The organism is Streptomyces mayteni (assembly GCF_054783955.1).
Genome location: NZ_BAAGPR010000011.1, coordinates 1 through 115,343, shown reverse-complemented (window position 1 = coordinate 115,343; position 115,343 = coordinate 1). Strand labels below are relative to the sequence as shown.

85 protein-coding genes, 2 tRNA genes and 2 pseudogenes (1 of these 89 running past the window's edge) are annotated in these 115,343 nt (G+C 71.4%); 58 read left to right on the top strand and 31 right to left on the bottom strand.

Features of this window, described 5'->3' with window-relative positions:
* Together malQ and ACYVPE_RS08070 are read left to right on the top strand one after the other, a co-directional pair.
* Positions 1-1,616 carry the 3' portion of a 4-alpha-glucanotransferase gene (gene malQ, locus ACYVPE_RS08075; protein ID WP_461032739.1) on the top strand. Its footprint begins 439 nt before the window's first position, so the window shows 1,616 of its 2,055 coding nt (coding positions 440-2,055); its start codon lies off the left edge, out of view; it ends in the stop codon at positions 1,614-1,616.
* A 39-nt stretch (positions 1,617-1,655) separates the two neighbouring features.
* On the top strand, positions 1,656-1,889 hold the full coding sequence (locus tag ACYVPE_RS08070) for a hypothetical protein (protein ID WP_461032744.1): 234 nt from the start codon (positions 1,656-1,658) through the stop codon (positions 1,887-1,889).
* A gap of 285 nt (positions 1,890-2,174) precedes the next feature.
* Here ACYVPE_RS08070 and ACYVPE_RS08065 read toward each other — a convergent pair whose 3' ends face one another.
* Positions 2,175-3,047 carry a DUF4231 domain-containing protein gene (locus tag ACYVPE_RS08065; protein WP_461032738.1) on the bottom strand — a complete coding sequence of 291 codons (873 nt, stop codon included), beginning with the start codon at positions 3,045-3,047 and terminating at the stop codon, positions 2,175-2,177.
* Between the two features lie 128 nt (positions 3,048-3,175).
* Here ACYVPE_RS08065 and ACYVPE_RS08060 point away from each other — a divergent pair, with 128 nt between their 5' ends.
* A complete protein-coding gene (locus tag ACYVPE_RS08060) occupies positions 3,176-5,998 on the top strand; it encodes a toll/interleukin-1 receptor domain-containing protein (protein WP_461032737.1) in 2,823 nt (940 codons plus the stop codon).
* 112 nt (positions 5,999-6,110) lie between these two features.
* Here ACYVPE_RS08060 and ACYVPE_RS08055 read toward each other — a convergent pair whose 3' ends face one another.
* The 5 genes from ACYVPE_RS08055 to ACYVPE_RS08035 form a co-directional block, all read right to left on the bottom strand.
* Entirely contained in the window at positions 6,111-6,296 is a 186-nt protein-coding gene (locus tag ACYVPE_RS08055; protein WP_461032736.1) for a hypothetical protein, read from the bottom strand.
* Entirely contained in the window at positions 6,296-6,700 is a 405-nt protein-coding gene (locus ACYVPE_RS08050) for a type II toxin-antitoxin system VapC family toxin (RefSeq protein WP_461032735.1), read from the bottom strand. Before ACYVPE_RS08050 ends, ACYVPE_RS08055 begins: the two co-directional genes overlap by 1 nt.
* The gene (locus ACYVPE_RS08045) at positions 6,697-6,927 is read right to left on the bottom strand and encodes a FitA-like ribbon-helix-helix domain-containing protein (protein WP_461032734.1); all 231 of its coding nucleotides are present in this window, start codon (positions 6,925-6,927) and stop codon (positions 6,697-6,699) included. Before ACYVPE_RS08045 ends, ACYVPE_RS08050 begins: the two co-directional genes overlap by 4 nt.
* Before the next feature lie 143 nt (positions 6,928-7,070).
* Positions 7,071-8,126, bottom strand: coding sequence for an ankyrin repeat domain-containing protein (locus ACYVPE_RS08040; RefSeq protein ID WP_461032733.1), 1,056 nt, complete (start codon positions 8,124-8,126; stop codon positions 7,071-7,073).
* A gap of 259 nt (positions 8,127-8,385) precedes the next feature.
* Positions 8,386-8,826 carry a hypothetical protein gene (locus tag ACYVPE_RS08035; RefSeq protein ID WP_461032732.1) on the bottom strand — a complete coding sequence of 147 codons (441 nt, stop codon included), beginning with the start codon at positions 8,824-8,826 and terminating at the stop codon, positions 8,386-8,388.
* Positions 8,827-8,996: 170 nt separating this feature from the next.
* Between ACYVPE_RS08035 and ACYVPE_RS08030 the strand changes: the two genes are divergently transcribed.
* Both ACYVPE_RS08030 and ACYVPE_RS08025 read left to right on the top strand, forming a co-directional pair.
* On the top strand, positions 8,997-9,869 hold the full coding sequence (locus ACYVPE_RS08030) for a helix-turn-helix domain-containing protein (protein ID WP_461032731.1): 873 nt from the start codon (positions 8,997-8,999) through the stop codon (positions 9,867-9,869).
* On the top strand, positions 9,866-10,060 hold the full coding sequence (locus tag ACYVPE_RS08025; protein WP_461032730.1) for a DUF397 domain-containing protein: 195 nt from the start codon (positions 9,866-9,868) through the stop codon (positions 10,058-10,060). Before ACYVPE_RS08030 ends, ACYVPE_RS08025 begins: the two co-directional genes overlap by 4 nt.
* Before the next feature lie 70 nt (positions 10,061-10,130).
* Here the strand turns inward: ACYVPE_RS08025 and pepN (ACYVPE_RS08020) are convergent, their stop codons facing one another.
* From pepN (ACYVPE_RS08020) to ACYVPE_RS08005, 4 genes are all read right to left on the bottom strand, one after another.
* A complete protein-coding gene (gene pepN / locus ACYVPE_RS08020; protein WP_461032729.1) occupies positions 10,131-12,692 on the bottom strand; it encodes an aminopeptidase N in 2,562 nt (853 codons plus the stop codon).
* 121 nt (positions 12,693-12,813) lie between these two features.
* On the bottom strand, positions 12,814-16,122 hold the full coding sequence (locus tag ACYVPE_RS08015; protein ID WP_461032728.1) for a S8 family serine peptidase: 3,309 nt from the start codon (positions 16,120-16,122) through the stop codon (positions 12,814-12,816).
* Between the two features lie 161 nt (positions 16,123-16,283).
* Positions 16,284-17,240: a hypothetical protein gene (locus tag ACYVPE_RS08010; RefSeq protein ID WP_461032727.1), complete on the bottom strand. Its 957-nt coding sequence runs from the start codon at positions 17,238-17,240 to the stop codon at positions 16,284-16,286.
* An 87-nt stretch (positions 17,241-17,327) separates the two neighbouring features.
* Positions 17,328-18,833, bottom strand: coding sequence for a DHA2 family efflux MFS transporter permease subunit (locus tag ACYVPE_RS08005; protein ID WP_461032726.1), 1,506 nt, complete (start codon positions 18,831-18,833; stop codon positions 17,328-17,330).
* Positions 18,834-18,925: 92 nt separating this feature from the next.
* Between ACYVPE_RS08005 and ACYVPE_RS08000 the strand changes: the two genes are divergently transcribed.
* A complete protein-coding gene (locus tag ACYVPE_RS08000) occupies positions 18,926-19,558 on the top strand; it encodes a TetR/AcrR family transcriptional regulator (protein WP_461032725.1) in 633 nt (210 codons plus the stop codon).
* Positions 19,559-19,578: 20 nt separating this feature from the next.
* On the opposite strand, the gene ACYVPE_RS07995 is transcribed toward ACYVPE_RS08000, so the two are convergent.
* Positions 19,579-19,875, bottom strand: a complete 297-nt coding sequence (locus ACYVPE_RS07995) for a hypothetical protein (protein WP_461032724.1) — start codon at positions 19,873-19,875, stop codon at positions 19,579-19,581.
* Positions 19,876-19,984: 109 nt separating this feature from the next.
* Here ACYVPE_RS07995 and ACYVPE_RS07990 point away from each other — a divergent pair, with 109 nt between their 5' ends.
* Entirely contained in the window at positions 19,985-21,445 is a 1,461-nt protein-coding gene (locus ACYVPE_RS07990; RefSeq protein ID WP_461032723.1) for an AAA family ATPase, read from the top strand.
* Between the two features lie 45 nt (positions 21,446-21,490).
* On the opposite strand, the gene ACYVPE_RS07985 is transcribed toward ACYVPE_RS07990, so the two are convergent.
* The 3 genes from ACYVPE_RS07985 to ACYVPE_RS07975 all read right to left on the bottom strand — a co-directional run bounded on the left by ACYVPE_RS07985 (position 21,491) and on the right by ACYVPE_RS07975 (position 23,999).
* Positions 21,491-22,633, bottom strand: a complete 1,143-nt coding sequence (locus tag ACYVPE_RS07985; protein ID WP_461032722.1) for a hypothetical protein — start codon at positions 22,631-22,633, stop codon at positions 21,491-21,493.
* 48 nt (positions 22,634-22,681) lie between these two features.
* Positions 22,682-23,653, bottom strand: coding sequence for an aldo/keto reductase (locus ACYVPE_RS07980; RefSeq protein WP_461032721.1), 972 nt, complete (start codon positions 23,651-23,653; stop codon positions 22,682-22,684).
* Positions 23,654-23,837: 184 nt separating this feature from the next.
* Entirely contained in the window at positions 23,838-23,999 is a 162-nt protein-coding gene (locus ACYVPE_RS07975) for a hypothetical protein (protein WP_461032720.1), read from the bottom strand.
* Positions 24,000-24,068: 69 nt separating this feature from the next.
* Here ACYVPE_RS07975 and ACYVPE_RS07970 point away from each other — a divergent pair.
* Positions 24,069-24,203 (top strand): annotated as a pseudogene (locus tag ACYVPE_RS07970) (Fic family protein); the annotation flags it as partial.
* Positions 24,204-24,545: 342 nt separating this feature from the next.
* Here ACYVPE_RS07970 and ACYVPE_RS07965 read toward each other — a convergent pair.
* The 3 genes from ACYVPE_RS07965 to ACYVPE_RS07955 all read right to left on the bottom strand — a co-directional run bounded on the left by ACYVPE_RS07965 (position 24,546) and on the right by ACYVPE_RS07955 (position 26,366).
* On the bottom strand, positions 24,546-25,100 hold the full coding sequence (locus ACYVPE_RS07965; RefSeq protein WP_461032719.1) for a hypothetical protein: 555 nt from the start codon (positions 25,098-25,100) through the stop codon (positions 24,546-24,548).
* Between the two features lie 181 nt (positions 25,101-25,281).
* Positions 25,282-25,503 (bottom strand): DUF397 domain-containing protein, encoded by a 222-nt coding sequence (locus ACYVPE_RS07960; RefSeq protein WP_461032718.1) that lies wholly within the window; start codon positions 25,501-25,503, stop codon positions 25,282-25,284.
* On the bottom strand, positions 25,503-26,366 hold the full coding sequence (locus ACYVPE_RS07955; RefSeq protein ID WP_461032717.1) for a helix-turn-helix domain-containing protein: 864 nt from the start codon (positions 26,364-26,366) through the stop codon (positions 25,503-25,505). Before ACYVPE_RS07955 ends, ACYVPE_RS07960 begins: the two co-directional genes overlap by 1 nt.
* A 181-nt stretch (positions 26,367-26,547) precedes the next feature.
* On the opposite strand from ACYVPE_RS07955, the gene ACYVPE_RS07950 reads away from it, so the two are divergent.
* From ACYVPE_RS07950 to ACYVPE_RS07930, 5 genes are read left to right on the top strand one after another with little or no spacing between them, the layout of a single operon-like run.
* Positions 26,548-26,985 (top strand): ATP-binding protein, encoded by a 438-nt coding sequence (locus ACYVPE_RS07950; protein ID WP_461032716.1) that lies wholly within the window; start codon positions 26,548-26,550, stop codon positions 26,983-26,985.
* Positions 26,982-27,221, top strand: a complete 240-nt coding sequence (locus ACYVPE_RS07945; RefSeq protein ID WP_461032715.1) for a DUF7848 domain-containing protein — start codon at positions 26,982-26,984, stop codon at positions 27,219-27,221. The genes ACYVPE_RS07950 and ACYVPE_RS07945 overlap by 4 nt, the downstream gene beginning before the upstream one ends.
* 32 nt (positions 27,222-27,253) lie before the next feature.
* Complete coding sequence (locus ACYVPE_RS07940) at positions 27,254-28,222, top strand: radical SAM protein (RefSeq protein WP_461032714.1); 969 nt, start codon at positions 27,254-27,256, stop codon at positions 28,220-28,222.
* Positions 28,223-28,241: 19 nt separating this feature from the next.
* Positions 28,242-29,075, top strand: coding sequence for an aminoglycoside phosphotransferase (locus tag ACYVPE_RS07935; protein WP_461032713.1), 834 nt, complete (start codon positions 28,242-28,244; stop codon positions 29,073-29,075).
* 8 nt (positions 29,076-29,083) lie between these two features.
* Entirely contained in the window at positions 29,084-29,818 is a 735-nt protein-coding gene (locus ACYVPE_RS07930) for an AAA family ATPase (RefSeq protein WP_461032712.1), read from the top strand.
* Positions 29,819-29,847: 29 nt separating this feature from the next.
* Here the strand turns inward: ACYVPE_RS07930 and ACYVPE_RS07925 are convergent, their stop codons facing one another.
* The 4 genes from ACYVPE_RS07925 to ACYVPE_RS07910 all read right to left on the bottom strand — a co-directional run bounded on the left by ACYVPE_RS07925 (position 29,848) and on the right by ACYVPE_RS07910 (position 32,671).
* On the bottom strand, positions 29,848-30,672 hold the full coding sequence (locus ACYVPE_RS07925; RefSeq protein ID WP_461032711.1) for an Fpg/Nei family DNA glycosylase: 825 nt from the start codon (positions 30,670-30,672) through the stop codon (positions 29,848-29,850).
* The gene (locus ACYVPE_RS07920) at positions 30,672-31,148 is read right to left on the bottom strand and encodes a ribose-5-phosphate isomerase (protein ID WP_461032710.1); all 477 of its coding nucleotides are present in this window, start codon (positions 31,146-31,148) and stop codon (positions 30,672-30,674) included. The genes ACYVPE_RS07925 and ACYVPE_RS07920 overlap by 1 nt, the downstream gene beginning before the upstream one ends.
* Before the next feature lie 22 nt (positions 31,149-31,170).
* Complete coding sequence (locus ACYVPE_RS07915; RefSeq protein WP_461032709.1) at positions 31,171-31,749, bottom strand: biotin transporter BioY; 579 nt, start codon at positions 31,747-31,749, stop codon at positions 31,171-31,173.
* Between the two features lie 292 nt (positions 31,750-32,041).
* A complete protein-coding gene (locus ACYVPE_RS07910; protein ID WP_461032708.1) occupies positions 32,042-32,671 on the bottom strand; it encodes a mycothiol-dependent nitroreductase Rv2466c family protein in 630 nt (209 codons plus the stop codon).
* Between the two features lie 200 nt (positions 32,672-32,871).
* Here ACYVPE_RS07910 and pepN (ACYVPE_RS07905) point away from each other — a divergent pair, with 200 nt between their 5' ends.
* The 5 genes from pepN (ACYVPE_RS07905) (at position 32,872) to ACYVPE_RS07885 (ending at position 40,921) form a co-directional block, all read left to right on the top strand.
* Positions 32,872-35,460, top strand: coding sequence for an aminopeptidase N (gene pepN / locus ACYVPE_RS07905; protein ID WP_461032707.1), 2,589 nt, complete (start codon positions 32,872-32,874; stop codon positions 35,458-35,460).
* Between the two features lie 976 nt (positions 35,461-36,436).
* Positions 36,437-37,756: a sensor histidine kinase gene (locus tag ACYVPE_RS07900; protein ID WP_461032706.1), complete on the top strand. Its 1,320-nt coding sequence runs from the start codon at positions 36,437-36,439 to the stop codon at positions 37,754-37,756.
* Positions 37,753-38,457, top strand: a complete 705-nt coding sequence (locus tag ACYVPE_RS07895; RefSeq protein WP_461032705.1) for a response regulator — start codon at positions 37,753-37,755, stop codon at positions 38,455-38,457. Before ACYVPE_RS07900 ends, ACYVPE_RS07895 begins: the two co-directional genes overlap by 4 nt.
* Before the next feature lie 156 nt (positions 38,458-38,613).
* A complete protein-coding gene (locus tag ACYVPE_RS07890; RefSeq protein WP_461032704.1) occupies positions 38,614-39,705 on the top strand; it encodes an alpha/beta hydrolase in 1,092 nt (363 codons plus the stop codon).
* Positions 39,689-40,921 carry an acyltransferase family protein gene (locus tag ACYVPE_RS07885; protein WP_461032703.1) on the top strand — a complete coding sequence of 411 codons (1,233 nt, stop codon included), beginning with the start codon at positions 39,689-39,691 and terminating at the stop codon, positions 40,919-40,921. The genes ACYVPE_RS07890 and ACYVPE_RS07885 overlap by 17 nt, the downstream gene beginning before the upstream one ends.
* A 75-nt stretch (positions 40,922-40,996) precedes the next feature.
* Here ACYVPE_RS07885 and ACYVPE_RS07880 read toward each other — a convergent pair whose 3' ends face one another.
* Positions 40,997-42,226 (bottom strand): GNAT family N-acetyltransferase, encoded by a 1,230-nt coding sequence (locus ACYVPE_RS07880; protein ID WP_461032702.1) that lies wholly within the window; start codon positions 42,224-42,226, stop codon positions 40,997-40,999.
* A 127-nt stretch (positions 42,227-42,353) separates the two neighbouring features.
* On the opposite strand from ACYVPE_RS07880, the gene ACYVPE_RS07875 reads away from it, so the two are divergent.
* Both ACYVPE_RS07875 and ACYVPE_RS07870 read left to right on the top strand, forming a co-directional pair.
* Positions 42,354-43,508: a SpoIIE family protein phosphatase gene (locus ACYVPE_RS07875; protein WP_461032701.1), complete on the top strand. Its 1,155-nt coding sequence runs from the start codon at positions 42,354-42,356 to the stop codon at positions 43,506-43,508.
* A 198-nt stretch (positions 43,509-43,706) separates the two neighbouring features.
* A complete protein-coding gene (locus ACYVPE_RS07870; protein ID WP_461032700.1) occupies positions 43,707-44,588 on the top strand; it encodes a M23 family metallopeptidase in 882 nt (293 codons plus the stop codon).
* 160 nt (positions 44,589-44,748) lie between these two features.
* Here ACYVPE_RS07870 and ACYVPE_RS07865 read toward each other — a convergent pair whose 3' ends face one another.
* Positions 44,749-45,879 (bottom strand): acyltransferase family protein, encoded by a 1,131-nt coding sequence (locus ACYVPE_RS07865; protein ID WP_461032699.1) that lies wholly within the window; start codon positions 45,877-45,879, stop codon positions 44,749-44,751.
* 506 nt (positions 45,880-46,385) lie between these two features.
* On the opposite strand from ACYVPE_RS07865, the gene ACYVPE_RS07860 reads away from it, so the two are divergent.
* Complete coding sequence (locus ACYVPE_RS07860) at positions 46,386-46,601, top strand: hypothetical protein (protein ID WP_461032698.1); 216 nt, start codon at positions 46,386-46,388, stop codon at positions 46,599-46,601.
* Positions 46,602-46,663: 62 nt separating this feature from the next.
* On the opposite strand, the gene ACYVPE_RS07855 is transcribed toward ACYVPE_RS07860, so the two are convergent.
* Positions 46,664-46,734, bottom strand: a tRNA-Gly gene (locus tag ACYVPE_RS07855).
* A 152-nt stretch (positions 46,735-46,886) separates the two neighbouring features.
* Between ACYVPE_RS07855 and ACYVPE_RS07850 the strand changes: the two genes are divergently transcribed.
* From ACYVPE_RS07850 to clpX, 5 genes are all read left to right on the top strand, one after another.
* Positions 46,887-46,963 (top strand) — tRNA-Pro (locus tag ACYVPE_RS07850).
* A 114-nt stretch (positions 46,964-47,077) separates the two neighbouring features.
* Complete coding sequence (gene tig, locus ACYVPE_RS07845; protein WP_461032697.1) at positions 47,078-48,499, top strand: trigger factor; 1,422 nt, start codon at positions 47,078-47,080, stop codon at positions 48,497-48,499.
* A 353-nt stretch (positions 48,500-48,852) separates the two neighbouring features.
* Entirely contained in the window at positions 48,853-49,458 is a 606-nt protein-coding gene (locus ACYVPE_RS07840) for an ATP-dependent Clp protease proteolytic subunit (protein ID WP_461032743.1), read from the top strand.
* A gap of 65 nt (positions 49,459-49,523) precedes the next feature.
* Positions 49,524-50,174, top strand: coding sequence for an ATP-dependent Clp protease proteolytic subunit (locus ACYVPE_RS07835; RefSeq protein ID WP_461032696.1), 651 nt, complete (start codon positions 49,524-49,526; stop codon positions 50,172-50,174).
* A gap of 279 nt (positions 50,175-50,453) precedes the next feature.
* Entirely contained in the window at positions 50,454-51,749 is a 1,296-nt protein-coding gene (clpX, locus tag ACYVPE_RS07830; RefSeq protein WP_132815632.1) for an ATP-dependent Clp protease ATP-binding subunit ClpX, read from the top strand.
* 97 nt (positions 51,750-51,846) lie between these two features.
* Here clpX and ACYVPE_RS07825 read toward each other — a convergent pair whose 3' ends face one another.
* Positions 51,847-53,007, bottom strand: a complete 1,161-nt coding sequence (locus ACYVPE_RS07825; protein ID WP_461032695.1) for a hypothetical protein — start codon at positions 53,005-53,007, stop codon at positions 51,847-51,849.
* A gap of 411 nt (positions 53,008-53,418) precedes the next feature.
* On the opposite strand from ACYVPE_RS07825, the gene ACYVPE_RS07820 reads away from it, so the two are divergent.
* From ACYVPE_RS07820 to ACYVPE_RS07745, 16 genes are all read left to right on the top strand, one after another.
* A complete protein-coding gene (locus ACYVPE_RS07820; protein WP_461032694.1) occupies positions 53,419-56,046 on the top strand; it encodes a valine--tRNA ligase in 2,628 nt (875 codons plus the stop codon).
* 37 nt (positions 56,047-56,083) lie between these two features.
* Positions 56,084-57,598 carry a bifunctional tetrahydrofolate synthase/dihydrofolate synthase gene (gene folC, locus ACYVPE_RS07815; RefSeq protein WP_461032693.1) on the top strand — a complete coding sequence of 505 codons (1,515 nt, stop codon included), beginning with the start codon at positions 56,084-56,086 and terminating at the stop codon, positions 57,596-57,598.
* Positions 57,598-57,942, top strand: a complete 345-nt coding sequence (locus ACYVPE_RS07810) for a DUF4233 domain-containing protein (protein ID WP_461032692.1) — start codon at positions 57,598-57,600, stop codon at positions 57,940-57,942. The genes folC and ACYVPE_RS07810 overlap by 1 nt, the downstream gene beginning before the upstream one ends.
* Before the next feature lie 1,145 nt (positions 57,943-59,087).
* A complete protein-coding gene (ndk, locus tag ACYVPE_RS07805) occupies positions 59,088-59,492 on the top strand; it encodes a nucleoside-diphosphate kinase (protein ID WP_461032691.1) in 405 nt (134 codons plus the stop codon).
* A 321-nt stretch (positions 59,493-59,813) separates the two neighbouring features.
* Complete coding sequence (locus ACYVPE_RS07800; protein WP_461032742.1) at positions 59,814-60,833, top strand: rod shape-determining protein; 1,020 nt, start codon at positions 59,814-59,816, stop codon at positions 60,831-60,833.
* A 150-nt stretch (positions 60,834-60,983) separates the two neighbouring features.
* Entirely contained in the window at positions 60,984-62,078 is a 1,095-nt protein-coding gene (gene mreC / locus ACYVPE_RS07795; RefSeq protein ID WP_461032690.1) for a rod shape-determining protein MreC, read from the top strand.
* Between the two features lie 5 nt (positions 62,079-62,083).
* Complete coding sequence (gene mreD, locus ACYVPE_RS07790) at positions 62,084-62,791, top strand: rod shape-determining protein MreD (protein ID WP_461032689.1); 708 nt, start codon at positions 62,084-62,086, stop codon at positions 62,789-62,791.
* Positions 62,788-65,118 (top strand): penicillin-binding protein 2, encoded by a 2,331-nt coding sequence (mrdA, locus tag ACYVPE_RS07785; RefSeq protein WP_461032688.1) that lies wholly within the window; start codon positions 62,788-62,790, stop codon positions 65,116-65,118. Before mreD ends, mrdA begins: the two co-directional genes overlap by 4 nt.
* Positions 65,118-66,308, top strand: coding sequence for a rod shape-determining protein RodA (rodA, locus tag ACYVPE_RS07780; protein WP_461032687.1), 1,191 nt, complete (start codon positions 65,118-65,120; stop codon positions 66,306-66,308). The genes mrdA and rodA overlap by 1 nt, the downstream gene beginning before the upstream one ends.
* A 94-nt stretch (positions 66,309-66,402) precedes the next feature.
* Positions 66,403-67,899 carry a CYTH and CHAD domain-containing protein gene (locus ACYVPE_RS07775; RefSeq protein WP_461032741.1) on the top strand — a complete coding sequence of 499 codons (1,497 nt, stop codon included), beginning with the start codon at positions 66,403-66,405 and terminating at the stop codon, positions 67,897-67,899.
* 74 nt (positions 67,900-67,973) lie between these two features.
* Positions 67,974-69,920 carry a TIGR03960 family B12-binding radical SAM protein gene (locus tag ACYVPE_RS07770; RefSeq protein ID WP_461032686.1) on the top strand — a complete coding sequence of 649 codons (1,947 nt, stop codon included), beginning with the start codon at positions 67,974-67,976 and terminating at the stop codon, positions 69,918-69,920.
* A gap of 1,042 nt (positions 69,921-70,962) precedes the next feature.
* Positions 70,963-81,405 carry a LamG-like jellyroll fold domain-containing protein gene (locus ACYVPE_RS07765; RefSeq protein ID WP_461032685.1) on the top strand — a complete coding sequence of 3,481 codons (10,443 nt, stop codon included), beginning with the start codon at positions 70,963-70,965 and terminating at the stop codon, positions 81,403-81,405.
* Entirely contained in the window at positions 81,402-82,022 is a 621-nt protein-coding gene (locus ACYVPE_RS07760) for an SMI1/KNR4 family protein (protein WP_461032684.1), read from the top strand. Before ACYVPE_RS07765 ends, ACYVPE_RS07760 begins: the two co-directional genes overlap by 4 nt.
* Before the next feature lie 707 nt (positions 82,023-82,729).
* On the top strand, positions 82,730-83,260 hold the full coding sequence (locus ACYVPE_RS07755) for an SMI1/KNR4 family protein (protein WP_461032683.1): 531 nt from the start codon (positions 82,730-82,732) through the stop codon (positions 83,258-83,260).
* Positions 83,261-83,665: 405 nt separating this feature from the next.
* The gene (locus ACYVPE_RS07750; RefSeq protein ID WP_461032682.1) at positions 83,666-84,232 is read left to right on the top strand and encodes an SMI1/KNR4 family protein; all 567 of its coding nucleotides are present in this window, start codon (positions 83,666-83,668) and stop codon (positions 84,230-84,232) included.
* A 1,458-nt stretch (positions 84,233-85,690) separates the two neighbouring features.
* Positions 85,691-85,918, top strand: coding sequence for a hypothetical protein (locus tag ACYVPE_RS07745; RefSeq protein WP_461032681.1), 228 nt, complete (start codon positions 85,691-85,693; stop codon positions 85,916-85,918).
* Positions 85,919-85,925: 7 nt separating this feature from the next.
* On the opposite strand, the gene ACYVPE_RS07740 is transcribed toward ACYVPE_RS07745, so the two are convergent.
* The 6 genes from ACYVPE_RS07740 to ACYVPE_RS07715 all read right to left on the bottom strand — a co-directional run bounded on the left by ACYVPE_RS07740 (position 85,926) and on the right by ACYVPE_RS07715 (position 93,606).
* Positions 85,926-87,434, bottom strand: coding sequence for an MFS transporter (locus ACYVPE_RS07740; RefSeq protein WP_461032680.1), 1,509 nt, complete (start codon positions 87,432-87,434; stop codon positions 85,926-85,928).
* A gap of 64 nt (positions 87,435-87,498) precedes the next feature.
* Positions 87,499-88,572 carry a Zn-dependent alcohol dehydrogenase gene (locus ACYVPE_RS07735; protein WP_461032679.1) on the bottom strand — a complete coding sequence of 358 codons (1,074 nt, stop codon included), beginning with the start codon at positions 88,570-88,572 and terminating at the stop codon, positions 87,499-87,501.
* The gene (locus tag ACYVPE_RS07730) at positions 88,569-90,050 is read right to left on the bottom strand and encodes an aldehyde dehydrogenase (protein ID WP_461032678.1); all 1,482 of its coding nucleotides are present in this window, start codon (positions 90,048-90,050) and stop codon (positions 88,569-88,571) included. Before ACYVPE_RS07730 ends, ACYVPE_RS07735 begins: the two co-directional genes overlap by 4 nt.
* Positions 90,047-91,246 carry an NAD(P)/FAD-dependent oxidoreductase gene (locus ACYVPE_RS07725; protein WP_461032677.1) on the bottom strand — a complete coding sequence of 400 codons (1,200 nt, stop codon included), beginning with the start codon at positions 91,244-91,246 and terminating at the stop codon, positions 90,047-90,049. Before ACYVPE_RS07725 ends, ACYVPE_RS07730 begins: the two co-directional genes overlap by 4 nt.
* A 14-nt stretch (positions 91,247-91,260) precedes the next feature.
* Positions 91,261-92,526 carry a cytochrome P450 gene (locus tag ACYVPE_RS07720; RefSeq protein ID WP_461032676.1) on the bottom strand — a complete coding sequence of 422 codons (1,266 nt, stop codon included), beginning with the start codon at positions 92,524-92,526 and terminating at the stop codon, positions 91,261-91,263.
* A 426-nt stretch (positions 92,527-92,952) separates the two neighbouring features.
* Positions 92,953-93,606, bottom strand: a complete 654-nt coding sequence (locus ACYVPE_RS07715) for a TetR family transcriptional regulator (protein WP_461032675.1) — start codon at positions 93,604-93,606, stop codon at positions 92,953-92,955.
* 287 nt (positions 93,607-93,893) lie between these two features.
* Here ACYVPE_RS07715 and ACYVPE_RS07710 point away from each other — a divergent pair, with 287 nt between their 5' ends.
* From ACYVPE_RS07710 to ACYVPE_RS07635, 16 genes and pseudogenes are all read left to right on the top strand, one after another.
* Complete coding sequence (locus ACYVPE_RS07710) at positions 93,894-95,372, top strand: MFS transporter (RefSeq protein WP_461032674.1); 1,479 nt, start codon at positions 93,894-93,896, stop codon at positions 95,370-95,372.
* 120 nt (positions 95,373-95,492) lie between these two features.
* Complete coding sequence (locus ACYVPE_RS07705) at positions 95,493-96,284, top strand: SDR family NAD(P)-dependent oxidoreductase (protein ID WP_461032673.1); 792 nt, start codon at positions 95,493-95,495, stop codon at positions 96,282-96,284.
* Positions 96,285-96,505: 221 nt separating this feature from the next.
* The gene (locus ACYVPE_RS07700) at positions 96,506-97,741 is read left to right on the top strand and encodes a cytochrome P450 (RefSeq protein WP_461032672.1); all 1,236 of its coding nucleotides are present in this window, start codon (positions 96,506-96,508) and stop codon (positions 97,739-97,741) included.
* Positions 97,742-98,062: 321 nt separating this feature from the next.
* Complete coding sequence (locus tag ACYVPE_RS07695; RefSeq protein ID WP_461032671.1) at positions 98,063-98,260, top strand: ferredoxin; 198 nt, start codon at positions 98,063-98,065, stop codon at positions 98,258-98,260.
* 423 nt (positions 98,261-98,683) lie between these two features.
* Positions 98,684-100,342, top strand: a complete 1,659-nt coding sequence (locus tag ACYVPE_RS07690) for an RICIN domain-containing protein (protein ID WP_461032670.1) — start codon at positions 98,684-98,686, stop codon at positions 100,340-100,342.
* Positions 100,343-100,840: 498 nt separating this feature from the next.
* Entirely contained in the window at positions 100,841-101,047 is a 207-nt protein-coding gene (locus ACYVPE_RS07685; RefSeq protein ID WP_461032669.1) for a hypothetical protein, read from the top strand.
* Positions 101,044-102,051: a D-erythronate dehydrogenase gene (gene denD, locus ACYVPE_RS07680; protein ID WP_461032668.1), complete on the top strand. Its 1,008-nt coding sequence runs from the start codon at positions 101,044-101,046 to the stop codon at positions 102,049-102,051. Before ACYVPE_RS07685 ends, denD begins: the two co-directional genes overlap by 4 nt.
* A 4-nt stretch (positions 102,052-102,055) precedes the next feature.
* Positions 102,056-102,660 (top strand): annotated as a pseudogene (locus tag ACYVPE_RS07675) (class II fructose-bisphosphate aldolase).
* 167 nt (positions 102,661-102,827) lie between these two features.
* Complete coding sequence (locus tag ACYVPE_RS07670) at positions 102,828-103,754, top strand: helix-turn-helix domain-containing protein (protein ID WP_461032667.1); 927 nt, start codon at positions 102,828-102,830, stop codon at positions 103,752-103,754.
* Positions 103,755-104,211: 457 nt separating this feature from the next.
* Positions 104,212-104,577, top strand: a complete 366-nt coding sequence (locus tag ACYVPE_RS07665; RefSeq protein ID WP_461032666.1) for a hypothetical protein — start codon at positions 104,212-104,214, stop codon at positions 104,575-104,577.
* Complete coding sequence (locus ACYVPE_RS07660) at positions 104,577-105,809, top strand: hypothetical protein (RefSeq protein WP_461032665.1); 1,233 nt, start codon at positions 104,577-104,579, stop codon at positions 105,807-105,809. Before ACYVPE_RS07665 ends, ACYVPE_RS07660 begins: the two co-directional genes overlap by 1 nt.
* 39 nt (positions 105,810-105,848) lie before the next feature.
* Positions 105,849-106,187, top strand: coding sequence for a hypothetical protein (locus tag ACYVPE_RS07655; RefSeq protein ID WP_461032664.1), 339 nt, complete (start codon positions 105,849-105,851; stop codon positions 106,185-106,187).
* Between the two features lie 16 nt (positions 106,188-106,203).
* Positions 106,204-108,612 (top strand): hypothetical protein, encoded by a 2,409-nt coding sequence (locus tag ACYVPE_RS07650; protein ID WP_461032663.1) that lies wholly within the window; start codon positions 106,204-106,206, stop codon positions 108,610-108,612.
* Complete coding sequence (gene eccCa, locus ACYVPE_RS07645) at positions 108,609-112,607, top strand: type VII secretion protein EccCa (protein ID WP_461032662.1); 3,999 nt, start codon at positions 108,609-108,611, stop codon at positions 112,605-112,607. The genes ACYVPE_RS07650 and eccCa overlap by 4 nt, the downstream gene beginning before the upstream one ends.
* Entirely contained in the window at positions 112,604-114,022 is a 1,419-nt protein-coding gene (eccD, locus tag ACYVPE_RS07640; protein ID WP_461032661.1) for a type VII secretion integral membrane protein EccD, read from the top strand. The genes eccCa and eccD overlap by 4 nt, the downstream gene beginning before the upstream one ends.
* A 5-nt stretch (positions 114,023-114,027) precedes the next feature.
* Positions 114,028-115,343 (top strand): S8 family serine peptidase (locus ACYVPE_RS07635; protein WP_461032660.1); only part of this gene is annotated, 1,316 nt, incomplete at its 3' end.

Genomic DNA, 115,343 nt, shown 5'->3' with positions numbered 1-115,343 from the left:
ACTCGCTGCTCTCCGAGCGCTCCTGGGGCATGGGCGACCTGGTGGACCTCGCTGACCTCGCCAGCTGGGCGGGACACGAGTACGGCGCCGACTTCGTCCAGCTGAACCCGCTGCACGCCGCCGTCCCCGGCGGTCCCGGCCACCCCACGGACCCCTCGCCCTACCGGCCGGCCAGCCGCCGCTACCCCGACCCCGTCCACCTGCGGATCGAGGACGTCCCCGAGTACGCCTACCTGGACGCCGAGGCGCGGCGCGACACCGACCGGCTGCTGGCCCACGCCGCCGAGCTGCGCGCCGGCGTCCTCGGCGGCGCGGCCCTGATCGACCGGGACGCCGTCTGGGCCCTCAAGCGCCAGGCCCTGGAGATCCTTGGCGGCGTCCCCCGCGGCCCCGGCCGGCACGCCGCCTACCACGCCTACCTCGCGTCGCAGGGCCAGGCCCTGGAGGACCACGCCACCTGGTGCGCGCTCGCCGAGGTGCACGGTCCCGACTGGCGCGCCTGGCCGGCCGGGCTGCGCGATCCGCGCTCCCCGGCCACCGCCGCGGCCCGCGACGACCACCTCGACCGGGTCGACTTCCACCGCTGGCTGGCCTGGCTCACCGACACCCAGCTGGCCCGCGCCCAACGCGCCGCCCGCGCCGCCGGCATGTCCGTCGGCCTGGTCCACGACCTGGCGCTCGGCGTGCACCCGCACGGCTCCGACGCCTGGGCCCAGCAGCGGCTGCTGGCCGGCGGCATGTCGGCCGGCGCCCCGCCGGACGCGTTCAACACCCGCGGCCAGGACTGGGGCCTGCCGCCCTGGCGCCCCGACCGGCTCGCCCAGCACGGCTACGCGCCCTACCGCGAACTGCTCGCCGGCGTGCTGCGGCACGCGGGCGGCGTGCGGATCGACCACGTGATGAGCCAGTTCCGGCTCTGGTGGATCCCGGAGGGCGCGGGACCGGCCGACGGCACCTACGTCTCCTACGACGCGAACGCCATGCTGGGTGTCGTCGCCCTGGAGGCGCACCGGGCCGGCGCCCTGGTGATCGGCGAGGACCTGGGCACCGTGCCGCCCGGCGTCCGCGAGGAGCTGGCCGGGCGCGGCATGGCCGGCACCTCCGTGCTGTGGTTCGAACGCGACTGGTCGCGGCCCGACGCCCCGCCGCTGCCGCCCGACGCCTGGCGCGTCGACTGCCTGGCGACCGTCACCACCCACGACCTGCCGTCCACGGCCGCCCGCCTGACCGCCGACCACATCCGGCTCAGGGAGACGCTCGACATCACCGACGACCCGGAGGGCGAGCTGCGGGCCGCGCTCGCCGAGAGCGCCGAGTGGCTGGCCTACTTCGAACGCCTCGGCCTGCTGCCGCCGGACGCCGGCGAACCGGAGCGGATCGCCGCCGCCTACCGCTTCCTGGCCCGCACCCCGGCCCGGATGGTCGGCGTCTGGCTCCCGGACACCACCGGCGACCGCCGCCCGCAGAACGTGCCCGGCACCTGGCGCGAGTACCCCAACTGGCGCCTGCCGATCGCCGACGCCGAAGGGCGCCCGACGACCCTGGAGGCGCTCGCCACCTCCCCGCGGGTGGCGGCCCTGCTCGCCGCGGTCCGCGACGAGATGACGGGGGCGTGAAAGGGGCCGGCGACCTCGCCCGATACTGTGGCCCCTGTGGTGAACCTGAACAAGACGCGCAACGCGAGGCGCGCGGCGACCGTCGCGGTCGGCACGGTGCTGCTGACCCTGGTGTCGTCCCCCGCCTTCGCCCTGATCCCCGACGACGGCGACGACCCGGGCCCCGGCCTCAGCGTCTTCGAGACGCTGACGCTCTTCGTCTTCGCGCCCCTCGTCATCTTCGCCCTGATCACGGGAGCGGTCGTCCTCCTCAGCGGCGGCCGCAGGAAGTAGCCGGCCCACCGGTCCGAGGTCTGGAGGTACCTCGACCTCGACCGGCCCGGGAACCGCCGCTCATACCGAAGGGGATGGCGACGAAGCCCACGAGCAGCGGGAGAGGGATCACTGTTCGCAGGCGGAGCCTCACGAACAGCGGTCGTCCACGCCGTGGCGCGAGGCAGCTGAACGCCAGCATGCCCAGGACCCCATCAAGGACGAAGCGCAGGGTTGACGCCGGAGCCACGTCGAGGAAGGCCGCCGCCCCACATCAAGGCCGTAGCGCCCGGTCTTCGGCGTCTGTCAGCCGGCTCCCCTGGCGGCCCTCCACATCGTGTGCTCGCGGCTGATCGCCTCTTCCGCGTCCGCCACGTCCTGGGCCCAGGAACGGGCATCGGCACGGGCCAGCCGCTGGTGGATGATGCTCAGTTCGGTGGCGGCGAACGTGTAGGCGCGTCCCAGCGTCTCGTACTGGCGGACCGCGAACCACGCCGAGCCGGCCCCGAGCACGGCTGCGATGATCCCGGCGAGGTCGAACGTCACGAGGCCGGCGAGGCGGAGGATCGCGGCCCCGAGTCCCAGTCCCTCGACGGCGATGAGCACGAGGCGCCAACGCCGCGCATGGGTGGTGTTCGCCGCCGCCTTCGCGGTGTACCACTGCTGTTGGTCCTCGATCCGGTACCGCAGATAGGTTCGCTTGCGCTCCGGGAACCCAAGGGATCGCAGAGCGGTCATGGTGTCCGTGGCGGCGATCGATCCCGCGGGGGCGAGGCTCGTGGCGGGAGCCTCCCTCAGCAGCGCTTCCAGGCGCTCGTGAAAGCGCCGCAGAGCGTCCTCCTGCGGCAGATCCGCGGGGAACGGTGCTCCTCCCACGGCATAGCGCCAGGCGAGGGTCTTCGTCGATTCGGCCAGCGCGCGGCCGTCGTACCAGGCCTGCTCCGGGCGTTCCGCGAGCAGCCAGGCGTCCACGCAGAGCGTGGCGACGAAGGCCACCACCAGGCCGACCAAGGCCACTTGGTGGTTGAGGGCGCCGCACAGCGCCGCCGCCACCGCCAATGCCAGACGCGACTTGGTGCCTCGGATGTAGCGCCGCTGTCCGATGAGCGACGCGGTGTCCGAGGACCGAAACATCACCGGAAGATCGTCGTCCCGCAGCTCCCCCGCCGCACCGCTCACGTACCCACGCCTTTCCCTCGCATCGGACCTTACGCTCAACTAGGCTCGGTTACCCCGCTGTTGACCTGAACAGTCGACAAGTCTGGCAGCGGATCCAGCGATTGATGCTGACGGTGGGGGATACCAACATGCGTTATGCCGCGTTCATCTCGTACAGCCACGCAGCCGACAGCCAGCGGGCTCAGCGCCTGCGGCAGGCGCTGCACCGGTTCGCCAGGCCTTGGACACGAAGGAGCGCCCTCCGTGTCTTCCTCGACAACGCTGCCCTCTCGGCCGATCCTGGCCTGTGGAGCACGGTGGAGGGCGCCCTCGGCGACTCGGAGTTCCTCATCCTGCTGGCGTCGCCAGAGGCGGCACGCTCCGAGTGGGTAGGACGGGAGATCTCCTGGTGGCGGGCCGGTCCCCGATCGCGGAACCTGCTGCTCGTCGTCACGGGTGGAGAACTTCACTGGGATCACGGCACCGGGGACTTCGACTGGCAGCGGACCACCTGCCTTCACCCGGCCATGCGCGGCCACTTCTCCGAGGAGCCTCGTTGGGTCGATCTGCGCTGGATGGGCGAGGAACACTCGGGCGAGTTACGTGACCCGCGCTTCCTGGAATGCGTGGCCGATCTCGCGGCACCGCTCCACGCTCGTCCCAAGGATGAGTTGATCGGTGAGGACGTGTCCCAGCACCGAAGGCTCCGTCGCTTCCGCCGGATCATGTGGACGGGGTTGACTCTGCTCACCGCCGCCGCCCTCACCGCGGCCTCGATCGCCGTCGTCCAGTGGAACTCGGCGCAGGACAGGGCCCGCCTCGCGACCGCCCGCCAACTGGCCGCCACTGCGTTGAACCTCAGCGCTGACGATCTGGAGGTCGCCTCGCTGCTGGCCATCCAGGCACACCAGGTGCGAGAGACTCCGGAGACCCTGTCGGCGCTCTACCAGTTGGCGACGGGGAGCCCACAACTGGTGCGCTTCGTGCGTGCCGACGCGAACGTGACCGCTCTGGCCCACACCACTACGCCGCTCTTTGTCGCGGCCGGCACCGAGGAGGGCTCGGTCACTCTCTGGACGGCCAACGGCGATCGCACGGAGGGACGGTTCTCCCTGTCGGGGCAGGTCACCTCGCTGCGGTTCAGTGACGACGGCCAACTGCTCGCCGCCGGCACGGACTCCGGCCAGGTCGCCGTCTATGACGTGGGCACGGGCACCACGCGCGACCTGTCGGCGAGTGCCGACTCGGTGTCCGCGCTGGCGTTCCGGCCCGGCGGCCACGACCTGGCGGTCATGGACGGCGGGATGCTCAGGTTGTACGAGGCGGGAGCGGACACACCGTCCGCGCAGGTCGACACCGGTCTTGGCGGAGCACTGAGCCTGGCCTTCCGGCACGAGGGAAGTGAACTGGCCCTGATCAGCGGCGCCGGCTGGCGGCGCTATGACGAGGGGCTCAACACGCTCGGGTCATCCGATGGCGCCTCCTTCTTTCCCAGCGGCAGCGTGGTACCGGTGGTGTCGCCGAGCGGGGAGTGCTCCGGGTACGCCGCATACGGGGGCGTGGCCCTGGTGTCGACCACGCGGCTCTTCCAGGGAGCGTTCGCCGACTACGGCGACGACGAGGACGGTTGCGGCCCCCGACCGTCCCTTCCCGGCAAGGAGGCGACCAGCGCGGCCGTCTCCGACGACGGCCGGGTCGCCGTCGGCACCAGTCAGGGTCTCCTCCTCGCCACGACACGTGGCGGTGAGCAGGACGGTGGGGAAGGGAGCGGGCAGACGGTCCTCGACACCTTGCCCGGGGTCGAGACGCCCTCCGTGCTCGCCTTCCCGCCGATCGAGGGCGACCGCCTGGCCTCCGCCGACGGAAGCACCGTCGCCCTGTGGTTCTTGGAGAGCGCGGGCCCCACCGTGGACCGATACGGCCTCTCGGTGCCCGACAACGCCATGATCGCCAGCTCGCCACCGCTGGCCGTCGCCCCGGACGGAGAGATCGCGTGGAGCCATGAGGGCGACCTCGATGAGAACACGCTGCACCTGAGTCTCGAGGGGAACGACCTCCAGGGCGGCACGCCGGGCGTGCTTTACGGAGGGCTCGCCCTCTCACCGGACAGGGAAAGGCTCTACGCGGCCACCGGCACCGAGGTGGAGGTATGGGCGAAAGGCTCCGACGCCCTGTTCCTGGACCGGACCCTCACCATCCCCGGCGCCTCCGACCCTCACGACGTGACCCGCCTCGCCACTCGCCCCGACGGCACACTCGTCGTCCTGGCAGCCGACGCCTCCGTGCAGCTCATCGACCCAGGAACCGGGGAGACAACGGTGGCCGTCGCGCCCGCCCCAGCCGACCCCGACCAGGGGTGGTCCGGCCCGCCCCCGATCACCGCCGCGCTCAGCGAGAACGGCGGTCTCGCCGCCATAGCCTCACCGGACGGACGTGTCGACGTCCACGAGCTCCCGTCCGGCCGCCGACTCCAGCAACTGGACCTCGGTGGTTCCTCTCTCGACTCCCTGGCGTTGTCGGAGACAGGACGATCCCTGTTCGCCGTCACCGACGGGCGTGAGCTGCGGCGTTGGGATGTCGACTCGGGGGCGCTGCGCTGGCGGTCGGACGGCGCGGGCCCCGCCGGCCTCGCCGCCGACCCCGGCGGCCGCTGGGCGGCCACGATGGCGGGCGACGGCACCGTATGGCTGTGGGACGTCAGGACCGGCGACCGGCTGGGAAGCACGCTCCTCCCGTCGGTCCGCTCCTGGGCTAGAAGCGCGGGACCCGGTTCGCAGAGCAGCCTCGCCTTCTCTCTCGACGGTGAACTCCTGTGGTCCGCTTCGGAAGGTGGGGAGCTGCTCACCTGGGACACCTCGGTCGACGCCTGGATCGAGAGCATCTGCGAGCGGGTCGGCCGCCGCCTGACGGATGCCGAACGCGACCGCTACCTGACCTCGGTCGCCCGCGGTCACACGGCCTGCGACCAGTAGTGCCGGTCGGCAGGAGGCCGGTTCCGCCGGTGACGCCCGGCTCGGGCGTTCTCTGTAACGTTAGGCGCGGTATCCACCGGTCGAAGTGGGTCCAACGTCACAGTAGACGAGGTCACTCCCCACCGCCCCGAGCCTCGACCGGGCCGGTCAGGTCCGGTAGGCCACCCTCAGCGACCCAGGCCAGGAACGAGGCCCGCTTCCGCCGTTTGATCACATCCTCCAGCGCGGCGCTCGTATCCGTGGTGTCGGCCCCGTCGCCGCTGCCGGTGAGACCGCTTTCTTCGCTGGGCCCGGTCATCAGAGGAAGTCGACCGTGGTGCGAGCGACGCCGGACCGTTTGATGCGCTGGTCGCTCGTCACGAGATCGACGCCGAGGGCCTCGGCGAGCGCGACGTACGCGGCGTCATAGGCCGACAGATTCGCGGACAGCTCCCGCACCCGGGGCCAGAACGGCATGGCCTCGTACCGGCGGATGGTCAGCGCCTGGTATATGGCCAACGCATCGTCGAGGTCAGTCGCCGCCAGCTTCGGTACGTCGCCTCGCCGTCCTCTGGCCACGCCGAAGAGGGCTGAGGCGACTTCGAAGTCGAGCAGCGTTGGTGCCGCCAGCTCATCAGCGGCGATTCTGGCGCGCACCATGTCTCCGCGCCTGCCGGCGTCTGTCAGCCCGTGGACCAGGGCCGAACAGTCGATGACGATCAACGGCGCTCACGCTCCGCGTCAAGGAACCCGGGAATGTCCGCGTCGGTCAGGTCGAGGGTGGCGGAGCGCTTCATGCGCTGGGCCAGTTCTGCGTTGGTCGGGGTCGTCGCCTCGCGGACGATGACGTCCAACAGGTACGCCTGCAACGACTTGCCGGCCTCCGCCGCGCGGATCTTGAGCGTTCTGAGCACGTCGTCCGGGACTCTCCGGACCGTGACATCGGTCATGCTGACATTCTAGCGGCGTTGCTGACGAAATGCTGACGTTTCTCCTGCGGCTCCGTGGCGCGCCTCGCCGAGCCGGGGAGGGCCAGGCCAGCCGAACGGCGAGAGGTGCTGACGTTCGAACCGTGCCCGGAGACTCCCCAGTCTCATGACACTCTTCTTCCCCTCGGCCACTGCTTGATCGCGTCTTCCAGCAGGATGACCGCTTCGGTGTGGCCGAGTTCCTGGGCGATGGTCAGGGGCGTGCGCGATGTGGCGACGCGGTGCCCAGACCGATGGGGCCTTTCGGTGAGGGTGTTCATGCGCGCATCCGGGTCGCCGCCGGCTTCGAGGAGCAGCCGCAGGGCGTCGAGCGTGTTCCTGCCCAGGGACGTGACCGCGTTGTGGACCGGCGTGCGGCCGTGCTCGTCGGCCGCGTTGGGGTCGGCTCCCGCGGCGAGGAGGGCCTCGACGACGTCGGGCGCGATATCGGGCCCCGGTATGACGCGGAGGTGGGGGGCGAGCGCCAGGTGAAGGGGCGTCGCGCCGGCGCCCAGGTCTCCGAAGGCGTCCGAGTGCCGTTTCGGGTGGCGGTAGGTCCAGGGAATCCTGTACGTCTCGTGGAGTGCCGCGCCCGGGTCGGCGCCGGCTTCCGACAGCGCCCGCACGACATCCGCTGAGCGGCCGATGACGGCCAGGTGCATGGGAGTGAGCCCCGAGTCGTTCAGCGGGCCCAGCGTGGGTTCGCCGGGCAGCGCCGCCCGGACGGCGGCGAGGTCTCCGAGCGCGCAGGCCCGTGGGAAGAGGTCTTCCGGGAGCGGTGGTGGCACGGCCTTCAGGTCGGCGAGCATCCGTGACAGGGGGATCGGTTCGGGGAACTCCTCGTCGTCGCACCAGTCGTGATCGATGACGTGGATCGGCGGGTCGGCCGTTCCGGCCTGATCGAGATCCACCAGCCAGTAGAACTGGGTGCTGGTGAAGGCCACAAAGAGCCAGGCTCGCCCCGTTGGCCCGTCCTCGACCTCGAGCATCATCGGGAAATCGATCGTTCCGATGCCGTCCTCGTCGAGGAGGACGTGGGCCTCGGGCCACTCGATCGACATCAGGGCCTGGATCTGGTCCGGGAGCCGCCGTTCGCCCACGGGCGTTTCGACCGTCCACCCGTCGCGTGACGCGAAGTCGACAGGAACGTCGCCTCGCAGGCGCTTCAGTTGGCGCAGCACCTCGGGATGCGGCCCGCCGGGCGATCGGCCCGTGGACGTGGCGGGGGCGGAACGCTGGTGAGTTGTGTCATTCACGGGCATCTTCGTTCTCTCCGGGGCGTGTTCGCGCCCGCGTCCAGCTGTCCACGACAACCGGCTGAGATCACCGGGCCGTGTGGCCCTTCCCGGGCTGCTGCGATCGTGACAGACGGCTATGACAATGGCGCGGGTCGCTCATGGTCTCGCGTGGCTGTTTCCTTGGATTTTCCAAGTTTCCGTTTCATTGCCTGCCCGACTCGCCGGTGGGAGGCCCCTCGATGGCCTCCGTCGCCGTCGTCCACTCCCGGCCGCCGCCAGGCGGGGACAGCCAGGCCACGGGAGGGGCGTCGTCGGATTCGGGGCAGATGGCGCGCAGGGTGCCGGTTCTGCCGGTGGCGGTGTCCACGACGCGCTGCCCGATCAGTGGGTGGGAGACGTGGCCGAGGCCGAGGCCCTGTGCGTCGTCCGCCGGGGGCTCGGCCGGGTCCGAGAGGTCCGCGACGCGCGCCCACCACAGCGGCTCGCGCCGCCCAACGGCACGGAGCAGGGCGCGGGTTGGCCGCTGTATCGACGTGGCACAGACGTTGCCATGGCCGTCCCGGAGCAGTTGAACGACTCCGGTCCGCCAGGTCCGGGCGTCCCACACGTGGGCGCCGACCGCCAGTTCCGTGGGCTTGGGCATGCAATCAAGCCTGGGAGCCGTGAATTCGAACACGCAAGTAGGGGTGAAAAAATCGGTGAAGATGGCACATGCGGCGAGCCCGGCTCTACGCTCGGTTGGGAGGGCTGAAGTTGCCATCGCCGAAGCCCGGATGACGGCTCGCTAAGCTTGGTCGGCAGAGAGGCAGACTCATGGCGGCACCCACCGGACCCACTGTCCGTCGCATGCAACTCGGCTGGGAGCTGAAGCAATTGCGCGACAAAGCCGGATTCACCCTCGTGGAGGCGGTCGACGGGTTGACGTTCTCGCCGTCCAAGCTCTACCGGGTGGAGAACGGCCTGACGGCCCTCCCCAAGGTCGCTGACCTGCGGGAACTGCTCGACAAGTACGGCGTTACGGATGATGACGATGTGCAGTACCTCGTCGATATCCACCGAGACTCGCTCAAGCGCGGCTGGTGGGCGCAGTACCGAAACATCATGCCCTCCGGCATGGCGACGTTCGTCGGCCTGGAGAGCGGGGCCCGGGCCATTCGCGCCTGGCAGCCGGATGTGGTCTACGGCCTGCTTCAGACCGAGCGCTACGCCCGGGAAATGCTGCGGGCGGCGAAGCTCGTCGAGGAGACGACGACCGAGTTCATCGAGCGCTCGGTGCAACTCCGAGTGGAGCGCAAGGAACTGCTCATCCGGCAGGCCGATCCCGTAGAGCTATGGGCCATCCTGGACGAACCCGCGCTACGCCGGATCGTCGGCGGCCCGGACGTGATGCGTGAACAGTACGAGGAGATCAACCGACTCGCGGCGTTGGACAACATCACGGTCCAGATTCTGCCGACCATCACGGTGACCTACCGTTCCAGTTTCAACTTCGCGCTGTTGGAGTTTGGGGGCTCGCTCCCCACTGTCGTGCAGGCTGACGCGGCTGAGGGGTCGAGTGTCAGCGACAAGGACACCACCGTCTGGAAGTTTTCCCGTGCGTTTGACGCTCTGAGGGCAGGTGCTCTCGCCCCCGGCGAGACACCCCGTTTTCTACACCAACTAGCAGGAGAGATCTCGCGCTCATGACTCACCACAAGGCACCGGAGTCGGCCTGGTTCAAGTCGTCCTACAGCTCAGAGAACGGCACCAACTGTGTTGAGGTTGCTGATCTGAGCTGTGCGGGGCGGGTCGGCATCCGCGACTCCAAGAACCCTGAAGGGCCAGCCCTGTTGGTGCCCGCCGGCGCCTTCGCTGCGTTCGTCGGCATGGCGCGGTAGCGGGGGTCGGGGCAGAGCCCCGGAAAAGGGTGGGTGGGCGGGGGAAGAACCCCCGCCCACGGCCCGCCGGCTAGGCGGCGGCGTCCGCCGCCTGCGCCTTCAGCGCCCGCTCCACGCCCGCTCGGGACTCCGTCACGAGCCGGCGGAGGGCCGGCGTCGGTTCGGCCGAGGCGAGCCACTGATCCGTCGCGGAGAGCGTGTGCTCGGAGACCAGGATCGCCGGGTAGAGGCCGACCGCGATCTGTTGGGCCATCTCGTGGCTGCGGGACTCCCAGATCCCCTTCAGCGCCGCGAAGTACTTCTCGGCGTAGGGCGCCAGCAGCCACGGCTGGTCGGTCTGGACGAAGCCGCCGATCACGGCCTCCTGGACCGCGTTCGGCAGCTTGTCGTTCTCGACGACCGACGCCCACGCCTCGGCCTTGGCCTCCGCCGTCGGGCGGGCGGCCCGCGCCGTCGCGGCGTGGCGTTCGCCGGCCGAGGTGCGGTCACGGTCCAGCTCGGCGGTGATCTCCGGCTCGTCGGCGCGCCCGGTGGCGGCGAGCCGCTGGAGCAGCGACCACCGCAGCTCGGTGTCGACCGTCAGCCCCTCGATCGTCTCGGTGCCGGCCAACAGGCCGGCCAGCACGTCGAGTTGCTCGTCGGTCCGGGCGGTGGCCGCGAAGGCGCGGGCCCAGGCGAGCTGGTGGTCGCCGCCCGGTTCGGCGGACCGCAGCCGCTCCAGCGCGGCGTCGGACCACAGGGCGAGCCCGGTCGGGCGCCAGTCGGGCGCCGCGTACAGGTCGAGGGCCAGCTTGACCTGGCGGTGCAGGGATTGGACGACGCCGATGTCCGACTCGCGGCCGATGCCGGAGAGCACCAGGGCCAGGTAGTCGCGGGTGGCCATCTCGCCGTCGCGGGTCATGTCCCAGGCGGAGGCCCAGCACAGCGCGCGCGGCAGCGAGAGCGCGAAGTCGGCCAGGTGCTCGCTGACCACGGCCATCGACGCGGCGTCGAGCCGCACCTTCGCGTAGGACAGGTCGTCGTCGTTGAGGAGGACGACGGCCGGGCGCCGCCGGCCCTCCAGGGCCGGCACCTTGGTCAGCTCGCCGTCCACGTCGAGTTCGAGCCGGTCGTCGCGCACCAGGGCGCCGTCCCGCAGCTCGTAGAGGCCGATGGCGATGCGGTGCGGCCGCAGCGTCGGTTCGCCCTGGGCGCCGGCCGGCAGCGCCGGGGCCTCCTGGCGGACGGCGAACGAGGTGATCACGCCGTCGGCGTCGACCTCGATCTCGGGCCGCAGGATGTTGATGCCGGCGGTCTGGAGCCACGCCTTCGACCAGGCGGTGAGGTCGCGGCCGCTGGTCTCCTCCAGGGCGGTGAGCAGGTCGGTCAGCCGGGTGTTGGACCACTCGTGGCGCTTGAAGTACGCCTGCACGCCCCGGAAGAACTCGTCCATCCCGACGTAGGCCACCAGCTGCTTGAGGACGCTGGCGCCCTTGGCGTAGGTGATGCCGTCGAAGTTGACCAGGACGTCGTCGAGGTCGCGGATCTCGGCCATGATCGGGTGGGTGGAGGGCAGCTGGTCCTGCCGGTAGGCCCAGGTCTTCATCTGGTTGGCGAAGCTGGTCCAGGCGTGCGGCCAGCGGCTGCCCGGCGCGTGGGCCTGGCAGGCGATGGAGGTGTAGGTGGCGAACGACTCGTTCAGCCACAGGTCGTTCCACCACTCCATGGTGACCAGGTCGCCGAACCACATGTGGGCCAGCTCGTGGAGGATGGTCTCGGCCCGCATCTCGTAGGCCGCGTCCGTCACCTTGGAGCGGAAGACGTACTGGTCGCGGATGGTGACCGCGCCCGCGTTCTCCATCGCGCCGGCGTTGAACTCGGGGACGAACAGCTGGTCGTACTTGGCGAACGGGTAGGGGTAGTCGAACTTCTCCTGGAACCAGTCGAAGCCCTGCCGGGTGACGTCGAAGATGGCCTCCGCGTCGAGGTGTCCGGCCAGCGAGGGGCGGCAGTAGATGGCCAGCGGCACGGAGCGTCCTTCGCCGTCCCAGCTGCTGTGCACCGAGTGGTAGGGGCCGGCGATCAGCGCGGTGATGTAGCTGGAGATGCGGGGCGTCGCCGCGAACCGCCAGACGTTGTCGCGGGGTTCCGGGGTGGGGGAGTTGGAGATCACCGTCCAGCCCTGGGGCGCCGTCACGGTGAAGGTGAAGGCGGCCTTGAGGTCGGGCTGTTCGAAGCAGGCAAAGACGCGCCGCGCGTCCGGCACCTCGAACTGGGTGTACAGGTAGGCCTGTTGGTCCACGGGGTCGACGGAGCGGTGCAGGCCCTCGCCGGTGTTGGTGTAGGCGCAGTCGGCGACCACCCGCAGCTCGTTGTGGCCCTCCACCACGGCTGGCAGGGCGATCCGCGAGTCGGCGAAGGCCGTGGCGGGGTCGAGGGCGTCGCCGTTGAGCACGATCTCCCGCACCTCGGGGGCGATCAGGTCGACGAACGTCGCGCCCGCCTCCCGGGCCGTGAACCGCACGACGGTCTCGGAGCGGAAGGTGCCGCCCTCCTGCGCTCCCGAGATGTCCAGCGTGATGTCGTAAGCGTCCACGCTGAGCAGCCCTGCCCGCTCCCGCGCTTCCTGCCGGGTCAGATTCGTGCCTGGCACCAGGTCTCTCCTTCGGTTCTGCGGTGGTCGCCATCCTTCCACGATCGTGCGACCGGGGCGGGTGCGCGGACGAGAGGTCCGCGCACCCGCCCCGGCCAGGTGTGCCGTGGCCGAACGGGGCCTACGGGGTCAGCACGCGGTCGATGGCCACGTGGCCGGTCCCGGTGACGGTGCCGGCCGCGTTGCGCAGCTGCACCTCGCCGAAGACCTGGCGGCCCTCGCCGGCGTTCGCCGCCGCCGCGGCGACGGTGACCTCGGCCGCGACGTCGGCCGAGGCGCCGGAGCCGAGTTCGATCACCCGGTCGCCGTCGACGGTCACCGTGCCGAGCCCGGAGCTGAGGTAGGCGTCCCGGTAGGCGAAGGTGGTCGATCCGGTCGGGATGGCGTAGCCGTGCACCTGGACGGTGTAGGTGCCGGGGGCCGGGTCTGTGATCCTGACCGCCTCCTCGGCCGAGGCGCTGGTGGACTCGCCCACCAGCGTGCCGTCGTGGTACACGAACAGGTCGAGGTCGGCCCCGGGGTCGGCGGCCGAGCCGATGACGGCCTCGAACGAGGAGATGCCTTCGCCGATCTCGACGGTGGTGTTCAGACGCTCGTCGGGGGCGATGGTCGGCGTGTCGATGGCCGCCGAGCCCAGTTCACCGGCCGCCAGCGAGCCCTCGATCGGGGCGAAGTCGTTGGTGACCTCCCAGGTGACGGACACCGGGGTGCCGACCGTGGCCTCCTCGACCGTCACCGGCTCCGGCTCGAAGGTGGTGCCGAGCGCGGCTGCGGTGAGCGTGTACGGGTTGCTGAGCAGCGGCGAGGTGCGCCGCGACTCGACCTCCAACTCCCAGACGCCCGGGCTCGGGTCCTCGTAGAGGCGCAGGTCGGGCCGGCAGGTGTTGGCCGGGTTGTCGTAGTTGGCATAGCAGTTGACGGTGCTGGTGGGGTCCGCGGGCAAGCCCTCGGGGGTGATGGCGATCCACCGGGTCTGGCTGCCGGTGGCCAGGCCCGACATGGCGACCTCGAGCGTGCGCGCGCCCTCGGGCACGGTGACGAAGTAGGAGGTCGACGCGTTGCGGGTGGCGGTGCCCGACTCGGTCAACGCGTAGTCGGGCGCGGCCAGTTCCTGGGGCACGATGACGGTCGCCAGGATGTGCTGGTCGATGCCCTGCGTCGAGCGGTCGTCGACGGTGAGGATCGCGCTGTGCGCACCGGCCGAGCGCGGCGTGGCCCGCAGCGTGACGGTCACCGGCTGGTCGAGCGGCAGCGAGACGCTGGAGGGGCCGCGCAGCCGGAAGGTGTTCTCGTGGTTGTTGGCCAGCGCGAGGTTGTGCCGCACCGCCCGGTTGGGCCCGGTGGTGCGGGTGATGGTGACCTCGTAGTCCTCGGACTCGCCGACGGCCGGGGCGCTCTCCCGGTCGTAGACGCCGGTGCCCTCGCCCGGGGTGGCCAGGTGCTCGTCGAGCGTGTGGTCGACGGGGGCGCGCACGGTGTACTCGTGGGCGGTGGCGCCCCGGGTGATCAGCCGCCAGGCCGCCTCGGTGTCGATCAGGCCGGCGCCCTGCTCGTGGGCCTGCACGCCCCGGATCGGGTCGGCCGAGCTGGTCAGCGCGGTGCGCAGGTCGGCGGCTGACAGGTCGATGTTCCGCTGGGCGGCGGCGGAGAGCAGCAGCGCGGCGGCGCCGGTGGCCTGCGGAGAGGACATCGAGGTGCCCTGGAGCATGCCGTAGCCGGGCGGCAGGGCGTAGCCGGCCTCCGCGGTCGGGGCGCCGGCCTGCCAGGTCGGGATGGTGTTGACCGAGGCGCCGGGGGCGACCAGGGTGGGCTTGAAGCCGCCGTCGTCGCGCGGTCCCGCCGAGGAGAACGGCAGCATCGCGTACGAGGTGCGCACGCCGGAGCCGTAGTTGGCGGCCCAGGTCTCCCGGGAGACGGAGGCGCCGACGCTCACCACCAGGTCGGCGACGGACGGGTCGCCTACGGTGTTGGTGCCGGGGCCGCTGTTGCCGGCCGAGATGAACAGCTGGACGTCGTGGGTGCTGATCAGCTCGTTGTAGAGCCGCGCCCGCGCGTTGTTGCCGTCGTTGAGCGCCGGCAGGCCGCCGATGGAGACGTTGACGACGTCGACGTCGCGGTTGACGACGAGGTCGATCATGCCCTCGAACAGCGCGGTGTAGGTGCAGCCGCCGCTGAAGGTGCAGGCGCGCGAGGAGACGATCCGGGCGCCGGGCGCCGCGCCGTTCATCTCGCCGCCGAACAGGCTGTTGGCGGCGGTGATGCCGGCCACGTGGGTGCCGTGCCGACTGGAGACGATGCCGATGTTGACGAAGTCGGCGGTCTGGCCGACCCAGTCGCCGCCGTAGGGGTCCATCGGCACGTCCTCGCGGATCTCCACGACGAACGGCATGGCCTCGGCGACCGCCGTGTCGGGGTCGTCGGTGCCGAAGTAGCCGACCTGCCCGCTGTCGCCGTACGGGCGCATCGGCTCCTCGTCGCCGAAGTCGCCGTCGGCGTCGAGGTCCACCCGGACGGTGCCGGCCTCCGGGTCGTAGAGCACGGCCCAGCTGTCGGTGGTGTCGCCGTCGCGGTTGACGTCGCCGCCGATCTCGCCGATGGCGACGGACTCGCGGAAGGTGTTGATCAGGTAGTCGCCCTCGGGGGCGGTGTACTGCCGCCCCGAGTAGGTGAAGGAGGAGCCGGAGACCTCGGTGACCATGGCGCGCCAGGAGGCGTCGTTGTCCACGATCGGGTCGGTGGCGGTCACCCAGTCGCTGATCTTGGGCTCACCCGTGGTGGTCTCCTGGAGCGCCGGGTGGCCGAGGTCGACGCCGCTGTCCAGGATGCCGATGGTGACGCCTCGGCCGTCCCAGCGGGGGTGGTCCTCGACGAAGTCGACCGCGCCGGTCTCGTGGGACGGCTGGTACGGGTTGGTGGCCGGGGTGTCGGCGTCGGGCGCCGGGTAGGGGCGCGGGGCGCCCGAGCCGCCGCCGGAGCCGGAGCCGGAGCCGGAGCCGGAGCCGGCTTCGGGCAGCGGGTCGGGGAGCGGGATCTCGTCGTTGAGGTCGACGGCGAGGACGGAGTCCAGGCCGACGGCCTCCTCGATGGCCTGGTCGGCGCGGCCGGTGCGCACGGTGACGCGCACATAGCCGATCTCGTCCTCGGTGAAGCCGACGGAGGCGCCGGGCACGTCGCCGAGGGTCTGGGCGACCTCCTCGGTGGCGCCTGGCTCGGCGGCGATCATCATGGTGACGAACGGTTCGTCACCGGCCTTGGCCTCGGCGAGCAGGGTGGCGTCCTGGGTGGAGAACTTCTCCCCCAGGGGCTTGTCGGTGACGGGCGGGGAGGTGTCGTCGTCGGCCAGGGCCGGGGTGACGCCGGCGAGGCCGAGGGCGGCCACCAGGCCGGCGGCCAGCGTCACGCGGGAGAGCGATCTGTGACGTGATCTCATTGACATGGACATCCTTGGTCGGAAACCACCTGATCAGGATGACGGGTCATCCTACGGAAGTACCGGACCCCTGGCGTCACTTGTGGCCGATGTTGTCCCATTCCTGTTGGTAACTTTTATGTTACTCGCATTTACTGCGGTGATCGGGGTTGCCGCGCGACTCAGCGGGGCAGCACCACCAGATAGCTCGCCGGCGGCCCGGAGGCCGCCGCCCGCAGCGCCTCCCGCACCAGCGCCGCCTCGCCGAGCGGGCACTCCCGCAGCCGCCGCGGCGTGACCCGCACCAGGCGCACGCCGAGCCCCACCAGCGTCTGCCGCCGCTCCCCGCCGCCCCCCATGCGGTCGTCGATCTCCACCGCCACCCCGTGCTCGGGCCAGTACGCGTCCACCGCGCTCACGAACGGGCCGTCCGGCAGCCAGAGCCCCACGTTCCAGCAGGGGTCGGGCAGCCGGCCCAACCGCACCGCGTCGAGCAGCCGTTCCTCCGAGACGGACCGTCCCTCGGCCAGCAGCGTCCGCACCGCACCCGCCACCTGCGGCCGGCCGAGCAGCCGCCCCCTGGCCAACTCCCGCAGCACGGCCGGTGCCTCGCAGTGCCCGCCGCGCACCGCCTCCGTCAACAGCCGCCGCACGACGGCCGCGTCCGCGATCCGCCCCACCGCGTCGGCCAGCGCCCGCTCCGCCGGCGCCACCGGGAAGCCGGCCAATTCGACGGCCCTCGGCAGCACCTCGGTGCGCACCAGGCGCGCCGGGCCGGCCGACCGCAGCCGCCGCGTCCTGGGCACCAGCACGTCCATCCGGTCCAACTCGCCGAGCGACGGCGCGCCGTTGAACCCGTGCAGGGCGAGTCCCGCGAGCCCGGTCACCACGGCCTCGCCCGCCCGGCCGCCGGTGTAGCTCAGCACGGCCCGCAGCGTCTCCTCGCCGCTCGGCGGCCCCGCGTGCAGCAGGAAGACCCCGGGCAGCGGCATCTGCCAGGGACCCCCTGGCCGGCACCGCTCGTGCGCGGCGGCGACCGGCACCCCGTGCCGGCGCAACTCCCGCGCCGTCATCACCGGCCGAGGCCCCTCGGCAAGCTGCCGCAACGGCCGGGGCGCAACTGGCGTGTTCTCGCTCATGCGCCAACGATTCCCCGTGAACCGGTCAACTCCGCGTCTTGTTACGAGGCTGTGGGCAAACAGCCGCCAACCGGTCGAAAATGGACGTCAGTTCGACCCCTCATCGGCCCCCCGGCCCGGCAGCAGCACGGCCGCCGCGATCCCGCCGGCGACCACCACGACCCCGCCGACCAGCAACGCGCCGAGCATGCCGGAGCCGAAGGCGTCGCGCGCGGCCTCGGCCAGCCTGGCGCCCTCCAGCCCGCCCGACTCCTCGGCCGTCGCGAGGGCGGCCGCCAGCGAGTCCCGTGGCGCCTCGGCGTCGGTGGCGTCCTCGATCCCGGCCCGATAGGCCGTGTTGAAGACGCTGCCGAGCACCGCGATGCCCAGCACGCCGCCCAGTTCGCGGGTGAGGTCGTTCAGCGCCGAGGCGACGCCCTGCTCGCCGGGCGGCAGCGCCGCGACGATGGCCTCCGTGGCCGGAGTGGCGGCGAACGCGATGCCGGCGCCGAGCAGCGCGGTGCTCCCCAGCACCGGCCAGTAGGCGGAGCCCCCGGCGAAGACGGCCATCAGGCCGAGCCCCACCCCGATCGTCGCCATCCCGCCGCAGACCACGGCGCGGATGCCGAGCCGTTCGGCGACGGGCGGGGCCACCGGCGAGACCACGATGGCGGCCAGCGCCATCGGCACCAGCGCCAGGCCGGCCCGGAGCGGGGAGTACTCCAGGATCTGCTGGAGGTGCTGCAACAGCAGGAAGAAGAAGCCGAACATGGCCAGGGTCTCGGTGGTGATCACCAGGGAGCCGGCCGACACGCCGCGCAGCCGGAACACCCGGGGGTCGAGCAGCGGCCGCTCACGCCCCAACTCCCAGCGGACGAAGGCGACCAGGCTCGCCACGCCGGCGACGAGACCGCCCACCACGGTGACGTCGCCCCAGCCGCGCTCCGGGCCCTCGACCACGCCGTACACCAGGGCACCGACGCCGGCGACCGACAGCAGCGAGCCCACGACGTCGAGCGGCGCCGGGTCCGGGTTCCGGGTCGCGGGGGTGACGACCGCCGAGGCCAGCAGGGCGGCGACCGCCAGGCCGGCGTTGACCGCGAACACCGAACGCCAGGAGTAGCCCTCGAGCAGCCCGCCGGCCACCAGCACCCCGAGCAGGGCCGAGCCGAAGCTGATCCCCGACCACACGCCGACCGCCCGGCCGCGCTCCTCGGGCGGGAACGCGTGGGTGATCACGGCCAGCGTCATCGGCATCACCAGCGCCGCGCCGACGCCGGCCACCACGCGCAGCGCGATGATCGCCGACACGTCGTCCACCGCGACGACCGCGGCCGAGGCGACGCCGAACAGCGCCAGGCCGACCAGCAGCACCTCCCGCCGGCCGTAGCGGTCGCCCAGGGCGCCGCCGGTCAGCAGCAGGCCGGCGAACGCCACGCCGTAGGCGTTCATGATCCACTGCAACTCGGCCTCGGTCGCGCCCAGTTCGCGCGCCATGTCGGGCACGGCCACCAGCAGGGAGGCCAACATGCCGACGACCACCGCGAGCGCCAGGCACATCACCCCCAGCACGACGGCCCTTCGCCGGGCGCTCGGTATCACCGCGGACTGCATGGCGAGACTCCTCAAACGATCGATTCAAGCGGTCGTTTGAATGGAAGCATGGACGCCTTGCCTCGATCAAGCGCTTGTTTTACGGTGGCGGCGTGCCAGACGCCCCCTCCTCCGCCACCAGGACCCGGCTCCTCGACGCCGCCGAGGAGCTGTTCGGCGCCCAGGGCTACGCGGCCACCAGCCTCCGCGCCGTCACCGACGCCGCCGGGGCCAACGTGGCAGCCGTCAACTACCACTTCGGCTCGAAGGAGGGGCTGCTGCGCGCCGTCGTCGGCCGCGCCATGGGGGCGGTCAACGCCGAACGCGAGCGCCGGCTCGACGCGTTGGCGGCCGCCGGCGGCCAGCCGGGCGCCGCCGAACTGGTGCGGATCTTCGTCGAGACCGGCGCCCGCCTGGTGCACGGCCACGGCGGCCGCGGCCCGCTGGTGGCACGGCTCATCGGCCGCGTCGTCTGCGAGCCCGACCCGGGGATCCGCCGGCTCTTCGCGGCCGAGGTCGACCCCGTCGAGGGCCGCTACCTCCAGGCCCTGACCGTGGCCCTCCCCGAACTCCCGCCGGAGGACGTCGCGTTCCGCTACCGCGCCATGGTCGGGCTCCTCGCCCTCCACCAGTCGGGCACCCTCCCCGGCCTCTCACCGGAAGGGCCGGCCGCCTCCGCCGAGGGGGACGACGAACGCCTGGTCGCCACGCTCACGGCCGCCTTCGGCGCCGGCCCGCCGAGCTGAGCGTTGGGCCCCCGGCGGGCCTACGACTCCTCGGGCTCGCCGCCGCGCCGGCGGTGCTTGGCGACCAGGGCGCCGCCCGCGACCACGAGGCCGATGACGACCAGCCGCGACGTGCCGTATATCCCGGTCGGGCCGCTGTCCGAGTCGATGTCGGCGAGCAGGAGGACGCCCGCCGCCGCCAGGCCGCCGACGATCAGCAGCGCGCCGCCCACCAGCCCGAGCCCACCCCACCACGGGGTGTCGACGGCATCCGCGTCGTCCTCCACCCGCGCCTCGCGGCTCGACTCCGGCTCTTCGCTCCCACGTTCGTTTTCCACGGCCCCAGGCTATCGGCGCCCCGCGCGGTCACGCCGTGCCCGCCAGGCCCGGCCGATAAGCTAGGAGTACACTCCTAAGGACTGTACTCCTAGCGAAGGGCCCGCCAGGATGCGCAAGCCGTCACATGTCTTCGACCGCGAGGCCGAGTGGGCCGGCCTCGCCGCCTTCGCCCGGCGGGCGACCCCGCACGCCATGCTCGGCGTGGTCAGCGGCCGGCGGCGCATGGGGAAGACCTTCCTCCTCCGAGCACTCGTCGAGGAGTTCGGCGGCTTCTACTTCGGCGCCACCGAGGCGACCTCCGCCGAGTCCCTGCGTCAGTTCGGCGCCGCGCTCGCCGCGTACGGCGGCTCACCGGCCCCGTTCACCTTCGCCACCTGGGACGACGCGATCTCCTACCTCTACGCGCTCGCCGCCCCCGACCGGCGCGGGGACGGGCCGCTGCTCGTGGTGATCGACGAGTTCCCCTACCTGGTGAAGGCGGCGCCCGAGCTGCCCTCGCTCATCCAGCGCGAGACGGACCGCGGTCAAGCCGGCGAGAGCCTGATGCGGCTGCTGCTCTGCGGCTCCGCCATGTCCGTCATGGGCGGGCTGCTCGCCAGCTCGGCGCCGCTGCGCGGCCGGGCGCAGCTGGAGCTCGTCGTGCGCCCCTTCGGGTACCGCACCGCCGCCGAGTTCTGGGGCGTCGCCGACGACCCGGCGCTCGCGGTCCGGCTGCATTCCGTGCTCGGCGGCACCCCGGCCTACCGGCGACAGTTCCTCGCCGACGACGTGCCGAGCGGCCTCGGCGACTTCGACGACTGGCTCTGCCGCACCGTGCTGTCCCCCTTCAGTCCGCTCTTCCGCGAGGCCCGCTACCTGCTCGCCGAGGAGACCGACATAAGGGATGTCTCGCTCTATCACTCGGTGCTCGCCGCCGTCGCCCAGGGCAACGCGACGCGCGGCGGCATCGCCGGTTACATCGGCCGCAAGGCGGTGGACATCTCCCACCCGCTCAACGTGCTCGAGGACACCCATCTCATGGCGCGGGAGGCCGACATCTTCCGCGCGGGCAAGTCCTGCTACCGCATCACCGAGCCGCTGATCACCTTCTACGAGGCCGTGATGCGGCCCGCCTGGACCAGGCTGGAGAGCGGCCAGGCCGTCCAGGTCTGGAAGCAGGCGGCCGAGCGGTTCGCGGCCCAGGTAGCGGGCCCCCACTTCGAGGCGATCTGCCGCGAGCACGTGCTCGACACGGCGCCGTCCGGCGAGGTCGGCCGCGGCATCGTGTCCGACCCGGCGGCGCGGCAGCGCATCGAGATCGACGTCGCGGTCGTCGAGCCAGGCACGGGAGCCGGCCGCGCCTCGGTCACCCTGCTCGGCGAGGCCAAGTGGGGCACCGTGCTCGGCCTGCCGCACCTCGACCGCCTCCGCCGCGCCCGCGAACTCCTCGCCGCCCGGGGGCTCGACACCGGCGCCTGCGCCCTCGCCTGCTTCGGCGCCGCCGGCTTCACCGACGCGCTGCGCGCCGAGGCGGCGCGTGCCGGCGGCGAGGAGATCAGGCTGATTGGCCTGGCCGAGCTCTACGGTTGACCCCTACGGTCGGCCGACGGCGGTGGGCCGGCCGCGCCCGCGTTCTCAGTCGGCTTTCTTCCCGTCCAGAACCCACACGTAGTACCACTTGTTCTCGCGCAGGTCCCGCATGCTGTGTTCGGAGAAGGAGTTGATGATTCCCCACAGGCCGCCGCCTGCTCCGACGGCCGCGACCGCGGCCGCCAGTGCCGGGCCGTAAACGGCCACCAGGATGGTCCCCACCGAGCCCAGCACGGCACCGCTGGCGGCCACGGCGCGCTTCCGGCGCGTGTTCGCCATCTCGGCTCCCACGGCGCGGATCCCGTCGTTGATGTGCAGAGCGAGCTTCACGATTTCCCGTTCGGACTGTACGGCGTTGAGCGCGCCGTCGAGTTCGATGAAACGCAGGCGAAGGAAGTCGCGAAACGCGGTGTAGGAGCCGAATTCCTGAACCGTGATATTGCTGAAATCGCGCAGGCTCACGCCTTGGATGAAGGGTAGTTCCGCGCGCAGCAGTGGACGGATGAGCTGGCTCTTGATCGGCTCCGCGCCGGACGCGTCCACCGCGCGGCCATCCCTGATGAGGTAGTCGATGGCTTCGTGGCGTCGAGGATTGGCGCCCGGATCGTACTGGCGAACCCCGGCGACGGTGCGGTAGCCACCCGTGGAGTAGCTGGGGAGATACCACGCGAGCCCGGCGGTGAGCAGCGGCTCGGAATCGCGAATCCAGCCCCCCAGTGCGTCGAGGTCGGGGCACCTCATCCCATAGGTCGTCGTCTGGTTGTTGTAATCCACGGCGCGGTACCTGTTGGCCAGTGCTGCCCCGGCGGCCCTTCCCGGGATGTGGAGATCGATGTCCCGAAACTCATCGGCGATGCCGCGTGGACGAGGGGGCCCACTGGCAATGGTCTGCTGGCGGGTGCCGAGTTCATGGAAAGCCCCGGACCACTTGTGCGACAGCAGCAGCGTGTCGGTCACCAGTACGACGCGCTTGGTCAGATCGGTGAAGGCCTGAATATCGTTGCCCGTGGAAAGGGCGATGTGGAAGCGTGACCGTGACAGTGCCTTCTCGTCTTTGAGGGTGTCACGCCAAGTGGACCACCAGTATGTTCCGTAGCGCAGCGCGAGCTTCGCTGTATCTGCCCGATCGTGAGCGCTGAGCGATCCGAAATAGCGTCGCATATGTTTGGCGATGGTCCGGTTCTGCACGGGAGTCCTCCGGCGAAACATGGCCGTATCGTAGGCCCCGTTGGCCCGTCAGGCCGCGCGCGCGTCAAGCAGGCCCGCGTCCTTCAGATCGGCCCACATCCGCTCCGGGACCTCCGCCTCGAACGCCGCGACGTTCCCCCGCACCTCCTCGGGCGACCGCATGCCGACCACGACGCCCGCCACCGCCGGGTGCCGCAGCGGGAACGCGAGCGCCGCCTCGGGGAGTGACACGCCGTGCGCCGCGCAGACGTCGGCGATCGCGTGCGCCCGGCGCAGTACCGGCTCGGGCGCCGGCGCGTAGTCGAAGTGCGCGTCCGCCGTCGGCCGCGCGGTGGCCGTGAGGCCGGAGTTGAAGACCGAGGCGGCGAGCACGGAGACCCCGCGTTCGACGCACGCCGGCAGCAGCTCGTCCAGCCCGACCTGCGTCATCAGCGTGTACTGGCCGGAGAGCATCAACACGTCGACGTCCGCCTCCCGCACCAGCCTGCTCAGCAGGCCGGTGTGCCACATGCCGGCCCCGATCGCGCCCACCACGCCCTCGGCGCGCAGCTCGGCGAGAGCGGGGTAGCCGTCGCGCAGCGCGTCCTCGAAGTGCTCCTCCGCGTCGTGCAGGAACAGCGTGTCGACGCGGTCGACGCCCATCCTGGTGAGGGACTCCTCGACACTGCGCCGGATGCCGTCGCGGGAGAAGTCCCACACCCGGCGGTGCGTCGGCGCCACCTGGAACTCCTCGACCTGCCCGGCCGGGTCCTGCGGGACCAGCAACCTGCCGACCTTCGTCGAGAGCGTGAACGAGGCGCGCGGCCGCTGCCGCAGGAAGGCGCCGATCCGGCGTTCCGAGTGCCCGATGCCGTAGTGCGGGGAGGTGTCGAAGTAGCGGATGCCGGAATCCCAGGCCGCCGCCAGTGTCGCCGCCGCGGTCCCGTCCTCCACCGCCGCGAACAGGCCGCCGAGCGGCCCGCCACCGCAGCCCAACTCCGTGACCTCCACCGCGCTGCGCCCGAGCCGGTTCGACTTCATCGAGCCCCGTCCTTCCCACACGTCGTCGGATTCCCGTGCGCGCCAGTGTCGCGGCGGCCGCGTTTGACGTGATGACCGCGCCCCTCCAGGGATTCTCAGGTGCCCCACCCAACGCCGGCCCTGCGCCCCCCGACGACGATCGCGTCCTCGCGCGGATCGGCCACCTGCGAGACGCCCTGCGCGATCAGATCAGCGCCAGCCCGCTGAAGCGGACTGCCCGGCTCTGTACATTCCTCACCGCGGACGCGGTCGCGGCGTCCAACTCCATCGAGGGCTTCACGGTCGCCACGGTCGATGTCGAGGACCTGATGGGGGCGAGCGAGACGTCGGGGTCTCGGAGGGCCACCGGCACAGCCCCCGGAAGCCGGCCGGGCAGTGGCGCAAGGGGCCCGTCTGCGTCACGGACGCCCGCGACCCCAGCATCGCCGCCTACACCGCTCCGGCGGCCGACCGCGTCCCCGGCCCCCTCATCGCCGAACTCGTCGATCGGCTCAATGCCAAGGTCGACACACACCTGCTCGTCCGAGCGGCGATGGCGTACCTGCACCTGGCCTCGATCCACCCCTGGGCCGACGGGAACGGCCGGATGTCCCGCTCGCTGCAGACGCTGGTCATCGCTCGGGGGAGCGTCCTCGCCCCCGAGGCGTGGCTTGGGCGCCCCGGCAACACCGTGCGAGGCCGCCTCGACCGCTCAGGACGCGTGTGGGCGGCCCTCGCCGACTGCGCCACGGGACAGGGCACGAACCGGTCGGCCGCACCCGAGCCCGCTACTACGTCGCCGGCCCCCGCTTCCCCGCGTCGACGCTGGACATCGCCCTACCCCGATGGTGCTGACCGACCCGTACGCGGTCTGACCGGCGGCCCGGGCCGGCCCGCTGAGAAGGGCCGAGGCTCAGAGGATGATTCGCGAGTGGCCGCAGAGGAAGATCTTGTCCTCGGTTCGCCAGAGCCGGTAGCCGTACCAGGTGACCGGCGGCTTTCCGTAGAAGGAGCTGACCATCGCGCAGTAGTCGTCCGGCCTTGTCTCAACGCGAAAATAGTTGAAGCGCTTCCGCCGCCAGAGATAGCTCCGGTCCGTGCGCTGGAACCATTTCCGGTCGCGCTCCAGGTTGACCCGCATGATCTCGGCGGCCTCGTCCAGCCGCCCGCTCCACAGTCTTGGGCTGCCCCAGACCCGCCGCAGGCTCGGGTACTCGGCGCGTACCCGCGCCTCGTCGATGAGTGGGGCCGCCGGGACGGCCCCCTCGGTGAGATGGTGAACAGCTTCCGGCACGGTATCGGGCCGCATCATGGGGAACGGTATCCCGGTGAAATGGGGCTGCGCCATGCGCAGGCCGCGCTCCGCCGCCGCCACCAGTTCCTCCTTCATGTAGCCACGGCAGTACATCTCTCTGAGGATGTCCTCATCGGTCATCCCCGTCGCGAGGGCGGCCTGCTCCAGGGTCACCGGCTCTTCCGCGCAGCCGCCGACTCCGCGCTCCTGGCAGGACCCGTCCGACAGGTCCCGCAGGTGCCATCCGTTCGCTTCGAGGTTGCCGCATCTCGGACAGTGGGTGAGTCTGACGTCTTCCACTCGTCGCCTTTCACGATCGGTCGGCGAACGCGAGCTCCCTGGCGGGACCCGGCGGTCAGGGCAGCAGGTCCCGCTGCCCGTCCTGGATGCCGCCGACGAAGGCGCGGTAGTCGTCCTCGGAGAGCAGGAGTATCTGGGCGCCGGGCTTGCCGACGTCCTTGGAGTCGCGGAGGGCGACCACGCCGTCGACGAAGGCCACCTCAAGGCAGTTGTCGCCGCCGTTGCTCCGGTGGCTCTTCGTCCAGGTGGCGTTGGAGAGGTCGACCTGCTTGATCATCAGCTGTGTTCCCTGATCACGTCACGGATGAATCGGAGCGACGCGGTTGCGTCGAGCGCCTCGGTGCGGAGATGGTTGAAGCCCGTCTCATAGCGACCGAGGTCCCTATCCTCCTCCAGGTACAAGGCGGTTGTCATCGGCTCGACGATGACGACTGGCGGCCCGGCCCGGAAGTGCATCAGGGAGTAGCCGCCGTCCAGCGCCGAGTGGGCTCCCCGCTCGAAGGTCAGCACCTGGATCGTGACGTGTCGATGTTCCTCGGTGACCTCCAACAGGTGCTGGAGCTGTGCCTTCATTACTGCCGGCCCGCCGATCCGCCGGCGCAGTGCCGCCTCGTCCAAGACGCACCACAGGTGCAGCGGGTTCTCCCGGGTGAGCGCCTGCTGTCGCTTCATCCGCAGCCGGACGAAGGTGTCCGCCTCCCGGTCGGTCTGCCACTTCCGGCTTCCTCGCACCAACGCTCGCGCGTATGCCTCGGTCTGGAGGAGCCCGGGCACCATGGCCGCGAACGTCTCGTACTTTGACGCCAGTTCCTCAAGCTGGAGGTAGTTCGCGAACGGGTCCCGGATGGCGTTGCGGTACTCCTCGAAGAGGTTGCTCGGCTTGCTCGATGAGGCGTGCTTGGCGAGGTACAGCAGGTACTCCCGCCGGTCGGTGTCCTTGACGCCGTAGATCTCGAAGTAGCCGAAGATCGAGGTCGGCGGCACCCGCTGCCTGCCGTGCTCGATCCGGCTGAGCGCCGATTCTCCCGCCAGGGCCAGTTTCTCGGCGGCCTCCTTGAGCGTCATACCGGTGTTGCCCCGTAGCGCCTTGAGCGCCAGGCCGAGGCGTCGCCGGTGGATGTTGGGTTGTGCGTCCGTCATGAAGTCTCCTCCTTCGCCCGCACCTTACTGGCGGCCTCAGGTCACGCATATGCCAACTAATCCTTCGCGCAGACATTTTGATTCCCAATCATTGCGCGCAAGTTTGCGCACGTGTCATCGTCCCCAAGGTAATACCGTGCGCGTCCGCACGGCTACGCAAGATCACGGCGCGGGAGGTGCCATGACAGTCCCGGCTCGCATCGCCAAGGAACAGCACGCGTATGGCTGGGCGTTACTGGCTCGCCCGCAGGAGATCGAGGCGTGGCGGCAGCGGGTCACCAACGTGCTGCGCGGCTGGGACGCGCCGCCCGGCGCGGTGGAGTTGGCTCGGCTCGGGGTCTCGGAACTGCTCTCCAACGTCGTCAAGCACGTGGAGTGTCCGCGCTGTTACCTCAAGGTGATCCGCATCGGTGGCGAGGCGGTGGTCCAGGTCTTCGACTACTCGTCCGAGCTGCCCCGGATCATCGCCCCCGACTGGGACGCCGAGTCCGGGCGTGGCCTCTGGATGCTCCGCACGATGGCCCGCCGCTTCGGCTACGAGGCCACCTGCGCCCGCCGGGGCAAGACCGTCTGGTTCGCCTGCGGCCTCAACGACGACGACGCTGGCGTGGCCTGGTGAGCGGCCGCGCCTTCCGCTTCCGTGAGTGGAGCGTCCTCCCGGATGAGGAACCGGACGCCGAGCCGCCGCGCTTCGCGATGGAGTGCGCCGTCCGCGACCAGTACGGCCCGGAGGAGGACACCGCTGACGCCGCCCTGGACTGGACCTTCCGCCACCTCCGCCACAGCCCCGACCACCTCACCTACCGCCAACGCGTCACCCTCCCCTACCGGGCCGTGCCCGGTAGGTGGCTCTGACTGATGAGGAAAACAAGAACAAGGAGGAGACGATGACCCACGTGGCTTCGCGCGAACTCGACTTCGTCTGGTTAGAGATCACCGGCCGCTGCCAGCTCGAATGTGTGACCTGCTATGCCGAGTCCGGCCCAACGGGTTCCCACGGGAGCATGACGGCCGACGACTGGCGCCGGGTGATCGAAGAGGCGGCCGACCTCGGCGTCTCCATGGTCCAGTTGATCGGCGGCGAGCCGACCACGCACCCCGAGTTCGAGCGTCTGTTGGTCCACGCGGTGGAATCGGGGCTCCAGGTCGAGGTCTTCACCAACCTCGTGCACGTCAAGCCGCGCTGGTGGGACGTCTACGGTCACCCATCCGTCTCGCTGGCCACCAGCTACTACTCCGACCAGGCATCGCAGCACGAGGCGATCACCACTCGGAGAGGCAGCTATGCCAGGACCAAGGCCAACATCGCTGAGGCGGCGCGGCGCGGCATCCCGCTCCGGGTCGGGATCATCGACGTCAACGACGACCAACGTGTCGCGCAGGCCCGCCGAGAGCTTGAAGGGCTCGGCGTCACGGAGATCGGAACGGATCGGCTACGCCAGGTTGGGCGAGGGATCCGTGACGCCTCGCCGTCGGTAGCCCAGCTCTGCGGCAACTGCGCCCAGGGAGTCGCGGCCGTATCGCCGGAAGGGTGGGTTTGGCCATGCGTGTTCTCTCGGTGGCTGCCGGTCGGCAACGTGCGCTCCGAATCGCTCGGTGAGGTCTGGTCGGGGGCCGCCATGACCGCGACGGCGACCGATCTCGCGGCACGCTTCGCGGAGCTGCGGCCCTGTGTGCCCGAGATGTGCAACCCTCAGTGCGGGCCGAGTTGTAGCCCGGCTTGTGCCCCTCGGCAGAATTGTCGACCGACGAATACTTGCGCACCGAACTACACGTGTGGTCCCTGCGTACCCAAGGACCAGGCGTGTGGTCCGGACCGGAACTGCCGGCCGAACACATGCAGACCCACCAGGTGATCCGAGGCAACGAACGAACATGAGTGAAACGGCGCAGCGCCGCTATCTGTGGCGCGTCCTCCGCGAGGCGGCAGAACGACTCGATGTGCCTCTCGACGAGGCGGCTGAGCGGGGTGCCGTGTTCGGCTGGCGAGATCGCACGATCGGCGTTCCGGTAGTCAGGGGAGGCCGCAAGCTCTGGCTACGCGCTACGGGGGAGCACGAGGACTGGACGGAGAGCGACGACTGGACCGGCAACCGGGATGCGGCGGATCTCCATGGGATCCCCAAGCCGGCGTTCGTGGACAGAGCAACGTGGCGAGAAGAAGCCGTGGTCAACTGCGGTGAGCTCATGACGTTCGTGCCCGACCGGCCGTGTTCGCCCACGCCCGAGCTGCGAGAGGAGTTCGTGGCCCCTGACGCCTGGTGGCAGGAGCTCCGAAAGGCCACGGACACTCTTGGCGAGTACTCGACCACGCGAGGCTCGGAGACCCGTGGCTGGTATGACCCGTCTCTGCGCGTCTTCTTCGGTGAGCGCCCCCTACGGCTTGAGCCAGCCTGGCGCACCGAACACATGGATATCCAGTGGTCCAACCTCACCGCCCCGCAGCTATGGGTTCTGGACTGGGAGAGCTGGGGGCGCGCGCCGGCCGGGTACGGCGCCGCCAGCCTCTACTGCCACAGCCTGCTTGTACCGCGAACGGCGCGCCGGGTGCATGAGGTGTTCGCGGATGTACTGGACCCGCCCGAGGGGCGGTATGCGCAGCTCTGCGTGATCGCTCACCTCCTCAGGCGCGCCCTGGGCGGCGAGTACGGTGACCTGGTGCTGCCGCTACGCGAACTCGCTGATCGTCTTCTGGCTCAGGACGGCTGACAACGAGCATGTTCATCACCCGAATTCACCTCGACTCCGAGCCGCGAACCGGCGACGGCTGGCCCTTCACACTTCCCCCAGTGCGGCAACTGGGCTTGGCGGGCATTGAGTTCGACCGGCCCGTCACCTTTCTGGTCGGCGAGAACGGGTCCGGCAAGTCGACTGTCGTCGAGGCCGTCGCTGAGGTGGCGAAGATCAACTCGGAGGGCGGCAAGGCCGGGACGAAGTACGCCAGCGCCGCAGTTGTCACTCCGCTTGGTCGGGCGCTGCGCGCCGACTTCACCAGTGCCGGAATTCGATTGGTCTCCGGGCCGCGTCGCAAGCGGCAGGGGTTCTTTCTGCGGGCTGAGACTCTGTTCAACCTCGCGCAGAACGTGTCCGGGAGCCTCGGCTTCTGGGAGCAGGACCTCAACGAACAGAGCCACGGCGAGGGCTTCCTCACCGTCCTGGACACGATGTTCGACCAGCCGGGGCTGTACCTGATGGACGAGCCCGAGGCCGCGCTGTCGTTCAGCTCGTGCCTCCACCTCGTCGCACTGATGGACCAACTCGGCCGATCTGGCGGCCAGATCATCTGCGCCACGCACTCGCCGCTGCTCACGGCTATGCCAGGGGCGCGGATTCTCGAGTTCGGCGATCACGGGATTCGTGTGACGGAGTGGGCGGACCTGCAACTCGTTGACCACTGGCGCCGGTACCTGGCCGACCCCCGGCAGTACCTGCGGCGCGTCTTGGCGGAGTAGCGGCACTGCGCCTGTTCGGGCGCCTCGGGCTACGGCGCCGTCGGGCGGTGTTGGCAGGCCGGGCACCAGAAGAGGTTGCGCGCCGCGAGCGTCGCGGTGCGCACCTCGGCGGCGCACACCAGGCAGGGTTGGCCGGCGCGGCGGTAGACGTAGACCTCGCCGCCGTGGTCGTCGACCCGCGGCGGGCGGCCCATCGCCTCGGGCGTGTGCTCGGGCCTGACGGTGTCGATGCGGCCACGGCGGACGCCCTCCCGCATCAGCGCCACCAGGTCGGACCAGATCGCTGACCACTCGGCCGGGGAGAGGGAACGGCCGGTGCGGTAGGGGTCGATGCCGTGGCGGAACAGCACCTCGGCCCGGTACACGTTGCCCACGCCCGCCACGATCCGCTGGTCCATCAGCAGCGCCGCGATGGTGACGCGGCTCGCGGCGATCCGGCGAAAGGCCAGGGCCGGGTCGGCGTCGGCGCGCAGCGGGTCGGGGCCGAGGCGGGCCGTGATCGCGTCCTTCTCGGGCGAGGTGAGCAGCGCGCAGGCCGTGGGGCCGCGGAGTAACGCGTAGCCGGCCTGGCCGGCGAGCCGGAGCCTGATCTGGCCGACCGGGGCCGGCGCGGGGCCCGCGCCGAAGGCGACCTTGCCGTACAGGCCCAGGTGGATGTGGACCCAGCCGACGGGACCGAAGTTCAGGAACAGGTGCTTGCCGTGGGCCTCGGCGGCGGTGAGCGGCTGACCGTCGATCAGCGCCGCGCCGTCCGCGAACTTGCCCTGCGGGCTGTCCGCCCGCACCGGCCGGCCGCCGCCCAGCAGTTCGCGGTAGTCGGCGGCCAACCGGTGGATGGTGTGCCCTTCGGGCATCAGCCGTGGTGGGGGAGCGGCGGCAGCGTGCCGTCCGTCTCGTAGCCGGAGAGCATGTCGATCCGCCGGGTGTGGCGGGCGGCGCCCGAGTAGGGGGTGGTCAGGAAGACGGCGACGAACGAGGTGGCCTCGTCGGCCGAGTGCATCCGGGCGCCGACGCTGATCACGTTGGCGTTGTTGTGCTCCCGGCCGAGCCGCGCCGTCTCCTCGCTCCAGGCGAGGGCGCAGCGCACGCCCTTCACCTTGTTGGCGGCGATGGCCTCGCCGTTGCCCGAGCCGCCGATGACGACGCCGAGCGACTCCGGGTCGGCCGCCGTCCGCTCCGCGGCGCGGAGGCAGAACGGCGGGTAGTCGTCCTCGGCGTCGTAGACGAACGGGCCGCAGTCGACGGGTTCGTGCCCGTGCTCCTTCAGCCAGTCGGTCAGATGGTTCTTGAGCTCGAGGCCGGCGTGGTCGGAGCCGAGATAGACGCGCATGGTCGAGAGTCTTTCACGGGCCTCAGTCGCGGCGGCCGGCGATCCGCCAGGCGGCCGGCAGCGCGCCCATCGCGAGCGCCGCCTTCAGCGCGTCGCCGAGCAGGAAGGGCGTCAGGCCGGCGGCGATCGCCTCGCTCGTCGACATCCCGGTGTGCAGGGCCAGATAGGGGACGCCGACCGCGTAGATGATGACGGTGCCGACGGCCATGGTGCCGACGGTGCGCAGCACGGTGCGGTCCCCGCCGCGGCGGGCCAGCGCGCCGACGACGACGGCCGCCAGCGTCATGCCGATGACATAGCCGAACGACGGCATCCCGAAGCCGGACTGGCCCTCGGCGAACCACGGCATGCCCGCCATGCCGGCCGTCATGTAGAGGAGCATCGAGGTCAGGCCCCGCACGCTGCCGAGCGAGGCGCCGACCAGCAGGGCGGCGAACGTCTGGCCGGTGACCGGCACCGGCGAGCCGGGCACCGGAACGGACAACTGGGCCGCGACGCCGGTGAGCACCGCGCCGCCGACGATCAGGGCGACGTCCCGGGCCCTGGCTCGGGACGCCGTCGACGCGGTGGGCAGCAGATCGGCCAGCACGGCTGTGCTCATCAGAGGACTCCAGGGGTGAGGCGGGGGAGGGAGACACCCTGACGCTAACCGAAGACATGGACGATCTTCGCGTGGGTTTGCCGACATATCCACCACAGCGCCGTTGGTGGAAGACGACAGTGTGCGCGACCGCGCGGTGGGATCCCGATCGTCGTTTCGAAGATCGACTGGCAGGATGGGACGGCGCGCCGCCCGGCCGTTACCCGGGCGTGCCGCGGCCCGGCCCGCCGCCCGATCGTCTTCTCACCGCACAGGCGGCGGGCCGGTCTCCTTGGCCGTGCGGCGTGGGCCGTCAGTCGAACTGCGGCTCCGCGTCCCTGGTGCGCTTGATCTCGTAGAAGCCGGGCGTCGAGGCCACCAGCAGCGTGCCGTCCCACAGCCGCGCCGCCGCCTCGCCCTTCGGCGCCGGCGTGACCACCGGGCCGAAGAACGCGATCTGCTCCCCGTCGGAGCCCGGCACCGCGATCACCGGCGTGCCGACGTCCTGCCCGACCAGGTCGATGCCCTCCTTGTGCGAGGCGCGCAGCCGCTCGTCGTACGCCTCGGAGTCCGCCGCGTCGGCCAGCGAGGCCGGCAGCCCGGCCGCCACCAGCGCCTCCTCTATCGTGGCCCGGTTCCGCTCCTGGCCCCGGTTGTGGAAGCGGGTGCCGATCTCCGTGTAGAGCCGGCCCAACACCTCGGGACCGTGCTCCTGCTCGGCGGCGACGCACACCCGCACCGGGCCCCAGCCGGCGCTCAGCAGCTCGCGGTACCGGTCGGGCAGCTCGTCGATCTTCGGCTCGTTCAGCACCGACAGGCTCATCACGTGCCAACGCACCTCGACGGGGCGGACCTTCTCCACCTCGAGCATCCAGCGCGACGTCATCCACGCCCAGGGGCAGAGCGGGTCGAACCAGAAGTCGGCCGGGGTCTTCTCGGACATCGGATCTCCTCACGCGGCACGGCGCGGATCGGGCGGGCGGGGCGAAGCAGCCGGTCGGTGCGCCGGCCACACCAGCCGCAACACCGACCCGGCGCCCCGCATTCCTCCCGTGCGGGGGCCCCGCGTCCCATGACATGCTGGCCGCGCTCAGGGCGAGAAGCGAGAAGGCAGCGGAAGCGGAAGCAGAGGGAGCAGCACACGTGCCAGGAGAGAACCTGACCCGGGACGAGGCCCGCGAGCGCGCCCGACTGCTGACCGTCCACGGCTACGAGGTGTCGCTCGACCTGCGGTCGGCCGTCGAGCCGGCGCCGGCCACCGGCCCCCGCACCTTCAGGTCCACCACCACCGTCCGCTTCTCCTGCGCGGCGGAGGACGCCGACTCCTTCGTCGACCTGCTCGCGCCGCACGTCCACTCGGTGACGCTCAACGGCGCCGAACTCCCGGTGGACCGCGTCTTCGACGGCAGCCGGGTGCTGCTCGCGGGGCTGCGCGCCGAGAACGTCCTCACCGTGGACGCCGCCTGCGCCTACAGCCGCACCGGCGAGGGGCTGCACCACTTCACGGACCCCGAGGACGGGGAGATCTACCTCTACACCCAGTACGAGCCGGCCGACGCCCGCCGCGTCTTCGCCAACTTCGAACAGCCCGACCTCAAGGCCCCGTTCGACCTCCGGATCACCGCCCCCGCGCACTGGACGGTGCTGGGCAACGGCGCCGAGACCGGGCGCGAGCCGCTGCCCGAGTCGTCCGCCGCGACCTGGCGCTTCGCGACGACGAAGCCGATCTCCACCTACATCACCGCCGTCGTCGCCGGCCCCTACCACCACGTCACCGACCACTACCGGCGCGAACTGCCGGGCGGCGAGACCCTGGAGATCCCGCTGGGCGCGCTCTGCCGCAAGGGCCTGGCCCGGCACTTCGACCCGGACGAGATCTTCGCCACCACCAAGCAGGGCTTCGACTTCTTCCACGACAACTTCGGCTTCCCCTACCCCTTCGGCAAGTACGACCAGGCGTTCGTCCCCGAGTACAACATCGGCGCGATGGAGAACCCCGGCCTCGTCACCTTCCGCGAGGAGTACGTCTTCCGCGGCCGCACCACGCGCGCCGCGTACCAGGGGCGGGCCAACACCCTGCTGCACGAGATGTCCCACATGTGGTTCGGCGACCTCGTCACCATGGAGTGGTGGGACGACCTGTGGCTCAAGGAGTCGTTCGCCGACTTCATGGCCGCGTTCTCACTGGTCGAGGCCACCCGCTTCGAGGAGGGCTGGATCGCCTTCGCCAACCGCCGCAAGGCGTGGGCCTACCGGGCCGACCAGCTGCCCTCCACCCACCCGGTGACCGCCGACATCCGCGACCTCCAGGACGCCAAGCTCAACTTCGACGGCATCACCTACGCCAAGGGCGCCAGCGTCCTCAAGCAGCTGGTGGCGTACGTCGGCCGGGACGCCTTCCTGGAGGGCGCGCGCCGCTACTTCCAGCGCCACGCCTACGGGAACACCACGCTCGCCGACCTGCTCGCCGTGCTCGGCGAGACCTCGGGCCGCGACATGACCGGCTGGGCCGCCGCCTGGCTCCAGACCGCCGGCGTCAACTCGCTGACGCCGGAGGCCGACCACGGCGCGGACGGCGTGATCACCTCCTTCACCATCCGCCAGGAGGCCGCCGAGAGCCACCCCACGCTCCGCCCGCACCGGGTGGCCGTCGGCCTTTACCGCCACGAGGAGCCGGGCGGCCCGCTGCTGCGCTACGCCCGCGCCGAGATCGACGTCGACGGGCCGGCCACCGAGGTGCCCGAACTGGTGGGCGCGGCCAGGCCCGAGCTGATCCTGGTCAACGACGAGGACCTGACGTACTGCAAGGCCCGCTTCGACGCGCGCTCGCTCGACACGCTCCGCGCCCACCTCGGCGACGTCGCCGACCCGCTGGCGCGGGCGCTGTGCTGGTCCGCGCTGTGGAACCTGACCAGGGACGCGCTGCTGCCGGCCCGCGACTTCCTCGCCCTGGTGCGGGACTTCGGCGGCGCCGAGACCGAGGTCGGCGTGCTCCAGATGGTGCACGCCTGGGCGCACTCGGCCCTGGTGCACTACACCCCGCGCGCCGTGCGCGACGAGGCCGGGCGCCGGCTGGCCGAAGCGGCCCTCCACCAGCTGCGGCTCGCCGCCCCTGGCGGCGACCACCAGCTGGCCTGGGCCCGCTTCTTCGCCGGCTGCGCCACGTCGGACGACGACTTCCGGCTGCTGACCGGCCTGCTGGCCGGCACCGCCGAGATCGAGGGCCTCGACGTCGACCAGGAACTGCGCTGGACCTTCCTCGAACCGCTGGTCGCCCACGGCCACGCGGGCGAGGCCGAACTCGCCGACGAACTCGCCCGCGACGACACCGCGTCCGGCAAGCGCCACCACGTGCGCTGCCTCGCCGCCCGCCCCTCGGCCGACGTCAAGGCCCGCGCCTGGGCCGACGTCGTCGAGTCGGACGCGCTGTCCAACGCGCTGGTCGAGGCCACGATCGACGGCTTCGCCCAGTCCGGCCAGCGGGAGCTGCTCGCGCCGTACGCGGAGCGGTACTTCGAGGTGATCGAGGGCATCTGGGCCAAGCGGACCATCGAGATCGCGATGGCCGTCGTGCGGGGCCTCTTCCCCACCTACCAGGACGCGCAGGCCACGCTGGACGCCACCGACGCCTGGCTCACCACACACGCCGCGGCACCGCCGGCACTCCGCCGCCTCGTCCTCGAAGCCCACGACGACCTCGCCCGCGCCCTACGCGGCCAAGCGGCCGCCTAGCCCCCCACCGGCGCCTGCCGGCGGGCCGCGCGGGCCGGCTGGCCGGGCGGCGCAGCCGCCGAGGCCCCGGGCCACCTGCGCCTGGCGGCAGGCCGCCCGCCCCATCCCGACGGGCAACACGGCCCCACGGGCCCGGACTTCGACCCGCCGCGCGGGTCGCCCCGACCCACGGCGGCCGTGCGGCGAAGCCGCCGGGCCCCGGGGCCCGGTCCCGCCAACCCGCCCCAGCGGCGGGTGGGGGATCGGCCCCGCACGGTGATGGCCCTGGCCAAGGGGGCTGTGCGGCGAAGCCGCCCTGGCCCGGGTCCGCGTCCGCCCGGGCCTCGACGCGCCGCGCGGGATGCTCCCGCCAACCCGCCCCAGCGGCGGGTGGGGGATCGCGCTGCGTGCGGTGATGGCTCTGGCCCATGGTGGCCGGGCGGCGCAGCCGCCGAGGCCTCGGCCACCCTCGCCTGCGGCGCCCCGCCCATCCGCCGGAGCGGCGGGTGGGGGAGGGGCCGCGCGCGGTGATGGCTCTGGCCCAAGGGGGCCGGGCGGCGCAGCCGCCGAGGCCTCGGACCGGCCCAGCCCCGCGCGCAGCGCGCCCCTGCCCCCGTGCAGGGGTACCTCCCAGCCCCCGGACTCCGTCCGGGGCCCCACGGCTGGGGCCCGTTAGCTGGGGGAGGGGCCGCGCACGGTGATGGCCCTGGCCCATGGGGGCCGGGCGGCCTCGCCTCGCGCGAAGCGCGCCCCCTGCCGTGCGAGGCCCTGGCGGCTGCGCCGGACTCCGTCCGGGACGCCGACGGCCCCGGTCCATGGGGGCCGGGCGGCGCAGCCGCCGAGGCCCCGGGCCGGCCGGGTTCGCGCGCAGCGCGACTGCGCCGCGCGCAGCGCGAGAACGGGCTCGTGGGGGCACCTCCCAGCCGCCAGGCTGGGGGAGGGTGGGGAAAGCTCCCCGGCGGCCGCCCCCGGCCAGGAGGCCGTACGCTGGCGGATCGTGGCTCCAGGTTCCGAATCGCATGCCGGCCGGCTGCTCGGGCAGACCCGCCGGCAGGGCGCGCTGTTGTCCCAGGCGCTCGCCGCGCCCGAGGCCGGCGAGGCGCTGCTCGCCCGCGCGCCGAAGTTGTGGATGCGGCTGCTGCCGCACGTCCTCGCCGTCGCGCTGACCGCCTCGCTGCTGCCCACCACCGTGGTCGTCCTGTTGCACACCCACGGCCTGCCCGGCGGACTCGCCGGCCTGCTCGGCGTCGCGCAGACCGCGCCGCTGCTGCTGGCCGGGGCCCGGCCGCTGAGGGCCTGGTACGTCGTCTTCTGCGCCGACGTGCTGACCGCGCTCGCCCTCCTGGCCTGGGCCGGCGACCTGGGCAGCCAGTCGTGGCCGTGGCTGCCCGGCACGATCGTCGGCTACCTCGTCCTCTGCCTGTCGCTCTCCCTCCGGCTGCCCCGCCGCACCCTGGTCGCGGTGTGGCTGGTGACCCTGGTCGCCGCGATCCTGCTCGGCCTGCTGCGCCCCAGCCACTCGCCGGGCGCCAACGTGCTGTTCGTCGTCCTCTCCGGCGCGGTGCTGCTGGCCGGCGGCGCCGTGCGCGAACGCTCCGAGGCGCAGCGCAGGTTGGCCGAGCAGGAGACCATCAGCGAGGCCGAAAGGGCCCGCCGCACCCTGCTCGAGGAGCGCGCCAGGATCGCTCGCGAGCTGCACGACGTCGTCGCCCACCACATGTCGGTGATCACCGTGCAGGCCGACAGCGCCCCGTACCGGATCGAGGGCGTGCCGGAGCCGGCCCGCGCCGAGTTCGCCTCCATCGCCGACACCGCGCGCCGGTCGCTGGCGGAGATGCGGCGGCTGCTCGGCGTGCTGCGCGCCGAGAACTCAGGGGCCGAGGCGGAGCTGGTGCCGCAGCCGGGCCTCGACGAGATCGGCGCGCTGGTGGAGTCGGCGGTACGGGCCGGGGTCGCGGCCCGGCTGACGGTCACCGGCGAGCCGGCCGAACTGCCGCAGGCGATCGGCCTCAACGCCTACCGCATCGTGCAGGAGGCGCTGGCCAACGTCATACGGCACGCCCCGGGGGCCGCGGCGACGGTGCGCGTGGCCGTGCCCGAGGACCGTTCGGCGCTGCGCGTGGAGGTGGTCAACGACCCGCCGGCCAGCGCCGCGCCGCCCCTGGAGACGCAGGGCACCGGGCACGGTCTGGTCGGGATGCGGGAGCGAACCCGCCTGGTGGGCGGCACACTTGAGACCGGCCCGACGCCGGAGGGCGGCTTCCGGGTGGCGGCCGTCCTGCCGCTGGACGAACCAACCCCGGGGGAGACCGCATGACCAGCGCCACAGGCGCCACCAGCGCCATCACCGTGGCGATCGTCGACGACCAGGCGATGGTGCGGGCCGGGTTCGCGGCGCTGCTCGCCGCGCAGAGCGACATCGACGTGGTAGGCGAGGCGGTCAACGGGGCCGAGGGCGTGGAGCTCAGCCGCCGGCAGCACCCGGACGTGGTGCTGATGGACGTGCGGATGCCGGTGATGGACGGCCTGGAGGCGGCACGTCGGCTCCTCGACCCGCCGCCCGGGGTGGTGCACCGGCCGCGGGTGCTGATGCTCACCACCTTCGACGTGGACGACTACGTGTACGAGGCGCTGCGCGCCGGGGCCAGCGGCTTCCTGCTGAAGGACGCACCGCCGGCCGACCTGATCGCGGCGGTGCGGGTGGTGGCCGCCGGTGACGCGCTGCTCGCGCCCTCGGTGACGCGCCGGCTGATCGCCGACTTCGCCGCCAGGCCGGCCACCCCGCGCCGCCGGGACCCGGCGCTGCGGCTCAAGGGGCTGACGGCGCGCGAGCTCGAGGTGCTGGTGCTGGTGGCCAGGGGCCAGTCCAACCAGGAGATCGCGGCCACCCTCGTCGTGGCCGAGCAGACGGTGAAGACCCACGTCAGCCGCATCCTGGGCAAGCTGGGGCTGCGCGACCGCGCCCAGGCGGTGATCTTCGCCTACGAGTCGGGCGTGGTCGCCCCCGGCGACCAGTAGGCACCCCGGCTCCCCTTTCTCCCGGGCCCCCACCCCCTACTCCGGTATGACATCCGGAATAGCTCCGTCGTGTGACGCGGTGACGCGAGCCACCGCCGCACTCTCCCTCCCGTACGGCCGCCGGTCTCCTCGGCGGCCAGGAGAGGGAGGACCGTCATGCCGCGCCGTCGTCTCAAGCGGGTGCTGGCCACCGTAGCGCTCGCGTTGACCGCAGCCACCGCCACCGGCGGCTGGACGTTCGGGCCGCACACCACGATCGTCAGCGGCCCGCCGCCCGGGGCCGAGGCGTGGCTGGCCGACGACAGCCTCGGCGTCGCCCTCCCCGATCCGGCGGACGCGTCCCCCGCCGAGGTGGCCGCGTTCTTCGCCGGCCTCGGCCCCGCGCAGCGGCAGGACCTCGCCGCCCGGCACCCGCTCACCGTCGGCAACCTCGACGGCGCCCCCGTCGAGCTGCGGTACGCGGCGAACGCCCGCGCCTGGCAGGACCACTTCGGCACCGCGCCCGAGCCGGGACGCCAGCTGCTGGCCTTCGACCCGCGCGGCCGCGGCACCTTCGTCGAGGTGTTCGGCGACCTGCTCGCCGCCCGGCGCACCGCGGTCCTCGTGCCCGGCATGGACAACGACCTCGCCTCGCACGGCACCCCCCTCTCCTGGGCCGGAAGCCTGCACGCCGAGCTGACCGAGGACGCCCCCGGCGTGCCGACCGCCACCATCGCCTGGATCGGCTACACCACCCCCGACGGCGTCGGCCCCGACGTCGCCACCGACCGGCTCGCCAGCGCCGGCGCCCCGCGCCTCGACCGGTTCCTCGACGGCCTCGCGCACGCCGCCCCCGGCACCGCCCCGCCCACCGTGCTCTGCCACAGCTACGGCTCGGTCGTCTGCGGCCTCGCCGCCCGCGACGGGTTCGCCGCCGGCGACCTCGTCTTCCTCGGCAGCCCCGGCACCAGGGCCGGCACCGCGGACGCCCTGGGCACCGACGCCCGGGTGTGGGCCACCCGCGGCCCCCACGACTGGATCAGCGCGATCCCCAACGTCCAGGTGCTCGGCCTCGGCCACGGCACCGACCCCACAGAACCCGCGTACGGCGCCCGCGTCGTCACCTCCGACGACGTCGAGGGCCACGGCGGCTACGGCGAGCCGGGCACCGACGCGCTGCGCAACCTCTCCGCCATCACCCTGGGCGCCTACGAGCTGATCAGCTGCGCCCCGAACTCCCCGGAGTGCTCCGATGCCGCTGTCCGCTGATCTCCGCAACGTCGCCGCCGCGATCGAGGCCCGCACGCCCGCCCACCGGGACCGCGCCGTCGACGGGCTTCGGGCGCTGGCCCTGCTGTCGGTCCCGGCCGGGCACTGGCTGGTCGGCGGCTTCTCGCTGAACGGCGAGGGCGCCCTGCACAACGCCAGCCCGCTCGCCGCCCTCGGCGGTCTCGCCCCGGCCAGCTGGCTGTTCCAACTGCTCGGCATCTTCTTCCTGGTCGGCGGCTACTCCGCGGCGCACTCCCTGCGGCGGGCCACGGAGCGGGGCGTGCGCACCGGCACGTGGCTGCGCGGCCGGCTGGTACGTCTCGGGCGTCCGCTGCTCGGCGTGACGGCCGTGTGGGCGGCGCTGTTGCCGCTCCTTTCCCTGGCCGGGGTGCCGGGCACCACGCTGCGCACGGCGTCGGTGCTGGTGGTGCAGCCGCTGTGGTTCGTCGGCATCTACGCGGTGATCACCGCGCTCACCCCGTACGCGCTGCGCGCCGCCGAGCGGGCCGGGCTGTGGTCGGCGCTGCCGCTGCTGCTCTCGGTGGCCGTGGTGGACGCGTTGCGCTACGGGCCGTTCACGGACGCGATGCCGTCCTGGCTGGCGCTGCTGAACCTGCTGCCCGGCTGGCTGTTCGGCTACCAGCTCGGTCTGGTGTGGGGCGTGGGACGGCTGTCTCGGCGGTCGGCCGGCTGGCTGCTGCTCGGGGGTGGCGTGGTGCTGTTCGCCGTGCTGCTGACGGTCTTCGGCTACCCGGCGTCGATGGTCGGTGTGCCGGGCGAGGCCAGGACGAACTCCCACCCGCCGTCGCTGCTCGTGCTGGCGCTGGCCGCCGCGCAGTCGGGGGTGGCGGTGCTGGTGCGGGAGCGGCTCGCGGCGCTGTTGGCGCGGCCCGCGCTGTGGGCGCCGGTGGTGGTGATCAACCTCAGCGCGATGACGATCCTGTGCTGGCACCAGAGCGCGATGCTGGCCGCCGCGATCCCGGCCGCCGCGCTGAACGGCGGCGCCACGATCGCCGGCCTGACGGCGGACCCGACCTCGCTCGGCTGGGTGGCGGCGCGGCTGATGTGGCTGCCGCTCTTCGCGGTGCTGCTGGTCGGGATCGCCTCGCTGACCAGGCGCTTCGAGCAGCCGTGGACGGGCGCCTCGACCGGCCGGCGGGCGCTGGCCGGGGCGCTGGCGGCGGGGTTCTCGCTGTACGCCCTCGCCGTGGTGTGAATGGTGGTGTGAATGGTGGTGGTGTGAGTGTTCAGGTGCCGCCCGCGGGACGACCCGCGGGCGGCACGCCGCCGCTCAGAAGCCGTGCGGCAGCCACGGCGCCACCGCCGAGCCGAACGCCGTCGTCGCCACCTCCAGCGCGCCGGGCCGAGCCTCCCGCACCAGCCCGGCCCCGGCCAGCGCCGTCAACGTCGTGTCGCCCAGATACGCCGCCCCGAGCGCCCGGACGTCCACCGTCAGGTCGGCCGGGTCGGTGGTCGGCTCGCACACCGCCCCCTTCGGGTTGCCGCTGAGCCGCCAACGGCCCGTGTTCCACGGGCAGAAGTCGTCCTCGACGGCCAGCACCACGTCCACCTCGGTGCCGTACGTCCTGGCGGCGAGCGCCGCGCCCACCTCGACCGGCCGCAGGTACAGCCGGTCGGTGATCCGCACGTCGCAGCGGCGGACCTCGGAGACCAGCCGCAGCAGCGGGTCGTCAACCGGCCGGTTCGGGAGCCGCACGGTGGACATCAGGTCGGCCTCGCAGAGGAAGCGGAGCAGCGCGGCGTACGCCGCCGGCTCGGTCGCCTCCAGGTCGCGGACCAGCACGGCGCCCTCGGGACGGCTCTCCTCCCAGCGGGCTTTCAGCGTGTACCGCGCGTAGCCCACCAACTCCCCGTCCCGCTCGGCGAGTACGCAGCGCAGCTCGGAGGCGCCTTCCCGGTCACGTGGCGGGTCGAGCAGCGGCGCCTTCTCCCAGCCGGGTTGCCGCGCGAGCATGCCGGGGCGGTTCGGCACCAGGCGCGCGTACAGCGCCTCGCACCGGTCCAACGCCTCGGCCGGCTCCACCACGCGGAAGGTGATGCCCTCCGCGCCGGCCGGCACCGCGATCCCGACCCGGGCCGTGTCGATGGCCACCCGCATCATCCGGGTGGCCATGCCGTAGCCGTAGCGCCCGTAGATCGCGGCCTCGGAGGCGGTCAGCGCGGCCAGCGGCTCGCCGGCCGCGCGGTAGTCGTCGAGCGCCGACCGCATCATCCGGCGCAGCAGGCCGCGCCGCCGGTGGGTGGCGGCGACGCTCACCATCGTGATGCCGGCCGTCGGCACCAGGGCACCGCCCGGTACCGCCATCCGAAGGGAGAAGGCGCCGAAGGAACCGACGATGCGGTCGCCGTCCCAGGCGGCGATGGACCGATCGATTTCGGTCAGTTCTCGCCATAGTGCGCGTTCCTCGGGAGCGTCGGGTACGCCACCGAACGCCCATTCGAGACCGCCGTACCAGGCGTCCCAGTCCCCGGCCTCAAGACCGCGCAGCTCAATCGTCATATCACCATCCCTATCAGCGCAGTCATCACGGGGCGACACAATTTCCTCACCACAGGTGTCCCGTACGCGTATCCGAACCTGGCAAAGGTTCGACGTGCCACCGAACGGGTGGATAAGGTCCCTGGTCATGGCACGCGGCAGCGAGACTGCACCGAGGAGCACCCGCAGACAGCGGGCCCAGAAGGCCGTCCACCGCGTCCGGGTCGGAATGCGTCGTTCCGCCGTCGACTACTTCCGGGGCGGCGGCTCCGACTGGTTGGCCTTCGGCGCCCTGCTCGCCACCGTCCCGGTGCTGAGCTTCGCCACCGTGGCCTGGCCGGAATGGTGCCCGCCCGAGGCGCTGGTCCTGCCCCTGGTCGCCGGCGGCCTCCTGCTGCGGCCGGCCAGCCTGCTCGGCCTCTACGCCGTCGTCGCCACCGCGCTGGTGCTGGAGACCGCCCTGATGGACTCCCGCCGCGGCGACCCCGATCCGGTCACGCCTGGCACCATCCTGGTGGTGGCCGCCGTCGCCCTGACCGGGTTGCTGATAGCCCAGTTCCGCAGCCGGGTCGGCGTGCCCTGGCGGCGCGGCGGCACCATGCTGTTCGACCTGCGGGAACGTATCCGCGCCCAGGGCGCGCTGCCGCCGCTGCCGAAGGGCTGGCACCGCGAGGTCTCGCTGCGGCCGGCCGGCGGCCAGTCGTTCTCCGGCGACTTCGTGGTCGCCTCCCGCACCGGCGCCGACCGGCGCACCCTGGAGGTCGTGCTCACCGACGTCTCGGGCAAGGGCATGGACGCGGCCTCCCGCTCGCTGCTGCTCTCCGGCGCCTTCGGCGGCCTGCTCGGCTCGCTGCCGCCGCACGCCTTCCTGCCCGCCGCCAACGGCTACCTGCTCCGGCAGAACTGGGACGAGGGCTTCGCCACCTCGGCCCATCTGGTGCTCGACCTCGACACCGGCGACTTCGAGCTGCTGTCCGCCGGGCACCTGCCCGCCGTCCAGCTCAACGCCGGCACCGGCCGCTGGCAGGAGATCGCGGCCGAGGGTCCGCTGCTCGGCGTCTACGACGGCGCCGAGTTCCACCCGGCCAAGGGCACGCTGCGCCGCGGCGACGTGCTGATGCTGTTCACGGACGGCCTGGTGGAGCGCTCGGACCGCGACCTCTCGGAGGGCGTCGACCGGCTCACCGGCGAGGCCGACCGCTATGTGACGACCGGCTTCCGCGGCGCCGCCTGGCACCTGATCGAGTCGGTCGCCAAGGACGTCAACGACGACCGGGCGCTGCTGATCATCAGCCGCGAGTAGGCCGGTTGGGCCGGGAGGTGACCGCCGCGGCGGTCACCCGGCGGGGCGGAATGTCGCCACGCGCCGCTGACGCTCCGACAGGCCGCGCTGAACTGCGTCGATGGGCCGGCCCCCGGGCGCCGGCCTGTGCGCCGATCGGCGGTGCGGCCGGCGACCCGGCGGATGCGGGACCCGGCGCCCTGCCGTTGGCTCGGAGCCATGAGCCGATCCACGAACCGATCCACGAACCGATCCACGGAGCAGGGCCGGAACCGCCCTTCGAACCGATCGACGAGCCGCCCCGCGGGCCGCGCCACGGGCCGGCCGGTCGCCGCGCCGCCGAGCCGCGCCACCCGCCGGCCGACCGGTCAGGAGGCCCGCGCCGGCGAACGACATCGACGCCCCAGGGCGAGCTTCCGCACCCGGCTGGCCCGCCGGGCACTCGGCGGCGCCGCGTTGGGCGCCGTCGTGCTGGTCGGGCCCTGGACGGCCGCCGCCGCCGGCCAGGCGGGGGCGGCCGACATGGCCCCGACCTCGCCGCGACTTCCCGGCGCGGCCGGCCCGTTGGCCCACCCGAAGCCGACCCGTGGCGGCGACGCGTACCTCCCGTACGCGCCGACCTTCGGGCCGCTGCCCGTCTTCGACGGACGACCGAAGGCCGCGAAGGACGACGGCGTCGTGGACGGCTGGACCAGCCCGGTGAGCGGCTTCCCGGTCACCGCCGTCTACGCCCAACCCGGCGGCTGGGCGGCCGGCCACCACACGGGCGTGGACTTCGCCACCCCGGTCGGCACCCCGATCCGGGCCGTCGGCCCAGGCACCGTGGTGCTCGCCGAGTACAACGGCGCCTACGGCAACCACGTGGTCGCGAAGATGACGGACGGCCACTACGTCCTCTACGCCCACCTCGCCGAGCTGGCCGTCCGCGCCGGGCAGCGGATCGAGGGCGGCACCCGGGTCGGCGACTCGGGCAACACCGGCAACAGCACGGGCCCGCACCTGCACTTCGAGGTACGCGCCGGCCGCGCCTACGGCACCGACGTCGACCCCATCGGCTACCTGAAGTCCCACGGCATCGCCGTCGACGTAGGGCCTGCCTGACGACTCCCGGCGGGCTCGCGACGACTGGCATCCCGGCTGGCTGCGTTACCGAATCGCGCGAGTACGGACAAGTACGAGCTGCGATCCGGCGCCTTGCCAGCCGGGCGCCATCCGCCGCTCGCTGATCCGCCGCGAGCCGTCAGGCAGGCCCTCGGCCGGGTCAGCCGGACCGCGCGGGGCGGGGGCTCGTAGGCCGGCGCGCCTCCTTGGTGAACGCCCAGTCCATCGAGGGCTCCACCAGGTGGCGGAAGACCCGCCGGACCGGGCGCGTGCACAGGACCGTGATCACGGCGGCGCCGATCAGGGTGACCAGCACCCGCCCGGCCGGGGAGTTGACCCAGTCCACCGCGTACCAGTCCCACCAGCGCGAGCCCTTGGCGATGAAGCCGTGCAGCAGGTAGCCGTAGATGGTGCCGGCGCCCAACGACGTGAACCAGGTGCGGCGGGTCGGCACCAACGCCAGGAAGGCGGCCGTCAGCAGCAGCCCGACGGCGAAGAGCGAGAGGCTGGCGGCCACTCCGACCCAGGCGCTCGACCCCATCTCCTGCGCGCTGTGCGTCCGGTAGAACCAGTTGTGCTCCACCCGTGGCGACACCCAGAACGCCGTGGCCAGGCCGGTCGCGAGCACCGCGACCGCCACCGGGCGCGCTCGCCGGTGGCGCAGCAGTTCGAAGTGTTCGGGCCGCAGCAGCAGGCCGAGCACGAAGAAGGGGAGGAACTGGAGCACCCGCTGGATGTTGAGGTCGTCGCCGAGGTGCGGCGAGACGGAGGCGAGCGCCGCGATGGTCAGCGCGACCGGCAGCGGCCAGCGGACGATCCGCCAGATCGGGGCGGTGAGCCGCCACACGAAGAGCGCGATCAGGAACCAGGTGACGTAGTAGGGGTCGAGCAGGCTGAAGGGGTAGTCGGGGTCGTCGCCGCCCCATCGCTTGAACAGGATGTAGGCGACCTCGAACAGCAGGTAGGGGATGCCGATGCCGGTGATGAGGCGCTTGAGCTGCTCGGGGCGGCCGGTGAAGCCGCGTGAGAAGTAGCCCGCGAGCAGGATGAACGCCGGCATGTGGAAGGCGTAGACGAAGTCGTAGAGGGCGGACGCGGTGCGCGAGTCGCCGCGCAGTGGGGTCCACGCGTGCCCGATGGCGACCAGCACGATCGCCAGGTACTTGGCGTTGTCGAAGAAGGGGTCCCGCGGCTTGACCTGGGCCGGACCGTCCGTGACCGTCGGTGGGGGGTCGGCCGCCGTGGCCCGGGCCGCGGGCAGGGAGGCGTCTTGATTACGGACGTGCAACATTGTCCGCACGATAGTGCTTCGTCGCGGCATCCGTAAATTCACCCGGCGGCACGCCGTACGCCATTCGAAGATCACGTCGATGAATCACGACTACCCCGTGGAAATCCCGGGAAGCAGCCGGGAAACCATCCCCCACATGACCGAAATCATGTGATGTGCCCCGCTTAAATGGTGCGTATCGCCCGGTGATGCGACGTCCGTGCCCGCGTTCTCGTCGGCCGGGAAAGGGATTTCGTCAGCGCGTCGCGGAGAATCGGCGAACACCCGTGACGGCGCTGGGGAATTCGTCGCGCGGCACGCATGAACCGCTAACGGGCGGGTAACGGGTCACCTCGGTACCTGGGATGGCCCCGGATGGCGCGATGCGTCGTGTGACATGGGCGGCGCGATGGCCATCAACCTCCCCGGGAGGCCGAGTTGATGGCACGATGGACCCAGCGGGGGTGTGGCGGCCGTGGTCAGGCCCCTGACGGAGCGAGGCGGATCTTTCGAAGGTGTGATCTGTTGTGGTTATCTCATTCTCCCTGGCCCTGCTGTTCGGAGTGATCATGTTCTTCATGATCCGGGGCGGCGCCATAAGGTGGGGACCGGCCATCGTGGCGATCCTCTTCGGCTTCTCCCTCGCCTCCACCGGGGCCGCCGACCCCATAAACGACTTCCTGACGTCGATCACCGACGGCGTCAACGACGTCGACGACTCCATCAACAGCTCGGGCGACTGACGCCACGGCAGGCCGTCCAGTCATGACGAAGGCCCGGCCCCCATGGGGACCGGGCCGGGCTGAGCGGGCGACGGGAATCGAACCCGCGTAGCTGGTTTGGAAGACCAGGGCTCTACCATTGAGCTACGCCCGCGTTCGGCCGACAGCGTCGGCTGCGGCACGTCCAGCATCGTACCAGCGCACCGCCGGTCCCCGGCCGGCGTGAAGGGCTTCGGGGACCTCGGCGGACGGTGCCGCGCGGCCGGCGCTGTACGCTACGTGTCGCGTCGTGAGCCACGACCGCGGCGGGGTGTGGCGCAGCTTGGTAGCGCGTCCGCTTTGGGAGCGGAAGGCCGTCGGTTCGAATCCGGCCACCCCGACCACGTACGATGAGTAGCCTGCGCGGCCCAGGTGTGTCCGCAACCGGGGCCGCCGCACAGCTTCGGCCCAGGACAAGTTCGCAACCTCCCCAGATGTCAGCCCCAAGGAGACCTACCGTGAAGAGCGCCGTGGAGACCCTGAACCCCACCCGGGTTCGGCTCACTGTCGAGGTGCCCTTCGAGGAGCTCAAGCCCAGCCTCGACGCGGCGTACCGGAAGATCAACCAGCAGGTCCAGGTGCCCGGTTTCCGGAAGGGCAAGATCCCGGCGCGCGTCATCGACCAGCGGTTCGGGCGCGGGGCCGTCCTGGAGGAGGCCGTCAACGAGGCGCTCCCCAAGTTCTACACCGAGGCCGTCACCGAGGGTGAGCTCACCCCGCTCGGTCAGCCCGACGTGGACATCACCGAGCTCCGCGACAACGAGCTGCTGACCTTCACCGCCGAGGTCGACATCCGCCCCGAGATCGCCATCCCCGACTACTCGGGCATCGCGGTCACGGTCGACGCCGTCGAGGTCCCCGAAGAGGACGTGGACGAGGCCGTCGGGCGGCTGCGCGAGCGCTTCGCCTCCACCACGGTCGTCGAGCGCGCCGCCGCCGACGGCGACGTCGTCAAGATCGACCTGGAGGCCAGGGTCGACGGCGAGGTCCTGGCCGACGGCGTGGCCGACGGCGTCGACTACACCATCGGCTCGGGCCAGATGCTCGACGGTCTCGACGAGGCCGTCACCGGCCTGGAGGCCGGCGGCACCGCCACCTTCACCAGCGAGCTCAAGGGCGGCTCGGCCGCCGGCAGCGAGGCCGAGATCTCGGTCACCGTGGCCACCGTCTCCTCCCGCGAACTGCCCGAGCTCGACGACGACTTCGCCCAGCTCGCCAGCGAGTACGACACCCTGGACGAGCTGCGCGCCTCGCACCGCGAGCGGCTCGTCGAGGAGAAGAAGTACGAGCAGGCCACCGAGGCCCAGGAGAAGGTCCTCGACGCGCTGCTCGAGCTGGTCGAGGTCCCGATCCCGCAGAAGCTCCTCGCGGACGAGATCGAGACCCGCAAGCACAACCTCGAGCACCACCAGCTCTCCCAGCTCGGCATGGACCTCGACGGCTACCTCAAGCTCCAGGAGAAGACGGCCGAGGAGTACGAGGCCGAGCTCAGGGAGCAGTCGGAGAAGGGCATCCGCACCCAGTTCGTACTGGACGAGATCGCCAAGGTCGAGAAGCTGAACGTCAGCCAGGACGAGCTCACCGAGCACCTGGTGCGCCGCTCCCAGTCCTCCGGCATGAGCCCCGACCAGTTCGCCAAGGCCGTGGTCGAGGGCGGCCAGGTCCAGGTGCTGGTCGGCGAGGTCCGCCGCGGCAAGGCGCTGGCCGCCGTCGTGGAGTCGGTCACCGTCACCGACACCGAGGGCAACGACGTCAAGCTCGACGAGGACGAGGTCGAGGAGAGCGCGGCGGCCGCCACCGAGACCGCCGAGAGCGGCGCCGAGGCGGCCGAGGCCGAGACCGCCGCCGCGGGCGACGAGGCGGGCACGAAGTCCGACTGAGCATCGTTCGGGGCCGGACGCGTTTCGTGTCCGGCCCCGAACTGCTCTCCGGCCCCTTCTCGCGCGGCGGTTCCCGGCGGCGACCGCGGGCCGGCGCGTCAGCAGGTCGGGCGAAGTGTGTTTCGGTTCCCGGCGCCTGAAGGGACGCCGGGAAGGCGGCGGCGAGTCGTGGTACTCCCACTCCCAGCGGAGCGCCCAGGCGGCACCCTGCGCTCACAGCGAACAGTTCCCTGGTCGGGGATGGGTCCGTCAGCACCGCGCGTTAGGGTCCCTAGATACAACCCAGATGTCGAGCGACGGTCCGGGCGCCTGCCTGGCCGTTACGAGAATGAGCAGGTGGATACGTGACGCTCATGAAGCCCTCCGCCATGGCGGAGCCAACGCACGGCGGCCTCGGCGATCAGGTCTACAACCGGCTCCTCGACGAGCGGATCATCTTCCTTGGGCAGCCGGTCGACGATGACATCGCCAACCGGATCACCGCGCAGCTGCTGCTGCTCGCCGCCGATCCCGAGAAGGACATCTTCCTTTACATCAACAGCCCGGGCGGCTCGATCACGGCCGGCATGGCGATCTACGACACCATGCAGTACATCAAGAACGACGTGGTCACCATCGCCATGGGCCTCGCGGCCTCGATGGGGCAGTTCCTGCTGACCGCCGGCGCCGCGGGCAAGCGCTTCGCGCTGCCGAACGCCGAGGTGCTGATCCACCAGCCCTCCGCCGGTCTGGCCGGCTCCGCGTCGGACATCAAGATCCACGCCGAGCAGCTGCTGCGCACCAAGCGCAAGATGGCGACGCTGTCCGCCCAGCACTCGGGCGTCAGCGAGGAGCAGTGGGAGCGGGACGCCGACCGGGACCGGTGGTTCAGCGCCGAGGAGGCCAGGGACTACGGCCTGCTCGACCGGGTCATCAACAGCGCCGCCGACATCGCGGGCGGCGGCGGCACGGGCGCCTGAGCGGCCGGTAGCCCGAGCCCCGACAGCCTCCGATCGCAGTCCAATACCAAGGCGGTAGAGAGACGATGAACAACATCCCCGGTTCCGGCATCTACGACCGACTCCGCGCCGAGGGCCGCTACGTGGTCCCGCGCTTCATCGAGCGCACCTCGCAGGGCGTGCGCGAGTACGACCCGTACGCCAAGCTCTTCGAGGAGCGGGTGATCTTCCTCGGCGTGCAGATCGACGACGCGTCGGCCAACGACGTGATGGCGCAGCTGCTCTGCCTGGAGTCGATGGACCCGGACCGCGACATCCAGATCTACATCAACAGCCCGGGCGGTTCCTTCACCGCGCTGACGGCCATCTACGACACCATGGAGTTCGTCAAGCCGGACATCCAGACGGTGTGCATGGGCCAGGCGGCCTCCGCCGCCGCGGTCCTGCTGGCGGCCGGCACCCGCGGCAAGCGGATGGCGCTGCCCAACGCCCGGATCCTGATCCACCAGCCGTACAGCGAGACCGGTCGCGGCCAGGTCTCCGACCTGGAGATCGCGGCCCGCGAGGTCCAGCGGATGCGCGTCCAGCTTGAGCAGATGCTGGCCAAGCACTCCAACACGGCGATCGAGCAGGTCAGCGACGACATCGAGCGGGACAAGATCCTCACCGCCGAGGAGGCCGTGAGCTACGGTCTGGTGGACCAGATCGTCACCACCCGCTCCACCACCGCGGTCTGAACCCCGGCGCCCGGCTTCCGAGCCCCGGCCACCCGGACCGTGACGCACCGCCCCGCACGAAAAAGGGCACCATCTCGCACCACCCCGCACGACCCAGTAACACACATCAGGCGACAACCGAGACGAGCGACTGGCCGCCCCCTTTGGGCGGGAAGGCCCCGGCGAGGGGGATTCCCGTCAAGGGGGGCCTATCCGCCGGGGCGACAAGGTACCGTCGTCTTCAGGCAAGCATGAGCGCGCCGTCTCCCCGGCGGTGCGCAGGCGAAGGGGAAGCACCTCGTGGCACGCATCGGTGATGGCGGCGATCTGCTCAAGTGCTCGTTCTGCGGCAAGAGCCAGAAACAGGTGAAGAAGCTCATCGCGGGCCCGGGGGTCTACATCTGCGACGAGTGCATCGAGCTCTGCAACGAGATCATCGAGGAGGAGCTTGCCGAGTCCTCGGAGTCCGATCTCGGCGAGCTGCCGAAGCCGCGGGAGATCTTCGACTTCCTGGAGAGCTACGTCGTCGGCCAGGAGGACGCCAAGAAGGCGCTCTCGGTGGCCGTCTACAACCACTACAAGCGGGTGCGGGCCAGCGAGGCCGACGGTCAGTCGCGTGACGAGGCCATCGAGCTCTCCAAGTCCAACATCCTGCTGCTCGGCCCCAGCGGCTCCGGCAAGACCCTGCTCGCCCAGACGCTGGCCAGGATGCTCAACGTCCCCTTCGCCATCACCGACGCCACCGCGCTCACCGAGGCCGGCTACGTCGGTGAGGACGTGGAGAACATCCTGCTCAAGCTGATCCAGGCCGCCGACTACGACATCAAGAAGGCCGAGCAGGGGATCATCTACATCGACGAGATCGACAAGGTGGCGCGGAAGAGCGAGAACCCGTCGATCACCAGGGACGTCTCGGGCGAGGGCGTCCAGCAGGCCCTGCTGAAGATCCTGGAGGGCACCACCGCCGCGGTGCCGCCGCAGGGCGGGCGCAAGCACCCGCACCAGGAGTTCCTGCAGATCGACACGTCGAACGTGCTCTTCATCGTCGGTGGCGCCTTCGCCGGCCTCGACGAGATCGTGCGCGCCAGGTCGGGCGCCCGCGGCATCGGCTTCGGCGCCGACATCCGCTCCAAGCGGGACCGCGGCTCGGCCGAGCTGCTGCGCGAGGCGCTCCCCGAGGACCTGGTCAAGTACGGCATGATCCCCGAGTTCATCGGCCGGCTGCCGGTGATCACCTCCGTGCAGAACCTGGACCGCGAGGCGCTGCTCAGGATCCTGGTCGAGCCGCGGAACGCGCTGGTGAAGCAGTACCAGCGGCTCTTCGAGATCGACGGCGTCGAGCTGGAGTTCACGCTGCCGGCGCTGGAGGCCATCGCCGACCAGGCGATCCTGCGCGGCACCGGCGCCCGGGCGCTGCGCGCGATCATCGAGGAGGTGCTGATGTCGGTGATGTACGAGGTGCCCTCCCGGCCCGACGTCGGCCAGGTCGTGATCACCGAGGACGTGGTGCGGTCGAACGTCAACCCGACGCTGGTGCCCCGCTCCCGGCTGGCCAAGCAGCGCGGCTCGGTGCCGCCGCACGAGAAGACGGCCTGAGCGGCCGCCACCCGATCGAACCCGATCAAAGGAGAGGGGCCCGACACCGGAATCCGGTGTCGGGCCCCTCACCTGTCGCCGGGGTGCGCCCCCTCGGTCAGCCCTCGGACTCGGCGCCGCCCTCGGCCGGCTGCAGCGCGTCGAGGCGCAGCTGCCTGGCGATCTCGGCCGCGTCGGCCAGCGGCATCGTCTCGGGCGCCGTCATCTCCGGGATCTCGTCCGAGTTCGGGTCGAAGTCCGCGGGCAGTCCTGGCATCCCCTGGTAGATCAGCAGGCCGATGGTGCTGAAGTCGGCCCAGATGCAGACCGGCGCCTCGATCACGTAGCCCAGGGTGGGCTCGGGCTCGGTGCCCCTGACCAGCTGGCACTTGAGCACCACCTCGTCGTCGGAGAAGTTCTCCGGGCTGCCGACGAGCTCCATCTGCTCCGACTCCTCGGCCGAGGCCTCGGACGCGGCCAGGCCGAACATCCCGTCGACGACGGCCGTGGGGTCGGGCACCTCGCCCCAGAGGCCCCCCGCCATCAGGTAGGTGCCGTCCGGGTCGGGGATCTCCGCCGTGGCGTCGAAGTCCGCGTAGGCGCCGCTCTCACCCTCCATGTTCTCGACGCCCATCTCGGCCTGCTCCTCCTCGTTGGGGAGGTCGAGGCCGCTCTCGCCTGGCACCCGGTCGAAGTCCCCGGTGGCGTCGGGCAGCGACACCGTGAACCGGCTGCCGTCGTCGGAGCTCGGACCGTTGCCGGCGTCGTCGCCGCTGGTCAGGAAGTACACGCCGCCGCCGATCACGGCGAGCGCCGCCACGACGGCCACCGCGATCAGGCCGGTGCGCTTCCGCCCACCGCCACCGCCACCCGCCGGCTGGCCGTAGGAGGCCGGATCACCGTAGGGCGGCTGTCCCGGCGGCTGCTGGCCGGGAAACTGGCCGGGCGAATGCAGTTCGAAGGCGCCGGGCTGCTGCGGCTGGCCGTACGGCCCAGGCTGCTGCGGCTGGCCGTAGGGGGGCTGCTGCGGCGGCTGCTGCCCGTAGCCGCCGGGCGGCGGCGGGGGAGGGCCGGGCTGAGCCGGCTGACCCGGCTGCCCCGGGGTCTGCGGATAGCCGTAACCAGGCGAGCCCGAGGCGCCTGGCGCCCCGGGCTGCGCGTACGGATTCGGACCGCCGGCCGGCGGACCCTGCTGCGGCACCCCGTACGGCCCGGGCTGGCCGGGCGGCGGGCCCTGCGGGGGCTGCTGCCCGTAGGGACCCGGCTGGTTCTGACTCATTTGCATACCCCTTGTGCGGAGGTTCACCAATCGGATTAGCGAAACGTAGCGGACATGTGGCAGGGTGTTACCTGCACGCCCGGCGCCCAGGCGACGTCGGGCACCCTCCTCGGCCGAGCCCTGTGGCCCGGCCGACCAGCGTCCGGAGGGACGTGCCACGCGGGCTGACGGCCACTGTCGTTCAGTACCAGGGCACGAAGGCGATCGGCTCGCAAGGCTGAGCAATGCTCAGGCTCGCTATGCCCATCAGAGACGCTCCTCAGGATTGCCTGTGCACATCCTGTCGGACGGGGTGCGGTTCTGTACATCTGGCCGGGCACCCCGTCCAAGGCCCGAAGGCATCAAGCCCCCGCCCCGCCCCCCTTCGGAACTGATGCGAACTCGGTGCGGCCGGCCTCGTAGACTTCTGCCGTGACCGAGAACACCCAGCCGCCCGCCAGCGGGCCACACGCAGCCTCAGCCGATCTGCCGACGCAGTACACGCCGGCCGATGTAGAGGGGAAGCTGTACGAGCGCTGGGTAGAACGGGGCTACTTCACGGCGGACGCCAAGAGCGCCAAGGACCCGTACACGATCGTCATCCCGCCGCCCAACGTCACCGGCAGCCTCCACCTGGGCCACGCCTTCGAGCACACCCTGATCGACGCCCTCACCCGCCGCAAGCGGATGCAGGGCTTCGAGACGCTGTGGCAGCCCGGCATGGACCACGCCGGCATCGCCACCCAGAACGTGGTGGAGCGCGAGCTGGCCAAGGAGGGCAAGTCCCGGCACGACCTGGGCCGCGAGGCGTTCGTCGAGCGCGTCTGGCAGTGGAAGGCCGAGTCAGGCGGGCAGATCTCCGGCCAGATGCGGCGGCTCGGCGACGGCGTCGACTGGTCCCGCGAGCGGTTCACCATGGACGAGGGCCTGTCCCGCGCCGTCCAGACGATCTTCAAGCGGCTCTTCGACGACGACCTGATCTACCGCGCCGAGCGCATCATCAACTGGTGCCCGCGCTGCCTGACCGCGATCTCCGACATCGAGGTCGAGTACCAGGACGACGAGGGCGAGCTGGTCTCCATCCGCTACGGCGAGGGCGACGACTCGCTGGTCGTCGCCACTACCCGGGCCGAGACGATGCTCGGCGACACCGCCGTCGCCGTCCACCCGGAGGACGAGCGCTACCGCCACCTCGTCGGCCGCACCGTGAAGCTGCCGCTCACCGACCGCGAGATCCCGGTCGTCGCGGACGAGCACGTCGACCCCGGGTTCGGCACCGGCGCCGTCAAGGTCACCCCCGCGCACGACCCCAACGACTTCGAGATCGGCCGGCGCCACGGGCTGCCCCAGCTCACCGTCATGGACGAGCGCGGCAACATCACCGTGCACGGCCCCTTCCTGGGCCTCGACCGGTTCGAGGCCCGCTCCGCGGTCGTCGCCGCGCTGCGCGCCGAGGGGCGGATCGTCGCCGAGAAGCGGCCCTACACGCACGCGGTCGGCCACTGCTCGCGCTGCAAGACCACCGTCGAGCCCCGGCTCTCCATGCAGTGGTGGGTCAAGGTCGCCCCGCTGGCCAAGGCCGCGGGCGACGCCGTCCGCGACGGCCGGGTCGCCATCCACCCCAAGGAGATGTCCTCCCGCTACTTCGAGTGGGTCGACAACCTCCACGACTGGTGCATCTCGCGCCAGCTGTGGTGGGGCCACCGGATCCCCGTCTGGTACGGGCCGGACGGCGAGGTCGTCTGCGTCGGCCCCGACGAGGCGCCGCCGGCCGGCGAGGGCTGGCACCAGGACACCGACGTCCTCGACACCTGGTTCTCCTCCGGGCTCTGGCCGTTCTCCACGCTGGGCTGGCCCGAGCGCACCGAGAGCGTCGAGAAGTTCTACCCCAACTCCGTCCTGGTCACGGGCTACGACATCCTCTTCTTCTGGGTCGCCAGGATGATGATGTTCGGCCTCTACGCGATGGACGGCACCCCGCCGTTCCACACCATCGCCCTGCACGGCATGGTCCGCGACCAGTTCGGCAAGAAGATGTCCAAGTCCTTCGGCAACGCGGTCAACCCGCTCGACTGGATGGACGCCTACGGCTCGGACGCGGTCCGCTTCACCCTGGCCCGCGGCGCCAACCCCGGCATCGACGTGCCGATCGGCGAGGACTGGGTCCAGGCGTCACGGAACTTCGCCAACAAGGTCTGGAACGCCACCCGGTTCGCGCTCATGAACGGCGCCACCGTCGAGGGCCCGCTGCCGGCTCCCGAGGAACTGTCGGCCACCGACCGCTGGATCCTTTCCCGGCTGAACTCGGTGGTCGCCGAAACCGACGCCTACTACGACGACTACCAGTTCGCCAAGCTGAGCGACGCCCTCTTCCACTTCGCCTGGGACGAGGTCTTCGACTGGTACGTCGAGCTGTCCAAGACCACCTTCACCGCCGGCGGCCGCCCCGCCGAGGTCTCCCGCCGGGTGCTCGGCGAGGTCCTCGACGTCACGCTGCGGCTCCTGCACCCGGTGATCCCCTTCGTCACCGAGGAGCTGTGGACGACGCTGACCGGCGGCGAGTCCGTCGTCATCGCCGACTGGCCGGCCGACTCCGGCTTCCGCGACGCGGCAGCCGAGCGGGAGATCGAGGCCGTCCAGCGCCTGGTCACCGAGGTCCGCAGGTTCCGCGCCGACCAGGGCCTCCAGCCGGGACAGCGGGTGCCGGCCACCCTCGACCTGGCCGGCACCGGGCTCGGCGCGCACGAGGAGGCGATGCGCGCGCTGCTCCGCCTCCAGGCGGCGGGCGACGGCTTCACGGCCACCGCCACCCTGCCGGTCGGCGGCGCCACCGTCGCGCTCGACCTGTCGGGCGCGATCGACGTGGCGGCCGAGCGCAAGCGGCTCACCAAGGACCTGGCCGCCGCCGAGAAGGAACTCGCCGGCACCAACGCCAAGCTGGGCAACGAGGCGTTCCTCGCCAAGGCGCCCGACCACGTGGTCGACAAGATCAGGGCCCGCCGGGCCGCCGCCGAGGAGGACATCACCCGGATCACCGCCCAGCTGGCCAGGCTCCCCTAGCTCCGTCGATGTCGGTGGCGGTTCGTAGACTGGGTCCGTGAGCGACGACCAGTACGACGGTTTCGGCGAGGAATTCGACGAGATCGTGGCCGAGGAGAGCGACCGCGACCCCGATCTCGCCGTGATCGAGGCCGGCAGCCGCACGCTGCGCGCCCAGTCAGGGGCGCCGCGGGCGAGCGAGCTGCCGGTCCGCCCGGCCGATCCCGAGCTCGACCGCGCGCTGCGCGAGGTCGAGGCGGAGCTGTCCAAGCGCTGGCCGGAGACCAAGCTGGAGCCGTCGCTGAGCCGGATCCGGCCCCTGATGGACCTGCTCGGCGAGCCGCAGCGCAGCTACCCGGCCATCCACATCACGGGCACCAACGGCAAGACCACCACGGCCCGGATGATCGAGGCGCTGCTCGGCGCCTTCGAGCTCCGCACCGGCCGGTTCAGCAGCCCGCACGTCCAGTCGATCACCGAGCGGATCAGCCTGGACGGCGAGCCGATCGCGCCCGAGCGGTTCGTCGCCACCTACGAGGACATCAAGCCCTACGTCGAGCTGGTCGACTCCCGCGAGCCCTACCGGCTCTCCTTCTTCGAGGTGCTGACGGGCATGGCCTACGCGGCCTTCGCCGACGCCCCGGTCGACGTCGCGGTGGTCGAGGTCGGCATGGGCGGCACCTGGGACTCGACGAACGTGATCGACGCGCAGGTCGCCGTCCTCACCCCCGTCACGCTCGACCACACCGACCGGCTCGGCACCACCCCCGAGGCCATCGCCGGCGAGAAGTCCGGGATCGTGAAGCAGGGCGCCCGGGTGGTGCTGGCCCAGCAGCCCAGCATCGAGGCCGCCTCCGTGGTGCTGCGGCGGGCCGTCGAGGTCGACGCCACGGTGGCCAGGGAGGGCATGGAGTTCGGCGTCGTCGCCCGCGAGGTCGCGGTCGGCGGCCAACTGCTGACGCTGCGCGGGCTCGGCGGCGACTACCCCGAGGTCTTCCTCCCGCTCTACGGCGAGCACATGGCGCACAACGCGGTGGTCGCGCTGGCCGCCGTCGAGGCGTTCTTCGGCATCGGCGACGGCCAGCCGGCCCGCACCCTCGACCAGGAGGTGGTGCGCTCCGCGTTCGCCTCCGTCACCTCGCCAGGCCGCCTCGAGGTGGTGCGCAGCAGCCCCACGGTGGTGCTCGACGCGGCGCACAACCCGGCGGGCGCGCAGGCCACGGCGGCCGCCATGAGCGAGGCGTTCGGCTTCAGCCGGCTCATCGGCGTGGTCGGCGCCTCGGCCGGCAAGGACGTCCGCGGCCTCCTCGAAGCGTTCGAGCCGGTGTTCACCGAGGTCGTCGTCACCAGCAACGCCAGCCACCGCGCGATGGACGTGGACGAGCTGGCCGCACTCGCCGTCGAGGTCTTCGGCGAGGAACGGGTCCAGGTCGAGCCGCGCCTCGACGACGCGTTGGACGCGGCCATCACGCTGGCCGAGGAGGAACACGAGTACGCCGGGGCCGGCGTGCTGGTCACCGGCTCGGTGATCACGGTCGGCGAGGCCCGACTGCTGCTGGGGAGGTCCCGCTGATGCGCATGCTACGGACGCTCTGCGCGTCCACGCTGGTCTGCGAGTTCATCGTCATCGGGTTGGCGGCGGTGGCGGCGATGCGGCTCTCCGACGACCTCTCCACCACCACGATCTGGGCCGTCAGCGGCCCCGCGATGGCGCTCTGCCTGCTGCTCTGCGGCCTGCTGCGCCTCCCGATCGCGCTGCCACTCGGCTGGGCCCTCCAAGCCGCGCTGATCGCCGCCGGTTTCGTCATCCCCGCGATGTTCGTCCTCGGCGCGGCGTTCGCGGCCCTCTGGTGGGCCTCCATCCACTTCGGCCGCCACATCGACACAACCGCCCCGGGCGCGGCCCTCCCTCGCTGACCTGGGATTCCCGTTCCCCCACCCACCCACCCACCCGCCCCGCGGCCCGTGGCCAGGGGCGGCTTCGCACCGCACTGCCACCTCGCGCCCTGGCGGGCGGCGGTCTCCGCCCCGGCCCACGGCCCTGGCCGGAGCCGGCCCCGCCCGCCGGGCGCGGCCGGCGCTGCGCGGCCAACTGGCTCGTGCCGGCCTGCGGCGTTCCGTCTCGCCGCGCCGCCGGTTCGTGCCACGAAGCGGCGACAGCCCCGCTTTCGCGCTGGGCGCGCCCCAACCTCCGTACTCCGCGCGGCCGGCCGTGCCGGGTCTTGGCACCAGGTCCCGCTGCGCGGCACCGCCGTCTCGTGCCCTGGCGGGCAGCGGTTCTCCGCTCCGGCCTGCGGCCGTGGCCGGAGGCGGCCCCGCCCGCCGGGCGGGGCCTGGCGCTGCGCGCGGCAGGTCCGGCCCCGCCTGGCCGGAGGCCGGGCCTTGGCCCATGGCGGCTTCGCCGCTGGGCGCGGTCGGCCGGCCGCGCGGCGGCGCGCGGCGTTGCCGTCTCGCCGTGCTGCGCCGGCGGTCCCGCTTTCGCGCTGGGCGCGCCCCAACCTCCGCGCGGCCGGCCGCGTCGTTCTCGGCACCAGGTGCCGCGGCGTGGCACTGCCTCGTGCCCTGGCGGGCGGCGTCTCTGTACCAGCTTGCGGCCGGCCACCCGGCCGTGGCCTGAGGCGGCTTCGCCCGCCGGGCGGGGCCTGGCGCTGCGCGCGGCAGGTCCGGCCCGGCCTGGCCGGAGGCCCGGGGTGAGCCCACGGCGGCTCCGCCGCTGGGCGGCCGCTGGGCGAGGCCGGCCGTCTTGCCGGCGGCCTGCGGCGTTCCGTCTCGCCGCGCCGCTGCGGCGGGGCGGCGCGCCCCAACCTCCGCGCTGTGCGCGGCTGGCCGCGCGGCGGCGGTAGGTCCGCCTTCGCGCCGTCGTGCGGGAGTGCGCTCGGCCCGGGCCGTAGGCCCTGGGAGCGACGGCAGCCGCGTTCCGGGACCGTGGCCGGTGGCGGCAGCCGGGGAAAGGGCGGGTGGGTGGGGGGATACAACCACCGGTCCGCGTCGAACGCACTGGACCCGTGGCGGTAATCTTGCGAGCCCCATCCTGATGTCCCTTTTCTCTGGAGCCGCCTGCCATGAGCCAGCGCACTCTCGTCCTGCTCAAGCCGGACGCCGTCGCCCGCGGACTCGTCGGCGAGATCATCGGCCGGATCGAGCGCAAGGCCGGCTGGGCCGTCACCGCGCTGGAGCTGCGCACCCTGGACCGTGTCACGCTGGAGACGCACTACGCCGAGCACGTCGGCCGTCCGTTCTACGAGCCGCTGCTCGACTTCATGGCGTCGGGGCCGAGCGTCGTCATGGTCGTGGAGGGCGAGCGCGTCATCGAGGGGCTGCGCGTGATGGCCGGTCCGACGGATCCCATCGTCGCGTCGCCGGGCTCCATTCGGGGTGACTATGGCACGATCGTGCGGGAGAACCTGATTCACGCCTCGGATTCCGAAGAGTCCGCCGAACGGGAACTGAAGATCTTCTTTCCGTGAGCCGTCGTGAGCGGTCCTGACTCGCCGTCAGTGTTCACCTGAACGCCTTCGCTCAATGGGGTATGTACAGTCGAACGAGGGAACCCGTCACCCGAACACGACGTCACCATGACGGAGGGCGGGTCAGGTTCCGCCGACAATGGCGAAAGCGGCGCTCCGGCGCTCCGTGTTCGACCGGCCGTGGATACGATGGCATCGCCGCCCGGCTCTCCCCCGTGAGCGGGAGAGCCCTCCTGGCGTACCGTTCATCGCAACCCCTGCCGACCTCCCCGCACAAATCGCTCCAGCTGGAAGGCCAGATGTATCCCTATGGCGAACAATATGTCGTTCATCGGCCGTGACATGGCAGTCGACCTCGGGACGGCCAACACGCTGGTGTACGTCAGAGGTCGTGGGATTGTCCTCAACGAGCCGTCGGTGGTGGCCATCAACACCAACACCGGTGGCATTCTCGCGGTCGGCGCCGAGGCGAAGAAGATGATCGGCCGCACCCCGGGCAACATCGTCGCGGTGCGCCCCCTGAAGGACGGCGTGATCGCCGACTTCGAGATCACCGAGCGGATGCTCAGGTACTTCATTCTCAAAATCCACAAGCGCCGTTATCTGGCACGTCCTCGGGTCGTCGTGTGTGTGCCGTCCGGCATCACCGGGGTCGAGCGCCGCGCCGTGATCGAGGCGTCGACGCAGGCCGGTGCCCGCCAGGTGCACATCATCGAGGAGCCGATGGCGGCCGCGATCGGCTCGGGCCTGCCGGTGCACGAGGCCACCGGCAACATGGTGGTGGACATCGGCGGCGGCACCACCGAGGTGGCCGTGATCTCGCTCGGCGGCATCGTCACCGCCCAGTCCATCCGGGTGGCGGGCGACGAGTTGGACAACGCGATCATCCAGCACATCAAGAAGGAGTACAGCCTCCTGCTCGGCGAGCGCACCGCCGAGAGCATCAAGATCACCATCGGCTCGGCCTACGAGATGGACCAGGACGAGCACACCGAGATCCGCGGTCGTGACCTGGTCAGCGGCCTGCCGAAGACGGTGGTGATCTCCTCCGCCGAGGTGCGCAAGGCGATGGAGGAGCCGGTCAACGCCATCGTCGACGCCGTGAAGACGACGCTCGACAAGTGCCCGCCCGAGCTGTCGGGCGACGTGATGGACCGCGGCATCGTGCTCACCGGCGGCGGCGCCCTGCTGCGCGGCCTCGACGAACGGCTGCGCACCGAGACCGGCATGCCGATCCACATCGCCGAGGACCCGCTGGACTCGGTGGCGCTCGGCTCCGGCAAGTGCGTCGAGGAGTTCGAGGCGTTGCAGCAGGTGCTCGACGCCCAACCGAGGCGCTAGGCCCCGTCGGTGGTTCCCGGCGCCCGCGCCGCCACGTCCGCCACGTCCGCCGCGCGGCCGGCCCCAGGACCGCGCGGCGGGCGCCGCCCGGAACCGCTCCCGGGCGCATGACCTTCCCAAGGACCGACCAGAAAGGCACGGCCTCCGCACGTGAGGGACACACGAGAGAGCCGACTGCTCCTCGTCCTGCTGGTTTCCATCGCCTTCGCACTGATCTCGCTCGACCTCCGCGGGGGTGAGAACTCCCCGCTCGACGGGCCACGGGAGGCCGCCGCGTCGTTCTTCGGACCGGTCGAGGAGGGGGTGGCCGGCGCGGTCGACCCGGTGGCCAACGCCATCTCGGCGGTCCGCGACTCCGGCGACCAGCACGACCGCATCGCCGAGCTGGAGCGGCAGAACGCGGAGTTGCGGCAGCAACTCGGCAGCGACGAGTACCGCGACTCGCGGATGCAGCAGTTGGACGAGCTCCTCCGGACGTCGGGAGCCGGCGGCTACCGGATCGTCGGCGCGCAGGTGATCGCCATCGGCGCCGCCCAGGGCTTCTCCTGGACGGTGACGATCGACGCGGGCAGCGAGGACGGCATCGCCCGCGACATGACGGTGCTCAACGGCGAGGGCCTGGTGGGCCGGGTCACCACGGTGGGGCGCGGCCAGGCCACGGTGCTGCTGGCCAACGACCCGGAGTTCAGCGTCGGCACCCGCCTGGAGGACAGCGAGGAGCTCGGCCTCGCCACCGGCCGCGGCGACAACACGTTCGACGTACAGCTGTTCAACCAGCAGGCGCGGGTGGAGCGGGGCGACCGGATGGTCACCTTCGGCTCCTCGGACAACCGGCCCTTCGTGCCGGGGGTGCCGGTCGGCGAGGTCGTCAACGTCAACCGTTCCAACGGCGACCTCACCCGCACCGTGGAGGTGCGGCCCTTCGTCTCGTTCACCCAGCTCGACCTGGTGGGCGTGGTCGTCGAGCCGCCGCGCGACAACCCGCGCGACTCCGTGCTGCCGCCCCGTCCCGAGGAGGAGAACCGGGACGAGCGGCGCGGCGACGACGAGCGCGAGCAGGGGGCGCGCAACGAGGACGAGGAAGCCGGCGGCGAAGGCGAGGAGACCCAGGGCGAGTCCGGCGAGGACGTCGGCGAGCCCCAGCCGCCGACCGAGGGTGAGACCCCGACCGCCGAGCCGGGCGCCGGAGATGGCGAAGCGCCACCGCCCGGGGCCGGCGAAGACGACACCGCCACCGAGGAGTGAGACCGATGCGCGTCTCCCGCACCCTGCTGGCCACCATCCTGGTCACGGTGGCGCTGATCGCGCAGGTCACCGTGTTGGCCAGGCTCGGTCTGCCGGGCGCCACGCCCGACCTGCTGCTGCTCGCCGTGCTGGGCCTCGCCCTGGTCTACGGCCATGTCGGCGGCTGCCTGGTCGGCTTCTTCGCCGGCCTGCTCGCCGACCTCGCGCCGCCCGCCGACCACGCCGTCGGCCGGTACGCGCTGGTGCTGTGCGTGATCGGCTACGCCGCCGGGCTGACCAGGCCGGAGAGCGGCCAGCACCGCTCGGCCACCGTGCCGATGCTGGTGGTCGCCGCCGGCGCCGCCAGCTCGACGCTGCTGTACGCCGGCGTCGGCGCGCTGGTCGGTGACAGCGCGGCGCGTGACGTCGGGCTCGGCAACCTGCTGCTGACGGCGACCATCTACGACCTGCTGCTCGCCCCGTTCGTCGTGCCGCTGGTGATGGCCATGGCCAGACGGCTGGAGAGCGACCCGCTGTCCGGCGAGGGCAAGTCCGGTGGCGGGGGCGGCGACTCGGCCGTCAGCTGGCTCAAGGGCGGCGGCGGCCCGCGCGGCCGCGGCCCGCGCCGCATCAGGTACGGCAAGGCCGCCAGGCTCGGCGGCACCCGGTCCACACTGCTCAGCCGGTCCGCCCGCAACCGGGCGGGGCGCATCAAGGGGGTCAAGCGGCTGTGACGAACATCCCGGAGACCGGCCGGACTTCGCGGATCACCATCCGGCTGGTCGTCATCCAGATACTGGTCTTCTCGCTGCTGCTCACGCTGGGGGGCCGGCTCTGGTACCTCCAGATCAGGCAGGGCGACGAGTTCGCCGCCGAGGCCGCGGGCAACCACGTGCAGCAGGCCGTCCGTCCCGCGGTGCGTGGCGCCATCCTCGACGCGCGCGGGGTGCCGATGGCCGACAACGAGACGCGGCTCGTCGTCACCGCCGACCGCACCGAGCTGAGCCGGCTGCCCGACGACGGCGAGGCCGTCCTCGTCCGGGTGGCCGAACTGCTCGGCCTGGCGGTCGAGGAGGTCACCAACCAGGTCAGGCTGTGCGACGCCGAGACCCCGCAGCCCTGCTGGAACGGTTCGCCTTACCAGCCGATCCCGATCACCGACGAGGCGACCACCCAGCAGGCGCTCCAGATCAGGGAGCGCGCCGAGGAGTTCCCCGGCATCTCAGCCGAGCCCGCGGCCGTGCGCCGCTACTCGGCGCCCGACGGCGCCAACTCGGCGCAGGTGCTCGGCTACCTCTCGCCGGTGACCGACGAGGAGGTCGCCGACTCCGAGGACACCGACAACCCGCTGCTGCGCTCGGACCAGATCGGCCGCTCGGGCCTGGAGCGCCAGTACGACAGCTACCTGCGCGGCCAGGCAGGCGTCACCCGCTACGAGGTCGACAAGTTCGGCCGGGTGCTCGGCGAGTCCGAGAGCGAGACGGCCCAGGCCGGCGCGAACCTCGTCACCACCATCGACAGCCGCGTGCAGGCCGTCGTGGAGCGGGAGCTCGTGCAGGCCATGGAGATCGCCAGGACGCAGCACGACGACATCTCGGGCCGCAACTACGAGGCGGACTCCGGATCGGCGATAGTGCTGGAGAACGACACAGGACGCGTCGTCGCCATGGCCTCCGCCCCCGACTACGACCCCAACGTGTGGGTGGGCGGCATCTCCAACGACGACTACACCCGCCTCACCGACGAGGACGGCGGCAACCCGCTGCTCAACCGCGCCATCCAGGGCCAGGGCCCGCCCGGATCCACCTTCAAGGTGGTCACCTCCACCGCCGCCATCAACGCGGGCTACGACTTCGACGGTTCGTACGAGTGCGGCTCCTCCTACGAGGTCGGCGGCCAGTCCTTCGCCAACTTCGAGTCCCAGGCGTACGGCTCGATCAGCCTGGGCCGGGCCATCGAGGTCTCCTGCAACACCGTCTTCTACGGCATCGCGCACCGCGAGTGGCAGCGCGAGGGCGGCCTCGAGCCGGTGGACGACCCGGACGACTGGCTGTTCCGCACCGCCCACGACTTCGGGCTCGGCGAGGCCACCGGCGTCGACCTGCCCAACGAGGCCGCGGGCCGCATCCCGGACCGGGAGTGGAAGCAGGAGTACTGGGAGGCCAACGAGGAGAACTGGTGCGAGATCGCGGACACCGACCGCCAGGACTACGTGGCCAGGATCGCCCGCGAGAACTGCACCGAGGGCATGAAGATGCGCGCCGGTGACATGCTCAACTTCTCCATCGGCCAGGGCGACGTGCTGGTCACCCCGCTCCAGCTGGCCTCCGTCTACGCGGCCCTGGGCAACGGCGGCACGCTCTACCAGCCGCAGGTCGGGCGGGCCGTGATCGCCGCCGACGGCACGGTGGTCGAGGAGTTCGAGCCGCACGCCAACGGCGAACTGCCGGCCAGCGAGCAGACCATAGAGAATCTGCGGACCGCCACCGCAGGCGTGATCACCCGCGGCAGCGCCGACTGGAAGTTCGGCGGCTGGCCGCAGAACGACATCGTGCTGCACGGCAAGACCGGCACCGCCGAGGCGTCGGGCGACCAGCAGACGACGTCCTGGCTGGCCACCTACACCGACGACTACACCGTCGTGATGACCATCGCCCAGGCCGGCACCGGCTCCGGCGCCTCGGGTGACGCGGTCCGGCACATCTGGGAGTCCATCTACGGCGTCCAGGGCGGCGGCATCAACGAGGACGCCGCGCTGCTCGCCGAGCCGAACCGGGACCTGCCGGAGATCGACGAGAACGGCACCATCGTGCCGGACCGCGACGAGCCGCGGGACGGTGCGGGCGAGGGGGACGGCGACGGCACCGGGGACGCCACCCCGGAGGAGGGCGGGGACGCCGACCAGGGCAACGGCTACGAACCGGGCTTCGACCCCGACGCCCTCGTCACCCCGGACGGCGTGGGCAACGTCGCCGAGACCGCCACCGGGGATCCGGGCGGCGGGGGAGTGCCGGGTGAGACCGGCGAGCGGACCGGCCGGCGCGAGGACCAGGACGACTGATGAGCGTGCACACCCTGACGGTCAGGCCGCCGGCCCGGCGCGGGAGCGCCTGGCGCCGGCTGGCCCACCGGGACTCCGTCGCCCGCCGCATCGACTGGCTGCTGCTCCTCGCCGGCCTCGCGCTCTCCGTGCTCGGCATAGTCCTGATCTGGTCCGCCACCCGCAACCGCACCGGCATAACCGGCGGCGACCCGAACTACTTCCTGATCCGCCAGAGCATCAACCTGGCCGTCGGCCTCACCCTCGCCGTCGGCATCATCTGGCTCGGCCACCAACGGCTGCGCAGCGCGGTCTTCGTCTTCTACGCCTTCTCCCTCGGCGTCGTCCTGCTGGTGTTCACGCCGCTCGGCACCGAGATCAACGGGCAGCGCGCCTGGCTGTCCATCGGCGGCTACACCATCCAGCCGGGCGAGTTCGTCAAGGTCGCCGCCATCCTCGTGATGGCCACCGTCCTCGCCGACGCCGTCGACGCCGGCGACCGGGAGTTCCCCGGCCGGCGCGCCGTCCTCCAGGCCCTCGGCTTCGTCGCCGTGCCGCTCGCCGTCGTGCTGATGGACGACATGGGCACCGCGATGGTCATCGGCGCCACCGTGCTCGGCATGCTGCTCGCCTCCGGCGCCTCCCTGAAGTGGACCATCGGCCTGGTGGGGGCCGGCGCCGTCGGCGCGGTCCTGGTCTGGGCGCTCGGGGTGCTCGACGAGTACCAGATCAACCGGTTCGCCGCGTTCGCCAACCCGGCGCTCGACCCGTCGGGCGTCGGCTACAACACCAACCAGGCCAGGATCGCCATCGGCTCGGGCGGCATGTTCGGCTCCGGGCTCGGCCAGGGCACCCAGACCACCGGGCAGTTCGTGCCCGAGCAGCACACCGACTTCATCTTCACGGTGGCCGGCGAGGAGCTGGGCTTCGTGGGGGCCGGCGGGATCATCCTGCTGATCGGCGTGGTGCTGTGGCGCGCGCTCCGAATAGCCCGCGGGTCCACCGACCTCTACAGCACGGTGATCGCGGCCGGCGTCGTCGCCTGGTTCGCGTTCCAGTGCTTCGAGAACATCGGCATGGCCCTCGGCATCATGCCGGTCGCCGGCGTGCCGCTCCCGTTCCTCTCCTACGGCGGCACCTCGATGTTCGCGGTCTGGATCGCGATCGGCCTGCTCCAGTCCATCCGGATGAAGCGCCCCCTCTCCGCCTGAGCGCTCCCACCCTTCCGCCCCTTATGCCCCTCCCTGTCCCGAACGTCAGCTGAACGTGTCGCAAACGTGGCCCGAACGCCGCCCGAACCCTAGGCTGGTGAACGTGGCCCTGGAACACGAGCGCAAGTACGAGTTCGCCGGCCCGCTGCCGGAGCTGGCCGGCGCCGGACCCGTCGCCACCGAGCACCGGTCGCCGGTCCGCCGCCTGAGCGCCCGCTACTACGACACCGAGGACGGCCGGCTGGCCGCCGCCGGCATCACGCTGCGCCGGCGCACCGGCGGGCAGGACGCCGGCTGGCACCTGAAGCTCCCGGCGCGCCACGCGCTCGGCGACGCCGTCCGCGAGGAGATCCAGGCCCCGCTCGACCCCGAGGCCCCGAACGAGGCTCCGCCGGCCGAGCTGACCGCGCTGGTCCGCTCCCGGGTCCGCCGCGCCGCGCTGGTGCCCGTCGTCGACCTGGACACCGAACGCGCCCCCACCAACCTCGCCGGCGTCGGCGGCGCCCCGCTCGCCGAGGCCGTGCTCGACCGCGTCACCGCCCGCCGCGCCGGGCGCACCGCCGAGTGGACCGAGCTGGAGGTGGAGCTCGCGGAGGACGCCGACCCGGCCGTGCTCGACGCCGTCGAGGAGCGCGTCACCGCCGCCGGCGCGCGCCGCTCGAAGGCGCCGTCCAAGCTCGCCCGCGCCCTCGCCGAGACCGCGGGCGCGCCCAGGCCGCCGGCCCCGCCGCGCCGCCCCGCGGGCTCGGCCGCGGCCCACGTCCTCGACTACGCCCGCCGCCAGGTCGAGGCCATCGTCACGCTCGACCCGGCCGTCCGCCGCCAGCTCCCCGACGCCGTCCACCGGATGCGGGTCGCCAGCCGCCGGCTCCGCAGCCTGCTGCGCAGCGCCCGCGCCGTCCTCGACCGGGACGCCACCGCCCACCTGGAGGCCGAACTCCGGCACCTCGCGGGCGAACTCGGCCTCGACCGCGACCGCGAGGTGCTGACCGAGCGGCTCACCGCCCGCCTCGACGAGCTGCCGGACGAGCTGCGCGTCGGCCCGGTCGCCGAGCGGCTGGCCGCCTGGGACCACGAGCGCCGCACCGACACCTCGGCCCTGCTCACCCGGCTCCTCGACTCGCCGCGCCACCTCGACCTGCTCGACGCCCTCGACCGGCTGCTCGCCGACCCGCCGCTGCGCCCCAAGGCCGACCGCCCGGCCGAGCAGGTACTCGCCAAGGCCATGCACCGCGACCGCGACCGGCTCGCCGACCGGCTGCGCTTCGCGTTCGAGACCCCGCCAGGCCCGGAGCGGGACGCGGCGCTGCACGCCGCCCGCAAGGCCGCCAAGCGCGCCCGCTACGCCGCCGAGGCCGCCACCCCGGCCCTCGGCAAGCCGGCCCGCCGGCAGGTCAAGCGCTGCAAGGCGCTCCAGCAGGCGCTCGGCGACCACCAGGACAGCGTCGTCGCCCGCGGCGCGCTGCGCGAGCTGGCCGACATCGCCCAGCGGGAGGGCGAGCCGTCCTTCAGCTACGGGGTGCTGCACGAGCGCGAGGTCGCGATCGCCGCCGACCGCGAGCGGCAGGCTGCGGAACTCCCGGTAGGCTGAACGGCCTACCCCGTGTCCGTCCGTGTCTGTCCGTGTCCGTCCGCCAGCGTCCCGAGAGCCGGAAGCCAGAAGCCATGCCAGTCGAGTCGGTCTTCCCACGCCTGGAGGCCCTCCTCCCGCACGTCCAGAAGCCGATCCAGTACGTCGGCGGTGAGCTGAACTCCACCGTCAAGGACTGGGACGCCTGCGATGTCCGCTGGGCGCTGATGTACCCGGACGCCTACGAGGTCGGCCTGCCCAACCAGGGCGTCATGATCCTCTACGAGGTGCTGAACGAGCGGGACGGCGTGCTCGCCGAGCGCACCTACAGCGTCTGGCCCGACCTGGAGGAGCTGATGCGCAAGCACCGCGTCCCCCAGTTCACGGTGGACGCGCACCGCCCCGTCGGCGCCTTCGACGTGCTCGGCGTCTCCTTCTCCACCGAGCTCGGCTACACCAACCTGCTCACCGCCCTCGACCTCGCGGACGTCCCGCTGCTGGCCGGCGAGCGCACCGAGGACCACCCGGTGGTGGTGGCCGGCGGCCACGCCGCGTTCAACCCGGAGCCGATCGCCGACTTCGTCGACTGCGCGGTCATCGGCGACGGCGAGCAGGCCGTCCTCGACATGACGGACATCATCCGCGCCTGGAAGGCCGAGGGCCGGCCGGGCGGCCGCGAGGAACTGCTCCTGCGGCTCGCGAGGACCGGCGGCGTCTACGTGCCCGCCTTCTACGACGTCGAGTACCTGCCGGACGGCCGGATCGCCCGCGTCGTCCCCAACCGCTCGGGCGTGCCGTGGCGGGTGTCCAAGCACACCGTGATGGACCTCGACGAGTGGCCCTACCCCAAGCAGCCGCTGGTCCCGCTCGCCGAGACGGTGCACGAGCGGATGTCCGTGGAGATCTTCCGCGGCTGCACCCGCGGCTGCCGCTTCTGCCAGGCCGGCATGATCACCCGCCCGGTGCGGGAGCGCTCGATCACCGGCATCGGCGAGATGGTCGAACGCGGCCTGACGGCCACCGGCTTCGAGGAGGTCGGGCTGCTCTCCCTCTCCTCGGCCGACCACAGCGAGATCGGCGACATCGCCAAGGGCCTGGCCGACCGCTACACGGACGACAAGATCGGCCTCTCGCTGCCCTCCACCCGGGTCGACGCCTTCAACATCGACCTGGCCAACGAACTCACCCGCAACGGCCGCCGTTCTGGCCTCACCTTCGCCCCCGAGGGCGGCAGCGAGCGGATCCGGCGGGTCATCAACAAGATGGTCTCCGAGGACGACCTGATCCGCACCGTCTCCACCGCCTACGGCAACGGCTGGCGGCAGGTCAAGCTCTACTTCATGTGCGGCCTGCCGACCGAGACCGACGAGGACGTGCTCCAGATCGCCGACATGGCGACCCGGGTCATCGCCAAGGGCCGCGAGGTCTCCGGATCCAACGACATCCGCTGCACCGTCTCCATCGGCGGCTTCGTGCCCAAGCCGCACACCCCGTTCCAGTGGGCGCCGCAGCTCTCCCCCGACGAGACCGACGCCCGCCTTGCCAAGCTCCGCGACCGCATCCGCGCCGACAAGCGCTACGGCCGCTCCATCGGCTTCCGCTACCACGACGGCAAGCCGGGCATCGTCGAGGGCCTCCTCTCCCGCGGCGACCGCCGCGTCGGCGCCGTCATCCGCGCCGTCTACGAGGCCGGCGGCCGCTTCGACGGCTGGCGCGAGTACTTCTCCTACGACCTCTGGCTCACCTCGGCCACCACCGCCCTGGCCCCCTTCGGCGTCGACGTCGACTGGTACACGACGCGCGAGCGCTCCTACGAGGAGGTCCTGCCGTGGGACCACCTCGACTCCGGCCTCGACAAGGACTGGCTCTGGGAGGACTGGCAGGACGCCCTCGACGAGACCGAGGTCGACGACTGCCGCTGGACGCCGTGCTTCGACTGCGGGGTGTGCCCGCAGATGAACACATCCACACAAATCGGGCCAACCGGGAAGAAGCTGCTGCCGCTACAGGTGGTGAAGTCGGGCGCTGACCAGGCGAAATAGGGTCGGGGGCTGCGGTTGGTGAGTGTGATGGACGTCACGCAGCTGGTTCGGCGGCGCGTCAGCTGATCGGGTGACGGCGGCGTCCCGCCTCATAGGGGGCGCCGTCGCGGCGTGGGGGAGCGGGCCGGATCACCTGCTCACCGCTGCGGAACGTGCTCGGGACGTTTCTCGGCGCCTGCTTTTCGGGCCGTCCTGCGGCAGGAACTCCCAGGTCTCCCGTTGTGAACCCACCAAGGTTGATGACGGAGTCAATGGGGCGCCTGCGCCCGCCTGGTGCCCGGCTAGTTGCGAACCCCCCAGGGTTGATGACGGACGCCCCGGGCGTCTGGACACGCACCGGGACCGCTGCAGTTGCGAACCCGCCAGGGTTGATGACGGACGATCGACGCCGAGGCCGGCAACGGCTCGGTCAAGGTGTTGCGAACCCACCAGGGTTGATGACGGACCGGCCCACCTCAAGGACGCGGCCGTCATGCGCGAACTGCTGTTGCGAACCCACCAGGGTTGATGACGGACCTGGCCAAGCTCGGCTACGCCCCCGCCCTGATCGCCGGGTTGCGAACCCACCAGGGTTGATGACGGACCCGAGGGTAAACCCGCAGCTGAGGCCTACGCCAAGGCACCTGTTGGCGCGCGGATCTGCAGCGGTTCGGCGGTAGTGCATCAGTGCAGGTCAAAGCGATGGGTGGATTGCTCCGCAGGTCTCTGTCTTGTCGCCTGCCAGGTACGCGGGCCGATCTACGGTATGCCCTCTAGCCTCCCGGGGCTGGGCAGTTGACTCTGCTGGCCCTGTCACTTCGACTGCCCGTAACGGAATGACCAGCAAGTCCGTCCGGTTCCGCCTCTCGGGTAACGATCCGGTATCGCCGCAGGTGTGTTGTCGTGATCACTGCCGATTTGTCGGCGTGAAGGCGCGTTGATGGCGTGACAGGGGTCTTGTGTAAATCTGAAGAGATCATGGAATCTCTTGGTCGTCATGTCGACGATTCGTGGGGGGACCGTGCTTCGCGCGCGCTTTCTGGTGCTGTCCGCTGCCCTGTTGATGGCGGTTCTGACCGCTCTTGACCCGGGCACGGCCGCGGCGGCCAGCCGTTGGGTCGCCGCGTCGGAGGTCGCCGTCGAGGCCGGTGAGGCGCCGGGCCAGGAGTGGGGCTCGGCGGATGGTCTGTCCCACGAGGCCGATGCCGCCGACACGACCGCCGAGGGGGACGGCAGCGGAGGTGAGCCGGGCGAGGCGCCGGGGCAACTGCCGCTCGAGGAAGGTCAGTCGACCAGCGACGACCTGGGGGACACGGCCCCGCCGCTGGAGTCCGGTGACCCGGAGGTCATCGAGTCGCTGCCGCCGGCCGAACTCACTGGTTTCGACGAGGAGACCAGCGTCGAGGTGCCAGAGGAGCGGACCGAGGACTCCCGCACGTTCCGCAACACGGACGGCACCTTCACCACCCGCTACTACAACGAGCCGGTCAACTACCCAGACCTGGACGGCGTCTGGCAGACGATCGACCCTTCCCTCGTCCGCGCCGCCGGTGGCGAATCGTGGGAGACGACAGCCACGGAAGCCGGCGTCAGCTTCGGCGCCATGGCCACGGACGACCCGTTGATGACGTTCCGTCTGGACGAGGGGCACGCCGTCGGCTACGCCTTGGCCGAGGCGAGCGCCGTCCCCGGCGAGGTCGAGGGGCCGCTCGTCACCTACCGCGACGTCCGGCCCTCCGCCGACATCGAGTTCCTCGGCGGCAACGCCGAGATCAAGGAAACGATCGTCCTCCGCGACGCCGACGCCCCCACCGAGTGGCGGTTCCCGCTCCGTCTCGACGGCCTCACCGCCGCGCTCGACGAGCACGGCGGGATCGCCTTCGCCGACGCCGAGGGCACCGTTCGTGCCTACATGCCGCCCGGCTGGATGGAGGACTCGGCCGTCGACGAGCGTTCCGGCGACGGCGCGATAACCGGTGGCGTCAGCTACGAACTGGCCACCGAGAACGGCCGCCAGGTGCTCGTCGTCACCCTGGACGAGGAGTGGCTGAGCGACCCCGAGCGGGTCTACCCAGTCCGCGTCGACCCGTCCGTGACCCGTGTCGAGGCCAGCTCCTCCACCTATGTGCAGCGGCCGTACAACATCAACTTCTCCACGGACACGATCCTGAAGGCCGGCACCCCCGACGGCGGCGACTCCGCCGCCACCTCGTTCCTCCGCTTCTCCGGCGTGCAGTCCTCGCTGCGCAACGCCTGGGTACTCGACGCGCGCCTCGCCCTCTACAACTCGTGGTCGTACTCCTGCAACGCCCGTCCGGTCACCATCCACCCCATCACCCAGAACTGGTCGGCCTCCACCCTGGCCCAGTACCCGGGTCCGAACGTCGGCGCCGCACTGGCCACCGACCGGTTCGCACATGGCTGGCGGCCAGCCGGCACGACCAACTGGGCCTGCGCGCCGGCCTGGGAGAGCATCGCGCTGGGCTCCGCCGGCCGGCAGCTCGTGGATGACTGGACCCACGGCCGCAAGACCAACTACGGCCTGGCCATCCGCGCTTCGACGACCGACTCCTACGGCTGGAAGCAGTTCGGCTCCACCCGCTACCCCAACGGCGCGCCGAGCCTGGACGTCACGTGGACGCAGTACGGCGCCACCTACCGCCTCGGCCAGCTCACCCAGCCGGTGACCGCCGTCAGTGAGGGCGTGCAGCGCGTCACCATCACCAACCAGGGACAGGAGACCTGGCCCGCCGGCGGCCGATTCAAGCTGCGCTACAACCTCTACGACGCCAACGGCAACGAACTCACCGACTCCTCGCTGCGCCGCTACACCGAGATGCCGCAGGCCGTGGCGCCCGGTGAGAGCGTCACCGTCGACGCCCGCATCGCGCCGCTGACGCCGGGTACGTACACCGTCGACTGGACGATGACGGACTACGGCGTCACCCGCTTCACCAGCCAGGGCATCCCCGGCGCCCGGGTCCGGCTGGCGGCCGTCAACATCCCGCCCGAGCTGACCGGCGCCGCCCCCGGCAGCGGCGCCGCCGTCGACACCCTCACCCCGACCCTCTGGGCCGAGGGCACCGACCGCGACCACTACCCCAACGCCCGCCTCCAGTTCACGTTCGAGGTCTGCGAGGTCGACGGCGAGAACACCCGCAAGAACTGCCGCACCGGCAGCCGCAGCGCCAACCAGCAGTGGGCCGTCCCCAGCGGCTGGCTCTCCTGGGACAAGACCTACGCCTGGTACGCCTACACCTACGACGGGCAGGCCACCTCGCTACGCCCCAACCCGTCGCTGTTCTCCACCCGGGTGCCACAGCCTGCCGTCACCGGTCACCTCGGCGGCTCCGACGGCCGCGACTTCAACCCGGTCAGCGGCAACTTCGCCACGGCCGCGACCGACGCCGCCGTCTCCACCGTCGGCCCGCCGCTGGCCGTCACCCGCACCTACAACTCCCTCGACCCCCGCGCCGACCTCGCCTTCGGCCCCGGCTGGACCACGCGTTGGGACATGCGGGCCGCCGTCGAAGCCGACGGCAACGTGGTCGTCACCCTGGCCGAGGGCAACCGCGTCCGCTTCGGCCGCAACGCCAACGGCACCTACACGGGGCCGTCCGGCGGCAGCCTCACCCTCACCACCGCGACGGGCGGCGGCTGGGTGCTGCGCGACGCGACCGGCGCCACCCACACCTTCAACGCCAGCGGCCAGCTCACCAAGGTCGCCGACACCGCCGGCCGCGAACAGCGCCTCACCCACACGTCCGGCCGCCTGGCGACCGCCACCGACGCGCTCTCCGGCCGCACCCTGACCTTCACCTGGCGGGACAACCGGGTCGAGACCGTCACCACCAACGCCGTGGCCCCCGGCGAGCCCGGCCTGACCTGGCGCTACGGCTACACGAGCGGCCGGCTCACCAGCGTGTGCCCGCCCGGCACGACGGACGAATGCACCCGCTACACGTACGAGGACGGCTCGCTCTACCGCAGCGCCGTCCTGGACGCCGGCCCCGTCTCCTACTGGCGGCTGGACGAGGCGGAGGGCGCCACCGCCGCCAGCTCAGCCCCCTCCCGCACCGGTTTCAACGACGCCGAGTACCTCAACACCTCGGGCGGCACGCCGGGCGCGCTGGCCGGCACCAGCGACACCGCCGCGTCGTTCGACGGCACCGACACCGTCGTCCGTCTCCCACACGACACCCTGCGCACCACCACCTTCCTCTCCATCGAACTGTGGTTCCGCACCACGGGTCCCGGCGTGCTGGTCGGCTTCCAGAGCCAACGCCTCGAGGACGGCCAACCCGAATCCTGGACCCCGCCGCTGACCGTCGACGCCAACGGCAAGCTCTCCGGCTACCTGTTCACCGGCGACCGCGGCAACATCACCCCGATCAAGAGCTCCGCCACGGTCACCGACGGCGCCTGGCACCACGCCGTCCTCACCGCCGAGGGCACCACCCAGACCCTCTACCTCGACGGCCGCGCCGTCGGCACCCTCAACGGCGCCATCGACCACCTCGACATGGCCTACACCTACCTCGGCGCCGGCTACTCGTCCTCCGGCTTCGACGGCATCGCCGGCGGCGTCCGCCGCCTCAACGGCCAACTCGACGAGGTCGCCGTCTACCACCGCGCCCTGGACGCCGCCACCGTCGCCGAACACCACGCCCTGCGCCAGCCGGTCGGCCGCCTCACCGAGGCCACCCTCCCCTCCGGCCGGACACACGCCACCAACACCTACGACGACGCCACCGGACGCATCACCGAACACACCGACGCCGACGGCGGCACCTGGCAGCTCTCGCAGCCGTCGTTCACCAACGGATCGAGCACCTACGCCGACACCGTCCGCTCCGGCGACCCCACCGGCTACTGGCGCCTCACCGAACGCTCGGGCGCTGCCGCCGCCAGCGCGATCGGCGACGAGACCAACGGCGCCTACCTCGATGGCGTACGTCCCGGTGGGCCAGGCCCGTTCGCGGACGGCGACACCACCGCGCCCTACTTCACCGGGCAGGCCGACAGCGCGGTCGAGGTCCCCACCGACGCGTGGGGCGACACCGCCGCCCAGACCGTCGAACTCTGGTTCCGCACCACCGAATCCGGCGTTCTGGTCTCCATGCAGAACCAGCCCCTCGGCACCACCCCCACCAGCTGGTGGCCCATGCTCCTGGTCGACCAGGACGGTTACCTGCGCGGCCGTCTCCGTTACCCGGGCGACGCCACGACGCTGCGCTCACGGGCGCGCGTCGACGACGGCGAGTGGCACCACGTCGCCCTCACCGGCACGCAAGAGGCGCAGATTCTTTTCCTCGATGGCGATCGCCAGGCGGACAACAGACAGGGCACCAACACGGGACGGTTGCCGTACACCTTCATCGGCGGTGGATACTCCTCGCCGAGCTGGGACGGACAGTCCGACGGCTACCGCAACTTCTCCGGCCAGATCGCCGAAGTGGCCTTCTACGACACGTCCTGGATCACCCTGGTCACCGACAGCGGAATCGGCTGGTCCAACCACGGTGACAGGAGGATCAGCACGGCCACCGCTCTGGTGTCCGGCACCGGCGATGACTACCGCGCTGCCGTGATGGGCGACGGAGCCGCTGCCTACTGGCGGTTCAACGAGAACGGCAGCGCCACCGCGTACGACGAGGGCGGACGCCATCACGCCACGCTGGAAGGCACGCTCTACCGCAGCCAGCTCGGCCTCTTCGGCGTCGGCGACGGCAGATCCATTTACGGCACGACCAACGGAGCGGTCCGGATGCCGGGCGATGTCCTTGCCGGTACCACTGACATCTCCGCCGAGATGTGGTTCAGCACGACCTCGACAAAAGGTGTGCTGATGGCCTTCCAGGACGCCCCGTTGGGCAGCACCCCCGCGCACTGGCAACCAGTACTGCTGATCGACGGTGACGGCCGCCTGCGCGGACAGTGGTGGATACCCGATGCCGGTGGTCCTTCCCCCATCACCTCCCCCACGCCCGTGAACGACGGGGAGTGGCACCACGTCGTCCTCTCCGGATCCGGGAACACCCAGACCCTCTACCTGGACGGCGTGGCGATCGGCACCAAGACCGGCGCCTTCGCGGACACCAGCCGGCCGTACGCCTACCTCGGCGGCGGATACAGCAGCAGCCAGTGGATGGGACAACCGGCAGGCACCTACAACCTGTTCGGTTACCTGGACGAGGTCGCGCTCTACCGGCAGGCCCTGACGGCCGACGACGTCGCCGCCCACTACACCGCCCGCGTGGAGCGCGCCAGTTCGGCGCTCGGCGCCACCGTCACCGTGACCAACCCACTCGGCGACACCACCGACGCGACCTACGACGCGCTCCGCGGCTACCGCGTCACCTCCGTCACCGACGCCGAGGACGGCACCACCACCTACGCCTACGACACCGGCGGCTTCCTGCACACCGTCACCAACCCCAACGGCGACGCCACCATCACCGGGCACGACGAGCGCGGCAACACCGTCTCGACCACCACCTGCCGTGGCCCGCGGGACTGCCAGACGTCGTACGCCGACCACTACCTCAACGCGAACAACCCGCTGGACCCGCGCAACGACAAGCCCACCGCCACCGCCGACGCCCGCTCGACCGGACCGGCCGACACCACCTACCGCACCACCACCAGCTACACCACCCTCGGCCTCCCGGAGACGACCCGCCTCCCCGACGGCCGCACCAATCGCCGCACCTACACCACCGGCACCGAACCGGCGGTCGGCGGCGGCACCACCCCGCCAGGACTGCTGGCCACCGACGTCCAACCCGACGGCGCCACCACCCGGTACGCCTACTACGCCAGCGGCGACGTCGCCCGCACCACCCAACCCTCGGGCCTGGCCCTGGAGTACACCTACGACGGCCTTGGCCGCCGGCTGACCGAGACCGAGATCTCGGACGCCCAACCCGACGGCGTCACCACGACGTTCGTCCATGACGCGCTCTCCCGCGTCACCTCGGAGACCGGCGCCACCACCGAGAACGCCGTCACCGGCGAGGACCACACGGCCCAGGTGATACGCGCCTACGACCCGGACGGCAACACCCTCACCGAGACGATCGCCGACCTGGGCGGCGACGACCCGGACCGCACCACCCAACAGCGGTACGACGAACACGGCCGCGTCGACCGCGTCATCGACCCCGAGAACGGCACCACCTACTACGTCTACGACGACCTCGGCCGACTCGCCCAGGAGACCGACCCCGCCGGCACCGTGCTGCGCCACACCTACACCCCGCGTGGCCAGCACGCCACCACCGTGCTTCAGGACTGGACCGGCGACCCGTCCGGCGAGGTCCGTGACCTGACGCTGGTGTCCAACGCCTACGACCCGGCCGGCCGGCTCGCCACCACCACCGACGCCATGGGCGCCGTCACCGCCTACCGGTACTTCGGCGACGGCCTGACCGCCACCGTCACCGCCCAGGACGTCTCCGGCACCCGCGACATCGTCCTGGAGGACAACACCTACAACCGCGCCGGCCACCTCGTCCGGCAGGCCACCGGCAACCGCACCATCGTGACCGAGCACGAAGTCGACGTCACCGGACGCGTCACCACCATCGTCCTGGACCCGGACGGCCTGAACCGGCGCACCGTCACCACCTACGACGACGCCGACCGCCCGCTGGAGATCCGCCAACCCGGCTCCTCGGCAGGCGAGTTCCTGACCACCAGCTACACCTACGACCCGGTGGGCAACCCGCTCACCCAGACGGTGGCGGACGCCGACGAGCAGAGCACCACGCACCAGACCTTCGACCAGCGTGGCCTCGTCACCTCCAGCACCACTCCGCGCGGCCACACCACCGATTACGCCTACGACGCGCTCGGCCGCCCCATCGGGCAGACCGCTCCCGAGGTGGACGGCACCCGGCCCGAAACCCGTACCGGCTACAACGCGTTCGGCGACGCCACCGAGCAACGCGACCCGCTCGGCGCGATCACCCGCCTGGCCTACGACCGACTCGGCCAGCCGACCACCGTCACCAGCCCCGAGTACACGCCGCCCGGCGGCCGGCCCATCACCGCCACGGCCGAGACCGTCTACGACGCGCTCGGCCGCACCGTCGCCACCACCGACGCCCTCGGTCGCACCACGCGTTACGCCTACGACCAGCTCGGCAACCTCATCACCCGCACCGACCCGGATCCGGGCGTCGGGGCCACCGCCGCGTCCCGTTTCCTGCTCGACCCGCCGGAGGTGGAGCTCGCCGAGACGCCGGGGTCCGGCAGCGAGACCCACTACACCCACACCCCCACCGGCCTGCCCCTGTCTACCACCGACCCGACCGGCGCCCGCACCGAGGCCACCTACGATCCGCTGGGCCGCCAACTCACCGCCACCGTCGTCGAACGTCGTCCCACCCTGCTGAACCTGACCTCGACCTTCACCTGGGACGACGCGGGCAACCAGACCGAATCCGTCACAGCGGAGGGCATCGTCACCCGGGCGCGCTACAACGCGGCCGGTGAACCGACCGGCGTCTTTCAGAGCGGGCACTGGACCACCATCGACCGGGACGCCTTCGGCCGCGAGACCCGTATCACCACCCCTGCCGGCTACCGCACCGACCTCACCCTCAACCACCTCGGCCAGGTCGTCCGCACCGACGAATACGGCAGAGGCGACACCGTGCTGCGCACCAGCAGCGCGGAGTACGACGCCGACGGCAACCAGGTCGCGGCCGTCTCCGGCAGCGGTACGGAGACCACCTCTCGTTACGACGTCCTCGGCCGGGTCACCGAGCAGACCCAACCCGTTGACGACGACACCACGGCCACCGTTACCTTCGGCTACGACGCGGCCGGCAACCCCACCGCGATGACGGACGCCCGGGGCAACACCACCGAGTACACCTACACGCCCTGGGGCCAGCTCGAATCCACCATCGAGCCCGCCACCGACGCCCACCCCGACCCGGCCGACCGCACCTGGACAACCGTCTACGACGCCGCCGGCCTACCCGTCACCGAACTCCTCCCGGGGGACGTCCGCCGCGACCGCACCTACGACGACCTCGGCCGCCTCGTCCTGGAGACCGGCACCGGCGCCGAAGCCGACACCATGGACCGCCGCTTCACCTACGACGCGGCCGGCCGGATGACTAGCCAGGCCACCAACGAGGTCGCCGGGATCGACACCTACACCTACAACGACCGCGGCCAACTCCTCACCACCGAGGGCCCCGGCGGTACCTCCAGCTACGCCTACGACCGCGACGGCCGGATGACTGAGCGGACCGACGCCGCGGGCACGATCACCTTCGGCCACAACTCCAGGGGCCAACTGTCCTCGGCCGTGCTCGACGCCGCCACGAACTACTACGTGTCCTACAGCTACGACATCGACGGTCGTCCCACCGCCCAGACGTTCATCTCCGACGTCCCCACTGACCAGGTCACCAGGGCCGCCGTCCCGCCGCCCATCCAGATCCACGCCACCCGCAGCTTCACCTACGACGCGTTGGGCCGCCAGGCCACCGACCGCCTCGTCACCGGCACCGAAGGACCGGAGGTCGCCAGCACCCGCTACGCCTACGACCTGGACGACCGGCTGACCGAGAAGGAGACCACCGGCACGGCCGGCGCGGGCCTGGAGACCTACGACTACGACCTCGCCGGCCACCTCACCTCCTGGACCAGCGGCGACGACACCACCAGCTACGCCTGGGACCTGGCCGGCAACCGCGTCGCCGCCGGCGACGAGACCGCCACCTTCGACGAACGCAACCGCCTCACCGCCGTCGACGACACCACCTACACCTACACCCCCCGCGGCACCCTCGCCTCCGTCGGCGACCGCGAACTCACCCACGACGCCTTCGAACGCCGCATCACCGACGGCGACACCACCTACCGCTACGACTCCCTCGACCGCGTCACCTACCACGACGACACCGCCTTCACCTACGACGGCGGCTCCAACAACCTCGTCTCCGACGGCACATCCCTGTACCGCCGCACCCCCGAGGGCACCCTGCTCACCACCGACGACAACCCCGTCCTGACCGACCAACACACCGACGTCGTCGCCACCCTCGCCGACAACGGCGCCACCCTCGATGCTTCCCGCGCCTACTCGCCCTTCGGCGAGGTCACCGCCTCCGACGGCACATCCCCCAATCTCGGCTACCAGTCCGGCTGGACCGACCCCACCTCGGGCGACGTCAACATGGCCGCCCGCTGGTACCAGCCCGGCACCGGCGCCTTCGCCTCCCGCGACACCTGGAACGTCGAACCCAACCGCTACGCCTACATCGCCGGCTCCCCCCTCAACGGCATCGATCCCAGCGGGCACTCGGTGACATGCCCGGAGAGAGAAACATGTAGACCGTCCGCCCCCGCCACAAGTTGGAAGAAGAACGCCTCTTGTGACCGCGTCTGCACGTGGGGACTGCGCATCGCAAGGTTCACACCTTACGGCAGAGCCTTGACCATGATTCCTGGCAGTGCTTCGAGGTCGCTCACGTGGCTCCCGGCGCGTGCCCTGCCCAACAAGGAACAACAAGCGCGAGGCTTGGCTCCTAGCCCCGGCTTCAAGATCCCCCGCGGGTACACCACCTGGGGCCCCGCGAGCCTTGCTGCGGGAAACAGAGGCTTCGGCATCAGCGCCGCCCCCGGCGCCGCCGGCGGCGGTGGTGGGGGCGGCCGTATCTCCATCAGCATCATCACCCCACCCCCACCTCCCCCACCCCAGAACCCCAACCGCGGCAACAACCCCATCCCGGCCCCCGACCAACCCGCCGCCGTCCCCCACTGGGACCGCGAGGCCGGACGCTGGGACATCACCCAGGGCTGGGACATGGTCGTGGATACACAGGACTCCCTGGCTCTCATCAGCAACGCCCAGTTCACCCCGCAGGAAGAACGCACGGTCTATCCTTCTCCCGAGGGCGTCTGGGGCGGCAAGAACAACGGTCGGACGAGAACCGACAATCGCTGCGACGAAGGCCCGGGTGTCAGTGCCACTGGGCATGCCGTCTACCTGCCGAGAGAGCGCTATTTCGATGACTTTTCAAATCGCGAGGAATGTCGTGCGACCGCGGTCTATGCGCTGCTCGATGCTAGCGACTACAACCCGGGCCGAAAGCTGCCTGGCTCCAACACCAATGATTCGACCCGGCCACCCGGTTACGAGGAGATAAGGGCGGAGGGGCATGTGCCGGCGAACGGCCATCTCCTCCCCGCCGTGGCCAGCGGTTCGGGGATAGACCTGCGCAACCTGGTGCCCCTGTACGAGCGGACCAACACCCCTTACCTCCGGTCCGGCGTCGAGCACGATATTGCAAGGGCCATCAGAAGCGGAGAAAATGTGCTGCTCTCCATCGTCCCGCACTACAGGAATGAAAATTCTGGCATCCCCGAAACGATCGAGTACAACTACTCCTTTATGGGCAGCGGTGTCACGAAACATTGCGTGATACGGCAGACCCCCGCAGGCGGCACTACCGCTGGCAGCCTAAACTGCCCGAAGAGGTGATCACTGTGAATGAGTTTCCATATATGCATCCGCTGCTTTCCATGCTGGGAGAAGGGCGATCTACCTATGCTGATCCGCAGGCGTGGCGCAGGCTGGAGGAGGAGCTTGGTGCCGCGCTGCCAGGAGACTTCAAGAAGATCATTGACCTGTATGGTCCGGTGCAGCTTAATGGGCATCTCTTCCTCCATCATCCGGCTTCCGAGAGGTGGAATCTGGGTGAAAGGATAAAGTCGTCCTCCGAGGCGTTTTCCGAAGTGCCCTGGGGTGAGATCGAATTCGAGGGCGATGGGGATCCGAGAGGATCTCTCGGCATCCGAGAGCTTGAGTTCGGTACGGCTGCAGGCCTTGTGCCGGCGATCGGAAACGATCGCGGCGAGGAAGTTTTTCTTGCTAAAGGGGCTGTTCGAGAAAAATGGCGCGTCTTTATCATGCGAGACGATGAGTGGTACGAATTTGATATGGATTTTTCAGAGTGGCTCTACAGGTATTTGATCGGTGAAGATGTGATGGGGTCGAATAGTGCCGCCTTCTATCCGGGGCCGGTGAAATTTGAGAGCCTGCCCATGAGGTACGAGGAACGATCGGTCGCATGGTACGGGCCGGATCGCGGATTCTGACCCGCCCTCAGGTTGGCTTGACGTCGCAGGCCAAGTGTTTCGAGTAGATTTCCCGGAGTGTCTGCTTGGCGACGCAGTAACCCTCCGATGGGAGCGAGTGATCGATGTTGGCAATCGAAGATCTGCTGCGAATTATGCTGCCGCATGTCGGTGCTGGTGATGAGATCGACTCGGGCCGAGCAGAGCGAACTTGGGGTGTTACCTTCGCGGCCGATTATCGAGGGTTTGTGAGTGCTCATGATGAGGGGGCATTGAAGGTTTTCTCGCGCTCCTGATCCCCTATTCTTCGCGGTTCGACCACGATCACTATGGCATGGCGTATGAAACGGGAAACGCTCGTGAGGCGTGGGGGTCCACCCATGTCCGTGAGAAGCCCCATGGTGTCGAGAGGTCTTCGCTTATTGCGTGGGGCGTTGACAGTGGTGCTGACATCCTCTGCTGGGGTGCTGTGACCCCCGATCCGGAGGAATGACCCGTTGTCGTATGCGGGCGTCAGGGGCGGACCCAACGGAGGATTTATCGGTGCGGCATGGTCGAATTTCCTTTGAAAACGATCGGAGGCGACCTGGAGGGGTGCCAGCTGAGTAGCGATGATATTTGGGAGTGCGACAACCCGCGTTTCCTGCGCTGGCGAAAGGAAGCGAGAATTGTGGATTCCGGAGGAATCTCCTGGCCATATTGATTGCCGCGATGGGTGGTGTTGAGTGATGCATTTGAGTGTATTTGTGAGACTTATTGGGAGGCCGTCTTATTTTGGTCGCTCGCTCCAGGAGGACTGGGGCGAATACGAGGAAACCGTTGGGTGCGTGCTGCCCTCGGATTACAAACAGTTTATGTCGGCGTATGGGCCCGGCTGTATTGGTGACACCCTGCTGCTATTTCATCCCAAAGTGAATCGCGGCGATAGTGACATTAATTTGTTCGATGAACTAGAGGGGGTTGTCGATACCTATGCCGATCTTCGACGTCAGGCGAACTTTGTGCAGCCCTTCCCGGTGTACCCCGAGGAGGGTGGCTGCCTTCCGGTGGGGCGCACTTCAGGCGGAAATCAACTATTCTTGCGTCCGCCCATTTCGGAAAATAATGACTGGAGCGTTGTTCTCGATCTGGGTGAATGGGTGCATTACCCCTGGAGCTTTACTTATTTCATTCATCAGGCGTTGAGTGGGAACCTGGACGTGCCGTTCATGGATGAGCAAGAACTGTCCTTTGAATCGGTGGGAGTCCTGTTGTCTTAAAGTCTTGGTCGATAGGGTGGCTGGCGCAGCGTCGGCGACGTGATCAACGCCAGCCCCGTTGTAGCGCACCATGGATCTCGCCAGCGCGGGCTCAAATAGGAACTGAGTGGGTGTCTCCACGGCTCGACGGTCACGGTTACTTGACTAGCGTCTGCCCGCAGATGGACGCATTCGTGCGAATCGGATCTACGGGGAAGAAGTAGCTGCCGCTGCAGGCGGTCAAGAGGCGAGTCTCGAGACAGATTCACGCTGGCCAGCAAATTCGCGTCGCCGTCACCCCCATTTACGATCCACTCAGGTTTCGGCTGTACCGGCTTTCATTCACATCCGGGCTTGTGGAAATAGGGGTATGAGCGTTGACTGTTATATTCATAATGTCGCTTCAAGGTCGGAGAGTAGCCCCACATGTCTGAGCGAAACCTACAGCAGGGTGGCGCCCTAGCGAAGATCTCTCCGATGTTGGGGAGTGGGAGGAGTTCCCACACCGTGAGCTCCCCTACCTGGGGTCCCATTGAGGAATGGCTGGGCATGTCGCTGCCCGACGATTACAAGGAGTTGGTAGAAAACTATGGCGATGGCGTGATCGCGGGGCACCTCTTCATTCCGCATCCTGAAGGCCCTGATCCTCTCCTGAAATTCATGACAGAACACCGCGGGATATTCCACGAGGTGTTCGGCGAAGATGAGGAGATTCCCGACCGTCTGGCCGCAGTGTGGGACCGGGTGGTGCCATGGGCCTATCACGACTGGGATGGAGATGTGTGCCTCCTCCTGCCTCCGATCGAGAGCGACGGCGAGTGGGCAGTCGTGGTGGCGTTTCGCCAGTGCCCGGATTTCCTCATCTTCGATGGCGGCGTGGTGGACTTCCTTGCCGAGCCGCTCGTAAAAGGGCGATGGCCCCGAGGGTGGCCGACGAATCGTCCGGCTTGGTTGTCGAGTGACGACCCCAGCTTGACGGAGGCGCCGTCTTGATGACCGGGGCCTCGCCCAACTCCTGGAACAACAATCGCGGCTTGATCAAGAGCACTGGCGGAGCACGCCCGGCACCCTACGGCTCTACGAGTGAGCGGTCGATTGCGGCAATGACGACTACGCGGTCACCGACGGGTTCCTGAACACGTTCTTCGACTCACAGCTGTATGAGCAGCCCCCCACCGACAGGCCGGAAGAGGGTCCCCACGACCGCAGCGAGGAGTTGACCGGCGAGGGCGACTGCGGCCGGCTCGCCCGGACCTGATCAACGGCCGGCGGTTCAGCTCGTGAAGCCGCCGGGGATCACGAAGCTGGTCTCATAGGCGGCGATCACCGCTTGGACGCTCCTGCGGCGAGCTGAGCACCAAGGTCCACCGGGCGGCAGACGGCCAAGGACGGCCCCTCGCCTTCACTGTCACCGCCGGCCAGGCTGGGGAGGTGCCGTGGACCTCGCCAGCGCAGGCACGACCAAGAACCGAGTCTCCACGGCTTGACGGTCACGGTTGTTGGATGGGGGTGTGCCCGCAGATGAACACGGAGATCCAGATCGGCCCGACGGGCAAGAAGCTGCTGCCGCTACAGGTGGTCAAGTCGGGCGCTGACCAGGCGAAATAGACCTGGGGGCTGCGGTTGGTGAGTGTGATGGACGTCACGCCGCTGGTTCGGCGGCGCGTCAGCTGATCGGGTGACGGCGGCGTCCCGCCTCATAGGGGGCGCCACCGCGGCGTGGGGGAGCGGGCCGGATCGTCTGCTTCCCGCTGCGGAACGTGCTCGGGATGTTTTTCGGTGCCTGCTTCGTGGGACATCCTGCAGCAGGAACTCCCAGGTCTCCCGTTGCGAACCCACCTGGGTTGATGACGGACGCTGTGGGCGGAGTCCTGGAATCCGCCACTGAACCGGTCCCAGCCCGGGTACGGGCTACGCGTGATCGGGCCATGGCCGATGTCGGTGCGCGGGTGAGCTGCTCGCGGATCTTCGGAGGTCGTGCAATCGCTGGCAACATTCCGATTCCGGGAACGGAGGCCTGGGCCAGGGCGTGAACGGCTGTTGGGCCACGTCACGGTCACAGTCGGAGAGGCCGACCGTGCCGCACGTCGGCACGGCTCGACGTCGTGCCGGGTCAGACGCCGAGCAGCGGCATCGCCTCGAAGGTGTGGTCCTGCCACAGGCGACGCGACGCGTCGTGGGGGTAGGCGGTGATGGACGGGGTCGTGTCGAAGACGTGGGTCAGCCGCCGCTCGGTGTCGTACGCGGGCCAGCCCGGGTCGCCCGTGGTGGCGAAGGATGTCCAGGCCGTGCGGATCTGAGCGGTGAGGCCGCGGGCCGCCCCGGCGTGCTCGGGGCCGATGGCTACCGGGCCGAGGTGAGCGTCGTAGGTACCGAAGAGCAGGGGGCCGTCCAGGCCGTGGCAGGCGCGCAGCAGGCCGCCTCGGCCCGGGGACTGCCAGGCCAGCTGGGTTGTTCGGTTTGCTCGTCGCCCCGGCGGGCCTGCGGGAGAGGTTCGGCGACCTCGACGAGGTCACGGCACGGGATCTGGCCACGTTGATCAGCGGCGGGGCCGGCGTGATCGTGAACGACTGGCTGGTCGGCGCGGAGGATCCCCTGGCCCCCGAGGAGTTGGCGGACCGGCTGCTGCACCTCCTGACGGTGCTCGGAGGCCGTGGCTCCGCCACCGGCGGCGCCTGAGGCCCGGCTACTTCGCCGCCACCTCTTCGTCGGTCGCCACGGCCGGTCGCGGCGAGTCGAAGCTGCTCCGCAGCGTCACCGGCTTCAGCAGGATCGCCGCGACGACGCCGAGGACGGACACGGCGGCGCCGATGAGGAAGATGAGTCCGGTCGCGTCTCCGTAGGCCACGGCGGCGGAGTCCGGGTCCTCCGCGACCCGCCCGGCGACCTGGCGGGCGAGGACCGCGCCCAGCACGGTGACGCCGAACGTGCCGCCCAGGGAGCGGAAGAAGGTGACGGTGGCACTGGCCGTGCCGATGTCCTCCAGCGGGACGGAGTTCTGCACGACGAGGACGAAGTTCTGCATCGTCATGCCGACGCCGACGCCGACGAACAGCATGGCAGCGCCGATGAAGACCAGGGACGTCTCGTGGTCGATGGTGCCGAGGCCCGCATAGCCGGTCGTGAGCGCGACGGTGCCGACGAGGAGGAAGGGCTTGAGCTTTCCCGATCGGCTGAGCATCCGGCCCGCGAGGATGGAGGAGACCAGGACGCCGGCCATCATCGGAATGGTCAGCAGGCCCGCCTCGGTGGCCGTGTGGCCACGGCTGGCCTGGAAGTACTGGCTGAGGTAGACCGAGGCCGCGAACATGGCCGTGCCGGCGGCGAGGCTGCCGAGGATGGCGAGCACGGTGGTGCGCTGCCTGATGATGCGCAGCGGCACGACGGGCTCGGCGACGCGTGTCTCGACCCACAGCGCGACGGACAGCAGGACCAGGGCCCCGCCCACCATGGCGGCGGTCTGCCAGGAGGCCCAGGCGAACGAGCCGTCGACGAACGAGATCCAGACGAGCAGCAGGCTGACGCCCGAGGTGATGAGCGTCGCGCCCACGTAGTCGATCCTCACGTCGCCGCGGCGGAGGACCGGAAGGCGCAGCGTCCGCTGGAGCAGCACCAGCGAGACGAGGGCGACCGGGAGGCTGATGAGGAAGCACCAGCGCCAGCCCAGCCACGAGGTGTCGACGATGAAGCCGCCGAGCAGCGGGCCGCCGATGGTGGACAGTGCCGTGACGCCGCTGAGGTAGCCGGTGTACTTGCCGCGTTCGCGGGGCGGGATCATCGCGGCGATGGTGATCTGGACGAGGGTCTGCACCCCGCCGACGCCGACGCCCTGGACCACGCGGGCGGCGATGAGCTGCTCGGGAGACTGGCTCGCACCGGCCGCCACCGACCCCAGAACGAAGATCAGGACGGATATCTGGACGAGGTTCTTCTTGCTGAAGAGGTCGGCCAGCTTGCCCCAGATCGGGGTGGTGGCGGTGGTGCTGAGCAGGGTCGCGGTGACGATCCAGGTGTACTGCGTCTGGGAGCCGTCGAGCGAGCTCATCATCCTGGGCAGCGCCGTCGAGACGATGGTGCTGCTCAGGGTGGAGACGAAGAGCGCGATGAGCAGGCCGCTGAGCGCCACGAGCACCTTTCGTTCGGCCTTGGACGGTACGTCTGCGGTGGCCGGCTCGTTGGTCGCGGCTGTGCTCATCGCGGGGGCTCCAGAGGTGTCGGGCGGGGAAGGGGAACGGGAGCGGACCGGTGGCGATCCGTGCCTACACGATCACCGTGCGGACGCCCTCCCCTCGTTCGAGCAGGTGGATGCCCTCGTTGACCTCGTCGAGCGTGATGCGCCGGGAGACCATCGTGCCGAGGTCGAGGCGGCCGGTCTCGGCGAGGCGGATGTAGCGGGGGAAGTCCCGCAGGATCTGGGACCCGCCCACGACGGAGCCCTGGATCCGCTTGCCGGTGAAGATGGCGGAGACCGCGGGCAGGGTGAGGGTGGCGTCCCGCTGCGGGGGCATCCCGATGTAGGTGACCGTGCCTTCAAGGCGCGCCATGTCGAAGGCCTGCACGAGGAGTTGGGGCAGCCCGACGGCTTCGAAGGAGTGGTCGGCTCCGCGCCCGCCGGTAAGGGCGCGCACCTGCTCGACCGGATCGCCGTCCGCGGGGTCGACCGCGTGGGTGGCGCCCACCCGCAGGCTGGCCTCGCGGCGGCCGGCCGAGAGGTCGACGGCGATGATGGTGGCGGCGCCGGCGATACGCGCGCCCTGGATGACCGACTGGCCGACGCCGCCGCAGCCGATGACGGCCACGCTCGAACCGGGTCGGACGGCGGCGGTGTTGAGGGCGGCGCCGAGGCCGGTCGTGACGCCGCAGCCGAGGAGGGCGAGTTGCTCGTCGGGCAGGTCGGTGCGCACGGCGACGACCGTCGCCTCGTCCACGACCATGGCCTCGGCGAACGATCCGCAGCCGCAGAGCGCCTGGGCCCTGCGCCCGTCGGGCAGGCCGAGCCTGGGCACGAACCTGACCGCCTTCCGCTCGCAGTGCTGGGACATCGTGTTGACGCACCACCAGCACAGGCCGCAGGCGGGCGAGACGGAGGCGAGCACCCGGTCGCCGACCGCCACCCGGCGCACCTCGGCGCCGACGGCCTCGACCGTGCCGCAGGCCTCGTGCCCCGGCACCAGGGGGTCGGTCCGCTCCGCGCGGTTGATCGAGGTGAGGTCGGTGTGGCAGATGCCGCTGGCGGCGACCCTGACCAGGACGTCGCTCGGTCCGATGGGTGGCGTGGGCAGTTCTTCGAGCACCAGCGGTGTGCCGGGCGTGTAGGCGACGGCGACCTTCATCGGGGGTCTCCTTCCGTGGTGGGAACGAGCGTGGCGGGCACGCCGATGGTGTGGGGTTCGAGGTACTGGCGCAGGCCCTCGACGCCGAGTTCCCGGCCCAGGCCCGACTCCTTGAAACCGCCGAAGGGCACCAACGGTTGGGGCGGGATGCCGCCGTTGACCACGGTTCCGCCGGTGCGAAGCCGCCGGGCGACGGCCAGGCCCCGGGCGTCGTCGCCCGACCACACGCTTCCGGAGAGGCCGTACCTGCTGTCGTTGGCGATCCGGACGGCGTCGTCGTCGCCGTCGTGCGGGATCAGGCTCACGACGGGGCCGAAGATCTCCTCCCGCGCCACCCGCATCGCGTTGTCGACGTCGCCGAGGATCGTCGGCTCGACGTACCAGCCCCTGGGGAGGTGGCTCGGGCGGGCGCCGCCGGCCACGATCCGGAAGCCCTCCACGTCCGCGAGGGCGATATAGCCCTCCACCCGGTCGCGCTGCCGCTCGGCGACGAGCGGGCCGACGAGGGTCGCCGGGTCGTGCGGGTCCCCGACCGGGATGGTGGCCGCGGTGGCGGCGGCCACGTCGAGCGCGTCCGCGTACCGTGCCCTGGGCACCAGGATCCGGGTGATGGCGGCGCACACCTGCCCGGAGTTGTGCATGCTGCCGCGGACCAGCCTGGCGGTGACGGTCTCCAGGTCCGCGTCGTCCAGGACGAGGGCCGCGGACTTCCCGCCGAGTTCGAGGGAGACCCGCTTGACCCGGTCGCCGCACAGGCTCATGATCCGCTTGCCGGCGGCGGTGGAACCGGTGAACGCGATCTTGTCGGTGTCGGGGTGGGTCACCAGGTGCTCGCCCACCTCGCGGTCGCCGGGCACGACGTTGACCACGCCGGCCGGCACGCCCGCCTCGTGCAGCGCCTCGGCGAGGAGGTAGTTGCTGAGCGGCGCCTCGGGCGGTGGCTTGAGCACCACGGTGCAGCCGGCCGCCAGCGCCGGCGCCACCTTCCACGCGGCCAGCGTCACCGGGGCGTTCCAGGGCACGATCGCGCCGACGACGCCGACCGGTTCCGAGACGACCAGACCGACGTGGTCGCCGGAGCGCACCACGCGGTCGAACGCGAAGCCGCGGATCAGCTCGGCGTAGTAGTCGAACACCGGGGCGATCGTCCCGATCTGCAGGGGTGCCTGGCCGCAGGCGACGCCCATCTCGTCGACGAGGACGCCGGCGATCTCGGGGGCACGCTGCCGGAGGAGTTCGGCGGCGCGGGCCAGCACGTCGGCTCGTTCGTCCGGCGTCATCCTCGGCCAGGGACCGACGTCGAACGCGGCGCGCGCGGCCGCCACGGCACGGTCCATGTCCTGAACGGTCGCGACCGGGACCTCGCCGACTGCCTCCTCGGTCGACGGGGATATCACCCGGAGGAGGGTGCTGCCGGCCGGCTGGATCCACTCTCCTCCGACGAAGAACTCCCGCCGGTACATCAGGTGATCACTCATGGGTCTTGCCTTCCCTGGGCGGTGAGCTTGCCGGGGTGGGGGGTCTTGTCGACGACGAGCTGGCGGAGTTTGCGCAGTTCCCGGTGGCTGTTCCAGCCGAGCACGCCGACCACCCTGCCTTCGTGGCCGTAGGCGGCGACGAACTTCCGCTCCTCGAAGCCGCCGTGCACCACGGTCACGTCCGCGCCTTCGGGGAAGACGCCGTACGCCTGGATGCGGGCGTCGTACTGGTCGCTCCAGAAGTAGGGGATGGGCGCGAAGGCACGCCGCTCCCCGAGGATGTCGGCGGCCACGGCCATGCCCTGCTCGGTGGCGTTGAGGCGGTGCTCGACGCGCATGCGCCGGCCGAAGTGCTGGTTGGGCCAGAAAGCGATGTCCCCGGCGGCGTAGATGCCGGGGGCGGCCTGGCACCGTGCGTCGCACTCCACGCCGTTGCCGAGCGGGAGTCCTGAGTCGGCCAGCCAGCCGGTCGTCGGCGTGGAACCCACGGCGACCACGACCACGTCCGCGTCGAGCTTGGCGCCGTCCGTCAACTCGACGGCGACGACGTGGCCGGCGGATTCCAGGAACCGGGCCACGCCGACGCCCAGGCGCAGCACGCCGCCGTGGTCACGGTGCGCCTGCCCGACGAGTTCCCCGATCACGTCGCCGAACTGACGGCGCATCGGCACCGGCAGCGGGTCGACCAGCGTGACCTCGAGCCCCATGCCGCGGGCCACCGCGGCCACTTCGGCTCCGAGGAATCCGGCGCCGACCACCACGAGCTTCGGCCGGTCGAGCAGCGCCGCGCGCAGGGCCAGGGCGTCGTCGAGCGTGTGCAGGACGTGCACGCCCGCCAGGTCGTCGCCCGGCAGCCGGCGCGGGGTGACTCCGGTGGCGATGACCAGGTCGTCGAACGCGAGGCGCTCGCCGCGGTCCAGCAGGACCGTCCGCCCGGCGGGGTCGAGGCCGACCGCCCGGCGGCCCAGCCGCAGCGTGGCGCCGAGCCGGTCGATGGCCTCGTCGTCGCGCAGCCGCACCCGCTCCGGCTGCCAGGCGCCGGACAGCACCTGCTTGGAGAGCGGCGGCCGGTCGTACGGGAGGTGCGTCTCGGCTCCGACCAGGGTCAACCGCCCGTCGTATCCCTTGTTGCGCAGCGTCTCCGCGGCGGCGAGGCCCGCGGCCGAGGCGCCCACGATCACCACGTCCCTGGGCATGGGCTGTTCCTCCCTCACCAGGTCACGGGCAGTTCGTAGGCGCCGTAGACGAACCCGTCGTGCTTGAAGGGGATCTCCGCCAGGTCGGCGGCCACCGCCAGGGTGGGGACCCGCCGCAGCAGGGTGGGATAGACGACCTGGAGCTCCATCCGGGCCAGCGGCTGGCCGAGGCACTGGTGGATGCCGTAGCCGAAGGTCACGTGGCGGCGCGCGTCCCGCGTGAGGTCGAGCCGGTCGGGGTCGGGGAAGACGGAGGGGTCGCGGTTGGCGGTCTCGTTGACCGGGATGATGCCCTCGCCGGCGCGGATGACCTGGCCGCCGACCTCGATGTCCTCCAGCGCGACCCGGCGCAGCCCGCCGTGCGTGATGGTGAGGTAGCGCAGCAGTTCGTCGACGGCCGAGGCCACCAGCTTCGGGTCGTCGCTGTCGCGCAGCACGGCCAGCTGGTCGGGGTGGCGGAGCAGGGCGAGCGTGCCGAGGGTGATCATGTTCGCGGTGGTCTCGTGACCGGCGAACAGCATCAGCACGCCCATCTCGGTGGCCTCCTCCCGGGACAACTCGCCGGCCCTGATCCGCTCGGCGAGCCCGGAGAGCAGGTCCTCACGGGGATGGAGCAGTTTCTCCGCCAGCAGTCCTTCCAGGAAGGCGGCCAGCCGCTGCCGGGCCGCGATCCGTTCCTCGCCGGAGGTCTCCTTGTTGATGATGGCCTTGCTGTTGGTCTGGAAGAACTCGTGATCGTCGTAGGGCACGCCGAGGAGTTCGGAGATCACCAACGACGGCAGCGGCAGGGCCACCGCCTCGACGAGATCGGCCGGCTTGGGGCCGGCGAGCATCGAGTCGATCAGGTCGTCCGCGATCCGCTGGGTGGGGCGGCGGATCGCCTCGATGCGCTTGATGGTGAACGCGGACGTCGCCATGCGCCGCAGCCGGGCGTGCTCGGGATCGTCCATCATGATGAAGCTGGTGCCGACCGAGGTCCTGCCCTGCTTCCGCAGGCTCTCGATCATCGCGGTCTCCCCGGGGGAGAGCTTCGGCGCGCCGGGGCGGAACGGGTCCACGCTGACACGCTGGTCGGACAGCACCGCCCGGTGCTCCTCCCAGCCCGTCACCAGCCATGCGATGGTGCCGTCCCACAGCCGGATCCGCGTCATCGGGCCCTCGGTCTGCCGTGCCCGCATGGCGGGCGCGGGGTCGAGCGGACACCGGGCGGGCCTGCTGATGTCGTACTCGGGGATGTCGTCCGGGATTCCGCTCGTCGCCTTGCCTACCGCACTGGTCACTGGCTGCTCCTTCCGGAACCGCGGTCGGGTGGTCGCCGAACCGTGATCCGCTGAGGTGGGGGTACGTGCTTCGGCGGCGCGGCCCGCGTCGAACGGCCGCGTCGTCGGGCCGGGTGGGGAACTCCTCGGTCATATGGCCGAGGAGCGAGGCGGAGGGGCCGCCCTGGGACGCCGTGCCTCCGGTTTCCGGTGCGCCGGGTCGTTCTCCCGATCCCTCACCGGCGCCGGCCCGCTGACCGGCCGCGGTGTTCATTCCCCATGCCCCGTCGGCCGGCCCGTCGTCGTCCGAGCCATCCGGTCTCCCTCGGCACGACGTCCTCGAGACCCAGGCAACACCACCCTCGCCATTAAGTCAATCCGTTGATTTAATTCGACCATGGACCACACTCCCCACACGCGACGCGGGACGACGGGGTCGGCGGGCGATCAGCCCTCGCGCGTCACCGGCGCCTGCCACAGGGCGACAACGGCGTCGATCAGGCCGTTGGCCGCCTCCCGCCAACTGGCCCGGGAAGTCGGCGCGTTGTTCGCGAGAGCGCGCTCGCGCTCCGCGGTCATCTGGGTGATCAGATGACGCGTCATGGCCTGGCGTTCGGCATGCACCTCGGGCGGCAGGTCGGGCAGGCAGCGGTCGAGTCCCTCCTGCAGCCTCGGCATCGACGGCGAGCCGACCGCGTACTCCTCGGCCGTGACGGCACGCAAGGCCGGGTCCGCTGTGACCTGGGCGATGAACCGGGCATACCAGCTCGGCGTCCCCAGGGCCTCCAGGTGACCGGTGACAGGGCGCACCGCGCAGGCCACCCAGTCCCGCAGGTCGGTGGAGTCGCCGATCTCGGCCATCATGCGCAGCCGAAGGACCTCTATCGCCTCGGCGTGCCGGCGGGCGATGGCGCGGACCAAGTCGGTCTTGGTGCCGAAGTGGTAGGTGACCGCGGCGTTGTTCCCCTGCCCCGCGGCCTCGCTGATCTGGCGGTTGGCGACGACATGCACGCCCTGCTCGGCGAAAAGTCGCTCCGCCGCGGCCAGGAGCGCCTCCCGCGTCGCACTGGCCCGCTCGTCCCGCTTCGTTCTCTCGGCCATCGCCGCCATCACCACCTCGGGACGTCACACCGGTCCGCGAGTGGCCCGTCCCCCAGGCCATCGCGACTCCCCACCCGGGTCGGCGAGGCGAAACGACGAAAGCGTACGCAATGGCGTGCCCGATTCAGGCCACACCGCCTCGACGACCGCACCGGATGGGCGAGCCCGCCCGGATCGAGCCGTCCCGGCTTGAAAGTGTCACGATGCGGCGCTACTGTTAAATCAACCCGTTGATTTAATTACTACGGGGATACGTACCCCAGCCCGCTCAGACGGAGACCGAAGCCATGCCCGACACCCCGACCCGCACCGCGGACAGCAGCGCCTCCGCACCCCCGAACACCAACGTGATCGTGGCGGTGCTGGCCTTCGCCGGGATCGTGGTCTCGCTGATGCAGACCATGGTCATCCCGATCGTGCCCGACCTGCCGAGACTGCTGAACGCGTCCGCGTCCGACGCGGCCTGGGCGGTGACCGCGACGCTGCTGGCCGCCGCCGTCGCCACCCCCATCGCCGGGCGCCTCGGCGACATGTACGGCAAGCGCCGCATCCTCCTCGCCAGCCTCGCCGCGCTGACGGTCGGCTCAGCGGTCGTCGCCCTCAGCGACAGCCTCACCCCGATGATCGCCGGCCGCCTCCTCCAGGGCCTGTCCGCCGGCGTCATCCCCCTCGGGCTCAGCATCATGCGCGACGAGCTCCCGGCCGAGCGGCTCGGCGCCTCCACCGCGCTGATGAGCGCCTCGCTCGGCATCGGCGCGGCCCTCGGCCTGCCCATCGCCGCCTTCGTCGCCGACAACTTCGACTGGCACGTCCTCTTCTGGGCCTCCACCGTCCTGGGCGCCATCGCCCTCCTCGTCGTGCTCGCCCTCGTGCCCGAGTCCAAGGTGCGCTCCGGCGGCCGATTCGACCTCGTCGGCGGCCTCGGCCTGGCGGCCGGCCTGGTGTCCCTGCTGCTGGCCATCTCCAAGGGCGGCGACTGGGGTTGGGGCAGCGGCACCACGCTCGGCCTCTTCGTGGCGGCCGTCGTCATCCTGCTCGCCTGGGGCTTCTTCGAGCTGCGCACCAAGCAGCCGCTGGTCGACCTGCGCACCACCGCGCGCCCCCAGGTCCTCTTCGCGAACCTCGCCGGGCTGGCGTTCGGCTTCTCGCTCTTCGCGATGCAGCTGATCGTCCCGCAGATCCTCCAGCTGCCCGAGCAGACCGGCTACGGCCTCGGCGAGGACCTGCTCACCGTCGGCCTCGTCCTCGGCCCCCAAGGCCTGATCGTGATGTTCGCCGCCCCCCTGTCCGCGAAGATCTCCAAGGCCAGGGGCCCCAAGGTCACCCTCATGCTCGGCGCCCTCATCGTCGCCGCCGGCTACGCCCTCAACACCGTGCTGATGAGCGAGATCTGGCACCTGATCCTGGTCTCCTGCGTCATCGGCGCCGGCATCGGCTTCGCCTATGGCGCCCTCCCGATGCTCATCATGAGCGCGGTCCCGGTCTCCGAGACCGGCGCCGCCAACGCCTTCAACACCCTGCTCCGCTCCATCGGCAGCTCCGTCGCCAGCGCCGCCTGCGGCGTCATCCTCGCCCAGATGACCACCGACTTCGCCGGCCACGCCCTGCCCTCGGAGAGCTCCTTCAAGGTGATCATGCTCCTCGGCTGCGGCGCGGCCCTCGTCGCCATGCTGCTGGCCTCCTTCCTGCCCAAGCAGCGCGCGGGCGTCACCGCGCACGGGGCGCCGACGGCGGCGGCTCCAGAGAAGGCGGTCCAGCGGGCGTGACCGCGACCCGGCTCGCCGGCCCGGCCCCGGCCCTCGGCGAGTCCCATGGCTGCGACCACCGCGGTCGTCCACCCCAGCCCAGCCATCACCGATGACCCCACTCGAGAACCGGAGCCACAGATGAGAACCGAAGACGGCGCGACGCATATCCAACAGCGGCCGGCCGGCCTGCTCGACGGCAAGGTCGCCGTGATCACCGGCGCCGGCGTGGCGGAGGGGATCGGCGCCGTCTGTGCCGAGGTGTTCGTGCGGGAGGGCGCGCGGGTCCTGGCCGCCGACGTCAGCGGCGGGCAGGACGACACGGCCAAGGCGCTCGGCCCCTCGGTGAGCGCGTTCCGGGCCGACGTGACCCGCGAGGACGACGTCGAGGCGATGTTCGCCCGTGCCGTCGAGGAGTTCGGGCGCGTGGACGTCCTGGTGAACGTCGCCGGCAACCCGGGCGGGCGACGCGGTGAGGAGATCACGGTCGAGGAGTACCACTCCCTGACCTCCGTCCACCTCCTCGGCACCGTCCTCACCAACAAGCACGCCGTGCGGACGATGCTGCCCACCGGCGGCGGCGCCATCGTCAACTTCTCGTCCGCCGCCTCCTTCAACGTCGACGGACAGATCTCCCCCGTCTACTCCGCGGCCAAGGCCGGCATCAACGCCGTCACCAAGTCCGTCGCGGTCCAGTACGGAGGCCAGGGCATCCGGGCCAACGCGGTCGCCCCCGGCTTCACCCTCAGCAGGAAGAACCACGCGGTGCCGCCCGAGATCATGGCCAGCCTGGCAGGCAGGGCGGCACTCGGCCGGGCCGGGCGACCGGAGGAACAGGCACAGGTCGCCGCGTTTCTGGCCTCGGACCGGGCCTCGTTCGTGACCGGGGTGATCGTCCCCGTCGACGGCGGCTGGACCGTCAAGCTCGCCTGAGAAGTCGTCGATTGACGAGCGAACCGCGCGGACAGAGCCCACCGTGATCGAAGGCGCCTGATATCGGGGCCCGGGCCACCTGCTTGCACAGGCAGCCCACCTCCCCTAATGTTAAATCAACGGGTTGATTTAACAGTGCTCGTCGCCCTCTCCCTGTCTCCGCCCCCACCACGTGAGCACGGCGCACCCCCTCGAGCACTCCCCCCACCACCAGGAGTGACATGATCACCCTCCACACCGGCAACTCGCCCGAAACGATCCCCGATTTCCCCATGCTCAGGGAACGCGGTTGCCCGTTTGCCCCGCCCCCCGAGCTGCGGAGGCTGCACGCCACCCAGCGGCTCACCCGGGTACGCATCTGGGACGGCAGCACACCCTGGCTGGTCACGGACTTCGACGATCAGCGGACGCTGCTCGCCGACCCGCGATGCAGCGTCGACCTCAGGCAACCCGGCTTCCCCTACATGAACCCGGCCTTCCGGGACTCGGCCGCGCGCGGCCACCAGCCGTCGTTCCTCAACATGGACGCCCCCGAGCACGCCCGGATCCGCCGGATGCTCAGCGGCGCCTTCACCATCAAGCGCGTCGAGGCCCTGCGGCCCACCGTCCAACGCATGACCGACGACTTCGTCGACACCATGCTGGCCGGCCCGAAACCCGCGGACCTCGTCCGCGCCCTCGCCCTCCCCCTGCCCTCCCTGGTCATCTGCGAGCTGCTCGGCGTGCCCTACGAGGACCACGAGTTCTTTCAGCATCAGAGCGAGGTGGGACTTCGCCACGACGTCACGCCCGAGGCGGCGGCAGCGGCCAGGAACGCACTACTCGAGTACGTCGCCTCCCAGCTCGACGCGAAGCTCGCCAACCCGGCCGACGACCTGCTCTCCGAGCTCGCCGCCCGCGTCCGAGAGGGCGACCTCACCCACCCGGAAGCCGCGGCGATGGGCCTGCTGCTGCTCGGCGCCGGGCACGAGACCTCGGCCAACATGATCGCGCTGAGCACCGTCGCGCTGCTCGAACACCCCGACCAGTTGGCCATCATCCGGGACACCGACGACCCCAAGGTCCTCGCAGGCGCGGCGGATGAGCTGCTGCGCTATCTGACCATCATCCACATCGGCAACCGCCGGATCGCCCTGGAGGACATCGAGATCGGCGGCCAGACCATCCGGGCGGGAGAGGGGCTCGTCCTCCCCAGCATCACGGCCAACTGGCAGGAGGACGTGTTCCCGGAGCCCGAACGGCTCGACGTCCACCGCGACGCCCGCCGCCACCAGGCGTTCGGCTACGGCATCCACCAGTGCCTCGGCCAGCCGCTGGCCCGCCTGGAACTCCAGGTCGTCTACGGCACCCTCTTCCGACGCATCCCCACCCTGCGTCTCGCCACCGACCTCGACAAGCTCCCCTTCAAGGAGGACGGCGTCGTCTACGGCCTCTACGAACTGCCGGTGACCTGGTAGCCGGGTGGCACGAGCCCACCCACCGGGCCGGCGCGCCGTCCCGCACGGAGACGCCGGACGAGTGAGCACAACCCTCCCCTCCGGCCGTTGTCGCCTCCTCCCGCCCGCTCCGGGATCCAGGTCGCTCCGACGACCCCCTCGGCACCGCCCCCGACCTCGAACGCGCCGTGTCGGTGGCCACGTCGGGGCGGATGGAGGGACTGCCCCGACGGATCCCACGAGGCACCCGGCCGGTGGAGCCGACCACACCCCATCCCCGTACCGATCGACGAGACAGCCGAAGGCGCGGCCGAAGGGCCGGCCACAGAGAAGGGAGCGACCATGAAGGTCACCGTGGACGAGGACAAGTGCTGCGGCGCGGGAAGCTGCGTGCTGGCCGCACCCGAGGTCTTCGACCAGCGCGAGGAGGACGGCGTCGTCATCCTGCTCGACCCCGAGCCCGCCGAGGACCAGTACGCCGCCGTCCGGGACGCGGCCGCCGTCTGCCCCGCAGCCGCCATCGCCCTCAGCGAGGGGTAACCAGCTGATCGCTCCCATGCGATCCGAGGGGTGCGTGCGGCCAGGCACCGCACGCACTCCGCCTTTTCACGTGGCCCGCTCTCCGCTTGCTCAGGGAGTCACGTCACGCGTATGCCAGCACCCGCCCGGGGAGTTCCCATGACCGGCAACCGCCGAAAGCGTCCCGCTGACAGCTTCGACGCCACCGCGCCTCCGGCCGATGCCGCGGTGCTCGTCTGCGCGGCGTCTCCCTGAGGGCCCGGGCCGGCGCGGGATCGGCGAGCGTCGCGTGGGCGAGCCCGGCTGAGCGGGGTGCCTTCTCCGCCTGGCCCGCCAACGTCCCGGCGCGGTTGAGTACGCACGTCGGCGGCCCGACGGCCCTCGCGTCCCTGGGCTGGCCGCCCGGTGATCTGCCCCTGTCCCCTCTTGCTCAAGGAGACATGCGTGAACATCACACCCGGCCGGCGGCGCGGACGGCGCCTCGGCCTCACCTCACTCCTCGCGACCTGTGCCCTCGTCGTCACCTCGCTCGTCACGCTCGCCACACCGGCCCAGGCCGCGGACGAGTCCATCGCCGTCGACTTCTCCGTCGCGGGCGGCACGCCGACCTACCGGGCCTCCGGGTGGATATACGGCATGACGGAGAACGCCTCGGGCCCCGCCGACCACTTCTACGAGGACATCAACTTCCGGTACATGCGAGCCGGCGGGGCACAACTCGACAGCCCGGGCGGCTGGGTGTCGGGCCGTTACGACCGCCGGTGGAACGCGACGCGCGCCCAACTGCTGCGCACCCGCGACCTGGGCGGCGAGTTCGTCCTGCTCGTCCACGACCTGTGGGGCGCCGACGGCTATCCCATCTCCCGATTCCCCGGCGACAACGGCGACTGGACCGACTACGACAACTTCCTCACCCGGCTCATCAACGACGTGCGGGCCACCGGGGTGCCCGTGCAGTGGGACCTGTGGAACGAGCCCAACCTCTCGCTCTTCTGGAACCGGCCGCAGTCCCAGTACTTCGAGCTGTGGCGCCGCACCTACCAGCGCGTCCGGCAGGCGTTCCCCTCCCACCTGATCGTCGGCCCGAGCCCCGCCGGCGTCCCCTCCACCTCGAACTCGTGGTGGACGCAGTACCTCGACTTCGTCCGCGCCAACAACGTGATTCCCGACATCTTCAGCTGGCACGCGCTGCCCAGCGACCCGGTGGCGAACGTGGCGGCGGCCAACGCCTCCCTCGACGCCCGCGGCATCCCCCACCCGCGCCCCTACCAGATCAACGAGTACGGGTCCCAGCAGGAACAGAACCCGGGCGACGGAGCCTGGTACATCACGCGCCTCGAGCGCGCCGGTGCCGACGGCCTGCGCGCCAACTGGGCGAGCGGCGGAAGCCTCCACAACGACCTCGGCAACCTGCTCGTCCGTGACTCGACGGGACAGCACCAGCCGAAGGGCGAGTGGTGGGTCTACCGCTTCTACGCCTCCCAGACCGGTCAGATCGTCTCCACCACCCCCAGCCAGTCGTACGACGCGTTCGCCACGAAGACGAACGGCTCGGCGCGGATCCTGGTCGGCGGTGGCGGCACGACGGGCAACATCGCGGTCAACCTGCGACGCCTGGACGCCACCAGCGGCATCGCGCAGAACAACCAGGTGCGGGTGCTCGTCCAGCGCGTCCCGTACAACAACGGCGGCGCGGTCCAGGGCCCGATCACGGTGCGGAACTCCGTGGTGAACCTCTCCGGCAACGCCACCACGGTCAACCTGCCGCACACCAACGCCGACGACGCCTTCACCATCACCCTGCTGCCCCCGTCGGACGCCGGCTTCCAGTCCGTCGCCGTCGCCCAGCACTCCCAGCAGTACCTGGACAACACCGACCTGAGCACGGCGGACGGCAACCGGCAGCAGCAGTTCGCCCTCCGGCCGGTCACCTACGCGGGCGCCGACTCGCACGACTACCAACTCGTCGCCAGGCACAGCGGCAAGTGCGTCGACGTCAGCGAGATCTCCACCGCCACCCGGGCTCCGGTCCACCAGTGGGCCTGCAACCCGGCGGGCCAGAGCAGCCCGCGCAACCAGACCTGGCGCCTCTGGGGCCGCTGATCCCCAGCGCTCTTCGGCCTGATCACCGTCGTGGGCCGTTGGCCCGTCACCCTCACTGGGGCGCGGGAACCTCCGCGCCCCAGTGACTCGGACCCGGCGACCACAGAGTGCGGCGACCTCGACCTCCATCCCGGCGGTCTCCCTACCTGAGCGTGGGTGGAAGGCGCCTACCGATCGGTCCGTCGGCAGCTGTGGACGCCCAAGACTTCGCGCCGCGCCAGACATGATCGCACTGCGGCCCCCTGATCGGATCGCCGCGACGGGGCGACCGGACGCGTGACCGGCCTCGCGTTCACCGGCACCAAGGCTCCGACCGCACCACCACCGCGGCCACCTCGCCCACTCCCTGCGCCGCTCCGCCATTGGCGGGTGCGGTGGATTGTCAGCCGCAGCAGCCGCCGGTCGTGCCTTCCTCTGACGCCGGTTCCCTCACGAGCCAGGGGCAGAACCCCTCGCCCTCATCGACGGCGTGATGAACCGTCGGCCCGCGCGGGCCAGTTGGCGTGGGAGGTCGGGATCTCACCAGAGGCGGTAGCAGTCGGCGGCCGCCCCGACGTGCGGGGCTCGCTGCTGCCTGGCATCGTCTCGCTGTGGGAGCCCGCCGACGGGCCTGCCCAGGGCCTGCCCTACGTCGTGTTCGCCGGCAACGTCGGCGACGAGAACGGCCTTGCCGACGTGATCGACCGGATGGAGCCATCCTCATGAGCACCCCGACCACACGTGTCGTCATCACCGGAGGGGCCGGCTTCCTCGGCACCCTCCTCGCCCGCGAACTCCTGGCGAGGCCGGTCGCGCTGAACGGCGCGGACCCGGTCGAGGTCGACGAGCTGGTCCTCGTCGACCTCGCCCCGCCCCGCCCCGACCTGGCCGCGGACGAACGGGTCACCACCGTCACCGGCGAACTCGCCGACACCGTCGAGCGACTCGTCCCGGCCACCGCGGTCTTCCACCTCGCGGGGGTCGTCAGCGGAGCGGCGGAGGCGGACTTCGACCTCGGCATGCGCACCAACCTCGACGCGACCCGTCAACTGCTGGAGTACGCCCGCGGGCACGACGAGCCGCCGCTGCTGGTGTTCTCCAGCTCGTTGGCCGTCTACGGCAGCGATCCCGCGCTTGGCCCGGTCGGCGACATCGACGACGACACCCTTCCGCGCCCGCAGTCCAGCTACGGGATCCAGAAGTTCATCGGCGAGCAGCTCGTCGCCGACTACACCCGCAGAGGCTTCGTCCGGGGCCGCACGGTACGGCTGATGACGGTGTCGGTCCGACCCGGCAAGCCCAACGCGGCCGCGTCGAGCTTCCTGTCCGGCATCATCCGTGAGCCGCTGGCCGGAGAACGCTCGGTCTGCCCGGTCCCGGCGGACACTCCGGTGGCGCTGTCCTCGCCCCGCAGGACCGTCGAGGGACTGCTGCGCGCCGCGAGCGCGAGCGACGGGGAGTGGGGCAGCCGGACGGCGATGAACCTGCCCGCGTTGACCACCACCCCCCGCGAGATGGCCGAGGCGCTCGACCGGGTCGCCGGCGCGGGCACCAGCGGCAGGATCACCTGGGAGAACGACCCCGCGATCGTCGCCATCGTCGCCAGCTGGCCGGCCCGCTTCCACACCGCGCGAGCGGCTCGCCTGGGACTCCAACCCGAGGCGGACTGCGACGCGATCGTGCGCTCCTACCTCACCGACCACCTCACCGACCCGACACGACAGGTCTGACCCGATGCCCGTTGCCAGCCCCGAGGTCTACCACGAGATGTTGGACCGGGCGAAGAACGAGCGCTACGCGATCCCGGCCATCAACGTGAGCGACTCCGAATCCCCGCACGCGGCTCTGCGGGGCTTCTCCGAAGCCGGCTCCGACGGAATCGTCCAGGTGACGGTGGGCGCGGCCACCGTCACCTGGACGGTGGCGACGCCGCCGAGGCGGTCCGCGGCGCGGTGGCGGTGGCGGAGTTCACCCACGCGGTCGCGGACGCCTATCCGGTCGACACCGCCCTCCACACGGACCACTGCCCCCGGCCCGGGGCGCGGCCCGCTGTTCCAGTCCCACATGTGGGACGGCTCCGCCGTGGAGCTCGGCGAGAACCCGCGGAACGCCGCCGACCTCCTCGACGAGGCGGCCAGGGCGAAGAACGTTCTCGAAGTCGAGATCGGCGTCGTCGGCGGTGAGAGGGGCGCTACCTGTTGGCGGCGACGTTCGGCAACGTGCACGGTGTGTACAGGCCGGGCGACGTCGAGCTCCGACCGGAGATCCTGAAGACCGGCCAGGAGGTCGCCTCGGCGAAGCGCCCGAGGAGATCGAGCAGGCGCTGGACCACGGCGTGATCAAGATGAACGTCAACACGGACACGCAGTACGCGTTCACCCGAGCCGTCGCGGGGCACATGTTCTCCCGTCTGCGAGTCGTCGCGTTCCACCGACCGCTCCCTTCGCACCTGACCTGTCGACCGAGGGGGGTTGCTCGCGCGTTCCGCTGCCCTGAGGATGAGCCCATGACCCCAGGTGGCGCGCTGCCTTCACCCGCCGGCGCGCAGGACGTCGACGAGTTCGTCGCGGCGATGCGCGCGTTGAAGGAGTACTCCGGCCTGTCGTTACGGCAGCTCGGGGAACGCGCCGAGTCGCGGGGCGACGTCCTGCCCCGCAGTACCCTCGCCGACGTCCTGAACCGGTCCACGCTGCCGCGGCCCGACGTCCTCGCGGCGTTCGTCCGGGCCTGCGGCGGCGCGGAGAGCGACGTACGGGAGTGGCTGGCCGCCAGGGAGCGGGTCGCCGCGCCGACTCCGCCTCCGCCGGAGGCGGACGACGCTCCCGGGCGGCGCCGGATGCTCGTCCCGGGAGCGATCGGGCTCGGGGTGGCGGTGCTGGTGACGGCCGGCGCGTTCGCCCTGTGGCCCGACGGGGGCGAGCCGGCGTCCGAACCCGGCCCGTCCGCCCTGCCCTTCGCGGACGGCGAGGTGGAGATCCGCCCCGCGCACGCTCCCGACCTGTGCCTCACCGAGGGCCGGCAACGCAGTGGCGCCTACGGCTCCGCGGTCGCCGTCGCGGGGCCCTGCGACGCGGACGACGGCCCGCGTACCTACCTGCGGGCCGTCGGCGTGGACGACTGGTACTTCGTGGAGTGGGAGAAGCCCTCCGAGGGACGCGGCTGCCTCAGCCTGCTGGCCGGGGGCCCGGCCGCCGGCCTTCTCGAACCCGTGGACGTGGTCAACTGCGCCGCCGGCCGGCCCGAGCAGCACTTCCGGCTGGAGCCGGTCTCCCCGCCGGCTGGCTCGGAGGGCCCCGCCTACCTGCTGCGGAACGAGCGGGCCGACCAGTGCCTGTCCTTCGCGGGCGATGACGCGTCCGCCGGGGCGGAAGCGATCCAGGGCCCCTGCACCGGCGGTTCCGCACCGGCCTTCCTCATCAACACCCCTTCCTGACCGGGTCGTTCCCCGAGGCGGGCCGCTGACCCGCTGTCGTTCCGCCACGCCCGCCCCTCGGCGGTCCCCGATCGGATGCGCGTCCGGGACTGTGTCCGGACAGGCCGCTGACCAGGCCGGACGCCGGTCGGCTGTCCGGGACGGCCGGCGGCCGTTGCCCGGCGCCTCTCGACCGCCACAGACTCGTTTCTGCCGCGGACCGGGCCGTGGGACCCGTTCCCGAAGAGGTCGAGCGGGTCAGCTGTCGCAGCACCTGGGACTGCCGGCGAACACCCGCCGGGAGACGGACGCGGACACGGGCACGGACGCGGCGAGCATCGACGACGAAAGGCAGGGGGACATGGCGTACGGGGGCGACACCAGCAGGTTTGCCAGCGAGGACCTCGAGACGGACCGGTACACCTCGATCTGGAACAACGTGCCGACGATCGGCCACGAGGGCGGCGGGCGCTGAGTCATGACGGAACCAGGTGACGTGGACCTGAACCCCGGCGCGGCGCGGCAGGCGGGGGACCAGGCTCGGGACAGTGAGCAACTCGCCGCGATGCGTGGAGCGTTCGGCGCCGTTGGTGGCGCCCGCGGGCTGTTCGGGCAGGTGCCGGGCGGCGAGGTCGCCGAGCAGGCGTTGGAGTCGGCCGCCTCCGCCATGGCGGAGGAGTTGGGCTGGACCGGGCTGACCGTGCAGGACATCAGCGACAGCGCCTACCGGATGGCCGAGATCGCCGAGGAGACCGACCAGGCGGCGCACGGCAGGCTCGTCGAGGCGGGCGAGGCCGCCCAGCGCGCACAGGCGTCCTCGACGAGCGGAAGGGAGGGAGTGTGATGGCGAACGACGAGGAGTTCATGGCGGTCATCCGGCGCATTCTCAGCGCCCAGCACGTGTCGATCCACGCGATGGCCACCACCTGGGCCGCCGTGGCCGACAAGGGCACCGACGAACGTGACCTGCTCATGGCCGCGGCCAGGAACGCCGAGGCCGAGCGGGGCGCCGGGATGGTCGAACTCGCCGACCGGCTCGGCAGGACGGCGGACTGGGCCGAGGTCGCGAGCGGGGTGGCGCAGCGGCTCTCCGGCCAGTTGCGCGCCGCGGGGGAGGCGTCGGCCCGGGCCACGGAGCGGGCGTTGACCCTGCTCGTCGAGTACGAGGAGGCCCAGGTGAACGTGGTGGGCGACGAGATCAGTCCCACCACGGCGGGCGCGGCGGTGCGTGGCGAGGCGGAACAGGAGCGGCTGCTCGCGGAGGCCCGGAGCGTGCTGGCGCAACTCGGCCGGGACGTCGCCCAGGTGACTGGCGGCGACCCGCCGGCCTCCCCCGAGCGTGGCGGCCCGCTCAGGTCGGACGCCCCCGCGGGGCCCGGGCCGAGCGCCGCCGACCGATTGGGCCCGCCGGCACCCCCGGCGACCAGGCGGCCTGAGGACAACCTGATCGAGGGGCACCCGCCGGCCACCAACGGCCAGACGCCGGATGGGGAGTACCCCCCGTACCTCTCGGTACTGGGCCCGGAGAACGACGAGTTCGGCGGCTGGGTGCAGAGCCCGAACAGCGGGTACCTGGTCGACCCGGCGACGGGCCGTGAGTTCGACCCGGGCAGCGGCCGGTGGATCGACCCCGTCACCGGGGAGCCGTTCGGGGAGTCCACCGAGTACGCGACCCGGCTCTCCGGGCTCGGCACCGGGCCCAGCGCGGCGGCCACCGGCGTCGGCCTCGCCGGGCTCGGCGGCGGCGTGGGCGCCGTCGGCGGGGGCGGCGGGCTCGGCGGGATGTACGGCGGGGTGCTGCCGCCGAGCGTGGCCCAGCCGGGTCCCGCGCAGCAGCAGGTGATGCGCGAGGCGCAGCGCAACCTGAACCAACGCGCCGCGGTCGCCAGCCGGTTCGCGATGCGCGAGGCGGCCCAGGGTGGCCGGCCGTTCGCGCCGCCACCGGGCGCGATGGGCGCGGGGGGACGGTCGAACGGTGGCGAGTCGGGCCGGCAGGGCCGGCCCACCGAGCTCACCGAGGACCCCGAGGTGTGGTCACCGCACCGGCGGGCCGGCACGGGCGTGCTGGGCGAGTAGGCGAAACCGGCAGGAGAAGGCGAGGGGGAGGGGGAAGCCATGTCCGACGACGGTCTGTACTTCATCCCGGACGAGTTCCGGGAGGCGGCCCGGGTGAGCCTGGAGTCCGCCGACGCGGCGGAGGGCGCGCGCCGTCAGCTGGGCAACGCCCAGCCGGACGCCGGCGGCTTCGGCGGCGCCGACGCCTTCGTCGCCTCGCTGATCGCGACCCGCGACCGCCAGGTGCGGGAGGTGGGGCAGGCGGCCGAGGGGCGGGAGAACATGTCCGACGCCGACCAGCTGACGGCGGACATCGGCGACGAGACGGACATGGGCGCCACGGCGGCCGTCACCCAGGTGGACACGGCGGTCGCGCGGGCGATCGCCGACGGGATATAGGGGGGCGGGGGCCGCCATGGACGTCACATTCACCAGGGCCGATGTGGAAGCGGCGGGAGACGCGAAGCCGTGGACCCATCGCGAGGAGTTCGCCGCCGAGGTGGACACGGACCACATGGCGGACACCGCGTCGATCTTCGCGCGGGCCGCGCAGGGGGCAGGGACCGCCGGTGAGTTCTCCGAACGCGCGACGCGGATGGGGAAGCAGGCGGGAGCGCTCAACGGCGCCGCGTTCGTCGAGGACGACCGCGTCGACATCACCTCCGCCGGCCTGCAGGGCAACGGCGAGCGCATCGACAAGGTCGTCCGGATGCTCGTCCGGGCCATGAACCACGCCACGGACACCAGGGACGAGGTGGACGAGCGGATCGACGGCGGCGGGGGGAGCGTCGGCATGCAGCAGATCCTCGAGCGCAACTCGGCCGCGGCGGTGGGGTGGTGGGGGCAGGCCCAGCGGTTCTTCGCGAGCCAGCCGGTCCCCAATCCCCCCACGCTCAGGCCGGCGTTCGGCCCGGGGATTCCCCGGTTCGACTTCAACAACGTGGAGTACGACGGCGTGCTCTCGGGAGGCGTGTGGACCCCTCCGCCGAACCTCCCCACCGATATCCGCGACTCCTACCTGAACATGACGGCCGACGAGGCCAGTTGGGCGGACGAGGAGATCACGGGGGCCATTCGGCAGTACCGGCAGAAGCTGGCCGGGTACGGAGCCGAGCTGGAGGGCGCCGGTTTCGACACCTCCCAGGGCCCCTTGGGGATATGGCGCAGCAAGGAGATGGCCGCGTTCACCGGCGACGAGGTGAAGAAGCTCCTCGGCGAGGAGAACCCGGACCCCAAGCTGCTGGCGATGTACACGTCCGGGGTCAACAGCGTCGCGGAGGACGTGGACGCGGAGGACGGGGACAAGAAACTGACGCCCCAGCAGCAGGCGTACCTGAACGCGTTCTACGGCAAGATGACCACGGACGACCTGCTCCGGATCGGACGGCTCGACGAGTCGTACAAAGACTTCCAGAAGTCGATCGCCAACGGCGTCGTCGCCGCCTCCACCGGTCCCGAACGGCCCGATTTCGTGCGCGAGTTCGTCGACCGGAGACTGAACGAATTCCAGGAGGACCCTCCGTGGAGCGTCTCGCGGCAGGCCGAGCGTTTCAATGATTTCAGCGCCCTCATGAGCCAGAGCACCATCACTCCGAGCAAGGATTTCGGCACGGCGCTGATCAACGCGTCCATCAACGCGCAACAGGACTATCAGTCCTACTGGGGTGCCCCCCACACCGCCGACCCGCTCGAAGGCAGCCCTGAGCTCCTGTCGCTCGCCGCCAGGAACAACGACGCCGCTGCGGCCTTCCTGAGCGACAAGAACCAGATCGGCCGGCTGCTCGACCCGTCTTTCAGCTCGTCCTGGGCGGACGGCGGCCGGGCCGTGGGCGACCTGATGCGGGAGGGTACCCTGCCCGAGGGGGAGAGGTTCACCGAGGCTGAGGCGAACAGGCTGAAAGCCGGCCACACTCTGATGCAGTACGTGGCTGACAACGCCAACGGCTATGTCGACACCGGGAGGAAATTCCCACCGGAGGCCGAGACCGCCCTCGGGAACATCGCCGGGAACAGGGAATACCTGAACCGTCTCTCCGCTGTCGCCACAGGAAATCAAGACAGCCCCCCCGTGCTCCAGAGCAACAATTTCCCGCTCTCGGAGAACGAGCGAAGCAATCTGTTCTCGGTGCTGATGGACCCTGAGCGGCAGAATGCCGAGGCGTTCAAATCCTCGGTCGGCGACTACATCGAGCATCGAGCTCGGAGCGTTTTCGAAGACGCCCCGGGGACCGGAACGGTGCCCGCCGAGTTCCGGCAGCTCGGCCAGCTGAGCGGTGCCGTAACCAACGCCGAGTTGGCCGTGGCATACGAGAGAGACAAGCAGAGCGACGAGGTCGCGAAGACGAGTTTCAAAGTGGTGAAGACGGCGCTCTCCGCAGCCGGGGAATACAGACGGGCTGCCGCACTCGCGGACGCGGCCTCCAATCTCGCCAGCGAGCCCGAGTCCACCGCCAAGAGGAACGACAGCCTGCGCCGCTACTGGGAGAACCAAGTGGGCGACACGGAGGAGCTGCACACAATCTACGACGTCGCGCGGCGCACCGAATGGCAGGGAATGGACGCCACCCCGACCGGTCGAACCATTCCCTACAACGGCGAGAGGTGGGACGACCTGACTCCGCAGCAGTGGGAACTGATCGGCACCGACTCCGGCCGGAACCAACGGCAGGCGATCACGGACGCCCTAGGCGAGGTGGGCGGCGACTTCCAGGAAGGGCGCTCCGCCCAGATTGAACTGGACGACGTCCAGAACGAATACGACGAGGACAAAGAAGTCTCGGAAGTGATCGGCCAGGGGGACGGCGACTGGCGGAGGCGGCCATGACCGGGCCGACGACCGTCGTGCGGCGGCCGGCGCGGGTGGCGCGGCCGGTGGTGCCGACGAAGGAGCTGGTGCTGAAGCCGCCCCCGTTGCTGCCGAAGCCGGAGGAGGGCAACATCTGGCTGACCGTGCTGCCCGCGCTCAGCGGCTTCGGGTCGGTGTTCTACATGCTGACGATGCGGCGCGGCCCCATCGGCTACATCATCGGCGCGTTGTTCCTGGTGTCCTGCCTCGCGATGGTCGTCGGGTTCGTGATGCGGCAGCGCGGCACGGTGAAGGGCCAGGCCCGCAACGACCGCCGCGAGTACCTGCGGCATCTCGAACGCACCAGGACCGAGGTGCGGCGCACCGCCGAGGCGCAGCGGGAGGCGCTGGAGTGGGGGGCACCCGAGCCGCGCCAGCTGTGGTGTCTCGCCGACAGCCGCCGGCTGTGGGAACGTCGCGGCGGTGACCCGGACTTCGGCGTGGTGCGGATCGGCGTCGGCCCGCACCACCTGGCGAGGCCGCTGGTGCCCGGCGAGTCGGCGCCCGTGGAGGACCTGGACCCGCTGTGCACGGTCGCGCTGAGGCGGTTCGTCACGACGCACTCGGTCGTCCCCGACCTGCCGGTGCAGGTCGCGCTGCGGCGCTTCGCGGCCGTGTCGGTCACCGGTGGCGAGGACCAGGACGCCGCGCGGGCGTTGTTCCGCGCGATCATCGCCCAGGCGGTGACGTTCCACTCGCCGCGGGACCTGCGGGTCGTGGCGTGCGTCGGGGACGTCGAGGGGCCGGAGTGGGGCTGGCTGAAGTGGCTGCCGCACCTCCACCACCCCGACGAACTCGACCACGTGGGGCCGGTGCGGATGACCCACCCGTCGGTGGCCGTGCTGGAGGAGTGGCTGGGCGCCGAGCTGAGCCGCAGGACCCGCTTCCACCGTGGTGCCACGCCCGATCCCGACCTCCCGCACCTGCTGGTCGTCCTGGACGGCGGCCTGGTCGGCGGGGGTGAGGCGCTGCTCGACCCCAACGGCATGCAGGGGGTCACGGTGCTCGACGTGGACGGCCAGGCCGCCGCGCTGGCCGAGACGCACGGGGTGCGTCTCGAGCTCGGGGAGACATCGCTCGCGGTCCGCGTCGGCGACACCCTCGACGAGCTGGGCACCGCCGACGCGCTCACCGTGGCCGAGGCGGAGGCGCTGGCGATGCAACTCGCCCCCTACCGCCCGGACGTGGACACCTCGGGGGACGCGGAGGACCTGACGACCACCGTCAACACGCTGCCGGGACTGCTCGGCATCCAGGACCCCGGGCGCCTCGACCTCGACACGCTGTGGCGGGCCAGGCCCATGCGGGACAGCCTGCGGGTGCCGATCGGGGTGTCGGCGGACGGCGGGCTGCTGGACCTCGACATCAAGGAGTCGGCGCAGAGCGGCATGGGCCCGCACGGCCTGGTGGTCGGCGCCACCGGATCGGGCAAGTCCGAGCTGCTGCGGACCCTGGTGCTCGGCATGGCGGCCACCCACTCGCCCCAGCAACTCAACTTCGTCCTCATCGACTTCAAGGGCGGCGCGACGTTCGCCGGCATGGCGGAGCTGCCGCACGTGGCGGCCGTCATCACCAACCTGGAGGACGACCTCAGCCTGGTGGACCGGGCGCGGGAGGCGCTCTCCGGCGAGATGAACCGGCGGCAGGAGGTGCTGCGCGACGCGGGCAACCTCGTCTCCATCCGGGACTACGAGCGCGCCCGCCAGCGCGGGGCGGCCCTGCCGCCGCTGCCCAGCCTGTTCATCGTCGTGGACGAGTTCTCGGAACTCCTCACCCAGAAGCCGGACTTCGCCGAGCTCTTCGTCCAGATGGGCCGGCTCGGCCGCTCGCTCGGCCTGCACCTGCTGCTGGCCTCCCAGCGCCTGGACGAGAGCAAGCTGCGCGGCCTGGAGGCCCACCTGTCCTACCGGATCGGCCTGCGCACGTTCTCCGAGGCCGAGAGCCGCACCGCCATCGGCGTCCCCGACGCCGCCCGGCTGCCCAGCGCCCCGGGACACGGCTACCTCAAGACCGACACCACCACCCTCAAGCGCTTCCGCGCGGCCTACGTGTCGGGCGCCTACCGCACCGGTGACGACGGCGCCTCGGTCGTGCTCGGCGGCTCCACGGACGTCCGGCGGTTCCGCGCCGGCTATGTGCCGGTGCCCGTCGACGAGCGCCCGCCGGAGCCCGAACCCGAGCCGGAGCCCGACGAGTTCACCGACGGCGACGACCCGGGCAACACGGTGCTCGGCGTGATGGTCGGCCAGATGGCGGGACAGGGGCCGCAGGCCCACCAGGTCTGGCTGCCGCCGCTCGACGAGCCCGAGCCCCTGGACGCGCTCCACGCCGGGCCCGCCGGGCCCGCCGGGCGCCCGGAACGCCGGGGCGAGGGCGCCGGGTTGACCGCGGTCATCGGCGTCGTCGACCGGCCGTACCACCAGCGCCGCGACCCGCTGGAGCTGGACCTGACGGGCGCCGGTGGCCACGTCGCGATCGTCGGCGGCCCGCACAGCGGCAAGTCGACGGCCGTCAGGGCCCTGATCGCCTCCCTCGCGCTGCGCCACACGCCGGCCGAAGTGCAGTTCTACTGCCTCGACTTCAGCGGCACCCTGTTCTCCCTCGCCGGGCTGCCGCACGTCGGCGGCGTCGCCGGCCGGCTGGACGCGGAGGTGGTCAACCGGACCGTGGCCGAGGTCCTGGAGGTCATGGAGGCCCGCGAGACCCGGTTCCGCGAGCTCGGCATCGAGTCGATGGCCACCTACCGCGGCGCCCGCGCCGAGGGGGCCCACCGCGACGATGTCCACGGCGACGTCTTCCTGGTCGTCGACGGCTGGGCGGTGCTGCGGCAGAACTACCCGGAGCTGGAGGGGACCCTGACGGCCGTCGCCGGCCGGATGCTCACCTACGGCGTCCACCTGGTCGTCACCGGGAACCGCTGGCTCGACATGCGCATGGGCCTGCGCGACCTCCTCGGCACCAAGGTGGAGCTGAAGCTCGGCGACGCCCTGGACTCCGAGGTGGACCGCAAGGCCCAGCGCACCATCCCCACCGACCGGCCGGGCCGCGGCATCACCCACGAGCAGCTCCACTTCCTCACCGCCGTCCCGCGGGTGGACGGCGTCCGCTCGGCCGCCGGGCTCGCCGACGGCGTGGCCGGGCTCGTGCGCCGCGTGGACGAAGGCTGGTCGGGCGGCCGCGCCCCCGGGGTCCGGCTGCTGCCCACCAGCTTCGCGACGGCCGACCTGCCCGCGGCCTCGACCGCGCAGTTCGGCGTGACGATCGGCGTCGAGGGCAGCCGCCTGGAGCCGGTCGTGCTCACCCCCGGCGAGGACGCCGGGCTGATGGTGATCGGCGACAGCGAGTCGGGGAAGACGTCACTGCTGCGCGGCATCGCCCGCCAGGTCACCGCGACCCGGACCCCGGAGCAGGCCAAGCTCATCATCCTCGACCACCGCATGACCATGCTCCGCGAGTTCGAGGGACCCAACCTGCTCGGCTACTCCGCCTCCCACGAACGTTCCATGGAAGTGGTGGGCGGCCTCGTCGAGGGGATCAGGAAACGCCTCCCCGGCGGCGACGTCACCCCCGAGCAGCTGCGCCACCGCTCCTGGTGGACCGGCCCCGAGATCTACCTCCTCGTCGACGACTACGACCTCGTCGCCACCTCGCGCGGCAACCCGCTCAAGGCACTCCTCGACCTGCTCCCGCAGGCCCGCGGGATCGGACTCCACCTCTTCATCACCCGCCAGGCCGGCGGTGCGTCCCGCGCCGTCGCCGACCCCGTGCTCGGCCGCCTCAAGGAACTCGGCACACCCGCCGTCCTGCTCAGCATCCCCAAGGACGAGCTGCCGCTGTGGGGCGTCAAGCCGGCGCAGCGCCGCAAGGGCCGCGGGCTGCTCCTGCACCGCAGGCTCGGCAACGTCCCGGTGCAGCTCCTCCGCGCCGACTCGCCCCTGACCACCCTCGAGACCCCCATCGGGACCCCCTCATGAGCGGCAGCCTCACCCACCAGCAACCGACGTCGGCGAACACGACGTTCGTCCGGGTCGGCGTCGCGGGACCCACGGGCCGCGCCGACCTCGCCGTCCCGGCCACGGTCCCCCTGGCCCGGCTGATGCCCGCGCTCCTGCGGCACGCCGGCCAGGAACCCGGCCCCGACGGCGGGGTCAGGCACGGCGGCTGGGTGCTGCGCCGCGCCGACGGCACCCGGCTCGACACCGCGGCCACGCTCGCCGCCCAGGAGGTGCGCGAGGGCGATCTGCTGTTCGTCGGCCACGGCACGGACGACGCCACGGCGCCGCTCTACGACGACGTCGTGGAGGTGCTCGGCGGGAACGCGGTGGGTGGCGTCTGGCCCACCGCCGCCACCCGCCGGGCGACCGGCGCGCTGGCCGCCGGGGCCGTGCTCACCGCCTGCGGCGCGCTCGACGCGGCGCCTGGCCCGCTGGCCGGCTGGCTCGGCCTCGCCACGGCCCTGTTCGCGCTCGCCGTCGGGGTCCTGATGTCGAGGGCCTTCGCCGACCCGCCGGCCGGCGCCTTCGCCGCCGTGCTGGCCGCGCCGCCTGCCATGCTCGGCGCGGTCCGGCTGCTCGGGGGCGAGCCCGGGATCCTCACCGCCGGCACGGCCGGCCAACTGCTCCTCGCCTGCGGGGTGTTGGCCCTGATCGGGGCGGTCGGCCCGCTGCTGGTCGAGGGTGGCGACGGGGCCTTCGCGGCCCTGGTCGTCATCGGGCCGCTCGCCGCGATCGGCGCGCTGGTGTGCGCGGTCTGGGACGTTCCGCCGGCGAACGCCGCCGCCGTCGCGGCGCCGCTCGCCCTGGCCCTCACCACCCTGTGGCCCACGCTCGCCGTGCGCCTCGCCCGCATCCCGGCCCCCCAGGTCGCCGCCACCGTCGAGGAGTTGGACGCGCTGCCGAGCCAGCTCGAACACGACCGGCTGCGCGCCAGGATCGGCGCCGCCAGGCGGCTGCTGCTCGGCATGCTGGCCGGCAGCCACCTGGTGGCCGCCGCGGGCGCGTGCCTGCTGTTCGCCTCGACCCGGCTGTGGCCTGGCGTGCTCGGCGGGGTCCTCGTGCTGCTGATGCTGATGCGCGCCCGGCTGTTCAGGGAGCCGGCCCAGATCGGCATCCCCCTGGCAGCCGGGCTGCTCGCGGCGGGTGGCGCCGCGGTCGCCTCCGTGGCCGGCCACTTCGGCGAGCGGACCCCGATGCTCGGCGTGGTTCTGCCGGTCGCGCTGCTGACCGCCCTGGTGACCGGGGCCGTCGGCCTCCTCGCCGGCCGCACCGCGCTGAACCCCAGGCTCTCCCGCGTGATCGACGTGCTGGAGACGACGCTCCTGCTGTCCGTCGCCCCGCTCTGCCTCGCCGTGTGGGACGTCTACTCCACCGTGCTCGACCTGAGGGTGTGAGAGCGGTGACCAGGGTGCGGCGGAAGCGGCAGCGGCAGCGGGAGCGGGAGCGGGAGTTGAAGCGGGAGTTGAAGCGGGAGCGCCGCACGGCGCTGGTCCTCGCCGCCGTGGCGGCCGTCCTGACCGTGCCCTGGCTCGCGCAACCGGCCGCGGCCACGCCGTGCCGCACCCAGGCCGTCGAGGACGACCTGGGGGAGAACATCGGTCCGCACCGGCTGATCAACCTGCTCGGGCTGCGCCAGGCGTGGGACCTGTCCACCGGCGAGGACGTCCTCGTGGGCGTCGTCGACTCCGGCGTCGACGCCCGCCACCCCGACCTGGCCGACGGGGCGGTCGTCCCGGGCAGCGAGTTCACCACGGTGACGACCGAGCGCGAGGCCAGGCGCACCACACCGCCGCCCCGGCAGGACTGCTCGGGCCACGGCACGGCCGTGGCCGGGCTGATCGCGGCCCGCCGCGCGGCGGGTGACCGGATGACGGGCGTCGCGCCCGCCGCCACCGTCTACCCGGTGCGGCTGGACGGCGCGGTCGAACAGGTGCCGCCCGAGACCATCGCCGCCGCCATCGACGACGCCGTCGCGGAGGGCGTCGGCGTGCTCAACCTCTCCCTCGGCCGGCCGGTCGACGACCCGCCGGTCAGGGACGCGGTGGCCCGCGCGGTGGCGAGCGACGTCGTCGTGGTCGCCGCCGCCGGCAACGAGGGCGACCAGGGCCCGGCGGGCGGCCTGATGTACCCGGCCGCCTACGAGGGCGTGCTCGCCGTCGGCGCGGTCACCGACGAAGGACAGCCCATGGAGTCGTCCAACACCGGCGACTGGATCGACCTGGCCGCCTACGGCGACGCGCTGACCGTGGTCGCCCCCGAAGGCACCGGCTACCGCGTCGAGTCGGGCAACAGCTTCGCCGCCGCGCAGGTCTCCGGCGTGGCCGCCCTGGTCCGTTCCCGCTTCCGCGACCTCACCGCCGAGGAGGTGGCCGCGCGGCTCACGGAGACCGCCTCGCCGCTCGGCGGCGGCCACAACGACCGGACCGGAGCCGGCCTCGTCGACCCCTTCGGCGCCCTGACCCAGCTGGGGCCGAGCGAGACCGACGGCGGTGGGCCGGAGGCCGAGGCGGGCGGGTACGGCGCCGTCCCCGTCCAACTCGTCCCGCGCGACGAGCCGTTGGTCGGCGCCGACACCAGCAGGGCGCTGGTGTGGAGCGGCGCGCTGCTGCTCGCCGTCGCGCTCAGCCTGCTCGGCGCTCCCGGGGTGCGCCGGGCCACCGCCGGGGCCTGGCGCGGCGGGCCGGGGCCGGCGGACGGCCGGGCGGCGCCCACCGG

What these genes read in the sequence shown, in the direction of transcription:
- ACYVPE_RS08060 (WP_461032737.1), top strand. Translation starts at nt 3,176, where the DNA reads ATGCGTTATGCCGCGTTCATCTCGTACAGCCACGCAGCCGACAGCCAG.
- ACYVPE_RS08055 (WP_461032736.1), bottom strand. Translation starts at nt 6,296, where the DNA reads ATGACCGGGCCCAGCGAAGAAAGCGGTCTCACCGGCAGCGGCGACGGG.
- ACYVPE_RS08045 (WP_461032734.1), bottom strand. Translation starts at nt 6,927, where the DNA reads ATGACCGATGTCACGGTCCGGAGAGTCCCGGACGACGTGCTCAGAACG.
- ACYVPE_RS08035 (WP_461032732.1), bottom strand. Translation starts at nt 8,826, where the DNA reads ATGCCCAAGCCCACGGAACTGGCGGTCGGCGCCCACGTGTGGGACGCC.
- ACYVPE_RS08030 (WP_461032731.1), top strand. Translation starts at nt 8,997, where the DNA reads ATGGCGGCACCCACCGGACCCACTGTCCGTCGCATGCAACTCGGCTGG.
- ACYVPE_RS08025 (WP_461032730.1), top strand. Translation starts at nt 9,866, where the DNA reads ATGACTCACCACAAGGCACCGGAGTCGGCCTGGTTCAAGTCGTCCTAC.
- ACYVPE_RS08015 (WP_461032728.1), bottom strand. Translation starts at nt 16,122, where the DNA reads ATGAGATCACGTCACAGATCGCTCTCCCGCGTGACGCTGGCCGCCGGC.
- ACYVPE_RS08010 (WP_461032727.1), bottom strand. Translation starts at nt 17,240, where the DNA reads ATGAGCGAGAACACGCCAGTTGCGCCCCGGCCGTTGCGGCAGCTTGCC.
- ACYVPE_RS08005 (WP_461032726.1), bottom strand. Translation starts at nt 18,833, where the DNA reads ATGCAGTCCGCGGTGATACCGAGCGCCCGGCGAAGGGCCGTCGTGCTG.
- ACYVPE_RS07990 (WP_461032723.1), top strand. Translation starts at nt 19,985, where the DNA reads ATGCGCAAGCCGTCACATGTCTTCGACCGCGAGGCCGAGTGGGCCGGC.
- ACYVPE_RS07980 (WP_461032721.1), bottom strand. Translation starts at nt 23,653, where the DNA reads ATGAAGTCGAACCGGCTCGGGCGCAGCGCGGTGGAGGTCACGGAGTTG.
- ACYVPE_RS07960 (WP_461032718.1), bottom strand. Translation starts at nt 25,503, where the DNA reads ATGATCAAGCAGGTCGACCTCTCCAACGCCACCTGGACGAAGAGCCAC.
- ACYVPE_RS07955 (WP_461032717.1), bottom strand. Translation starts at nt 26,366, where the DNA reads ATGACGGACGCACAACCCAACATCCACCGGCGACGCCTCGGCCTGGCG.
- ACYVPE_RS07950 (WP_461032716.1), top strand. Translation starts at nt 26,548, where the DNA reads ATGACAGTCCCGGCTCGCATCGCCAAGGAACAGCACGCGTATGGCTGG.
- ACYVPE_RS07940 (WP_461032714.1), top strand. Translation starts at nt 27,254, where the DNA reads ATGACCCACGTGGCTTCGCGCGAACTCGACTTCGTCTGGTTAGAGATC.
- ACYVPE_RS07935 (WP_461032713.1), top strand. Translation starts at nt 28,242, where the DNA reads ATGAGTGAAACGGCGCAGCGCCGCTATCTGTGGCGCGTCCTCCGCGAG.
- ACYVPE_RS07930 (WP_461032712.1), top strand. Translation starts at nt 29,084, where the DNA reads ATGTTCATCACCCGAATTCACCTCGACTCCGAGCCGCGAACCGGCGAC.
- ACYVPE_RS07925 (WP_461032711.1), bottom strand. Translation starts at nt 30,672, where the DNA reads ATGCCCGAAGGGCACACCATCCACCGGTTGGCCGCCGACTACCGCGAA.
- ACYVPE_RS07920 (WP_461032710.1), bottom strand. Translation starts at nt 31,148, where the DNA reads ATGCGCGTCTATCTCGGCTCCGACCACGCCGGCCTCGAGCTCAAGAAC.
- ACYVPE_RS07915 (WP_461032709.1), bottom strand. Translation starts at nt 31,749, where the DNA reads ATGAGCACAGCCGTGCTGGCCGATCTGCTGCCCACCGCGTCGACGGCG.
- ACYVPE_RS07910 (WP_461032708.1), bottom strand. Translation starts at nt 32,671, where the DNA reads ATGTCCGAGAAGACCCCGGCCGACTTCTGGTTCGACCCGCTCTGCCCC.
- ACYVPE_RS07895 (WP_461032705.1), top strand. Translation starts at nt 37,753, where the DNA reads ATGACCAGCGCCACAGGCGCCACCAGCGCCATCACCGTGGCGATCGTC.
- ACYVPE_RS07890 (WP_461032704.1), top strand. Translation starts at nt 38,614, where the DNA reads ATGCCGCGCCGTCGTCTCAAGCGGGTGCTGGCCACCGTAGCGCTCGCG.
- ACYVPE_RS07885 (WP_461032703.1), top strand. Translation starts at nt 39,689, where the DNA reads ATGCCGCTGTCCGCTGATCTCCGCAACGTCGCCGCCGCGATCGAGGCC.
- ACYVPE_RS07880 (WP_461032702.1), bottom strand. Translation starts at nt 42,226, where the DNA reads ATGACGATTGAGCTGCGCGGTCTTGAGGCCGGGGACTGGGACGCCTGG.
- ACYVPE_RS07875 (WP_461032701.1), top strand. Translation starts at nt 42,354, where the DNA reads ATGGCACGCGGCAGCGAGACTGCACCGAGGAGCACCCGCAGACAGCGG.
- ACYVPE_RS07870 (WP_461032700.1), top strand. Translation starts at nt 43,707, where the DNA reads ATGAGCCGATCCACGAACCGATCCACGAACCGATCCACGGAGCAGGGC.
- ACYVPE_RS07865 (WP_461032699.1), bottom strand. Translation starts at nt 45,879, where the DNA reads ATGTTGCACGTCCGTAATCAAGACGCCTCCCTGCCCGCGGCCCGGGCC.
- ACYVPE_RS07840 (WP_461032743.1), top strand. Translation starts at nt 48,853, where the DNA reads ATGAAGCCCTCCGCCATGGCGGAGCCAACGCACGGCGGCCTCGGCGAT.
- ACYVPE_RS07835 (WP_461032696.1), top strand. Translation starts at nt 49,524, where the DNA reads ATGAACAACATCCCCGGTTCCGGCATCTACGACCGACTCCGCGCCGAG.
- ACYVPE_RS07825 (WP_461032695.1), bottom strand. Translation starts at nt 53,007, where the DNA reads ATGAGTCAGAACCAGCCGGGTCCCTACGGGCAGCAGCCCCCGCAGGGC.
- ACYVPE_RS07810 (WP_461032692.1), top strand. Translation starts at nt 57,598, where the DNA reads ATGCGCATGCTACGGACGCTCTGCGCGTCCACGCTGGTCTGCGAGTTC.
- ndk (WP_461032691.1), top strand. Translation starts at nt 59,088, where the DNA reads ATGAGCCAGCGCACTCTCGTCCTGCTCAAGCCGGACGCCGTCGCCCGC.
- ACYVPE_RS07800 (WP_461032742.1), top strand. Translation starts at nt 59,814, where the DNA reads ATGTCGTTCATCGGCCGTGACATGGCAGTCGACCTCGGGACGGCCAAC.
- mreD (WP_461032689.1), top strand. Translation starts at nt 62,084, where the DNA reads ATGCGCGTCTCCCGCACCCTGCTGGCCACCATCCTGGTCACGGTGGCG.
- rodA (WP_461032687.1), top strand. Translation starts at nt 65,118, where the DNA reads ATGAGCGTGCACACCCTGACGGTCAGGCCGCCGGCCCGGCGCGGGAGC.
- ACYVPE_RS07770 (WP_461032686.1), top strand. Translation starts at nt 67,974, where the DNA reads ATGCCAGTCGAGTCGGTCTTCCCACGCCTGGAGGCCCTCCTCCCGCAC.
- ACYVPE_RS07765 (WP_461032685.1), top strand. Translation starts at nt 70,963, where the DNA reads ATGGCGGTTCTGACCGCTCTTGACCCGGGCACGGCCGCGGCGGCCAGC.
- ACYVPE_RS07755 (WP_461032683.1), top strand. Translation starts at nt 82,730, where the DNA reads ATGCATTTGAGTGTATTTGTGAGACTTATTGGGAGGCCGTCTTATTTT.
- ACYVPE_RS07750 (WP_461032682.1), top strand. Translation starts at nt 83,666, where the DNA reads ATGTCTGAGCGAAACCTACAGCAGGGTGGCGCCCTAGCGAAGATCTCT.
- ACYVPE_RS07740 (WP_461032680.1), bottom strand. Translation starts at nt 87,434, where the DNA reads ATGAGCACAGCCGCGACCAACGAGCCGGCCACCGCAGACGTACCGTCC.
- ACYVPE_RS07735 (WP_461032679.1), bottom strand. Translation starts at nt 88,572, where the DNA reads ATGAAGGTCGCCGTCGCCTACACGCCCGGCACACCGCTGGTGCTCGAA.
- ACYVPE_RS07730 (WP_461032678.1), bottom strand. Translation starts at nt 90,050, where the DNA reads ATGAGTGATCACCTGATGTACCGGCGGGAGTTCTTCGTCGGAGGAGAG.
- ACYVPE_RS07725 (WP_461032677.1), bottom strand. Translation starts at nt 91,246, where the DNA reads ATGCCCAGGGACGTGGTGATCGTGGGCGCCTCGGCCGCGGGCCTCGCC.
- ACYVPE_RS07715 (WP_461032675.1), bottom strand. Translation starts at nt 93,606, where the DNA reads ATGGCCGAGAGAACGAAGCGGGACGAGCGGGCCAGTGCGACGCGGGAG.
- ACYVPE_RS07710 (WP_461032674.1), top strand. Translation starts at nt 93,894, where the DNA reads ATGCCCGACACCCCGACCCGCACCGCGGACAGCAGCGCCTCCGCACCC.
- ACYVPE_RS07705 (WP_461032673.1), top strand. Translation starts at nt 95,493, where the DNA reads ATGAGAACCGAAGACGGCGCGACGCATATCCAACAGCGGCCGGCCGGC.
- ACYVPE_RS07700 (WP_461032672.1), top strand. Translation starts at nt 96,506, where the DNA reads ATGATCACCCTCCACACCGGCAACTCGCCCGAAACGATCCCCGATTTC.
- ACYVPE_RS07695 (WP_461032671.1), top strand. Translation starts at nt 98,063, where the DNA reads ATGAAGGTCACCGTGGACGAGGACAAGTGCTGCGGCGCGGGAAGCTGC.
- denD (WP_461032668.1), top strand. Translation starts at nt 101,044, where the DNA reads ATGAGCACCCCGACCACACGTGTCGTCATCACCGGAGGGGCCGGCTTC.
- ACYVPE_RS07670 (WP_461032667.1), top strand. Translation starts at nt 102,828, where the DNA reads ATGACCCCAGGTGGCGCGCTGCCTTCACCCGCCGGCGCGCAGGACGTC.
- ACYVPE_RS07665 (WP_461032666.1), top strand. Translation starts at nt 104,212, where the DNA reads ATGACGGAACCAGGTGACGTGGACCTGAACCCCGGCGCGGCGCGGCAG.
- ACYVPE_RS07660 (WP_461032665.1), top strand. Translation starts at nt 104,577, where the DNA reads ATGGCGAACGACGAGGAGTTCATGGCGGTCATCCGGCGCATTCTCAGC.
- ACYVPE_RS07655 (WP_461032664.1), top strand. Translation starts at nt 105,849, where the DNA reads ATGTCCGACGACGGTCTGTACTTCATCCCGGACGAGTTCCGGGAGGCG.
- ACYVPE_RS07650 (WP_461032663.1), top strand. Translation starts at nt 106,204, where the DNA reads ATGGACGTCACATTCACCAGGGCCGATGTGGAAGCGGCGGGAGACGCG.
- eccCa (WP_461032662.1), top strand. Translation starts at nt 108,609, where the DNA reads ATGACCGGGCCGACGACCGTCGTGCGGCGGCCGGCGCGGGTGGCGCGG.
- eccD (WP_461032661.1), top strand. Translation starts at nt 112,604, where the DNA reads ATGAGCGGCAGCCTCACCCACCAGCAACCGACGTCGGCGAACACGACG.